Genomic DNA, 115343 nt, shown 5'->3' with positions numbered 1-115343 from the left:
GTATTGGGTAAGATGCTAACGAAATTGGCGAATTTTGCTTCTTTAGGAATTGTCAATAAAATTTTAGGAGGCGTTTTTGGTGCCTTAAAAATAGGGCTAATTTTGAGTGTGGTTTTTATTTTTTTTGGCAAAGTGAACAATACAATTCCATTTGTTAAGAAGGAGACATTGGATACATCCATATTATACGCTCCTGTTAAGAAAATAGTGCAAACTATTTTTCCTTCCATCATCAAAGAAGATCGGAACGTAGAGACCGATTTGCTCAATTTAGTCAAATAAGCTAAAAAGTACTTTGCTTTGCGACATATGCGAGAAAAGATTAAACAAACTTTAAGTCTAATTTTTTTAGTTCAGGCAAGTCTCAGCAATCTATTTTTTGGACCTTCGTACAGTATTTTACCATAGTTTTAAATTGTATGGTAGCTTCTCTTTTAGTAAAATAAAGTTTTATCTCTCTTCATGTACTCCTATTGTAGCAAGTTGTTTGTGCTCTTACTTTTAAAAAGTGAGAGGTTATAAGAATTGTATTTTTCAGTGAATAATTTCTTTATTTTTTTGAAATTCGAAGAGTACAGTGTTAAACGCATATTAAAATTTAAGTACCTTATTTTTTATTAATTGAAAATATAATGTAGGGTGTCAACTGATTGTATTTGATGAATTTCAGTCAAAATAGGAAATGAGTGCTCCTGATAATTTTGAAACATTTACATTTAATTATGTAACATATGATTTCAAATAATATCTAAATTTGAGGTTCTATTAATCTTACTTTATACTAAAGAGGCGTAAAAACCAATATAGAGTGAGCGTTAATAGGTTTTTTCCCTGTTTATCCAACTTGAAGATCAACTTTTGGGATTAGCCCAACAACGTACACTTATAATAATAGACGTGTTGATTTAAAGTTCTATAACTTTAAAAAAACATGACTAAAAATTTAAAATTCCTATCAGTAATTGTTTTTATATTACTCTTATTTTCAAACAAACACGTAGCTCAAACACTTGAGTTAGGGACACTCTCCTCTTTTGAAGCTTATACCGGTAAAGGAGCGGTAACAAATTCAGGAGTAGTAAGTGGAGATGCTGGAACAGACGCAGGAATAATTGGTGGCAACGGATTTAATTATGGGTATACTGGTACAATACATAAAAGGAACAATTTAACGGCACAAGCTAAAATAGATTTACTTAGGATTTACATTCACCTCAGTGACATTTTTGTCAATTACCCTGGGACGCACGCACCAGCTTTTGAAACTGAAACGATTACACCAGGTGTGTATTCTATTCCTGGGGCGGGTTCCTTAGGAGGAACTCTTACTTTAGATGGAAGGGGAGACCCTAACGCATTTTTCATAATAAAATTTAATGGAGCATTTACGGTTGGTGCAAATTCTACAATTGTTTTATCTAATGGAGCAAGGGCTGCGAATGTTTTTTGGATTGCTGAAGGAGCTATTTCTGTTGCTGCAAGTAGCGAAATAAAAGGGACTTTATTATCATTTCCTGGAGCAATTACACTTGGGGTAAATAGCAAGATAGAAGGAAGGATGCTTGCCTCAGAAGGAGCAATAACCATTGAGTCAGGTGGCGCTGCAAAAGCCCCTGTTGGTCCAATAAGTATTCCAATAAAATGTTTAGGGGATTGCGGTCCAACGCCAGCTCTTGATATTTTAGGGAGTCTTAAAAAGTTTGCTCTTTTTAGCAGCTTTGGTGCGGTAGCAAATACGGCGACGTCTGGATTTGTTGGTGATGTTGGAGCACACAACGGTAGTTTAACTGGTTTTGGTACTTCAACAATTGTAGGAGCATATCACAAAGCGAATGAAATAACAAGACAAGCCAAAATTGATTTAGAGAGTGCGTATAGCGCTCTTATGGCTTTGCCAAATACTAATACGAGACATACCCCAGTTTTTGGTCTTGGAGAGACTTTAAATTCAGGAGTGTATCATGTAGAAGGAGCAGGTTCTTTATCGGGAACACTTACCCTAGACGGTCTGAACAATCCAGACGCAGTATTTATATTTAAGTTTGCGGGAGCCTTGTCGGTAGCTGCGCAGGCAAATGTAATCTTAACTAATGGTGCACAACGCTGTAATATATTTTGGCTTGGTGGAGCGGGAGTTGCTACAGGTGCAGTATCGATGGGAGCTTTTAGCTCAATGAAAGGAACTATTATTTCTCATGGAGGGGCATGCACAATGGCTGCAGGAGGGAAAGTTGAAGGACGCATGTTCTCCACAGATGGAGCAATTGGTTTCAGTACAGGTATTGTCTATACGGATACACTTTGTTTTGGAGATGATACCCCTATTTCAGGAGGAGATCAAACACTTTGCTCCGATGGAACAAATACACAAATAATCACAGCCACTGCTAGCTCGAATACGACTAGTGGTATTATTCGCTGGTATGACGCTCTTACTGGAGGTGCGTTGGTTGCAAATCCGATTCAAGTAGGCATTGGTTCTAAAACATATTTTGCAGAATCTTACAATGGGGTGTATGCGAGTCTAAACAGGGTAGCAGTTGCATTGGTTATTAATAACTGTGATGTTGAGAATACCTTTCCTGTTGCAGTTGATGATGCTTACACAACAAGGGAGGAAGTTTCAGTATTCCTATTGCCTTTAACAGGAGACAGTGATGTAGATCTTGAGGATACTTTGACTATTATAAGTATCAATGGTACTTTACTTACACCAGGAACTGCACAAAATATTTCCGTTATAAATGGTACCGTGCAGATAACAGCGACAGGTATAATTAGTTTTGTTTCTAGCTTAAATTTTAATGGTATTTCTGTATTTCCCTACACAATAAGTGATGGATTAGCTTTCGCTGTAGCCAACCTAACAATCACCGTTACCACTGTAAATGACGCGCCTGTAGCGATGCCAGATGTTGCTCGAGTAAATGAAGATGTGACCTTAATAGTTGCAAAAGAGGATGGTTTGATAGATTTAAACGACACTGATATTGAACAGGAATCTACGTTGATCTTAACGAAATTTGTGGTCGCTGGGGTTCTAGTAAATGTAACTCCAGTGTCACCGGGTTCAACACCAATAGCAGGTGTAGGAAACTTGTCTTTGAGTTCAGACGGAAGCTACAGGTTTGTACCCATGTTAAATTATAACGGAGAGGTACCAAAAGTAACATACACGATAAGTGATGGAGAGAATACTGCAAATTCAACACTTGATATCACCGTAAATGCAATTAATGACGCCCCTATCGCAGTAGACAATACATACACAACAAGGGAAGAAGTTGCAGTTATTTTACGCCCTCTATCTGGAGATAGTGACGTAGATGTTGGAGATAATTTAACAATAGATAGTATCAATGGAACTTTGCTTACACCTGGTGTCATGCAAACTATCGACGTTCCAGACGGAACAGTGGAAATAACATCAACAGGTATTACTAGGTTTGTTTCCGATTTAAATTTTATTGGTATTTCAACATTTCCCTATACAATTAGTGATGGATTCGCTTTGGCTGTAGCCAATCAGATAATTACAGTCACCACTGTTAATGATGCGCCTATAGCACGGCCGGATACGGCTTCGGTGGACGAAGAGGTAACGTTAACGGTTACAAAGGAAAACGGTTTAATAGAATTAAATGATACTGATGTAGATCAGGGTTCGACACTGATCCTAACAAAATTTATAGTTGCTGGAGTTGTCGTGAATATAGGTCCAGGGACATCGGGTTCAACAGGAATACCAGGTGTAGGAAACTTGTCCGTTCAGTCAGACGGAAGTTATATTTTTACTCCTATATTAAATTACAACGGTGCGGTACCTCGCGTAACATATACAATAAGTGATGGAGTGAATACTGCAAATTCCACACTAAGCATAACCGTAAAACCAATTAATGACGCTCCTTTAGCCGCAAATGATTTCACTGGTGCAAGTCAGGGGGTATCGGTTGATGTTCCTGTATTGATAAACGATATGGATCCTGACGGAGATACAATAACAATTACTAGCATTGTTACATTTCCTACAAATGGTGTTGTAGAAATAAATGTCAATAAAACGACCATTCGATATATTCCAAATGCAGGATTTAATGGATTGGATTCTTTCACCTATCAAATTACAGATGGAAACGGAAGTTTTGATACTGCGCTTGTCGAGGTAAAAGATGCTACCTCTCCATTTCCACCTGTTGCAAATCCAGACACCGCTCGTGTAGCTGAAAATACTTCGCTATCAGTAGATGCTGTCGACGGAGTACTTAAAAATGATACAGACCTAAATTTAGATATTTTAACAGTTGTTAATTTTTCAATTTTTGGTTTTATTGGCGAAATTGTTCCAGGAACAGAATTTATAATACCCAATGTGGGTGCAGTCAATTTAAATGTTGATGGAGGCTATGTATTTATACCTGAAGTAAATTTTATTGGATTGGTTCCAGAGATAACCTACCGGATAACTGATGGAACACATACAGTGAGCTCGACGTTAAGAATAATAATACGGTCTGTGAACGATGTACCTATTGCCTTTCCAGATGCAAATACTACCGCTGAAGATACTCTTTTAAACGTTTTACCAGTAGCTGGCATGTTGGCAAATGATGTCGATGCTGACATGGATCCACTCTCAATAATAAGCGTAACCGTCGATGGAATTGTGCATGCGGCCGGAGTTACAGTCGCTCTTGCAGAAGGAACATTTTTAGTAAATTCAGACGGGAGTTATACATTTATACCTGCTAAAGACTTTAATGGGGTAGTTCCTATAATTAAATATACCGTTTCAGACGGTATTTTAAATGCAACTAGTACTTTAGCGTTGACAGTAACACCAATTAATGATGCACCTGTCGCTCGCCCAGATATAAACGCTACCGATGAAAATACTGTTTTAAGAGTTGTGGCTGCAGTGGGTTTGTTATCGAATGATTTCGATGCTGATTTAGAGCCTCTCTTAGTAACACAATTCTCAGTGGAAGGTAAGACCTCTACAACGGGAGTTTCAATAACTTTTTCAGCAGGAATAGTGCTTGTAAATTCAGATGGGAGCTATACATTTACTCCAGCGGTACATTTTAATGGAGTAGTTCCATCGATTGTATATACCATTTCAGATGGGAGTTTATTAAAAGCGACGAGTACCTTAGATTTAATAGTAAGAATTGTTAATGATGCACCTATTGCCCGACCAGATGCAAGGACAACAGATGAAGACGTTTTCTTAAAGGTTTCATCAGAATACGGTCTGTTAGGAAATGATTTTGATCATGATTTAGATCCACTCTCTTTAACGCAGGTTACAGTGGAGGGAATTACCACGATGGTAGGAGTTACAGCAACGTTTACAGGGGGAACTTTTTTAGTAAACTCAGATGGAAGTTATGTATTTATACCAACGAAAGACTTTAGTGGAGCAGTACCTACAATCATATATACTGTCTCAGACGGAAGTTTGACAGCGACCAGTACTTTGCAGTTGACAGTTCGTCCTATTAATGATTCCCTTGTTGCCAATCCAGACATAAACGCTATCGATGAAGATGTTACTCTGCGCGTTCTGGCTGCAGTTGGTTTGTTAGCAAATGACGCTGATGTTGACTTGGATCCGCTTTCAGTAACACAGTTTACCGTAGATGGAATCACCTCTAATGCTGGGATTATGGCATCTTGTGAAGGGGGAGCCGTTTCAGTAAATTCAGATGGAAGTTATACATTTATACCTGCCACAAATTTTAATGGCGTAGTTCCTACAATCACGTATACCGTTTCAGACGGTATTTTGACAGCGGCTAGTTCCCTAAAATTGATTGTAAGAACTGTTAATGATGTGCCTGTAGCCAATCCAGATATAAACATTTCAAATGAAGATACTATTTTAAATGTTTTAGCAACATCGGGTCTGTTAGCCAACGATTTTGATGCCGATAAGGATCGGCTTAGAGTAGTGCAGTTTAGCGTGGAAGGTATTATTTGGACCCCTGGCGTTACCGCAATGTTTACAGGAGGTACGCTAATGATAAATTTAGATGGAAGTTATAGATATACCCCTGCTAAAGATTTTAATGGAGTAGTTCCTGCGATTACATATACCGTATCCGACGGAAGTCAAACGGCGAACAGTATTTTAGGGTTGACAGTAAGACCTATTAATGATGCACCCGTAGCAATAAACGATTTGGTTACAACCAATCAAAGATCAGCGATAATTATAGAGACAATTGGTGCGAATGATATAGATATAGATGGATTCGTAGATCCTACAACGATTATCTTGATAGATCTATACAATCCTTCAAATACAGGAAAGTCTTCAAGACCTTTGGTACTTTCTAATATTGGAACGTTCACAATAGATACCGCAGGAAATTTAACCTTTACCCCTGTTCCTGAATTCTCAGGGTTGGCAGTGATAAATTATACTTTAAAAGACAACAATGGAGAAACTTCGAACGAGGGAGTTATTGACATCACTGTCCAAGGAGATAATGATGGGGATGGAGTGCTTGATTTTCAAGATTTAGATGACGATAATGATGGGATTTTAGATACTACAGAGCAGAATGGTGCTCTTCAAAGAGATACAGATAATGACGGTATTCCGGATTATTTAGACTTAGATTCTGATGGAGATGGTTTAAATGATCTTGAAGAATCCTTTTCAGGAGCAATCGATGCGAACAATGACGGTATTATTGATGGAGCACAAAATGGTTCAGGAACAAATGGATTGTTTGATGGGGTGGAGGTTTACAAAGATGGTGGCGTTATAAATTACAAAGCAGTAGATACCGATAACGATGGGATTTTAAATTTTCAGGATACAGACGATGATGGAGATACAATGAATTCTGAAAATGAAGATGTAAACTTCGATGGAAATCTTAAAAATGACGATACCGATCAGGATGGAGTTCCAGATTATTTAGATGCCGATGACGATGGAGATGAAATTCTTACAAAAGATGAGCTTATGTTTGATTGTGATATGGATAATGTTATGGACCATTTAGATGTAACGAGTTGTAATTTAATTCCCAATGGGTTCTCGCCAAATGGCGATGGTGTAAACGATACATTTGTAATACCAGAGTTGTTTAAATATCCAAATTTTAAGTTAGAAATATTCAATAGGTGGGGAAATCAAGTCTATTACTATAATAATAACAGTAGAGAATCTCCTTTATGGTGGGACGGGTACTCAACGGGTAGGTTAACGCTGAATAATACAAAACCAGTTTCGGTAGGAACATATAACTATATCATCTATTTTAATAACGGAACAAGGAAACCAATATCAGGTTGGGTGTATTTAAATAGATAAACTGTTAATGGGAATAAAAATGAAAAAAGAGATACTAGTACTCATCATTGTTTTTTTTACTATCACGGTAAAAGCACAGCAGGACGCTCAGTATACTCAATATATGTACAATATGAGTATACTAAATCCAGCATATGCAGGGTCGTATAATGCGTTCACCTTAAATTTTTTAGGAAGGTGGCAACAAGCTGGTAACGGAGGCGCATCTAGAACACTTTCTATGGCAATGAGTGCGCCAGTTGGTAAAAATGTTGGTTTAGGGCTCTCTGTAGTCACCGATGAAATAGGTCCAGTAGCGGAGCAAAACGTTTTCGGTGATTTTTCCTATACGCTGAGATTAAGTGAAAAATCCAATCTAGCACTAGGTTTAAAAGCTGGATTCACTTTTTTAAATATTTGTTTACCATGTTTGAATATTGTGAATGAAAATGATGAAGCATTTACAAATCAAAATATAAATAAGGTAGAACCAAATTTTGGATTGGGTACTTTTTATTATACAGATAAATTTTATGTTGGTTTATCGATACCCAATTTTTTGCAAACATTACATTTTTTAGAAAAAGAAAATCAAGAAAGAAGTGCAGCAGAGATAAAACATTTCTTCTTAAGTTCTGGATATGTTTTCGACCTATCTAAAGACATAAGATTAAAGCCGTCTTTTATGGTAAAAGCTTCAGAGGGTGCGCCAATATCTTTAGATCTTTCAGGAAATATTTTGTTGTATGATAAATTTGAGTTTGGTGTTTCATATCGATTAAATCAATCAATTTCGGCACTGATAAACGTGAGAGCTTCAAAAAGCTTAAGAGTGGGTTATGCCTACGATTATACTTTGACAAACTTAAGTAACTTTAAATCTGGGGCGCATGAAGTTTTTGTTCTATTCAATTTTGATTTTGAGAAGCTAAAAATTAGATCTCCAAGATTCTTCTAGTAAAAAAAATATAATTATGAAAAAAAGTATATTGGTCACTTTCTTCTTGTTTTTTTGCTTAACAATAATGTTTGGGCAGACAAAAGAAATAAAAGCAGCAGATGCGTTGTTTGAGGAATATTTTTATAAAAGTGCGTCTGAAGTCTATAAAAAAATTGCTCAAACAAACCCGTCAGAACATGTTTTAGAGAGACTTGGAGATAGTTATTATTACAATATTGACTTAGAGGAAGCTGCAGAGGCATATGCGCTGCTTTTTAAAAACTTTACACCAGACAATCCTAAGTTTATGTTTAAATATGCCCAGTCTTTAAGAGGAATTGGCAGGTTTGACGAGTTTAATCTTTGGATGCGTAAGTTTCGGGATATCAGCAAGGGGCGCCCAACAGGAGATTACGTCACGCAAAAAGACGCGTATTCAACAGCATCAAAGAAGGCTGACCCAACATTTAAAGTAACAAACTTACGAAGCATAAACTCAATATATTCCGATTTTGGAGTGACAGATTTCGGGAATACAATTCTTTTTTCTTCTCCAAGAGGAAGGGCTTTATCCATTGAAGAAAAGGATAGTAAGGAAGAAAATAATTTTTTAGACATCTTTAGTGTTAGGAAAAAAAATATTTCTTCAGAAGCCGAGTACCTGTCAAGTGTGAGACCCTTGTATGCAAAGGGGATAAAGTCAGATTTAAATGAGTCTTCCATCACCTTTTCATTAGACAAGAAAACAATGTATTTCACAAGAAATAATTTTGTGAAGAAGAAATTTTTGACGGTTAAAAAAGGCTATAATAATTTAAAAATTTTTAAAGCAGAGTGGTTTAACGGGCGATGGGACAATGTAGTAGAACTTCCTTTTTCGAGTGATGACTATTCCGTTGGGCACCCCTCATTAAGTAAAGATGGAAGTCGGTTGTATTTTATTTCTGACATGCCGGGAGGTGTAGGGCAAACAGATATTTATGCAGTAAATGTTTATAAAGATAATGTATATGGAATCGTAGAAAATTTGGGTCCTACAATCAACACAGAAGGAAGAGAAATGTTTCCTTTTATCTCAGATGACGAGGTTTTGTACTTTTCTTCAGATGGCCACATTGGTTTAGGGGATCTAGATGTGTACGCCACGAGAAAGGAAATCGATGGCTATACAAATCCAATTAACCTGAAATTTCCTGTGAATAGTAGATCAGATGATTTTGCATTTTCAATGAATCCAGTAACAAAAAAAGGATATGTATCTTCAAACAGAAAAGGAAGTTCTGGTTTAGACGATATTTATGAAGTAGAACAAATAGAATCTGTTTGCATTCAAACGGTTGCTGGGATATTAAGAGAAATACAGTTTAAAAAATATCTACCAGAAGCTAAAATTATTGTTAAGGATGAATTGGGAACGATTCTTAAAAGCATAATATCCGATGAAAATGGCTTGTTTTCTTTTGAACTACCCTGTAATCAAAAGTTTATAATTACAACTTCAAAAGAGTATTATAAAGAAAATACAGCCTATTTTGAAACCTCAGAAAAAACAACATTAGATTTAGACCTTGCTTTAGAAATAGAAAATGATTTTGAATATGACTCTAGGAATGAGTTAATTATAAAAATTAATACTATTTATTTTGATTCTAATAAATGGAATATTAGGTCGGAGGCAGCAATTGAGCTCGATAAAATTGTGAGTATAATGACAAAATATCCTAAAATAATTGTAGCCTCTGCTTCTCACACAGATGCGAAAGGCAACAGGGCTTACAATAAAATATTATCTCAAAGAAGAGCTAAATCTGCTGTAGATTATATTATCTACAAAGGAATATCTCCTGAAAGAATTTATGGAAAGGGGTTTGGAGAGGACGAGTTAACCAATAAATGTGTAGACAACGACGCGCACTCAAACCGAGTAAAATGTAGTAAATTACAGCATCAGGAAAATAGACGAACTTCATTCCTTGTTTTAAATATCGATGAGATAGAAGCTAACAATAAGCCTAAAAAAACCTTTTCTAGGTGGGAGTAAATCATAAAAAAACTGAGTTATCTAAGTCTATATGCTCTTTTGAAAGACTTTTTGAAAGCAGCTAAAAAGGACCCATTAATCATTAAATAGTAAGTATTTTTATTGTCAGTTAGAAACTCGTTAATACTTTATTTTCGCATTCTCTGCAATTGTAATGCAAGCATACATTTTGTAATGGCTTTAGTGTAAGGTGCCGTAATAGCGATACCGAATCGCGGTATCTCGTGCTGCATTTAATGGTAAAATAGTTGAAAGTTATTTTTGTTTAATAAAGCGAATATTACTGCAGTTGGCAGTAGATTTTTTTTTGAAAATTAGCACGGTCAACGTGGCATAATGTTTAAAGCAATGCCACTTTTCCACTGCTAATGTGGTACACGCCTCCTACAATCTTAATGTCTCTATTCATTTCCATTTCTCTTGAAATAGGACTTTTTTCTCTAATTCGTTCAATGGTTAATTGCACATTATTTTCAATCGTTTTATTTACAAAATCGATATTAGAGGAATTGTGGTCTCCAGAAATTTCTTTTTTAGACTTTTGAACTGCGGGCTGGATATTGCTTAACATAGCGGTGATGTTTCCGAGCTCTACGTGATCACAAGCGGCTTTAATCGCTCCACAACTTTCGTGTCCTAAAACAAAGATCAACTTACTACCGGCTACCTTACAAGAATATTCCATACTTCCTAAAATATCTATATTTTCAAAGTTACCGGCAACCCTAGCGACAAAAACATCACCAATAGTTTGGTCAAAAATTAACTATACGGGAACTCTTGAGTCGATGCACGAGAGTACAATTGCCTTTGGATGCTGCCCATCTGTAGTTTGTGTAATTAAGGCCTTGTGATCTATGGTGTGAATTTCGTCTCTAATGAAGCGCGCATTCCCCTCAATAAAATCTTGAAGCACCATCATGGGTGTTAGTTTATCTTGTTCAATTCTAGTGACTGCTTTATTTCTATGGGGCATCATTTTTGTTTTTCTAATTCTTTTGTATGTTTTCGTTAATCCATTGCACACATGAATTAAAATTTTTAAAGATGTGTTCTTTTGGAATAAAATCTGGAATGATGTCAATTCTTTCCATCATGTATCTAGGTTGCTGTAATAGGTTAATAAAAACAACTTCAATATTTTTTTTCTTTAAATCCTGCAGCATGTCTTCCATCGCGTACAATCCGGATTGATCCATATATTGCATTCTTCCCAAACGCATAATAACGATTTTTGCAGATTCCGGAATTTGTTGTGTTAGTGCTTGAAATTCGCTTGTAGAGCCAAAAAATAAAGGCCCTTTGATATGTTTTATGAAGACGTTTTCTTTTAAGCTTGACGGAAAATTAAGTTCATCTGCCCAAGACTCTTCTTTTAATGATTTTACATCAGACCGCTCTGCCGTTAAATCTCCAATTTTTTTCATGAACATTAAAGAGGCAATGATCAAACCAATACCAACGGCATATACTAAATTCCAAAAGGTAGAAAGTAACAAAACAACAAGCATGATTAAAACTTCTGAACTTATCTTGAAAGGCCCAAGTTTCGTATCTCTGGGCAAATAAGGAATGGCTTTCAGTCCTTTGTAATCCATCACTCCAATACCCACAGTAATTAGGATACCCGCTAAAACTCCGGCGGGAATTTTTGAGGCCGTAGGACCTAAGCCTAGCATTACAACGAGCAGCATAATTCCTGCAATCATTCCAGAAAGTTTTGTTTTACCGCCAGCATTTATATTTACAACAGTTCGAATCGTAGCTCCTGCTCCAGGAATGCCACCAAAAATAGCAGCGATACTATTTCCAAGTCCTTGACCTACTAATTCTTTGTTTGGTTTGTGTTTTGTTTTGGTCATGTTATCAGCGACAACACTAGTTAACAGCGAGTCTATTGCACCTAAAAGTGCCAAGGTCAATGCCGTGAAAATATAAGGAGTAATACTAGACAGGGTGAAGGTTGTAAATATTTCCCACTTTGGAATGGGAATTCCATTAGGAATTTCCTGAATTGTTCGGTAGTCCAAACCAAATCCAACCGCAATACTAGACATTACAATTAAAGCGACAAGCGTGCTTGGTATTTTTGTGGTGATGCGTTTAAAACCGTAAATAATAGCAATAGTTCCTAAAGCCAATAAGAATTCCAGCCAATTAATATTTTGAATTGCTTTGGGAAAAGCTTTAATGGCTCCTAGGGCACCTGCAGTTTCTTTTGCTGCGAGCGTTTCTGATTCTTTGAGAATGTCTTTGGCGGAAATCAATGCTCCTCTTCTATTTGTTTCACGAAAGTCCTCTAGTACTAAAATACCCTCTCCAGCTTCTTCTTTTAGGATGTTTTCTAAGATTACTTCTTGGGCTTCTGCTCGAAATGTATTTACAAAAGCAACGTCTTCTTTTGGATAATATCCAATAGAAGGCAAAACTTGAGTTAATAAAATGATCAGTCCAATAGCGGTCATAAAACCTGAAACTACGGGATAGGGAATGTATCTAATGTATTTTCCAAGACCCACGAGTCCTAATATAATTTGAAATAACCCTGCTAAAAAAAAAACTGTTAAAATGGCGGGTAGCGCTTTTTCAACATCCCCGTCATTCGTAGCTACAATTCCTGCAATAACTACCATACTTACTGCTGTCATCGGTGCAGTTGGTCCCGATATCTGAGTGCTTGTACCCCCGAAGAGTGCTGCAAAAAAACTAATAAAAATGGCTCCATACAAACCGGCACTGGGTCCTAAACCAGAAGAAACTCCAAAAGCTAAGGCCAGGGGCAATGCAACAATACCTGCAGTAATTCCGCCAAAAGCGTCTCCTTTGATATTTGAAAACATTTTTTTCATAAATTTCGAAAACATTTTTACACAAGTACAATCTAGGCTTTATTATTTAAAAAAAAGCCAATCTTTTTAAAGGATTGGCGCTAAAGAAATTATTTAGTTTTGCATTAGTAGAAAGTAACAAATCCATTATTGAGATCATACATAGCTCCAATAATTTTGATGGTTCCCTCAGATTCCATATCTCTTAAAACACTGCTTTGCTCGCGAATATTGTCAATAGCCATGTAAATATTTTTTTCTGAAACTGAATTGACAAAATCAATATTGCTAGAATTTCTTAAATGTGCTTCTTCTGGCAATTTAACAGCCCTAACAGCGGGTTTTATCTTACTAATTAATGTCGTTAGGTTTCCTAGCTTTGCGTCGTCACAAGCCCCTTTTATTGCGCCGCAAGAAGTGTGCCCTAGGACCACAATAACTTTTGTACCTGCTAACTTACAAGCAAACTCCATACTGCCTAGAATGTCTTCATTCACAAAATTTCCTGCAATTCGTATACTAAAGATATCTCCCAACCCTTGATCAAAGACTAATTCTGCAGAGACTCTAGAGTCGATGCAACTTAAGATTGTTGCAAAAGGAAATTGACCCGTGCTTGTGTCGTTCACTTGCTCTAAAAGATTTCTATTTGCTTTTAAATTATTCTGAAATCTCACGTTTCCTTCTTTTAAAAACAATAAGGCTTTTTCTGGTGTTAGGGTTGCTTGCGTTTCTTTTGTATGTGCTTTCATAAAATTATATTTAATTAGTTACGATAAGTGAGCAATTAATCGATTTAATAATGTCTGTAATACTTGTTTTTTTGGAATTGATATGGTTCTTCTGTCTACTGACAAAAAGTACGTTAATTTTCTTTTTTAGTAGGTACTTTGAAATGTTTTTGACTGCATTATCACCTTGCTCGAAAATATACTCCATTTTATTTTGAGATTCTAAGGAAGGGGTGTTTTTGGAGGATGTATTTTTTTCTGCAATTTTAAAATAAGTCAATGGTTTTTGGGTAGCATTTATAATGTTTTCTTGGAAAATGCTAGAAGAGTGTTTGTTTTGAAACACACCTAGCGAGAAGTCCTTTCCTGGTTCTAAGCCACTTTTATCATCAGCAATGAATACAGTTCCTTTGTGTTTTTTAAGAACAAATCGTATAATATTGTCTCCAAGAAAGGGAAATAGTGTTGTTTTTTGTTTCCCAAGGACAATGATATCTGGTTTGTTTTTATCAATGTACTCTTCGATTTCATTTTTTATATTTCCAATGACAAAGCTGTGACTTATTCTGGTATTATAGCTTTTTGCAATTGGACTGATCAAATTTTTAATCTTTTTATCGACAGTAAAGTAGGTTTTGTTAATGGTTCTAATCGCGGACAACTGGCTGTCTTTATCAACAACTTCTGATGGCTTCTTTACGTAAAGAAAGTCAATATCAGCGCTGACTATTTTAGCGATGGCCACCGCACTTTTTACTGTTTTATCAGCCGAATTGGTTAAATCTGATAAGACTAATATTTTATAAGTATGCTCCATAATTACTTTTGTTAAGCAGATTTTTTAGGTCTTAAATTAAAAAACTCAATATAACTAGCGGGGTTTTTAGCAATACCTCTCTCGGAAATCAATTGAATATCTATATTTCTTTCCTTTGCCTTTAGTGCAAAGTCTTGTAAGATTTCAATAATATCATAATCTAGGAATCTAGTTTTACGAACGTCAATTTCTAAACAAGTATCTCTAGGGAGACTGTCAAGCTCTTTTAAGATGGCTCCTTTGTTAAAAAAGGTCACTTCTTCTGCAAGCGTCATTTTAATACTGTGTTTTCCGTTGCTTTTATCTTCAATGTGTAGAAAGTGAGAATTCTGAAAACTTTTAATTAAAATAACAACAATACCGACAAGCAAACCAGCAGTGATGCCCACGAGCAAGTCTGTAAAAACGATACCAAGTACGGTTATGGTAAAAGGAATCCACTGTTTCCAACCCAGTTGAAGCATTTCTTTAAATACTGCAGGCTTCGCTAATTTGTAACCAACCACCAATAAGATAGCAGCCAAAACAGAAAGTGGTATTTTATTTAACAATGTAGGAATTAAAATAACAGAAATTAACAATAGAAAACCATGAATAATAGCCGCTAACTTTGTCCGTCCACCAGATTGAATATTTGCAGAACTTCGAACAATTACTTGTGTAATTGGCAATCCCCCAATAAGGCCAGAAATAATATTTCCCGTTCCTTGTGCTAATAATTCTTTGTTTGTAGGGGTAACATTTTTGTGTGGATCTATCTTGTCAGTAGCTTCAACACAAAGTAATGTTTCTAAACTGGCAACTAAAGCGATTGTAAATCCAGTAACCCAAACTTGAGGATTGGAGAGCGCATTAAAGTTAGGGAATTTAAATTGACCGATAAAAGAAGTAAAACTGTCTGGAACAGGTACACTTACTAAATGCGTCTCACTGATGCCATAATTTGTGCTTCCATTGGTCACAAAATAGTATACAATACCCGCAACTACTGCAACTAACGGTCCTTGAATAATTTGAAATATTTTTCCTTTCTTTGACAAAACAGTGCTCCAAAGTATTAAAATTCCAAGGCCTATAAAACCGACAATGGTAGCACCGATACTCACGTTATTTACCGTGTTGAGAATCTCTGAAAAAGTGTTTTTACCATCTACTTGAAAAAAGGCAAAATTCCCTTCTGGATTAGTATTATAGCCAAAAAAATGTGGAATTTGTTTTAGAATAATAATAATTCCAATACCGGTTAACATGCCTTTAATTACAGATGAAGGAAAGTAATAACCAATAATTCCTGCTTTTAATATTCCAAATACTAATTGAATAACACCACCTAAAACAACGGCAACCAAAAAGTTCTCATAGCCACCTAATGTCCCAATTGCAGTAAGTACGATGGCAGCCAATCCCGCTGCGGGTCCACTAACTCCAATTTTAGAGTCACTTAAGGCTCCCACGACAATTCCTCCAATAATTCCAGAAATTAATCCAGAAAAAAGTGGCGCTCCACTGGCGAGTGCAATTCCTAAACATAAGGGCAATGCGACAAAAAATACTACGACACTTGCAGGCAAGTCGTTTTTAATGTGTTTAAACATGTATAAATGATTTTAACACTGAGTATTGAATACTTAGCGTTTTATTTAAATAAATAAGGATTGTTGTGTAATGCGGAAGCTATTATAGCGTCGTTTTTGGAGGCGGGGTGCTTACCTGAGGGTATTTTGAAACGTAATTTTTTGAATTGAAGCGGATGTTTCTTTTACTTTCAAAGTCACTAAATAAAATAGAAGAAATACAATTAGGTGGATAAATTTTTAGCTTTGAGTCACCTTTCGATATTTCTTGCACTTTGTTTTCTTCTTCTTCCTCTTCGTTAAGGTCGATTAGATAAGCAATGTCTTGAGATGGATTTGACAACAAAATAAGCGTAGGTGCTATTACAAGACTAATAAATAATATTGAAAAGAAAAGTGCAATACGTATTCTCAATTTTTTTTGTTCTATTTTGTAGAAACACAAAAATAAGGAATGTTTCTGGATTTTTTGTTAAATAAAAATTAAAAACTATTTAACAATTTAATTTCATCCGCAATGATCCATCCTTGTTTTCCATCTGCTAGTTGTATCTTTTTCCAATTATCTACCGCATCTAAAACGACCACTTTTGTGCCCTCATGTAAGGTGAAAATAGCTTCAGCGTTTAATGTTGGCGCATCTCGGATAGCAGTTTTTTCAGCAAATACAATTGCTTCTTTATTATTTTGAAATCGAGTGTATTGATTATTGGTGATAAAAAGTATAAAAATAAAAAGGATGCAACTGAGTCCACCTGCCGTAAAGTATATTCTCTTTTTACGAGGGGTGTACGCAAAATAAAAGAGTAAGAATAGCAACGCTGTCAGAAAAGAAAAGAGAACTGCTAAACCAGCCCACGCATTGTAAGTCAATTGTTGCAGGTAGTTTTCATGAAATCGTTGAAAAATAGTTTTAGGCACTGTAGCGATGTTGTCTAAGGCCAAACGTTTTGCAAACACTAAATTATTTGCTGCGTCGTTATTTGCAGGGTCTAGTTTTAATGCTTTTTCATAATAGTAGATAGCGGGACCCACCTGATTTAACTTGTAATGAGTATTTCCTAAATTTAAATACAACTCTGTAGATACAGTATTTTGAGCTTCTATTTTTTTATAGTCTTCAATCGCTTTTTCAAAGGAACCTATTTTGTAAAAATTGTTCGCTGAGACAAACAAACTGTCGCTATTTTGAGCAGCGATACTATTTGCCATCAGCACTACTAAAAATAAAATATTTTTCATATTACAATTGTTTATCTAATTGAATAATTACATTTTTTGCACGCTCAAACTCTTCTTTCATTTGGTTTGCCGTATAGGGTGTATACCTTGCGAAATCAGAACTTTGTAAGACTTCGGTAAATTGGAGTATCGTGTTTTTCTCGACCTTTTTATTTTCTAAGATTTCGGCAATTTTTTCCTTGCTAATATCTGCCGTTTCCAGGCCTAGTTTCGCTTTTAAATAATTGTGTAAAGCGCGTTCTAAGGCTTCATAGAAAGCTTCTTTTTTACCCAATTGCTTTTGGGCTTCAGAAAGATATTTTTTTGCTAATTTCTGTGCTTTTCTGAGTTTATTTCCAACCAGATCATTGTTGCGCTCTTCATTTTTTCTTCCAATATAGATGCCCATAGGAATTGCAAGCATTGGCAATAACAGTAAAATATAAAAGAGGGTGGACTTAAAAAAGTCTGTTTTATCAACAGTTACAAAATGAGTTTTTGTTGCGATATATCTAAAGTTTCTATCTGCGGAGAGTACCGTTTGTTTTTTGGAAGAAGTTGTATCTGCGCGAACTAGCTCTTTGCCTTCTTGCACATCTACATAAAAATCGTCAGTAGCAATCGTTTTGTATTGTTCCTCTTTTGGATTAAAATAAGAGAAGGATACGCTTGGTATTTTGTATTTTCCCTTGAACAATGGCACTACGGTGTACGTATCTGTTACAGCACCAGAAATCCCAGTTGAACTAATGCGAACACGTTCTTTTCTTTCTGGTTGATACATTTCTAATTCTGCAGGAGTTGCGATTGCAGGCAGTTCAAAAAGTTTTAAATTTCCTTTCCCAGAAACAGCTATTTCTACCAGACTTGTCTCGTTTGCTTTTAAAATATCTTTACTTAAGGAAACGGTAAAATCAAATGCGCCAACAGCACCCGCGAAATTCTCCGGCTTCCCAGCTATTGGAAGCTCTTTTGGATTAATTATTTTTTTAGCCGAGGCAAACTCTCTTCTTACATTTCTAGTAATTGCATTTCCAAAAAAATCAGATCTGCCGGAAGGAACACCAATAACAATATCCATTTTCATAGGATCGATAGAAAGTTTTCCCGTTTTTGTTGGAATTAATAAGGCTTTTTGAAGTACGATATACCTATAATCCTCACCGTTATATTTTCCCATTTTAACAGGGAAATCACTTATTTTAATATCTTGATTCCAAAAGCCAACATAGGTTGGGGCTTCTGTGACAGAAGTATCATATACACTCACGTTTTCGCTTACATACAACCTGTATTCTACATAAATTCCTTCGCCAACATAAGGTCTAATTTGAGAGATTTCTGCGACCAGATGAATGTTTTGTTGGGCAATATAATTCGGATCGTTTGGGTCTTTAGGTATTTCGACGGCATCCAGCACAATAATTTTAGCGGGGTCTGATTTTATCAGCTTTCCACCTATTTTTACGGTGGCGCTTCCAATAGTAATTTCTCCTTTTATTGTAGGTTCAATGATGTAAGTATAAGACTGTTGGAAGCTAACGTTGCCGTTAATCCAAGATTGGCTTACAGATTGACTCGGTCCGCCTACAACTTTAAAATTAGTAAAACTTGGAGGTGTAAAGTTTTCACCTCCTTGTTTATCAATAGAAAACTCTACACGCAAACGCTGGTTTATGCCTAATTTGTTCTTACTAACGCTAATTTTTAAGGTCGCTTCTTGTGCAACGATCGCGGCGCTCAGAATACAAATAAATAGAGATATGTATAATTTCAACTTCATTAAATTTGTCTAAAAGGGTAAATCTACCAATCTTTCTCTTGTTTTATTTTCTTCCCTTTTGCTTTTTTAGCATTCATTTTCTTCTGGGTTTTCTTTTCCTCGTTATTTAAGCTTTCTAACAATTGCTTTACTTGTTGCGGAGACATTTTTCCTTCTTTTGGCTTAGGCTGCTTTTTATCTTGTTCTTTATTTTTGTCTGAATTTTGCTTTTTATCTTGTTCTTTATCTTTGTTTTTATCATTTTTTTGGTCCTTGTCTTTGTCTCCGTTAGGATCATCTTTAGGATCCTTGTTTTTATCTTTCTTGTCATCATTTTTGTCATCATTTTTATCTTTTTTTTTGTCGTCTTTATTTTCCTTTTTCTCCTTGTCTAATAGTTTTTGAGCAACGGCGAGATTGTAGCGGGTTTCGTCATCATTGGGATTACTTCTTAGCCCATTTTTAAAAGCATCTACAGCACCTTGGTAATTTTTAGATTCCATCATTGCATTTCCTATATTGTGAAATGCGGCTGCTTTTGTCGCTGGATTTGTGGCTGTTTTTGTGGTCAGCTCGTACTGTGGAATGGCTTCTTTAAAATTTTTATTTTGATACAAGGCATTTCCTAAATTATAGTTTGCTTTGTCATAATTAGAATTTTCCCCCAATGCTTTTTGATAAGCCACAGAGGCATCTGTAAATTTTTCATTTTCATACAATTCATTGCCTTGACGCAGCATTTTTCTTGCCTGCCTTTGTTGTGCAATGGTATCTTTTTGAGCCGCAATTTTTTGTGTTGCAGAGAGGCTTAAAATAAGGAGTAGAAGATATTTTACTTTTTTCATTTTAGGACTTCTTTTTTTCTTCGTTAAATAAATCGACTTTTCTCAACCACCTTGTTTTTTTATCAAACAGGAAGGTGTCTAAAATTAGAAAGAACAATCCGATGGCTAAAAACCATTGAAATTGGTCTTTGTAATCAGAAAATTGTTTGGTTTCAAATTCACTTTTTTCAGCATTCGCAATAATTTCAGCAAGCTGGTCTACGGGGTTTTCTGTAACATTCCCGTCAATATAGGTTCCGTCAGAGGTATCGGCAATTCCTTGCAAAACTTCAGAAACACGTTTGCTAATAACAGTTTCACCTTTATTGTCTTTCTTGTAACCAATCATTGCGCCATTTACGCGGATGGGAATAGGACCACCTCGTGCTGTCCCAACTCCAATCGTATATATTTTAACTCCGTTATTAGCTAAATTTTGTGCCACCTGTTTTGTTTCCTCCTGGTGGTCTTCACCGTCTGAAAGAATGATTAGAAAGCGGTTGGTTTGTTCATCGTTGTTATAATAGGTTTTTGCCAGTTCGAGTGCTTCATTAATTGCGGTTCCTTGACTTGAAACCATATCTGGGTTGGCATTTTGCAAAAACATATTCGCTGCGGCGTGATCTGTGGTTATGGGCAATAAAGGATACGAATTACCGGCATAGACAATTATACCAACACGATCTGAACCTAAACGATCAATAATTTTAGAGATAATTTGTTTTGATTTTTCTAGACGGTTTGGAGCAATGTCCTCGGCCAACATGCTTTTAGAAATGTCCAAGGCAAACACAATATCGACACCTTCTCTTTTTATTGTTTTTAGCTTGCTACCCATTTTTGGGTTGGTTAAAGAAATGATGAGAAAAGTCATTCCCAAAAGGAGTATTGTAACTTTTAGAGCCGCTTTAAATCCAGAAGCATTGGGTGCTAATATCTTTAATAGTTTGGGAGTAGAAAACTTTTGCTGTGTCCTTTTTTTCCACCATAAAACAAACAAGAAAAGAACAAGCATGCTTGGCACGATGAGCAGAAGGTAAAAATAAATGGGTTCTTCTATTTTGTACATTTTTTAAATGGCTATGCGGTTATTTGCGTTTTGTGGTACCTTTTTATGTTTTATTTTTAGTAACAGTGTACAGTTCAAGTAGTCTATCTAATACCAACAGGGGCTTCCATGAAATTTTAGAGAAAGCTCTTAAACAGCGTGTTTTTTAAAACAAACTCTAACAGTAAGAGTCCAATGCTTAAAAAGATGAAAACTCTAAATTTTTCTTGATAGTTATAGTATTTGAATTCTTCTATTTTTGTTTTTTCAAGCGCATCAATTTCATCATAAATTTCTTTTAAAGATTGGTTGTCTGTCGCTCTAAAATATTTTCCGTCCGTGGCTGTAGCGATTTCCTGTAAAAGTTTTTCGTCTATTTCTACTTGTTGCTTCCTAAAATTTAATTTTCCCGTTCTCGGGTCTTTACTCCATGGGAAATCTGCCATTCCGTTTGTTCCAATTCCAATGGTGTACACTTTTATTTCTAGTTCCCTTGCAAGCTCTGTTGCAGTTCTTGGATCAATATTTCCTGCGTTATTTACACCATCAGTTAGTAAAATAATAACTTTACTCTTTGCGGTACTTTCTTTTAGTCTGTTCACTCCAGAGCCTAAGCCCATGCCGATAGCTGTTCCACCATCTAACTGACCCCATTGAAGTTCAGAAATCGTTCTTTTTACAATGTTTTTATCACTGGTAATTGGTGTTTGCGTAAAGCTTTCCCCTGCATATACTACAATACCAATGCGGTCATTGGGTCTTCGGTCTACAAAGTCTATGGCTACTTTTTTAAGGGCCTCCAGTCTGTTTGGTTTTAAGTCTCTTGCCAACATACTCGCAGAAACATCAATTGCCATGATAATATCTATACCGCTATTTGTCTTTGTTTTCTTGCTTACCGCAACATTTCTCGGGCGTGCCAGAGCGATTATAATTGCTGCCAACGCAAGAAGGCGCAAAAGGTACAATACTGGTTTTAATTTCGACACAAAGGACGTTGTTTTAAATCCTTTGATGCTGGGTATTGTGAGAAGAGCGGTATCTTTTTTTCGCATAAAAAACTGCCACGCTGCAACGAGTGGAAGCACAAGCAGCAGCCAGAGAAACTCAGGGTTGTAAAATTCAAAATTACTCCAGTTCATCTTCTTCTTCTTCTTTGATTATTGTTTTTGGCTTTAAGTTGCCTATGATATATTCTGCATCTCGCCGATCGTCTTCAATTTCTATGGCCAAAGGTTTGGATTTTGCAAACTTCACTAAATCGGCTTCTCGGAATAAGTCTTTTAAGAGTTCGATGGTTTCTTTTGAAGTATCAACCGTGTCTGATTTTTTAAAGATATTGATCATTTCTAAGACTTCATCAGTAGTTTTTTCTAGGGCGGGAACTTTTAATTCACGTTCGATATACCCACGAACAATTTCTGTAAGTTCAGAATAGTACTCTTTTGTTTTATTATTTTGCCACAACAGCTTTTCATCCAAAGCTGTTAGTTTTAGAAGCGCTTCTTCATAAGGGGGTAATGCTTTGTATGTTGAAATTTCTATTTCTGATTCTCTTTTTCGGATGACAAACCAATATATCCAAAAACCCACGATTGCTAAAATAGCCAAAAGGAGATACAGATAAAGGCTAAAATCATCAAATGTATACGGCTCTTTCTGAATTGTTTTAATGGGAAATTTTTTCACTTTCGTTGTGTCTATTCTAATGGTAGCAACGTTTATCAGAAGAGAATCTGTTAGAAAAGCTTGGTTTTTTACAAAAATTTGCTGTTGTGGAATGTAAAAGGCACCGCTGTCGAAACCTGTTAAAATGTAGCGTCGAATCAAACTGTTTTTCAGTGTGTCTGTGCGGGTGGAATCGATAATTTCGAGTCCTATTAAGCTTATTTTTGGGATGATAACATTCTCGATCTCTGCAACAGAAATTTTTAATTGAAATTGTTCTCCAATTCTGATATTGGTGGTGTCTATTTCTGCTCTTACCATTGGTTTTTGAGCGAATCCAATGACTGAAATAAAAAGAAAGATGTAGCGGAGTTGTTTTTTCATTTTTAAAAAGGAACTATCTTCCTTTGTGTTTAAAGTAGCCCAATAATTTTTTTACATAATTTTCATCAACACGTGCGCTAACACTTCCTGCACCACTCCTTTTAAACATATTTGTATAATAATCAGAGAGCTTTAACGCGTTGCTCTTATAACTTGTTCTTACCGATTTAGAGGCCGTGTTAACCAATTGAATCATGCCAGTTTCCGAATCTACCATGGGTACCATTCCTAAATTAGGAATCTCTTCATCACAGGTATCAAATATTCGAATTCCAGTCAAATCGTGTTTTTTAGCTGCAATTTTTAATGTTTTTTCGTAAGCATCGTCCATAAAATCAGAAAGCATAAAAACAATGGCTCTTTTTTTTAGGACACTGGATAAAAATTTCAATGCCGCGGCGATATCTGTCTTCTTACTTTTGGGTTGAAACTCAATAAGCTCTCTAATGATTCTTAAAACATGACTTTTTCCTTTTTTTGGAGGAATAAAAAGCTCAATATCGTCAGAAAACAAAATGAGTCCAACTTTGTCGTTGTTTTGGGTTGCAGAAAAGGCCAAAGTTGCAGCGATCTCTGTTACTGTATCTTTTTTAAATTGTGTAGCGGTTCCAAAAAGTTCGGAGCCCGAAACATCTACTAAAAGCATCATGGTAAGTTCACGTTCTTCCTCAAAGACTTTAATATATGGTTCGTTGTAACGGGCAGTAACATTCCAATCAATTGCGCGCACATCATCGCCAAACTGATATTGGCGCACTTCTGAAAAAGTCATGCCTCGGCCTTTGAAAGAAGAATGATATTCTCCACCGAAAATATCATTAGACAAGCGTTTTGTCTTAATTTCTATTTTTCGAACTTTTTTAAGTATTTCTTTGGTATCCATGTGCTCGGTAGACGGTATTCAGTGGTAATATATAATCTGTTTTCGCAGTAGTATTAAAGCGCAGTTAGTACTTGTTAAGAAACACTTTGGTGATTCTATGGTACCTCAATCTCGTTAATGATGGCATTTATAATGTCTACAGAAGTTACGTTCTCCGCCTCTGCTTCGTACGTAATTCCTATTCTATGTCGGAGCACATCAAAAACAACTGCCCGCACATCTTCTGGAATTACATATCCCCTTCTTTTGATAAAAGCGTAACATTTTGCTGCTTTTGCTAAATTGATACTTCCACGAGGAGAAGCTCCAAAATTAATTAAATCTTTTAGATTTGCAAGGTTGTATTTTTCTGGGTATCGCGTAGCAAAAATAATATCTAGGATGTATTTTTCAATTTTTTCATCCATGTATACTTCATTCGCGACCGCTCTCGCTTTTATAATCTGCGCAACAGAAATTACTGGGTTTACCGTGGCAAATTCTCCAGATAAATTCTGACGCATAATAAGCTGTTCATCTTGCAATTTTGGGTAATCGATAACTACTTTCAACATGAACCTGTCTACCTGTGCTTCTGGCAGTGGATAGGTACCTTCTTGTTCTACGGGATTTTGAGTTGCCATTACCAAAAAAGGTTCGTCTAATTTAAAGGTGGTATCACCAATAGTGATTTGACGTTCTTGCATGGCTTCTAATAAAGCCGATTGTACTTTCGCAGGTGCTCTGTTTATTTCGTCTGCCAAAACAAAATTTGCAAAAATAGGACCTTTTTTAATCATGAAGTCATTTTCCTTCATATTGTAAATCATGGTTCCAACGACATCTGCTGGCAATAAATCTGGTGTAAACTGCACTCTGCTGAAGCTCGCTTGAACGGCCTTGGAAAGCGTGTTAATTGCTAAGGTTTTTGCCAGGCCAGGAACACCTTCTAATAAAATATGACCATTTCCGAGGAGTCCAATTAACAAGCTCTCAATCATTTGTTTTTGACCGACAATCACCTTGTTCATTTCTAAGGTAAGAATATCTATAAAGGCGCTTTCTTTCTCGATCTTCTCATTAATAGCTCTTACATCTACATCCATGATATCTTATATTAGGTTTTATTTTTAAAAACAAATCTACAATTTTAACATATTTATTCTTGTTAAAAGTAGGTTAAAGATGCTTCGATATTTTTGTTTACTTTTATAACGGTATTAAGAACCTATTTATTCATGGAAAAGTTAACAGATAAATTTTTATGGAATGCATTGAAAGAGGGCGATTTAAAAGCCTTTTCTGTGCTTTTTGAAAGTTTTTATCCGGCACTCCATAGCTATGGCTTGAAAATATCAAAGAGCACCGTGGTTACAGAAGACACCTTGCAAGATTTTTTCTTATATGTATACGAACATCGAGAGCACTTGAGCGACTTAGAGACCATTGCTCCCTATCTTTTTACTTCTTACAAACGTTTTTTGTTGAAAGTGATGAAGAAAAATGAAAAGATGAAACATACAGATTTCTCAAATGAAAATTTTATTGACATTCAATTTACCGCAGAAGAGGTAATTACCAATCAAGAAACTGTGCTCTTTAAAAATAAAAACTTGTCTCTATTATTAAATAAATTACCAAAAAGACAAAAGGAAGCCGTTTACTTAAAGTATTACACTGGTCTAAATGCGACAGAAATAGCGGAAGTAATGGATATAAATTACCAAAGCGTTGTAAATATATTGCACAAAGCAATTAAGAGTCTTAAAGAAGGAATAGCGATTGTGAAATTATTTAACTAGGCTTTAACATAATTTTAAGAGTAGAAAAAGAGAAAGAGTTGCTTATATAGATAGAAGAAAGATACAATTGAAATGATTAAGAAAAAGTATGACCACATCAATGATTTTTTAGAAGACGGTTCTTTTAAAAATTGGTGTTTACAAAACAATGGCACAGATATAAATTTCTGGGAGTTTTGGATTGCGAACAATCCCGAGAAGGGTGCACTTGTAAACAAGGCAAAAGACCTTGTTTTAGGAGTTTCGTTTGATGCAAAATTGGTTTCCAAAGAAAAAGTTGCTTTCGAGTGGAATAAATTAGAAGCAAAAATACAATCAAATAAAAAAATTAAAAAAAGAAAAGTACGCTTCTTACCGCGATTTGCTGCTGCATCTGCATTGCTGATAATTTCTCTCAGTATTTATTTCGCAGTTGGCAAGACAAAGGTTACCCACAAAACAAATTATGGCGAAATTTTAAATATAAAGCTTTTAGATGGGAGTGATGTAACCCTAAATTCAAACTCAACTTTATCTTATTATAAAGATGAAAGTCGGAAAGTTTGGCTTTCTGGAGAAGCCTTTTTTCAAGTGGATAAAAAAGTAGCAACTCAAGCAAAATTTTGGGTTTTAACAGACGATTTATCTGTCGAGGTATATGGCACTTCATTTAATGTAAACACAAAAAAGAAAAAAACAGCAGTCTTTTTAGAAGAGGGTAGTATTTGGCTGAAACTTAAAAATGGAGCTGACAAAAAGATGATTCCAGGAAATTATATTGCTTACTCAGCGAAAAAAGATGAAATTTTAGAAGACAAAAATATTTTTAATCCCATTATAAAAACTTCGTGGAAAGATGGGTCTTTACTTTTTGAAAACTTATCTTTGGAAAAAGCAATGGAAAAGATAGAAGAATCTTACGGTTTTTCTATCGTTTTTAAAGAGGATAAAACTAAAAATATTTTAATAACTGGAGCAGTTCCTATTACAAATATTGACATCTGTATAAAAGCTATAGAAAAATCTGTTGACGTAACTATTATAAAAAAAGATAATAGCTTAATTATTAGTGAGAAATAGGCAATATAATACGAGTACATGATTTTAAGATCAATATTCATAAAAGGAATATTTTTTGTTCTTGTAAGCTGCGTTTTTCAAGTAACGACAGCGCAAGAAGGTAAAAAAAGTGCAGTTTCTTTGTCTGGTTTACTTGACAAAATTGGGAACAAATACCAAATTTTTTTCACGTACAAAGCAAATCTAATCTCCAATAAATACCTACAAGAAGAAGGATTTACAAATCTTTCTTTGAGTGCTTCTATTTCTTTGTTAGAAAAGCTTACTCCTTTTTTCTTTGATGACTTAGGAAATAATTATTACGTTATTTACCTTAAAAAAACCGCAAATAAAAACAGATCTGTCAATAGGGAAAAGATCATTTCTTCGAATATTATTGGACTTAATACTTTTTTCAAGGGAGAACGAATCACTGTTAGAGGCATTGTTCTAAGTTCAGACAGCACGCCGCTTGTTGGTGCAGCACTTCAAGAAGAACAGTCTTTGTCAGGTACTACCACAGATTTAGATGGAACTTTTGAGTTTGAAATTCAAAAAGGAAATATGGTAACAGTGAGCTTTTTAGGACACCGTTCTAAAGCGCAAAAACTCAACTCAGAGATATTCCATACCCTCGTTTTGGTATCGGGTCAAGATTTAGACGAAGTTCAAGTTGTAGGATCTAGAAATAAAAACAGGATGGCTACTGATACTCCTGTGGCTATCGATTTTATTGATATAGAAAAAGCATCCTCTAAAAGTAGTCAGGTGGAAATCAATCAATTTTTACAATATACCATTCCTTCTTTTAACGCTTCAAAACAGTCTGGTGCAGACGGTGCAGATCACATAGACCCTGCTACAATTAGAGGCTTAGGGCCTGATCAAACACTTGTCTTGGTCAATGGCAAAAGAAGGCATCAAACCTCTTTAATAAATCTGTACGGAACGCGAGGTAGAGGGAACTCGGGAACAGATTTAAATGCAATTCCCATTTCAGCAATCAAAAGAATAGAGTTGCTAAGAGACGGTGCTTCTGCGCAATATGGCTCCGATGCAATTGCAGGAGTTTTGAATATTGTATTAAAAGATACAGATAATGAATTAAATGTTACTTCGACACTTGGGTTTAACAATGCAGACAGCGAGGGAATTTTTCCAAATAGCGTAGACGGTTTTACCTATAAGTTTGGTTTAAATTATGGAACGAAAATTAATGAAGGGGGATTTATAAATTTTTCTTCAGAAGTGTTGTCTACAGAAAATACGATACGACCTGGCACAAGTGCAAGAGAAAAATATGGGCAAGCTGCTGTAAGAAATGCCAGTATTTTTTTAAATGCAGAAATACCATTGCACAGGAGTGCTAAACTTTATGTCAATGGAGGATTTAATTTTAAAAATACTGCGGCATTTGCTTTTACCAGAAATCCAAACAGTAAAAGGAATGTGAAGGCAATTTATCCAAATGGGTTCAACCCATTAATTACTTCAAATATTATAGACAATTCGCTGTCTATTGGTATACGTACCTATTTAAAGGGTTGGAGCACTGATTTAAACAATGTAGTAGGAAGAAATAATTTTCAATATTTTATTAAAAACACATTAAATGCGACTCTTAAAGAGTACTCTCCAACAGAGTTTGATGCGGGTGGCCATCAATTGATACAGAATACAACAAGTATCGATTTTTCTAAGTATTTCTCGAAGAAAATAATTGGATTTAATATTGCTGTAGGATCCGAATATCGATTGGATAAATACAGAATATTTTCTGGGGAAGAAGCCTCTTATGGGTCCTATGACGTGCAGGGAGATTTTGTAAATTCCGAAACTCCACCTTCAGACTACACTAGCTTTAATGGACAAATAGTGCCTGGAGGCTCCCAGGGTTTTCCTGGGTATTCTCCAGAAAATGAAGTAAATCGAAATCGTTCTAATATCAGTTTTTATTTAGATACAGAGATTGATTTTTCTAAAAGATTCATGTTAGGTACTGCTGTGCGCTTTGAATATTATAGCGATTTTGGGAGTACGTTAAATTACAAATTGGCCTCCCGATATCGGCTTTCCAACAAATTAAATATGAGAAGTTCGTTTAGCACTGGTTTTAGGGCTCCCTCTTTGGTACAATCTTATTACAATTTAAAATTCACAAATTTTATCGGAGATGCGCCTTCAGAGTCGCTCTTGGTCGCTAACAATAGCCCCATTGCACGAAGGTTTGGTATTGAAAATCTGAAAGAAGAAAAAGCACGAAATTTTAGTTTTGGATTAGCAACAAAGTTAGGTGCAGCATTTAATGCTACCATTGATGCCTATTACGTAGCGGTGAAAGATCGGATTATTTTAAGTGGAAACTTTGATGCTTCAGATTTGAACATAGATGTTGACAATGTGCAATTTTTTGCAAACGGTGTGGATACAAAAACGACAGGTGTAGACCTTGTCTTAAATTGGGGTAAAAAGTGGGATCACAGTGAATTGACGTTAAACTTGTCTGGCAACGTAAATGAGATGAGCATTACAAAAATCAAAAATAAAAACTTAGACAAAGAGACCTTTTTTGGAGCTAGAGACCGTCAGTTTTTGATAGCCTCTGCTCCAAAAAACAAATTTAATTTAGGGATTCATTATCAATATAAAAAGTTAAAAACCTCTCTAAACTTTACGAGGTTCAGCAGTGTTCAATTAATTGATTGGAAAATAACACAAAGTTTATCAAAATTTAATAATTCAGAAATTGAAAGGCTAGCTGCGGCAACAGATATTTATCGTGCAAAGTTAACAACAGATCTTCATTTTAGTTATCAATTAAATCGCTTGATTAATCTTCAAATAGGGACAAATAATTTGTTTAATATATACCCAACAAAGCAAGATAGTTTCACCGACAGTGGAGGATTATGGGATGCTACACAAATGGGTACAAACGGAGCTTTCTATTACACAAAATTGAATATTAAGTTGTAATAAGATAGTCTTTTCTTCATTTTTTATATTTATTTTAAAAATAAATATTTATTGAAGAGTATATTTTTTCTTTTTCGCTCTTATATAAGAAATCGGGCATTGCATTTACAAAGCAAAAGGCACTGATAAATCACTTTTATTAACTAATAACTTATTTATGAAACAAAAGTATTTTTTAAAGGCATTTACAATTGCCTTTATGTTTATGTTACCATTAGGTTTCATGGCACAAACAGTAAAAGGAAAAGTATCAGACAAATCGGGAAGTGCGTTGCCTTTTATGAATGTCCTTGTGAAAGGAACTTCTACAGGAGCGACAACCAACGATGCAGGTGAATTTAGTTTAACAGTAAAAAGTTTACCAGTAACTATTGTTGTTTCCTCTCTTGGATATACAACAAAAGAAGTAAAAGTAACGCGGAATGTGTTCTTGAATATTACGATTGCAGAAGGTGGTGAGTCTCTAGGCGAAGTTGTTATTACAGGATCTAGAACTCCAGCGAGGTCCAATACAAAGAGTCCTTTACCGATCGATATCGTATCTGCAAAAGATTTAGTAGCTACCGGTCAAACTAGTTTTGACAAAGCGTTACAATATAAAATTCCATCTTTTAGCACCGTACAAACTCCGGTAAATGATGCAACTTCTTTATTAGATCCGTATGAAATTAGAAATATGGGACCAAGTAGAACTTTGATCTTAATAAATGGAAAACGTAAAAATTTATCTGCTTTGTTATACACACAAACCTCTCCAGGTAGAGGTGAGACAGGATCTGATATTTCTGGAATTCCTATCGATGCAATTAAAGACATTCAAGTATTAAGAGACGGTGCATCTGCACAATACGGTTCTGATGCAATTGCGGGGGTAATCAATATTATTTTGAAAGACGGAACTGACGGAGGTTCTGCAACACTAAGAACAGGAATTACTTCTGCAGGTGATGGTGAAATGTTTGGTGTTTCTGTAAACAATGGTTCTGTGATTGGAGAAGACAAAGGGTTTATCAACTATACCGTAGATTTTTCTAAAACAAAAGTATCTAATAGACCAGGTACGGTAAGTGCTGCTGGTGAAGCTGCAGATTTTGGAGCAGATTTAGGGGTTGTTCAAGAATTTTTATCTAGAAATCCAGATGCTAATAATATCAATGGTGCACCAGAAACTGCTGCAGCAAAGTTTTTAGTAAATGGCGAGTATAAATTAAGTGAGCAGTCTAAATTATATTTTAATGCTGCTTTTATTAATAAAAAAGTAAATTCTTTTGCAAATTACAGAACTCCGTATTGGAGAACAGTAGATGCATTCCCCTATTTAGCAAACTTCTTCCCTGGAGATAATCCAACAAATGCTGGTGGGTATGATGGGTATGTACCTACTTTTGAAGGTGACCTAAATGATTACAACGCTACAGTTGGTGTTAAATCTGTAATTAACGATTGGAATATAGATGCTAGTTTTACAACTGGTGGAAATTCTCAAACGTATAAAGTAAACCAGTCTCATAACAGGAATATCGTATATTCTCCGTCAACTTGGGTAGATGCAGACGGCAATGGTGTTATTGATAACGGAGAAATTACTGAAGGGGCTCAATTATATGGAGCAAACTCAAAGCAATCCTTCGATCCAGGAGGAACAGGATTTTACCATAATGTTGGAAATTTAGATGTTTCTAAAATTTTGACAGAGAATTTAAGTGTTGCTTTTGGTACAGAGTTTAGATATGAAACTTTTGAAGTAATCGAAGGAGAATTAGCTTCTTATGATGGTGGTGGTGCAGATTCATTTGCAGGAAACAGTCCGGAAAACTCAGGACAATTTACACGTTACAACTTTGGTGGGTATGCTTCTTTAAATTGGAACCCTATTGAAAACTTAACTTTAGACGGTACTATTCGTTCAGAAAATTATTCAGATTTTGGAAATGCGTTTGTATGGAAAGCAAGTGGTGCTTACACGATTAATGACAAGTATACTTTAAGAAGTTCTTTGTCTACAGGGTTTAGAGCACCAACCTTACACCAAATTTATACGCAAAAAGCGCAGTACTCTTTTGTTCCTGGACAAGGAATTCAAGTAGGTGGTTTGGTAAATAATGTATCTTCTCAAGCAGGTTTACTAGGCATCCCTAAATTAAAACAAGAAACGTCTACCAACTTTACACTTGGTTTGGGTGGTAAAGTAAATAGAAATTTAACGTTTACTTTAGATTATTATAGTATTAACGTAGCTGACAGAATTGTATTAAGTACCGAAATTGGTGCTTCAGCTGCAGGAAATACAGCTTTAGATTTAATTTTAAATGAAAATAATTTATCTGATTTAAGTTTTTTTACAAATGCAATTGACACTAAAACATCTGGTATCGATTTGGTTATTGGATACAACAAACTTAAAGTAGGTGAAGGAATGTTAGGATTTAATTTATCTGGAAATTACGTAATAGAAAATGCAAGAGATGGAGCAGTTAAAAATCCAGCGATTGTTGCAGCAGCAGGACAATCTGTAGTAAACGAAACGCAAGAAGCATTGTTTTTTACGTCTAGACCAGAAATGAAGTTGATCTTAGGAACTACCTATGATATTGGTAAATTCGGTTTTAACTTGAATAATACTTATTTTGGGAAAACAAAATTTGCGCAACAAGGGTTGCAGGATTTAGAAAGTATCTTTTTAAATTCAGCTGATATTCCTGCAGGAGCAGCACAAGACGGCGGTTCAGATTTAAGAACAGAATTTACTCCAAAAGTAGTTACAGATTTAGGTATTAACTATAATGCTACTGAAAAGTTAACATTATCATTAAATGTAAATAACTTATTTAATGTGTTACCAGAATGGAGCTTTACAAATGCAACTGCAACAGGTCAAGCAATTCTTGATGGTGCAGCGGTTTCAAATTCTCCTTCTAATCTAATTACCTTTAACCAACGTTATTCTCAAATGACATATGATGGGTATCACTTTAGCCAATTAGGAACGATGTTTAATCTTTCTTTAAACTATCAGTTTTAGTAAAACTAAATTTTAGGAATATTAAAATGCTACTCGAAAGAGTAGCATTTTTTGTTTAAAGACCCTTTGAAACACTTTGAAACACCTTAAAATAGCGCTGAATTTTAAGAATATTGAAATGTTGCTTTTAAGGCAGCATTTTTTTTGTTTAAATACCTTTAAAAATAGTTTTAAAAAACCTCTCATAGATTAAGGAGGAGTAAGTAATTTAAGAACGGTTTTTTTATTTAGTGAAATTATGATATCGCCTCCTATCAATGCCTTTGGATGCACATCTGTTTTTTAGAGAAATTCCAAATAAAGAGATTTTAGAATTGCTGATAGTTCAAAAAAACAAAGTTAAAAAGCAGGTCTCAAACTATCCAAAATAGCACTGTTTTAAAAAATGCATTTTATGTAAAAAAAAGTTAATTATTGTATTAAAAAGTACATTTTTGTCAATATAATTTGTTATTTACAGATAAAACCACAACCTTTACATAGAAATAATTCTTAATATTAACCCGAAATATAATAATTATGAAACAAAAAATACATTACACATTTTTAATACTTCCCATTTTATTGTTGCTGCCTTTAGGTTTAATTGCGCAGACGATCGAAGGAAAAGTGACAGACAAATCAGGAATTACGCTTCCCTATATGAATATTGTGGAAAAAGGCACAAAAAATGGGACCACGACAAATAATTCTGGTGAGTTCTCTATCAAAGTAAAAAGTTTACCTACAATTCTGGTAGTATCCTCTCTTGGTTTTATGAGTAAGGAGATAAAGGTTTCTTCTAAAAAATATTTAACAGTAGTTGTTGAAGTTGACAATGTTTCTTTAGATGAAATTGTTCTCGTAGGTAGTAGAGGTAAACCAAGAACGGCTTTTGATTCTCCAGTGCCTATTGACAATATTAAAATATCAGAATTAGCACAAACAGGAAAAGGGGTTTTAGACCAACAGTTAATGTTTAAAGTTCCTTCTTACAATTCTACACAACAGCCTGTTTCTGACGCTGGCGCTCACTTTAGTCCTGCAGACCTTCGAGGATTGTTTCCAAGTAGAACCCTTGTTCTCGTAAATGGAAAAAGAAAAAATGCAAGTGCGTTAGTGTATAGTTATGTGACTCCTGGTCGTGGTGAAGTAGGTGTAGATATGAAATCTATTCCTGCTGCGGCATTAGAGCGTGTGGAGATTTTAAGAGATGGAGCAGCAGCTCAATACGGGTCAGATGCAGTTGCAGGTGTGATTAATCTAGTCATGAAAAAATCAGTAGCACCATTTATAAATACAAGTTATAGCGTAACATCAGAAGGTGATGGAGCGCAATATCAATTAGAAACAGGTTTTGGAGTAGACATCGCAGACAAAGGGTATGCAAATTTCACGTTTAGTTATTTTGATCAGGAGCGCACGCAACGCGCGGGGAAAATTACCAGTGTTGAAGATGAAGCAAACTATTGGAAAGCAAGTGATCAAACGACTCAAGAATTTATTACAGATAATAAATTAGAAGCATTTTTACAAAGAAATCCAAGTGCAGGTTTTCAAGTGGGAATACCAGACATGACAATTACGAATTTTTCCTATAATATGGGATATACACTAGATGAAGAAACGCAAACAGAAGTGTATTCTTTTGGAGCTTTGGCAAATAGAACTGGGTCTGCAGCACAATTTGCAAGAGTACCCTATTGGGTGCCTGGTTTTGAGCAAATATATCCAGGAGCAGATTTTTTCCGAGCAGAAATGTCCCCTCAGATTAAAGACAATACCTTTTCATTGGGTATAAAAACAGTATATAACGGGTGGAATTTTGACTTGAGTACCACTACAGGTAAAAATAGAATTGATTATTACATAACCAACTCTTTTAACCAGTCTTATGGGGCAAGCAGTCCTTCAGATTTTTACAATGGAGCGCATCAATTTAGCCATGTAGTGAACAATTTAGACCTCTTTAAAGTATACGAAGGCGCAGATGACAAAGCGATTTCTGTTGCTTTTGGTGTAGAGCACAGAACCGAACGTTTTGTAACCGAAGCAGGAGAGTTGGCGTCTTATGAAGGTAGTGGCTCACAATCTTTTGGTGGATTTTCACCAGAGAATGTTGCGGATGATTACAGAAGTAACATTGGAATGTATACGGACATCAGTATAGACCTTTCGAAGGCTTTTTTAATTGGAGGTGCCTTGCGTTATGAGAATTATTCAGATTTTGGTTCTAACGTAAGTTGGAAGTTAAATTCTAGATGGAAAACAGCAGATGATAAGCTGGCGATAAGAGGGTCTGTTAGTAGTGGTTTTAGAGCGCCGTCATTGCACCAAATGTTTTACACAGCGAGAACAACAACACTAACCACAGACGGAATTCAACAAAATGGAATTTTGAATAATTCAGATCCAGCACTAAGAGCATTGGGAATTCCTGAACTAAATCCAGAAACTTCTCAGAGTATTGGAGCAGGTGTTTCGTACCGTATTACTAGAAAAATTGGCTTTACAGCAGATGTGTATCAAGTAAAGGTAGATGATAGAATAGGCCTTTCTGGTCAGGTAACTGCAACAGATGATGCCTCAAGTCCTATAGATCAAACTTTAAGTGCTGCGAATGTTGGCGCAGTTGGTTTTTTCTTAAATGCGATTGATACGAGAACAAGAGGTGTAGATCTTGTATTAAGTTATGATTATATTAATTTAGGTAGCGGTCAATTAAGCGGAAGTATCGCGGCTAATTTTAACAAAACAGAAGTGACAGGATTTAATTTCCCTAAGTTTATACAGGACAATAATTTACAGGATGCTGTTTTCTCTAGAGAAGATATTTCTAGAGTGGAGACTTGGAGACCACAACAAAAGATTATTGCTGCTGTAAATTATAAAATTGAGAAGTTTAGTGCCGGAGTCTCTTTTATGAATTATGGAAAAGTAACCTATAGACATGCTTCGGATGCTTCTAATGATGCCACGTATGGAGGTAAAACCTTAACGGATATTAACTTTGCGTACAATTTAACAGAAAAATTAAACCTTTCATTAGGAGTCAATAATCTATTTAATATTTATCCAGATACTTTTGCAGACGCTTATAGTGATACTGGAGGCGTTCCTGGTGACAGAAACTTAGATTTTGTGGGTAGATTTAAATATCCTTGGCAAACTACACAGTTTGGTATTGATGGGACAAGAGTATTTACCAAATTAGCATTTACTTTCTAAACTTTATCAAAAGTAAATAGGATCTGAAAAATCACATAATTAATGTTTTAAAAATAAAAAAGACTGCTCGTTAGAGTGGTTTTTTTTATTTTTAAAACGAACATAAACGATTCTTTTACGGTCAAAAAATTTCCCCAAAAAAATACATCTAGTAATAGTTGTGCATAAAATTAAGATTATTTTTCACAAAATTATTTTGAAGCTTCTAATTTAAATTCAAACAAAATAAAATTAAATTTTGATGTTTTTTTTGCTTTTTACAATAAAAACTGCAATATTTGTTAAGAAACAATTAAAACTCGATAATTATGAAACAAAAAAAAACAACACAATTTTTAATGTTTTCTTTTTTGTTTTTGCTCCCTCTAGCAATGGTTGCTCAAACAATTAAGGGAAAGGTAGTAGACGCTTCAGGGGTGTCCTTACCTTACATGAATGTCATTGTAAAGGGAACTTCAAATGGAACCACTACAAATGACACTGGCGAGTTTAATCTTACAGTAAAGAGTTTACCAACTACAATTGTTGTTTCAGCGATGGGTTTTGCAAGGAGAGAGATTCTTGTTAAGAACATCTCTTTTTTAACAGTGGTTGTTCAGCAGGATAATGTTTCTCTAGAGGAAATTGTTGTTATTGGGTCTAGAAATCCAAACAGGTCTATTATTGACTCTCCTGTTCCCATCGATATTGTGGATATAAAAGAATTGGCAGTAGCGTCACCACAAGTTAATTTAAATCAAATTTTAAACTTTGTAGCACCCTCGTTTACCTCAAATACACAAACAATTTCTGATGGAACAGATCACGTAGATCCTGCTTCATTAAGAGGTTTAGGTCCAGATCAAGTATTGGTGTTAATTAACGGCAAAAGAAGACATACTTCCTCTTTAATAAACGTAAACGGTACTTTTGGTAGGGGTTCTGTAGGAACAGATTTAAACGCAATACCAGCAGCAGCTATTAAAAGATTAGAAGTGCTAAGAGACGGTGCAGCGGCACAATACGGCTCTGACGCGATTGCAGGAGTGATTAATATCGTTTTAAATGAAACGGTGAACGAGTTGTCATTAGCAGTTACTACCGGAGCAAATTTTAGTAAAAATTCAAACTCACAAACAGGTGGTGTAGACGGTGAGACGACTAACATTAGCGCAAGCTACGGATTGCCTTTAGGTGAATACGGTGGTTTTATTAATTTTTCTGGAGATTTCGATGTACGTGAAGAGTATAACAGAATGAAAGAATGGGAAGGAAATATTTTTAATGGATACAATGTAGTTGAAAGATTGGCAAATGCTGCTGATTACGATACCACGAGATTTCTTTCGTTAGCAAATGGTTTAGATCCCGCTTCAAATGAATACAACACTACTTTAAACGACTTAAAAGGGTTTGCAAATGCAGCTGGTTATTCGACGAATGCAGGAGATGGTCTATCTCAATTACAGACAAAATTAGGAGTTGACGCAACGGATGCTGAATTAGCGGCAAGAGATCAGAATAGATCAGATTACAATATGAGAGTCGGTCAATCGAGAGTGCGTGGAGGTAGATTTTTTGCAAACTTTAAATTGCCTTTAGATGACAATGGAACTGAATTGTACTCTTTTGCAGGAATTAGCTCAAGAAATGGAAATTCTGCAGGTTTTTACAGATTACCAAACCAGTCGAGAACGTTTACACCTGCGTACAATAATGGTTTTTTACCGGAAATTAATTCAACAATTTCTGATCAATCTTTGGCAGTTGGTATCAAAGGAAAAATTGGGGAGTGGAATGTAGATTTCTCCAATGCCTACGGTAAAAACGCTTTTGATTTTATTATTGGAAACACCTACAATACCTCCCTAGGAAATGCATCTCCAACTGTTTTTGATGCTGGGGGTTTTTCATTTACACAAAACACAACGAATTTAGATATCTCTAAATTTTATGAAGACACTTTTGAGGGTTTTGGAGTTGCTTTTGGAGGGGAACACAGAATTGAAAACTACCAAATTATTTCAGGTGAAGAAGCATCTTATACGCAGTATCAGGCAGATGGGTCCACTTTTAACGGTATTTCAGGTACCAGTCCTCTGAAAGACTTTTTTGGAAGATCCAGGCCAGGAGGAGCTCAAGTATTTCCAGGGTTTGGTCCTAAAAATGAATTGGATAGAGCGAGAAATAGTGTCGCAGCATACTTAGATTTAGATGCAAAGTTTTCAGAAGAATTTTCAACTACTTTTGCAACACGTTACGAGAATTATTCAGATTTTGGTTCAACTATAAACTTTAAGTTGGCTTCTATATATAAGGCCACTGATAACTTAAGAATTAGAGCTTCATTTAATACAGGTTTTAGAGCACCTTCTTTACATCAATTAAATTACAATTCAACATCTACAATCTTTCAAGATGGAGTTCCTTTAGAGGTTGGTACGTTCGCAAATGATAGTAGGGCTGCACAATTGTTAGGAATTCCTCAATTAAAAGAAGAAACTTCTAATAGTTTTAGTGCTGGTTTTACAGCAAAATTACCAGAAGCTAACTTAACTTTTACCGTAGATGGGTATGTGGTTAATATTGCTGATAGAGTAGTGTATACGGGGCAATTTAAGCCGTTGCTTGATAGTAATGATGTTCCAATTGATGCAGCGAATACAGAGCTTGCAAGTTTGTTAGTGCAAGCAAATGCAACTGCGGCGTCTTTCTTTGCAAATGCAATAGATACAGAGTCTAAGGGAATCGATGTTGTAATTTCACACAAAGCGCGCTTAGGAAACAGTACAAGATTAAAAAGTGATTTGTCTGGAACTTTTTCTCAAACAAGACAAGTAGGTGGCATTAAATCTTCACAAATTTTAAAAGATGCAGGTCAAGAGAACACTTATTTTCCTGAAGATAGTAGAATTTATTTAGAAGAAGCAGTGCCAAGAACAAAAGTGAATTTAACAAACACTTTAACTACAGGGAAATTTAATATTTTCTTTAGAAACGTTTATTTTGGTAAGGTTTCTGAGGCGACAAATTCAATGGCAAATCAACAAAACTTTAGTTCTAAAGTGGTCACTGATTTGTCTCTTGGTTATAAAGCTACAGAAAATTTAACTTTAACTGTAGGAGCGAATAACCTTTTAGATGTGTATCCAGATAGAGCTATTGAAGCAAACCGAAGTAGTGGTCGTTTTGATTGGTCTAGAAGATCTCAACAATTTGGAGTTAGTGGTCGTTTCTTATTTGCAAGAGTAAGTTTAAACCTAAAATAAAATCTAAATACAAGCACTAAAAAAGGCGGCAATATGCCGCCTTTTTTAGTGCTTAAAAATTGAAAATATTCAAGTTATTTGTTTTTCAAAATAGTCATCCTTTGAAAATTTAACTGTTATAATTAGAATTCTTTTAACCGAAGAGTGTCTTCACTAAATTCACCGTAGGTGAAGTATTTAATCCAGTCGCCAAGATTGACGTATGTGCTATCTTTTTGTAAATTTATCTCTAAAGGTAAATGTCGATGTCCAAAAACAAAGTAATCGTAGTGTTTTGTTTCTAATTTTCTTTTACAATATAGTGCCAGCCATTCGTTTTCTTCTCCTAAAAATTTGGCATCTTCTTCTCCAGAAATCAATTTGTTTTTCACAGACATGTATTGTCCTAATTGCACTCCAATGTCCGGATGAAGCCACCTAAAGAGCCATTTGAAGAGTGGAAAGGTAAATACTTTTTTCATGCGTTTATAGCCTTTGTCTTCTGGGCCTAAACCGTCTCCATGACCAATAAGAAGCCTTTTATTATTGATGATAAATATTTGAGGAGCGTGATAAACAGGAATGTTTAGCTCTTTCTCAAAATAATCACGCATCCATAAGTCATGGTTTCCAACAAAGAAGTAAATGGGAATTCCTGAATCTCTAAGCGCTGCTAATTTCCCCAGAACACGCACAAATCCTTTGGGGACTACGGTTTTGTATTCAAACCAAAAGTCAAATAAGTCTCCCAATAAAAAGAGCGCTTCCGCATCTTTCTTAATGTGGTCCAACCAGGCTACAAATTTTTTTTCTCTCGAAAAACTAGCTTCTGCATTCGGTGCACCTAAATGCTGATCGGAAGCAAAATAGACTTTTTTGTTTTCTGTAGTGGTTATAATTGTCATGCCTGCAAAGGAAAGCTATTCAGTCATACTTTCCAACTCTAAAACTTTTAGAAGCATGTTGTCTTCTTTGTGAATTATTTTGTAAAATCCAATGTCTCCGAAAAGTACACTAGCAATGGAGGCTTTTAAGTATCTTTTGAGGTTTACTTTATCTTTATAAGTCGGTTTAATTCGTTCTTTAATTGCAGCAAGATATTGTGTAAATACCTTTTCATCAGTATCAAAATTTTCAACAAATTTATCAATGTCTATTTTTTCTAACTGTTTTCTATTTGCATCTACATAATCAAAAGCAAAATCATTGATGCTTTGAAAGTAGAAGGGAGATAGGTAGGCAGTTGTATTTATAGGAACAAAAATATCAGGTATAATACCACCACCACCATATACAATTTTACCTTTGGGAGTTGTATATTGTAAAGAGTCTATTACCGGTATACTGTCTTTGCTTAAGAGTTCTCCGCTTGCCACCCTTTTCTCGTATTCTTTATAGTAGCTTTCATTTCCATTGCCAGAATATGGTTTTTGAATAGAGCGACCTGTAGGCGTATAATAACGTGCTGTTGTTAATCTCACTGCAGAGCCATCGCCTAAATCCATTTCTATTTGCACCAAGCCTTTTCCAAAAGAACGCCTTCCAATAATGGTTCCTTTATCGTTGTCTTGCAGGGCGCCTGCAACAATTTCTGAGGCAGAGGCTGAGTTTTCATCAATTAAGACATACAGGCCTCCTTTTTCAAAGTCCCCTTTTTTTGTTGCAAAAGATTGATAAATTTCATTTTTATTATTTTTGGTGAACACAATAAGTTTGTCTTCTTCTAAAAATTCGTCAACAATACGGTTGGCAATGTCTATAAATCCCCCTCCGTTTCCACGAAGATCTAAAACTAAGGCTGTCATACCGGCTTCTTTTAAATTCTGTAACGAAGATTTAAATTCTGTGTAGGTATTTCTAGCAAAACGATCAAGTTTAATATATCCAATAGCGTCGCGAAGCATGTAGGCGAGGTCGACACTTTTAATATTTACTTTTCCGCGTTTAATTTTAACATTAAAAAGAGAATCGGTGCTTTTTCTATAAATTTGAAGCTTCACTTCTGTATTGGGTCTTCCTTTTAAATACTTAGGGATGGCTTCAGTGCGTAAGTTTTTACTAAAAAGCGTATCTTTATTTGCCATTAAAATACGATCTCCTGCCTTTATACCAGCACGGATACTTGGACCTCCTTTGATGGGTTGAATTACTGTAATAGAGTCTGAGATCATTCTAAATTGAACGCCAATACCTACAAAGTTTCCTTGCATATTTTCTTGGACAGCTTGAAGTTTTTCTTTTGGAATATACACAGAATGCGGGTCTAACTCTCCCAGCATTTGGGTGATTGCTACATCTAAGAGACGTTCTGTACTTACTTTATCAACATAGTCGTTTTCGATGAAATTGATCAGTTTTTTTATTTTTTGTTCTTGGGCTGCACTTTTTGAAAAAGAGACAAACGGGTTTGTACTTCCTTCTAAAAATGTGCCAATGAAAATTCCAAAAACTACTGCGATTGAAAGAAATATAAGAATGTTTTTTTTAGTCATAAGGTAAATTCATTAATTCAACGCCTGCTTTTTCTAGAAATTTTAATCCGGCATCATCTTTATACGCATTGGCGTACACTACTCTTTTTATTCCTGCTTGGTGAATTAACTTACTGCATTGAGTGCAGGGCGAAAGGGTAATATACAGGGTTGCACCCTCTGCAGATTGCGTGGAACTTGCTACTTTTAAAATTGCATTGGCTTCGGCATGTAGCACTTCCCATTTTGTATTCCCACTTGAATCTTCACAACAATTTTCAAAACCAGTTGGTGTGCCGTTAAAGCCGTCTGAAATGATCATTCTGTTTTTAACGATTAAAGCACCTACTTGTTTGCGTTTACAATGAGAAAGCTTTCCCCATTCTAAAGCCATTTTTAAATAGGCTCTGTCATATTTCAACTGCTTTTCTAAAGTCATAACTACAAAATTAAAGATATAAATAAGATTGTAACGTTAATAAATAGCAAATTTTTGTGATGCAGGTGTTTTTTAGGTATTTGTTGGGAAGTAGGGGTTGATGTCCAGGAGCGCGCTGCGAGGTTTTAATATTTTTTGAGACTACCAAAAAACACGATTTAACATCATTTGGAAAGAAAAACCGACTACAATTGCGGAACAAACGAGTATCCAATCTCTTTTGGTAACGTTAAAAAAGTTTTGAAGAAGGGTTCCAATCAAAATAATCTTGAGAACAATTAATACCTGTGCGGCTTCAATTCCCAAAGCAAATTCTAACAAAGGAAAAAACTTTTGATCTCCTTTGCCAACCATAATTTTAAAATAGCTAGAAAAACCAAAACCATGAATAAGGCCAAAAAATAAAGCAAAAAGTAAGTTTGTGTTATTCTTTCCTGCCGATGTTTTTTTTGCTGTTAGAATATTAACGGTCCCTGTGATTAAAATGGTTACCGGAATTAAAAACTCGATCCATTTCATCTGAACACTTACAATGCCGTAAGAGGCAAATGCCAAAGACGTTGTATGTCCAATCGTAAATAATGTAATAAGCCAGCCTACTTTTTTGAATTGTGGAAAGTTGAAAACAACAGCTAAGACTATTAAAAACAATAAATGATCATAGGCACTCCAGTCTATTACGTGGTGCAGCCCCATTTTAAAATATAAAATAAAATCGTTCATTTTTGCGTTTTAGCGATCGCTCAAAGATATAGAAAAGGAAACCAAGAGTTCTAGGGATCGCTACGATAATAGTAGTATTTTTGTCGTCGGTACAATACCCCTTCAGTATTTCTCTAAAAAAGTCCCTTTTTATGAAAAATAATAGTGCTATTTATTATATGATCTTTAGTGTTATTGCCTTTGCGATGATGAATGCTGTGGTCAAATATTTAGGTGCGTTTAGTGTCTATCAGATAGTTTTTTTTAGATCTATTGGAACTTTGGTGTTTACAGTTCCAATCATTTTAAAACATAAAATCCCCATGTTAGGTACCAATAAGAAATTATTGATTTTGAGGGGAGTTCTTGGTGTTTTCTCACTGACTTGTTTTTTTCAAACTTTGAATTATCTCCCAGTGGGCACTGCCGTTTCTTTCCGGTATACATCTCCTATTTTTGCCGTTATTTTTGCAGCTATTTTTTTAAAAGAAAAGATAAAGCTGGTGCAATGGTTATTATTTGGAATTGCTTTTATAGGCGTTTTAATCATAAAAGGTTTTGGAGTAGATGTCCATTTAATAGGCTTGATTTTTGCTATTTTATCAGCTGTTTCATTGGGACTTATATTTGTTGTGATTCGTAAAATTGGAAATACAGAAAATCCATTTGTAATTATAAATTATTTTATGCTGCTGGCGCTAGTTTTTGGTGGGGTAATGTCTCTCAATAATTGGAAAACTCCAGATCTAACAGAGTTGACCTTACTTTTAAGTTTAGGTGTTTTTGGCTATGTTGGTCAATTGTATATGACCAAAGCATTTCAATCCAACGAGACAAATACTGTGGCCCCTTTAAAATACTTGGAAGTCGTTTTTACAATTATTATTGGCGTTTTATGGTTTGGAGAAACTTACAATGGCTGGACCTTATTGGGTGTTTTCTTAATTTTATCAGGACTCTTTTACAATCTCTTTGTTAGTAAAAAAGTTAAGTAAACTGAGTGAAAGCAGCTCTAAAAAAACGCATTATTTTGCTCCTTTTTTTTTAATTTTTCTTTGCAGAGTGCTTTAGATTAATTTGGTTATTCTGTTACTCATCGGTTTGGTCATGGAATAAAAAACATCAATTAAGTTTCCTTGTTCGTCTACTAAGTATTTTTGAAAATTCCATTTTACAGAAGAATTCTTTTTACCGTTTTTAGCTTTTGAGGTTAGCCAAGTATATAATTTGTGTTGCGCACTTCCTTTTACTTTAATTTTTGCACTTAGTGGGAAATCTACGCCAAAATTTAAGCGACAAAAAGTTTTAATTTCCAAAGCTTTACCTGGTTCCTGTCCTCCAAATTGATTGCAGGGCAAACCGATAACCACTAGCTTTTCTTTATACTTGGTGTACAATTCTTGCAAACCGTCGTACTGATTTGTAAACCCACATTCAGAAGCTACATTGACAAATAATATTTTTTTTCCTTTGAATGCTTTTAGGTTGATATTCGTTCCATCAATCCCCTCCAATTGAATTTCGTAAAGTGATTCACTCGATGTTGATTGACTTTGAGCTATTGAATTTAAACAGCTAAATAGTAGGATGAGGTAGGTGATTTTTTTCATGGTATTGTTTATATAAGGCTTTACAAATATACGCTTATTGCAAAGCTCCAAAAAACAATCAAAATCAAAAAAAAATAGACTTTTTTGATTTTGGTAATATAATTTGAGCGGAGGAGAAGATGTAAGCTTCAATACAGTTTGTTATCCCTTCATTTTGGATTGATTTAACGGTAAGCATTGCAAGTTTATTAGTTAGGTTACAAAGGGTATCTTATTGATGAGAGAATTGCAGAACAATTATTATTATTATTTCAAGCATAAATAGATGAGATCGAAGATTGTTTAATTAAAAACATCAAGCAATTTGTGCCTTTTTTTTGAGAATGTTTGGTTCGTGGTGATTATTTTTAGTAAAAGTACATTGTGCATTCGGGTGTTCAGGATAAAAATTTTAAGTATTCTTTCAAGAATCTTTTGCGAATATAGGTGCAATAAACCATACTTTTAAAATCTTTTTTCTATTTCAAAACGATTAATTAGATAAGCTTGATATAAAAAAAAGGCTTTTACTTATTGCTATTGTGGTACTTGTTTGCAAAGTTTTATTTATTCAAATAACCTTAGACTGTTAGTTTTAAGTAAATGATTGGCAAGATGAGGTAATTAAAAACAAAAAACCGTTGAAAATCAAATGATTAACAACGGTTATCGTACTGAAGGCGGGACTTGAACCCGCACGGCCATTACTGACCACTGGATTTTAAGTCCAGCGTGTCTACCAATTCCACCACTTCAGCATTGGTATGAATTCATAATTGAGCGAAAGACGGGATTTGAACCCGCGACCTCCACCTTGGCAAGGTGATGCTCTACCCCTGAGCTACTTTCGCAGTCAAATAATTATGAACTTTGCTCCTCTTCAAGGACTCGAACCTTGGACCCTCTGATTAACAGTCAGATGCTCTAACCAACTGAGCTAAAGAGGAGTTTGCCTCACATTTGTGATTAGCGAGTGCAAATATAGATTTTTTTATAATATCACCAACTATTTTTGTAAAAAATATTATTATTTTTCACTTTAATATAATAAAAATAAATTCTACTTAAAATTCCAAATTTTTGTATTTTTGTTCCCATAATATGCTTTTCGCAAAAGCACAAACTATTATATGGATAAATTTTCGTTCTTAAACGGAGCACATACAGGTTTTATAGCAGATTTATACGATCAATACTTAAGCAACCCAGATGGAGTTGAGCCAAGTTGGAGGAGTTTCTTTCAGGGCTATGATCTCGCAAATGAAGATTATACTTTAACAGAAGACACAGTTTCTACAGAAATTCCTCAAGAAGTAAAAAAAGAATTTCTAGTAGTCGATCTGATAAATGGGTACAGAACACGTGGCCATTTATTCACAGAGACAAACCCTGTTAGAGAAAGAAGGCAATACCAACCGACATTAGAAATTTCGAATTTTGGATTAACAGATGAAGATTTGAATAAAGAATTTTCGGCAGGAGATGTTATTGGATTAGGAAAGGTAAAGCTCTCTGTGATTATAAATCACTTAAAAAGTATTTATTGCGACTCTATTGGAGTCGAGTATATGTACATGCGAAATCCAGAGAAATTAAAGTGGTGGCAAAGTCGATTGAATGAAAATGACAACCATCCAAATTACTCTACAGATGCAAAAAAATACATCCTTTCTAAATTAAATCAGGCAGTAACGTTTGAGAGCTTTTTGCAAACAAAATATGTTGGTCAGAAACGTTTTTCATTGGAGGGTGGAGAAGCTTTAATTCCTGGGATTAGTGTTCTTTTAAGAGAAGCAGCAGAAACGTATGGAGTGGAAGAGTGTGTATTGGCAATGGCTCATAGAGGACGTTTGAATGCTTTGGTTAATATTTTCAAAAAACCTGTGCGAGATTTATTTAGCGAGTTTGAAGGCAAGGACTTTGAAGACGAAAATATTGATGGAGATGTGAAATACCACCTCGGTTTAACGCTAAGTAAGACGTTCCGAAATGGGAAAAAAATTAAGATGAACTTGGTTCCTAATCCGTCTCACTTAGAAACGGTGGCAGCAGTTGCAGGAGGAATTACAAGAGCAAAAATAGATCGAAAATACAAAGGCGATTCCAGTAAGATTCTATCTATAATAATCCATGGAGACGCCGCTATTGCAGGTCAAGGAATTGCCTATGAAATCGTTCAGATGGCAAAACTCAATGGTTATAAAACTGGGGGGACGATTCATATTGTTGTAAACAATCAGATTGGTTTTACCACAAACTATTTAGATGCCCGATCAAGTACGTACTGTACAGATGTTGGTAAAGTAACACTGTCGCCTGTATTGCATGTGAACGCAGATGATACAGAAGCCGTTTGTCATGCCATGCAAATGGCCTTGGCATTTCGTATGAAGTTCGAATCAGATATTTTTATAGATCTATTAGGATATCGAAAATATGGCCATAATGAAGGAGATGAGCCTCGTTTTACGCAGCCTAAACTATACAAAGCAATTGCAAAGCATCAGAACGTAAAAGATATTTATGCGGAAAGATTGCTAAAAGAGGGAAGTATTGATGAAAATTATTTAACAGAAATTACTTCTGAATTCAAAAATATGTTGGAAAAAGAATTCGACTTGTCTAAAGAGGATAAAACTTCGAAGGTAAAAGAATTCATGCCATCTACTTGGGAGGCTTTTGATAGAGAGCATTTGCCGAGCATGCTAGAGCCTGTGGACACCACGTATAAAGTAGCACAAATAAAACATATTGCTAAAATACTTTCTACAGTTCCTGAAGGGCTTAAGTTTTTAAGAAAAGTAGAACGCATATTACAGGGAAGGGCTAAAATGGTGTTTGAAACCAATAAATTAGATTGGGGAATGGCTGAGAATTTAGCGTATGGAACTTTAATGGAAGAAGGGTTTGATATTCGTATTTCTGGACAGGATGTTGAGCGGGGAACTTTCTCTCACAGGCATGCTGTGTTGCGCGATGAAGTTACAGAAGAAAGAATTAATTTGTTAAATACAAATCCCAGCAGTAAAGGGGAGATGTATGTGTATAATTCTTTGTTGTCAGAATATGGCGTGTTGGGTTTTGATTATGGATATGCGATGGCAAATCCGAATACGCTTACCATATGGGAAGCACAATTTGGAGATTTTTCAAACGGAGCTCAGATTATGTTTGATCAATATATTTCTGCTGCAGAGGATAAATGGAAGTTGCAAAATGGAATTGTGATTTTGTTACCACATGGTTATGAAGGTCAGGGTTCTGAGCATTCATCGGCAAGAATAGAACGGTATTTGCAATTGTGCGCCATAGACAATATGACACTCGCGAATTGTACAACTCCGGCGAATTTGTATCATTTGCTGCGTAGACAGATGAAACGAGATTATAGAAAACCTTTAATAATATTTACACCAAAAAGCTTATTACGCCATACAAAAGTAATGAGTTCTGTAGAAGATTTAGCTACTGGTGAATTTCAAGAAGTAATCGATGATACACTAGCACCTGAAAAGATAAAGAAACTTGTTTTTTGTATGGGTAAATTCTATTATGACCTCTTAGAAGAAAGGGAGATTTTAGAGAGAGAAGATGTTGCATTGGTGCGAATAGAGCAATTATTTCCACTACATTTAGACAAAATTCAGAAGGTAATAGATCGATACCCTAATGTAGAAAATTATGTTTGGGCACAGGAAGAGCCAAGAAATATGGGAGCTTGGAGTTTTATGTTAGAGCGTTTTGATTTGGTGAAACTAAAGGTGTGTTCGCGTAAATATTATGCAGTGCCAGCAGCAGGATCAAGTACACGTTTCAAAAAGCGTCACAAAGCAGTTATTGATAGCGTCTTTAATGATAATGAGTAAGCGCGTTAAGGATTGAAATGACATCCTTTTTTGCTATTAGTTTGAGTAGATTTGTGAAGAATGAACAAATTTGTATCGAGAACAAAGTAAAAAAGATACCGTGGAAAGCCTGTTAAAACGCACAAAAAATAAAGAGTAAAGTAATTCAATGCTGTATTAATTCAGTATTAGCAAAATAAGAAACCATGAGTGTTTTAGAAATGAAAGTTCCTTCTCCGGGAGAATCAATTACAGAAGTAGAAATTGCAGCCTGGTTAGTTGAAGACGGAGATTACGTTGAAAAAGATCAACCAATTGCAGAAGTAGATTCTGATAAGGCAACTTTAGAGTTGCCTGCAGAAGAAAGTGGGATTATCACTTTAAAAGCCGAAGAAGGCGATGCTGTGCAAGTAGGATCCGTAGTGTGTTTAATTGACACAAGTGCTGCAAAACCGTCAGGTGATGCACCCGCAAAAGCCGAAGAAACAAAAGTAGAAAAGAAAGTGGAAGCTCCTAAAGTTGCACCTACTGCTCCTGCTGCACCCGCAGCAACCTATGCAACAGGAACGGCTTCACCCGCTGCTAAAAAAGTTTTAGCAGAAAAAGGAATGGAAACCACAGCGGTAAAAGGCACAGGAAAAGATGGACGAATTACCAAAGAGGATGCAGTGAAAGCAGTGCCTTCTATGGGAACACAGCCTGCAAATGGAACTCGTGGAACAGAGCGCAAGAAAATGTCGATGTTGCGTAGAAAAGTAGCAGAGCGTTTGGTTGCTGTAAAGAATGAAACAGCCATGTTAACTACCTTTAATGAGGTAAATATGCAGCCTATATTCGATTTGCGAACAGAATATAAAGAAGCTTTTAAAGCAAGACATGGAGTGGGATTAGGATTTATGTCTTTCTTTACTCTCGCAGTGGTTAGAGCTTTAAAAATGTATCCTGATGTGAATTCTATGATTGACGGAGACTTTCAAATAAGGCAAGATTTTCAAGATATTTCGATTGCTGTTTCTGGACCAAAAGGATTGATGGTTCCTGTAGTTAGAAATGCCGAAAACCTTTCTTTTAGAGGCGTAGAGTCTGAAGTGAAGCGTTTGGCAATTAGAGCGAGAGACGGGCAAATCACAATTGATGAAATGACAGGGGGAACCTTTACAATTACCAATGGAGGTGTTTTCGGATCGATGTTGTCTACACCTATTATAAATCCTCCTCAAAGTGGAATTTTGGGAATGCACAATATTGTAAATCGGCCAATGGCAGTGAATGGTGGTGTTGTAATCCAACCAATCATGTATGTTGCACTTTCTTATGATCACAGAATAGTAGATGGTAGAGAGTCTGTTGGCTTTTTAGTTGCAGTGAAAGAAGCCTTAGAAAATCCTTTGGAATTCTTGATGGACAACAATCCTACAAAAGCATTAGAAATGTAGTTTCCTAGAGCAATAGTGAAATATTAGCGTTAAGAAATAATACTTTTTAGATAATGAAATCCCGAGCTTTGTGCTTGGGATTTTTTTGTTTTGATTGTAAGGTTTGTTTCTGAGATTTCAAAAAAAGAATTTCGCTGATACGCATCAGACGATATCGCTATTAAATGAGCACTCAGAAGAATGGGTGCACTGTAAATTAGGAGGCATACAATGAGCAAACAATTTATAAATAGACAACAGGTTGTTTCTAACGATCTTGAGATTAGCTATGAAGAATGGGACTACTATTCATCAATGTTACAAGTAAAAGTATTTAAGAAAAATGCAATGCTTTGCTCTAAATAAACCACTTGTAAGAAGGTGCTTTTTATACGAAATAACGAAGAGAAAAAAACTTTTCACTTGTCGCAGAGAAAACTGTTGCCATAAATTCTCAGCGTTTTTAAAAGGAATTCCTTCAATGATTCAATTCAGTCTATAAAGCATACTGAGGTTTTAGTGCTGCCATTTAAAATGGTACAAAATGGCGATACTAAGTTGAGGTTTGGTGAAAAGTTAGGCAGCGGCATTGCAGAAGATTATTTTTGTATATTCAAGGTCAGAATTCAAGCGATGTATCCGCAAACTCCACGAGTGCAATATCATAATTTAACTGCTAGTTTTCGGCGTGTTTTCCAGCGAGTTTGAAAACTTTTAATTGCCTTTTATTTAAACATCAGTGCAGCCCTTTTTAGTCGTAAAAAAAATAGTATTCAAATAGAGCTTATCAAAGTGATAAAAAATGTTATCGTTAAAAAGCTTTAAAGGCATTAATTTTATATTCATGGTAATTACAATTAAAATTTTGCAGCATGCAACAAATGAAAGGTAAAACAGTTTTAATTACAGGCGGCGCATCTGGGATTGGTAAAATTATGGCCCGCTTGCTATTAGAACGAGGAGCGAAAGTGTTACTTTGGGATATCAATAAATTAAAGATTGATGAAACTATTTTAGAATTATCTAGCAAAGGGATGATTGTTGGTTTTGTCGTGGATGTTTCTGAGATCAATCAAATTCAAGAAACTGCTAAAAAAGTAAAACAAGAAATTGGTGTAGTTGATGTGCTTGTTAACAACGCAGGTATTGTTGCGGGGAAATATTTCCATGAACATACCACATTAGATATCTCAAAAACAATGGCTATTAATGCCAATGCTCCAATGCAGGTCACCAAAGAATTTTTGAGTGATATGCTCGATCAAAACTTTGGTCATATTTGCAATATTGCTTCTTCTGGAGGTTTAATTTCAAACCCTAAAATGACGGTGTACGCTGCAAGTAAATGGTCGGTAATTGGTTGGTCTGACAGTTTGCGTTTGGAAATGAAATTGCTAAAAAAGAACATTCATGTTACCACCATAATGCCGTATTACATTAATACAGGAATGTTTGATGGCGTGAAATCGAAAATACCGATTCTTGAACCTGAAACTGCTGCACTCATAATTATTAAAGCGATGGAGCAAAAGAAAAGAATGGTAACGATTCCGGGATATATATATAGACTTACAAGAATAGGACAAGGTTTTATGTCTGTTAATGTGTTTGACTGGTTTGCAGGCAAGGTTTTAGGTATTTACAAAACAATGGAGCATTTTACAGGGCGTAAGAATAATTAAGACCAGTAAATATTTGATACTACAGAAGCCGTAATTATTTATAAAATTCCGAATTACAGTGCTTTTTTTCAGCATAAATAATAAAGGATATTCGCTCTAGAGAGACGAAACTTCAAAATTTAAATATTCTTTAGCCCAATGCAAAAATAAATTTTGTAATAAAAAACACATACCAATGATGAGTCGTTTTTTTTTGTGGAATAAAATTTACAGAAGCAAATAAATAGAAGCAATTATTGTGATAGGGTCGAATAAATGTAAAGTTTGATCAAAGTTTGATTGCAGTTTAAATCAGAATTTTGTTTCTAGGGATCTAAACATGCAGACCTTTTGTCATTTTTTCTTAAATTTCTTTTGTATTAACCTTTGTTTCCATTCGTTCCCAAAAAAGTCAAAAACATTAAGAGAGTAGATTCCTACAATTACAACCCAAGAAAGGAGCAGCCAGAAAAAGACTCCCCAATTAGAGGGGTCATTAATTGCAAGAATAATTGGAGCGATTAAACTTAAAATTGCAATGGCAAGAAGTTTATAAAATCCTTTAATATTTTGAATGTATGCTTCTTCCTTTCTAATCTGCGTTATTTCATTTTTTTTATCAGAATCAATAATATTGATTTCAAAAACAGCCGCTAAAGATTTCAGAGATTCAAAACCCGCATTTTCTCCAGTTTCAATCCTTTGAATAGTCCTGATACTCAATCCACTCATTTCCGCTAACTGTTCTTGTGACCAATGGCGCTGTAATCTCATTTTTTTAAGATCTCTTAAATTAATTTTTGTAGGCTTCATACACTTAGCATATTATAGATTGGACAAAGATAGGGATTCACTTTTATTTAGGGATGTAGTTAACAGGTCACAGATGTGACATGTATATGACAGTCGTCGGACATCTATAGACATGCCATAAACAAATAGATCGTTTATAATTTTGCTCATTTTTAGCGCTATTTTTTATGAAGTTATTTCTGATTGTTTACCTTGCAGCAAAAAGTTAAAATGGCGATTAATCCTGAGTTAGAGCTTGCTTTACAATTTATAGAAAAAACGGATAGAAATCTTTTTATCACGGGCAAAGCGGGTACAGGTAAAACTACTTTTTTACACAAAATTAAAAGTGAATCTTTAAAAAGAATGGTCATAGTTGCGCCCACAGGTGTTGCAGCAATTAATGCGAAAGGGGTAACGATCCATTCGTTTTTTCAAATGCCTTTTGGACCTATATTACCAAATCAGATTGCAAATACAAACCAACAACGGAAGTTCTCAAAGACAAAAATCGATATTATTAAGTCGCTAGATTTAGTAATTATTGATGAAATTAGTATGGTGCGTGCAGATTTATTAGATGCAATAGATCAAGTAATGCGCCGTTATAAAAACCGAGATAAGGTATTTGGTGGCGCACAAATTTTAATGATTGGAGATTTACAGCAATTGGCGCCTGTGGTGAAACCAAACGAATGGAGTTTGTTACAACAGCACTATGATACCGTGTATTTTTTCAGCGCGAAAGCGTATGAGGAAGCAAATGTTGTTTCCATCGAATTGAAACATATTTACCGTCAGAAAAATGAGGTTTTTATTAAGATTTTGAATGAAATTAGGACAAATACCTTATCCGATACTTCTGCCAAAATTTTAAATAAGAACTACAATCCTTCTTTTTCTCCAGCAAAAGAAGAGGGTTATATTACTTTAACCACGCACAACAATAGGGCGAACTTAATCAACAACTCTGAGCTTAATAAACTTAAAATTAGACCTGTTTTTTTTAATGCAGTTATTTCAGGAAAGTTTAGTGAGAACGCATTTCCAAATGCAGAAAGATTAGAATTGAAAGTAGGAGCGCAAGTCATGTTTATAAAAAATGATTCGTCCGCAGAAAAAAGATATTACAATGGTAAAATAGGAATTATTACAGCAATTTCGAAGGAGTCTGTCTCCGTTCAATGTGGCGATGAAGTGGATGAAATTGTTACAGAAAAAGAAACCTGGTCGAATATTAATTATGCTATTAACGAGGAAACAAAGGCAATAAAAGAAGAAATGATTGGCGCCTTTACACAAATCCCACTAAGGTTGGCTTGGGCAATAACCATTCATAAAAGCCAGGGTTTAACTTTTGAAAGAGCCATTATAGATGCCGAAGCTTCTTTCGCGCACGGGCAAACTTATGTGGCTCTAAGTAGGTGTACTTCTTTAGAAGGTTTGGTTTTAAAAACACCCATTACAAGCAGTGCCATAATTAATGACAGTACGGTGAGCCTTTTTAATGAAGGTGTGGAAGAAAATCATCCTGATGAGCGCATTTTAAATGAATCGGAAAAGGATTTTCAATTGAACTTAATTTCTGAGTTGTTTGATTTTCAGCCATTTTTATATCCCACAATAAGATTAATTGATATTTTTTACAAGAATCAAACAAGTATTAAGGGAGCCGTTATTGAGCATTTACAAACGCTCAAAGACGAAGGAGTTGTAACCCTTATGAAGGTGGCAAATGGATTTAAAAATCAATTGTTACAGATTTCTGAGGATGCGATTTTGCCGGAAAACAGCTCTCAGATTCAAGAGCGGTTTACAAAGGCCATTGCTTATTTTCTAAATATTACAAAGAACAATATTCAAAAACCCTTGGCGGCTATTTCTTTTTCTACTGACAATAAAGCAGTGCAAAAAGATTTTTCAAAACAGTTTGAATCCCTGCAAGAAAAGTTAGAAGAAAAGCTATTTACCTTGCACAAAATGACAAATTGTTTCAAAGTACAAGCGTATCTTCAGGTAAGAGCAAAGGCTGTTTTACAGAAAATGGAACCTGTTAAAAAGAAACAATTACCTTCTAAGCGTGATCCAATTTTAGCATTAAAACTACGTGAACTAAGAGATGGTATTTCAAAGTCTTTGGAAATTCCGCATTTTCAGATTTTTACCCAGGAAACACTCTACGCCCTATGTGATGAGTTGCCAAGGTCAGAAGCGTCCTTGTTGAATATCGTAGGATTGGGAAAAACGCGGGTTACTAAATACGGCGAGGAGATTTTAGAAGCGATTGAAGCGTATTGTTCAGAAAACGGAATCAACAAGTTCAATGAGCAAAAGAAAGAAGATAAAAAACCGACCAAACAAGTTTCTTTTGAGTTGTTCAAGTCGGGCCTTGCAATAAAGGACATTGCGAAAGAGCGCAGTTTAACCATTGGCACTATTGAGAATCATTTGGCAAATTATATTTCTTCTGGAGACATTGATATCTTGGAGTTGATCGAATTAAAAAGGTACAAGAAAATTCGAGACGAAATAGAGACTGCAGGTGCAGTAAAAGGTTTGACAGCACTGAAGGAGAAAGTAAATGGAAGTATTACGTACATGGAGTTGAAAATGGTTTTAATGTCTATGGAAGCCTAACCTTTTCGTTATTTTGAAATCATACTTTTTGTACTTTAGGAATCCTTAATAATGGCTTAAGATGCGAAGGCGTTCCTGTTTTCTTCATTGGGATTGATATTGGGAATAAAATTCATATTCAAACTAAAAGAAGCGTGTTGCCTATTTCAAATCTTTCAAAAGCAATTGTACAGATTTCACACCATTCCATTCATTTTCATCCAAACTGTATGCGATGTCAAAGTCGTTTTTCACAAGGGGCATTTTAGCACCTAAATTAAAACCGATAGCATTGTACGTTTTTTGGTTGTCACCTTGAAAAACGGTTAGTTTTAGATGTGTTTTATCGGCTCCAACCTGTTTGCCATAACCGTTATCTCGAACGCAAGTTGAGGTGAAAGTAGGTTTCATGTTTAGGGGGCCAAAAGGTCCCATTTGCTGAATAATTCTAAAAAATTTAGGGGTAATTTCAGATAAATCTATAGTTGTGTCTATCGATATTTCTGGAGTTAATAGCTTCTTGTCAATGGTGCTTTCAACAACTTCTTCAAACTTATTTTTAAAATTTTGATAGTTTTCGGGCAATAATGTCAAACCGGCAGCATATTTATGACCTCCAAATTGTTCTATAAACTCACTGCATGCTTCCAGTGCATTATACACGTCAAATCCTTTTACAGAGCGTGCAGAGGCAGCTAATTTATCACCACTTTTTGTAAATACTAAGGTAGGTCTGTAGTATTTTTCTATCAATCGGGAAGCAACAATACCAATTACCCCTTTGTGCCAATCTTCTTGAAATACAACGGTAGCATATTGATTTTCTTCTTTCTGATCAATAATTTGAATGAGTGCTTGGTTGGTGATTTTTTTATCCAACTCTTTTCTATCGGCATTAAAAATTTCAATTGCAGCAGCGAATTTAACAGCCGCATCAAACTCTATTTCTGTCAAAAGTTCAACAGCATAATTCCCGTGTTTCATTCGGCCTGCTGCATTAATTCTTGGTGCAATGATAAAAACAACATCGGTAATAGTGAGGACTTTTTTGCTGGTTTGCGCAATGATGGCTTTAATTCCATTTCTTGGATTTTGATTGATTACCTGCAAACCAAAATAGGTAAAAACCCGGTTTTCTCCAGTCATTTGTACGATATCTGCGGCAATAGCAATAGCTACCAAATCTAAATAAGGAACAAAATCTATAATGCGCTGACCTCGAGAAGTGCCCAATGCTTGTATGAGTTTAAAGCCAACACCACAGCCACACAATTCATCAAATGGGTAATTGCAGTCGTTTCTTTTTGGATTTAAAACGGCAACTGCTTTCGGAATTTCTACCCCGGGTTTGTGATGATCACAAATAATAAAATCGATGTTTTTTGCAGTTGCATAGGCTACTTTATCAAGTGCTTTAATACCGCAATCCAGGGCAATAATTAAAGAGAAATCATTGTCTTGTGCAAAATCAATTCCCATATAAGAGATACCATAGCCTTCTGCATACCTGTCTGGAATGTAGGTGGCAATATTTGGAGTAATGGTTTTTAAATACGATGAAACTAAAGCTACAGAGGAGGTGCCATCCACATCATAATCGCCATAAATTAAAATATTTTCGTTGTTTGCGATGGCCGTTTCAATTCTGGCAACAGCAAGCTCCATGTCTTTCATTAAAAAAGGATCATGAATCTCTTCTAAACTTGGACGAAAATATTTTTTAGCAGCTTCATAAGTTTCAATATTTCGTTGACACAATACATGCGCAATCGCAATATCAACTTTCAAATCTGCGGCTAGTTTTGCAGCTTTTTCTTTATTAGGTGTTGGTTTTAGCGTCCATCTCATAGCATTTTGAACCTTTATTTAGACTGCATGCAAAAATATCTCAATTTCTACAGTTGCAAACTGTCGAAACATTTCCATTACGCCACAATATTTGGTTACGGACAAATTTACTGCTTTTTGTATTTTTTCTGGCTGTAATTCGCTGTCTGTAAAATGATAATCCACTTTTACATGCTTGTAAAATTTAGGATCTTCATCAGTCAGTTCTCCGGTTACTTCAATTTTAAAATCAGCAACTTCTGCACGCATTTTTGTTAATAAGGAGACTACATCTAAACCAGAACAACCAGCCAACGACGATAGCATTAATGCCTTTGGTGCGAAACCAACAACGGTTCCGTTGTCTTGGGATTTATCAAACATTGTAAATGCATGTCCACTTGGGTTGTCACTTTCAAATTGAGATTTTTCTTTCCAAACGGTGGTAATTATATTCGTACTCATAATTTTTATTTTTAAGAAATGAAGTATTAAATTGAGTTGTTTTACAAATGTAATCACAATAATAATTTTAAAGATATAAAATATGCCATTAGTAACACCTTTATCTGCAAAACATGACTTAGAAACACAAAAGTTAGCAGTGTTTTTTAATGAAACGCTTGGGTTTTGTCCAAATTCTGTGTTAACAATGCAGCGCAGACCTGCCATTTCTAAAGCTTTTATTAATTTAAATAAGGCGGTAATGGCCAATGAAGGACGGGTAACATCTGCCTTAAAAAGAATGATTGCTTGGGTTTCAAGCAATGCAACAGGTTGTAGATATTGCCAAGCGCATGCTATTAGAGCCGCAGAGCATTATGCCGCAGAAAAAGAGCAGTTAGATAATATTTGGGAATATAAAATACACCCGGCATTTTCAGATGCAGAAAGAGCTGCCTTGGATTTTTCTTTAGCAGCTTCTGTCGTTCCAAATGCTGTGGATGCGAGTACGAAAGAGGCGCTTTACACATATTGGAATGAAGGCGAAATTGTTAAAATGTTAGGCGTAATCTCTCTTTTTGGATACTTGAATAGATGGAACGATTCTATGGGGACGACATTAGAAGAAGATGCAATTGATAGTGGAAATAAGTTTTTAGGGAAGCGTGGTTTTGAAGTTGGAAAACACGATGGTTCTAAATACTAAAGCGAAGTATACAAACAAAAATAGCATTTAGAATTCTAAATTTATTTTAGCAACCAAAGCCGTTTTCTTTCGCTTTTTTTGAAGTTGGTTGGTAATTATTGCAGCAATTGAATCCATCAGTTCGTGAGCGCTTGTAATTTCTTTTTCGATGGATTGTTTATTAGAAACCAGGTCTAAAGTAGTCGAAAAAGATTTTTTATACCAGTCTTTCCAAGCAGTAATAATCGCAACTTGTGTGGATAAGGAGTCTCCTCTATGGAGCGCAATTTCACTCTGTTTCAATTCCTCATTTAACCGATGTACAGCAGTTTTTTCTAAATTCGCTATCATTGTTTTTGCAGTGTTTTCATCTGCATTTAACAAAGTGTACGCAGCAATTAATGAAGTGATACCCACATTTTTTAAGGTCGTTTTAGATACCTTGTCAATTCTATCATTATCGGTGTGGTAAAACTGATCTGTAAAATGCCAAAATAAAACACTTGGAATGTTGTTTTGTAGAAAGGGTACGTGATCGCTTCCACCTTCAAACGGATTTGTACTCACAAGCCAATTAGCTCTTTTGCCTTGCGCTTTAAATTTGTCAATTAAAAAGTCATTCAAATAATGAGGTTTCATCTGCTCTAAACGCATTTTAGAACCTCCCCACTCGCTGTGTTTATCATTTCCTCGCGTCCAAATTGCACTCGGATCTGGCATTTTTTCGATTAGGAAAACGCCCCCTGTTTTCGCTGTGTTTTCACCAACCATATCTAGAGAAATTCCCCATTTAATATTTTTTGCTCTAATGGAATCCTCTTTTACATATCTTCTTGTTGATATAATTTCGTCTCCCCATAAAAAGGTCAAGGTTCTTTTTGGTTGAAATTCTTTTTTATGAATGAATTTTGCAGTTAATGAAGCCATCTCTAAAGCAACACCAACACCAGTTGCATTGTCATTTGCTCCAGGTTCTTGAATGTGTGCGCTAAAGACCAAACGTTCTTTCGGAATCTCATTTCCTTTAATATCTGCGATAATCGTAAGTTCTTCAGAGGGATAAATATTTGTTTCTATGTTTACATTTAAAATTACTTTTCCCTCTTCTAAGGATTTTTTTAGGCGCTCTTTTGCAGCAAAAGAGAGTGCAATTGCCCAAGGTTTATTTATGGTGTCTAAAGGAATGGAACGAAATTGAATAGAAGTCGTATTTTTTTCTGGTTGCAAATAATCAGGATTGTTATAGGTAATTAGTCCGGCTGCTTTTCCTTCAATAATTGCCGTTTTAAAAATACGATACGGACTGGTTTCTGCAAAAACTATTTTTCCTTTTACATCTAATGTAGATAATTTCTTGATGTCTTCTATATGAATTACTTCAGCTGTAATTCCTTGTTTTGGGGTGCTGTAAGAATTCAACGCAATCATGTTTCTGTTGGTGGAGTGCTGCAATAAGGGTGTTTTTTCATTATTTATGGTAAGCGTAGCATCAACAGACTCCCAAGTAGGGTTTTTAAGCGGACGCTTTTCTATTCTATAGGTGAGCATAGCATTTACATTTGCATTTTCTTCGAGTATAAAGCCTGCTTTTTCTAAGTCATTCGCGATTTTATAGATGGTTTTATTAAAACCCGTATTTCCAGCAACACGCCAATATTTCTCAACAAAAGAAGTGGTTTCAAAAGCCAGGTCTCCTGTAAATTGTTGATTGATTATCTCCGAATAGTTAGCTACAGAAAGGACGATGGTCTTTTCTTTTTTACAGTGGATTAAAAGAGAAGCAAAAAGTAGGAATGGAATTATTTTTTTGAGCATGGTTGCGGTACTTTATTTTTTGAATTGTTATGGAGAATAACAAAAAGCTTAAAAAGTGTTCTTTTGAAAAACTAAGATAATTATTTTAATGAAATAGTTGCACTATCAAAAGACAAACCTTCAAAACCTGTTTTCATAAAGTTTCTAATATTTTGATGTGAAGAACCATTGCTGTCTTTTAAGACACCGTGGTAATGGGCACCAAAACAGAAGAGTGTTGCTCCTTTTGTAAATTTTTGATGCTTTGCAAACGCAAAAATCTTACAAGATCCCGTATTTTCTCCAACGTTATTTCTGAGTTCTCCATTGGTGAAGCTTGTTGGTAAAAAATTGTAGTTATCCTCAATTACTTCCATAGTCTCTGCAAATGTAATTGTGGTTGGACTTTCTTTTAGTTTTGTTTTGAATTGTTGGATGGTCATTTAAATGGTTTCTTAACATTAATATTACAAAAGTAAATAATAAAAAAAGACGTTTTTTATTTTCATTATGTAAAGTTTTATTTACATTTGTATAAAAATAATAGCATTATGAAAATTAAGATGTTACCAAATTGGTATAAAAAGTTAGGCTTTTTACTATTTATTACATGTTCTTTCATTTCAGGGTATTCTCATTTTATGGAAGGACTAACAGGACAAACATTTAATTCTGGAAACTATGACGATTGGATTGGGAAGGAATTAAGCCATGTTTTTGACATTTTATCAATTTTAGGGTTAATTATTTACATGTTTTCTAAAGAAAAAATAGAAGATGATTACATTAATAAATTACGGCTTGAATCTTTCCAATTAACTTCATTTATCGGCTTAGCAATAACTATAATTGCCTACGCAATATCAGAGGAGATAAGACTAACATTAGACTATTTTATTATCTTATTTCTTTGGATTTACTTAGTAACTTTTGCATTTAAAAAAAGGATATATTAATGAAAAATTTAATAAGAGTAGAGCGTGCAAGACATCGTTTGACACAAGGAGATTTGGCTGAAAAAGTGGGTGTTTCTCGCCAAACCATATATGCTATTGAAAACAATAAATTTAATCCTTCAGTAACTTTGGCAATTAAAATGGCTCGATATTTTGAGGTAACAGTAGAATATTTGTTTGATAGTGAAGAATAATTTTAGTTGTTATAACTAAAATGTGTATAATTTTCGACAAGCCTGGATAGACATCCGTTAGCTAAATTGAATGTTGTTATTAGAATATTAACTACTATATATCTAAAATATTTGACTGAGTTTTGCGAAGTCTGTTTTAATTTCTAATTTTTTGATTACTTTTTCCCTCCAACAATAATAACGATCTCTCCTTTGGGGGGTTTGTTCGTATAATGCGCTAAAACTTCTGTTGCCGTTCCTCTAATCGTTTCTTCAAACATTTTTGTGAGTTCTCTAGAAACAGAAACCTGTCGGTCTGTTCCAAAGTATTCCACAAAATGGCTTAAAGTTTTTATCAACTTATGTGGTGATTCATAAAAAATCATAGTTCGATTTTCTTCGGCTAATGACAGAAAACGGGTTTGCCTTCCTTTTTTTACGGGTAAAAATCCTTCAAAAATAAACTTCTCATTTGGCAAACCTGAATTTACCAAAGCAGGCACAAAGGCGGTGGCTCCTGGCAAACAATCTACTTCAATATTATTTTCTACACAGGCTCTTGTCAGTAAAAAACCGGGGTCAGAAATTGCAGGGGTTCCAGCGTCAGAAATCAAAGCACAGGTTTCTCCACTTTTTATTCTATTCAAAACTCCGTGAATCGACTTGTGTTCGTTGTGCATGTGGTGGCTGTGCATTTGCGTAGAAATCTCATAATGTTTTAAGAGTTTTCCGCTGGTCCGGGTATCTTCTGCTAGAATAAAATCGACTTCTTTTAGAATACGAATAGCTCTAAAAGTCATGTCTTCTAAATTCCCAATAGGTGTGGGAACTAAATATAGTTTGCTCATTTTTAATCTTGGATTTTTTAATGTTCTCGATATAATTTTTTTTCATTCTTCAGAAAAATCACCCGAACTGACAGTGCTTTCTTACTGTTGCTTTTAATTACTCACGTAATGTCACTTCGAGTAATTCCGTTTTTGGCGGAATTGTAACGAGAAGCTTTTTAAATTAATCACTTAAATTTCTTCTTTGCTAAATTAGGAAGTTTTTCATATTCACCATTAATTAAAGCTTCCTTTTTAGCTTTCGACCATTTTTTTATTTGCTTCTCTGTATCAATGGCAAATCCTGCTTCAGTAAATTCTGCATAAAAAACCAATTCTAAAGGTCTCCTTTTATAGGTGTAACTTTCTATATGTTTCCCTCGTTGGTGTTCAAATAATCGTTTTTCAAGATTAGAAGTAAAACCTGTATAATACGTTTTATCAGAACATTTCAGAATGTAAACATAGTAGATTTTCATATCTTTAATTGTGGTGTTCTCGATACAAATTTTTCGTACCTCAAAATTCACTCGAACTGACAGCACGTTTCACTGTTGCATTTAATTGCGCACGCAATGTCACTTCGAGTGGTTCCGCTTTTGGGCGGAATTGTATCGAGAAGTTGTTCTTAATCTTATACTATTATTACTGTTTAAAAATGTTCTCGATACAAATTTTTCGTACCTCAAAATTCACTCGAACTGACAGCACGTTTCACTGTTGCATTTAATTGCGCACGCAATGTCACTTCGAGTGGTTCCGCTTTTGGGCGGAATTGTATCGAGAAGTTGTTCTTAATCTTATACTATTATTACTGTTTAAAAATGTTCTCGATACAAACTTTTTGTACCTCAAAATTCACTCGAACTGACAGCACGTTTCACTGTTGCATTTAATTGCGCACGCAATGTCACTTCGAGTGGTTCCGCTTTTGGGCGGAATTGTATCGAGAAGTTGTTCTTAATCTTATACTATTATTACTGTTTAAAAATGTTCTCGATACAAATTTTTCGTACCTCAAAATTCACTCGAACTGACAGCACGTTTCACTGTTGCATTTAATTGCGCACGCAATGTCACTTCGAGTGGTTCCGCTTTTGGGCGGAATTGTATCGAGAAGTTGTTCTTAATCTTATACTATTATTACTGTTTAAAAATGTTCTCGATACAAACTTTTTGTACCTCAAAATTCACTCGAACTGACAGCACGTTTCACTGTTGCATTTAATTGCTCACGCAATGTCACTTCGAGTGGTTTCGCTTTTGGGCGGAATTGTATCGAGAAGTTGTTCTTAATCCTATACTATTATTACTGTTTAAAAATGTTCTCGAAACAAATTTTTCGTACCTCAAAATTCACTCGAATTAACAGCATGTTTTACTGTTGAATTTAATTGCTCAAGCAATGACACTTAGAATGGTTCCGCTTTTGGGTGGAATTGTATCGAGAAGTTCTTAGATGCTTTCGTAGGTTTCTACCGTAATATTTGCAATGATATTTCCGGTATGTTTGATGCTTAAAGGCTCAAATAATAAAATATGCACTTCTTCTTTTGCAATTGGTTTGTGTTCTACACCTTTTGGAACAATGTAAAACTCACTTTCATTTAGCGTAATTTTTTTATCTCTAAACTCAATATCTAAAGAACCTTTTATAACCATAAAGAGTTCATCTTCTTTGTCATGCTTATGAAAAAGGAATTCTCCTTTTAGTTTTGCGAGTAAGACTTGTTGTCCGTTTAATTCGCCTATTTTCTTTGGAGACCAATGGGCTGAAAATAATTTGAATTTTTCTTGAATATTAATTACGCTCATGCCACAAATTTACAAATAATTAGACATGTTTTGTGTTCGTGATTGTAGTACTTCGGCGGACCTTAGCGTGAGCACACGTGTATCCTGTTTTTTGATCAAAAAAAGAGGTGTGGGTAGCGGGGTATTTCTCTTTAGAAATGAATGCCCAAAAAAGGTTTTTTCTAATGAAATTGATTAATTTTGCAATTCATTAAAAGAAATAAAATGTACAGAAGTCATTCTTGCGGGGATTTAAGAACATCGCATATCAATACAGAAGTTACCTTGGCGGGGTGGGTTCAAAAATCACGTGATAAAGGATTTATGGTTTGGGTAGATTTGCGAGATCGATATGGAATTACACAGTTGATTTTTGATACCGCTCGAACACCGATAGAAATGATGGAAAAAGCAAAATCTTTGGGTAGAGAGTTTGTGATACAAGTAACAGGGACTGTTATCGAGAGAGAGTCAAAAAATTCTAAGATGGCTACCGGAGATGTTGAGCTTTTAGTTTCTAAACTAGAAATTTTAAATGCATCGATTACACCGCCTTTTACGATTGAAGATAAAACCGATGGTGGTGAAGATATTAGGATGAAGTACAGGTACTTAGATATCAGAAGAAATCCTGTAAAAGAAAGTTTGATTTTTCGTCATAAAGTTGCAATGGAAGTTCGTAAGTATTTGTCTGACCAAGAATTTATAGAAGTGGAAACACCCTATCTAATAAAGTCTACTCCAGAGGGAGCAAGAGATTTTGTAGTACCTTCTAGAATGAATGAAGGCCAGTTTTACGCTTTACCACAATCACCACAGACCTTCAAGCAACTTTTAATGGTGGGTGGTATGGACAAGTATTTTCAGATTGTAAAATGCTTTCGAGATGAAGATTTACGTGCAGACAGACAACCAGAATTTACACAGATTGACTGTGAGATGGCGTTTGTAGAGCAGGAAGATATTTTAAAAGTTTTTGAAGGATTGACGCGTCATTTGTTAAAAGAAGTAAACAACGTGGAGGTGGCAGAATTTCCAAGAATGTTATATGACGATGCCATGCGATTGTATGGAAATGACAAGCCAGACATTCGTTTTGGAATGGAGTTTGGCGAGTTAAATACAGTGACACAGCACAAAGAGTTTAGCGTATTTAATACTGCGGAATTAGTAGTTGGTATCGCTGTTCCAGGGGGAAATTCGTATACAAGAAAAGAGATTGACAAACTAATTGAGTGGGTAAAGCGTCCACAAGTAGGTGCTTTAGGAATGATTTATTGTCGTGTAAATGAAGATGGGTCTTTTAAATCTTCAGTAGATAAATTCTACGATCAGGAAGATTTTGCGAAATGGGCTGAAATTACCGGTGCAAAATCAGGGGATTTAATTTGTATGTTGTCTGGAGATATCCGCAAAGTAAGAGCACAGTTGTCTGCTTTAAGAATGGAACTGGCAGTGCGCTTAGGATTGCGTGATTCGAAAGTATTTGCACCTTTATGGGTAGTAGATTTTCCATTGTTGGAGCTAGACGAAGAAACAGGACACTACCACGCAATGCACCATCCATTTACATCTCCAAAACCAGGGCAAATGGAATTGTTAGATACAGATCCAGGAGCGGTAAAAGCGAATGCCTATGATTTAGTGTTAAACGGAAATGAAATTGGTGGTGGATCGATAAGAATTCACGACAAGCAAATGCAGGCGACCATGCTGCGCCATTTAGGATTTTCTGATGCAGATGCAAAAGCTCAATTTGGCTTCTTAATGGATGCCTTTGAATACGGCGCACCACCACACGGTGGACTGGCTTTTGGTTTGGATAGGTTGGTCGCTATTTTAGGGGGGCAAGAAACCATTAGAGATTTTATTGCTTTTCCTAAAAATAATTCTGGACGTGATGTGATGATTGATGCTCCTGCATTTATAGCTGACACACAATTAAAAGAATTAAGTTTGAAGTTAGATCTTCAAAAATAAAATTACTGGAATTTTCCTCTTTAGTCAGGAATGCCAGAGTATTTTATGCACAAGAACTCAGGCTTCAATAGTTTAGAAGCTTGTAGTTTTTTAATTAGATTTTTACCTACTTTTAGGTTGCGAAAATCTTAACAGTGCTTAAAAGATGACAAAGTAAATATTCTTGTCATTTTGAAATGTAGCTTTTAAGACAATTGATACCTCTAGATGTTAAAAAAACGAGAGCGATTTCTCGAACCTTGGAAATGCCAAAACAATCTGAAATGCCAACATCAAAAAATATATATAGGAAAATATTAATTTGGAGATATAAATATATTTCACAAAGAAAATTTATATATATCTTGAGTGTTTTAGTCGGCTTTTTATCTGGGGTTGCTGCGCTTATTTTAAAAAATTTAACCCATTTTTTCCAACATCTTTTAGAGGGCAATTTGGTGCGTTATTATCACAACGCTTTTTATTTTGTGTTCCCAATTATTGGGCTTGCGATCGTTTATTTTATTGTAAAATTTATTTTAAAAGAAAAAGTAGATCACGGTATTCCCTCTACGCTTTTTGCAATTTCTAAACGCAAAGGAATCATCACACGTAAAAAAATATTTGCTTCCATATTAACCGCTCCGTTAACGGTAGGTTTTGGAGGTTCGGTGGGTTTAGAAGGACCTACTGTTGCAACAGGGGCTGCAATAAGCTCGAATATTGCGCGGTTATTTCATTTAAATCAAACAACCAGAAGTTTATTAATTGGCTGTGCAGCAGCAGGCGCTTTGTCGTCCATATTTAAAGCACCGATTGCTGCAATAATTTTTGCGATAGAAGTATTTAGTTTAGACTTAACCCTTGCTTCTTTGCTACCATTGCTTTTAGCATCGTTATCTGCAATTATTACGTCTCATTTTTTCTTTGGTTCTGATGTGCTACTTCCCTTTAAATCGGAAGCTATTTTTTCAATAAAAGACGTTCCATTTTATATTATTTTAGGAGTCGTAACGGGTTTAACTTCTATTTACTTTACCGAAGTTTACGATAGAATTCAGAAGTTTTTCGATACAATCGATTCGCCAATAAAGCGTTTGCTAATTGGTGGAATTGGTCTGGGGGTTTTGGTATATTTCATTCCACCATTGTATGGTGAGGGTTTTGAGGTTATTAATAATTTAATTGCTGGAAATCCTGAAGAGGCTTTGAAAAATAATTTTATGCATCTAGACGTAACAAATGTCTGGGTTGTCATTTTCTTATTAATAGGCCTGGTCTTTTTTAAAATTATCGCCAGTGCATTAACTTTTGGAGCAGGTGGTGTGGGTGGTATTTTTGCACCAACATTATTTATGGGAAGCATTTTGGGGAATTGCGTTGCAAAAATAATTAATATTACAGGTTTCTCATCGGTTTCTGAAAGTAACTTTACCCTGGTAGGGATGGCTGGTTTAATGGCCGGTGTTTTACACGCTCCCTTAACTGCAATATTTTTAATCGCAGAGGTTACGGGTGGTTATGAACTTTTTATTCCTTTAATGCTTACATCCGTAATTTCGTATTCTATTGCAAAGTACGTGCATCCATACTCCGTGTATGCAATGGAGTTAGGCAGAAAAGGAGAGTTAATTACGCACGACAAAGATCATGCTGTTTTAACGTTAATGGATATGAATAAAGTAATTGAATGTAATTTTATTGCCATTAACCCGCATATGAATTTGGGAGAAATGATTAAAAAAGCAGTGGTAAAATCGAATCGAAATATTTTTCCTGTTGTAGACGAAGAAACGAGTAAATTATTAGGTATTATTTTGTTAGATGATATTCGACCTATCATGTTTGATCAAACTTTGTATGAAACTGTTTTTGCCAGGGAAGTGATGCAAAAGCCACCAGAAATTATTGAAGTTGGTGCGGATCGGATGACTGATATTATGAAAAAATTTCAGAAAAGTGGTGCATGGAATTTACCCGTTATTGAAAATAAAAAATATATTGGCTTTATCTCTAAATCTAAATTGTTAACAGCGTACAGAAATAAGTTAATCGAGGTTACTAGCTAAAAAAATAAAGGGCGATGAGAAAAAACAGTTATTCCCAGGCGATGGCCAAGAAATCGGATACGGCGTTAACGCTTATTTTGAAGGAAAAACAGAAGTACAATGAGGAGGCGATTCAGGCGGTAGTTTGGGAGTTAGAAGAGAGGGGTATCATTGAAAAAGATTCCATTGTACTGGATTTTGTGCCATTAGAAATTGAAGGTTTAGCGCAACCATCGAAAGATGCAAACGTTGAGCAAGGAAGCGCTAATGAGCAAATAAGTAGGCCCCTCTTGTATTCAAAAAGAGCGATACTCGGTTTCACGATTTTTTTTAGCACACTATTTGGGGTGTTACTTTTGATGCGAAATCTAAAAAAATTAGAGCAATCAAAAGCGCGATTTGAAGTGTTGGTTTTTGGAATTTTGTATACGCTTCTTACGATGGTGCTCGCAAATTATCTTCCCACGACGCTTTTTTTAACATTCCTTTTTAATGGTATTGGATATGCAGTGTTAGTTGAATATTTCTGGAATAAGAATATTGGAAAAAATTTAGAGTATGAAAAAGAGGAAATTAAGAAACCATTAATTATTTCGTTAATTATTGTAGGTGTTATTGTACTTCTCCAATTTTTACCAGGTTTATTAAGTGCGTAATATTTTCTCTCTTTAGAACCGTTTAAGCATCCTATAAATTTATTGTTATAGAGCGAAACCTGTCTCTATTTTAGACAAATTATGACATCTTAAGAGTTCCAGTCTTCCTCTAAAGGAATCAGCTTTTTTTGAGATTTTATCATTGATTTTCTATTTATTTCTCCAGTCTTTAAGCAGGTGATAAGTAAAAATATAATTTTTAATTCATTAGAGTTCGAAAGTAAAAGGTTGCTTGTGTTTTCTTCTTTTGAGGTTTCAAAAGCATCATTTATTTCTGCTATTTTGATACCATTCTTAAAAAATGATTTCTTTTGACCGTAATGAATTTTCACTTCATAGCGGTTATTGATGGTTTTAAGCGCGAACAAAGAGTTTTCGATATTGCTTCCAACGAGCGCTAATATTTCCTTATCTGTGTTTGTAATATTGTAGACAGTTCTCCATTTCCAAAATTTAAATTTTTTGATGATGGTATAAACAACGTGGTTTTCTATATTGTATATCTCTGAGGTTGTTTTTCCAAAATCTAAAAACCAACTTGAAGAGTATTTTAATATATTTTTAAAGTCGTAAATTTTAAGGTTGTTATTAGAGTGGTCAATTTGGTATGTTATTTTTTCCATATTATTTTTTAGCATTTAAAAAGGCAACCATTAAATCAGGAAAGTCTGTAAATCCACCATCTGTATTTGCATCGATTAAAAGGGTCTGCATCATTTCTTTAAAAGAAGAGAATTCACCTAAGTCATCTGCTCTAAAAGTGTAGGGATGGACTTTTAAACCAAGTTTGTGTGCTTCAGAAACGAGCGATGTGAATTTGAATGTACCGGCTACTTTCGTATTTAAAATTTGTTTGTAATAGGGACCAATACCGTCAGCATACGAAGCGAAATCGTTTAGTTTTTTGGATGCTTCATCGGATTCCATTAATTGGATTAAAAATAACTCTGATTTCAACTCTTTTCTTATCCGTTTCAATGTTTTTGCATCAAAGCACTGCAGAATACAGTTGTCTTTTTTTGTTTTATATCCATAATTAGAAAGTACGTTGAGAACAATTACAGCAATGTCTTTTCCTTCGTTTTTGTGAAATTCTGGTGCTTTTATTTCAGGATAAATGCCCGTGTTTTTTCCTGTTTTGGTATTTAAGTATTGAATGAATTCAATTTCTTGTTGCAGAGAATGGAGTTTAAAATTCCCTGTTGTACTAGGAAAACGGTTTTTATAAATTGCCAGTCCTGTCGTAGGATCGAAGCGCTCGTAAACTTTCAGCGTTTGTAGTTCTGCAAACGTAAAGTCTATTGCATAGTATCGAAGGTCTTTTCTTTTTCTTTCTTTGAATTTTACAGCCACATCGGTAACAGCTTCTAAGTGGATGTCGTGAATAACAATAGGAACATTGTCTTTGCTTAAGACAACATCTTGCTCTATAAAATCGGCATTCATATTATAAGCCATTGCTTTGGATTCCATGGTATGTTCAGGTAAATAACCAGAAGCACCTCTGTGGGCAATTACAATTTTGTTATTTCGCGTTGACGTTTTTTTTTCAGTATTGCAGGAGGAGAATAAAACATGCAATAAGATGAATAAAACGGCTGTTATTCTGAATATTTTCTTTAAATAAGACAAATCTTTTGAAGTTAGGTTGTTTTTAAAAAAATTAAAGATAGAACTTTTGTAATTTTACAAGATGAAATTAATAATAAAAATAATGTTTATTGTGTTTATAGTATGGATGCTTGCTGGAGCCTATCTTATCCATACAGCACACGAAAAGGCAGAGGTTGTTATGGGATTAGGCGTCTTGTATATGTCTTTAGTATTCATGCCTTGTTTTATTTACTATCGCTATAGAGATGGTAAGTATAAAAAATACATTCTGAATGATCAGAAATTAAAAGAGGCTTTTAGTCAACAGGGAAAGAAGTAATTTTTTTTGCTACAGCTCTATAATTAATGGTGCTAATATTGCAATGAAGTACCTTTTGTTTAAGGCTTTTCTAAAAAACAAAGGCTTTTTATTTATTAACGATTAATAGCACATTTCTTAACATATTACAGCAGTTAGCAATGCAATGAAGAGCTAAATTTGTAGTGCTTGGAAAGTTGTAGACTTTTTGATTAAATTTTGAATTAATTAAATTAACGGTAGCATTTGTTACCGTTTTTTTATGTTTTAAAGAGAAGAATAGTTCGTACTTTTGTAGTCTATGATAGACCCAAAAGAAGCAATATCAGAAAAGGCTGTTTTAATTGGCGTAATTACGCAACAACAAGACGAAACACAATCTGATGAATATTTAGACGAGTTAGAATTTTTAACTTCTACAGCAGGTGGCGTTGCTGTAAAGCGTTTCGTACAAAAGATGGAGAAGCCGAATCCTAAAACTTTTTTAGGAGTTGGTAAATTGGACGAAGTAAGAGGCTATATAGAGTCTAATGGTATTGGAACTGCAATTTTCGACGACGAGTTATCACCAGCGCAAATAAGAAATATAGAAAAAGTTTTAGATTGTAAGATTTTAGATAGAACGAATCTTATCTTAGATATCTTCGCGCAAAGAGCGCAATCTAGTTCTGCGAGAACTCAGGTAGAGTTAGCACAGTGTCAATATTTATTACCGCGTTTAACCAGACTTTGGACACACCTTGACAAGCAAAAAGGAGGAATTGGAATGCGGGGTCCTGGAGAGACAGAAATTGAAACAGACAGGCGTATTATTCGCGATAAGATAGATGTACTGAAAAAGAAATTATTGACAATAGACAAGCAAATGGCTGTTCAGCGAAAAAATCGTGGAAAAATGGTGCGTATTGCTTTGGTGGGATATACCAATGTTGGTAAATCTACATTGATGAATGTTATCAGTAAGAGTGATGTTTTTGCAGAAAATAAATTATTCGCAACTTTAGACACAACAGTGAGGAAGGTGGTGATAAAAAACATTCCTTTTTTGATGACAGATACGGTTGGGTTTATTAGAAAATTACCAACGCAGTTGGTAGAATCATTTAAGTCGACGCTAGACGAAGTTCGAGAAGCAGACTTGTTGTTGCATGTTATTGATATTTCACATCCAAACTTTGAAGACCATATTGCTTCGGTAAACAGTGTTTTACAGGACATTAAATGTGCAGACAAACCAACGTTAATGGTCTTTAATAAAATTGATGCATTTGTGCATGAAACGATCAAAGAAGATGATCTTGTAACTGAAAAAACAAAAGAACACTATACCTTACAAGACTGGAAAAAAACATGGATGAATGACAAAGAACAAACCTCTATATTTATTTCTGCGTTAAATAAAGAGAATTTAGAAGACTTTAAAGAGGTTGTTTATGAAGCTGTGAAAACAATACACATTCAGCGCTTTCCTTACAATGATTTTTTGTACAATGAATATGAAGGGGAATAAAATATTTTATAGTCAGTTGCCTTAAGACGCGCTTCTTTAGTAGATTGTTTTCTCATGAAAACTGTAGTTGACACCTAAGCCAAATAGCTGTCTAAATTGAATTCTACTAGAAGCATTGTCGTCTATGATCGTGTGAAAAGTCATATGCATATTAATGTTTTTATTCACTTTAAAACGAATATTCGTTTGATAATCTAAATCTACATTTCTAACGTTTTCTAGATAATCGGAATACAAGGTAATAATGTTTTCCATTTCAATATTTTCCATCAGTTGAAATTTATAGTAGCTAGAAAGATTAAAACCCAAACTAAACGCTACGTTCTCTCCTTCTTCTACTCCAAACCGGCCAGAGAATGAATCACTTACAAACGTATATCTAGCAGTTGCTGGTGCAACATTAATGCTTAAATCATCTGATTTTTTCCATAACATACCTGGTCCAAAAGTTAAATAAGAGGGAGAGAAAAACCCTGAAACTACCGCTTTTGGTTCCTTGCTATAATCGAATCCATCTGTGTACTGTGTTCGGAAGTTACCAATAAATGATAAAAACCAATAGCTACTAGTTTTAATACCGAGTAGCGAGTTTACTTCCAATCGGTCATTCGTTTTTCTATAACCATGGTCTCCCAAATGACTTAAACCGTATCCCGAAATAACTCGGCTATCCCAGTTTATGTCATCTTTTTTATAGTTGAAATCGTAGTTTATATTGATATTTCCTGCAACGGTATTTTCACCTCCAGAAGCCCAATTTGAAAAGGAAGATTGGTTAAAAATAAATGCAAGTCTACCGTGAATTTTCCATTTTGGTTTCGGCACGGTATCTTGCTTTTTCTTTTGTGAATAGGTGGTGAAAGCGAGCAGTATTAAAAAGCCAAGTGCTATTTTTCGCATTGTAATTAAGTTTAAAAGGGACTGTTATTTTTTCGCTTTATATAAAGGAACTGAAGAGCACGCTTCTCCGAAGAGGATCGACTTTGCAAGGGGTTGTAGTTTTGCGATTAAAAAAGCGTAAGCCGAATACGGAATCGGTTTTTCTGCACAGCCTTTGATAATTACCGGACATCCAGTAAAATCACGTAAGTCAACGAAATTCAACAACTCTTGAAAGATGACTGTTTCTAGTAGTTCTAAATTTCCAATAACTACTTTATTTGCAAAAGGGGTTATTTCGGCTGCAATAAGCATATAGGCCCAAGAGGGTACAATTGCGTCTGCAGAACAAGTTACTGCAACAAAAGAATGTTTATATCTCGACCAGTCGTGGTCTTTAACAAATTGTCTAAAATCTTTTTCTTTTAAAATTATTTCCTCAAATAACCAGTCTTTAATATCAAATAAAACTCTTTGTCCATCTGGATAAATTTCCTCAAGATCAAATGTTTTTAGTTTGCTATTTGCGACTCTATTTATAATTTCTGCAGCCATTTTTATTTTTTTATTCAACTTTAAACACGAAACATTGTTTTAAAGCATTCCTAATTCTAACTTTGCCTCTTCACTCATCATTTCTGAAGTCCAAGTTGGGTCAAAAGTAATCTCAACTTCACAGGCATTTACTTCTTTTAGAGACTTTACTTTTTCTTCAATATCCAAGGGCAGACTTTCGGCTACAGGACAATTTGGAGAGGTGAGTGTCATCAATATTTTTGCATTGTTTTCTTCGGATACAAAAACATCATAAATCAGTCCTAATTCGTAAATATCAACGGGTATTTCGGGGTCATAAATAGTTTTTAAAACGCCTACGATTTTATCTCCGATTTCTTCTAATTCTTTTTCTGTCATGGTGTAAGTTCTTAATTTGTTAATCTTGTTTGTTGCGCAATCGCATACATTTTTATTTGCTTTACCATCGATACTAAGCCGTTTGCTCTTGTCGGGCTCAAATGCTCTTTTAATCCAATCTTGTCTATGAACGTAGTTTCTGCAGTTAAAATATCTGCGGGTTTTTGTTCTGAAAAAACGCGCAATAACAATGCCACAATTCCCTTCGTTAAAATAGCATCGCTGTCTGCGGTAAACTTCACTTTGTCACTATCCAACTCAGAGTACAACCAAACTTTAGATTGGCACCCCTTTATTAGGTTTTCCTCTAATTTATATTGGCTGTCTATGATGGGCAATGCTTTCCCTAAGTCTATAATATATTCGTAGCGATCCATCCAATCATCAAACATAGAGAACTCCTCGATAATTTCTTCTTGTATTTCTTTGATAGTCATTTTTAAAACTTATTTTTGTGCTTTTAAAAAAGCGTTTTTGTACAATGCAAAATTACGCATAAAAACTAAGAAATGAGTAAATTATTAGCAGTTGGTACCGTAGCTTTTGATGCGATTGAGACCCCTTTTGGTAAAACAGATAAAATTTTAGGGGGATCGGGAACTTTTGTTGGTTTGGCGGCATCTCAATTTGGAGTAGAAACGGGTGTTGTTTCGGTTGTTGGAGGTGATTTTCCAGCTTCCTATTTAGAAATGATGAATTCTAAAGGGATCAATACCGATGGGATTGAAGTAGATGAAAAAGGGAAAACTTTTTTCTGGAGCGGGAAATATCACAATGATATGAATTCTAGAGATACTTTGGTTACGGAATTAAATGTACTAGAAACATTTGCGCCAGTGGTGCCCGAACATTTTAAAGATGCGGGTATTGTAATGTTAGGAAACCTGCACCCTTTGACACAAGCCTCTGTTTTAGATCAAATGAAGGAAATACCAAAATTGATTGTTTTAGATACGATGAATTTTTGGATGGACATTGCTCTAGAAGATTTGCATACAGTGTTAAAAAGAGTAGATGTTATTACGATTAATGACGAGGAGGCAAGACAGTTGTCAGGGGAGTATTCTTTAGTAAACGCTGCGGAGAAGATTCATGCAATTGGCCCAAAATATGTAGTCATTAAGAAAGGAGAACACGGGGCATTGTTATTTAGTGGGGGTAAAATGTTTGCCGCACCAGCATTGCCATTATCAGAAGTTTTTGATCCTACGGGTGCAGGAGATACGTTCGCTGGAGGTTTTTGTGGTTATTTAGCAAAAACAGAAGATCTTTCTTTCGAAAATATGAAAAACGCTATCATTTATGGCTCTAATTTAGCTTCTTTCTGTGTAGAGAAGTTTGGCACGGAGCGCATGCAAGTGCTCACAGCAGCGGAGGTTGTGCATCGTTTGCAGGCCTTTAAAGACTTGACACAATATGATATGAATATAGCTTAAAAAGAATCCGCGGTCAACACTGCGGATTTTTTTTTACGGAAAATGTAGGGAACAACAAAATATAAAATAACTAAAAACGAGACTAAATGAGTGACGCTATTAAGCACGAATGTGGAATTGCACTTGTTCGATTAAAAAAACCTTTACAATTCTATAAAGATAAATATGGTTCTGCTTTTTATGGCATTAATAAGATGTATTTATTAATGGAGAAACAACACAATCGGGGTCAAGATGGTGCCGGTTTTGCAAGTGTGAAATTTAATGTAGCTCCTGGTACGCGTTATATTAGTCGGGTTCGATCGAATAAATCTTCACCAATTCAAGATGTTTTTGCGCAAATAAATGATCGTTTAAACAGTCTACTGGCGGAAAATCCAGAGAAGATGGAGGATGTAAAATGGCAAGAGGAAAACATGCCTTATATCGGTAATTTATTTTTAGGACATGTGCGGTATGGAACCTTTGGTAAAAACAGTATCGAAAGTGTACACCCTTTTTTACGTCAAAGTAATTGGAAGCATCAAAACCTAATTGTTGCAGGTAATTTCAACATGACAAATTCCAGGCAACTTTTAGAAGAGTTGGTAGAACTTGGGCAACATCCAAAAGAGTTTACGGATACCGTAACTGTCATGGAAAAAATAGGTCATTTTCTAGAAGATGAAGTTGCGCAATTATATCAAAAAGCAAAGGAACAAGGTTTTAGTAAAAAAGATGCGTCTCCATTTATAGAGGAACATTTAAGTCTTAGAAAAGTATTACAACGTTCTTCTAAAAATTGGGACGGTGGTTATGCAATGGCGGGTTTAGTAGGTCATGGAGATGCATTTGTCTTTCGAGATCCTAACGGAATTAGACCCACTTATTTTTATGAAGATGAAGAAGTGGTTGTAGTTGCTTCAGAAAGACCCGTAATACAAACGGTCTTTAATGTAGATACAGAGGATGTTCAGGAACTAGAAAGAGGGCATGCTTTAATTATTAAGAAAAGTGGTGTAACCGCAATAAAAAAAATATTAGAACCAAGAGAGAATAAAGCCTGTTCTTTTGAACGCATTTATTTCTCGAGAGGAAGTGACGCCAGTATTTATAAAGAGCGTAAGATGCTCGGGAAGCTCGTTTTTCCAAAGATTTTAGAATCGATTGCTTCGGATATTTCAAATACTGTTTTTTCTTATATTCCAAATACAGCAGAAACCTCTTTTTACGGAATGACAGAGGCTGCTGAAGATGTTTTGAATCAGCAAAAAACTGCTAAAATTTTAGCAGGCGGGACTAAATTGTCAGCAAGAAGAGTCACTGAGATTTTATCGGAAAGAGCGCGTTTTGAAAAAATAGCGATTAAAGATGCAAAATTAAGGACCTTTATTGCAGACGATAGCAGTAGAGATGATTTAGTAGAACACGTATATGACATTACCTATGGTGTTGTAAAGCCTACAGACAATCTTGTTATTATTGATGATAGTATTGTTCGTGGCACGACTTTGAAGAAAAGCATTATTAAAATCTTAGACAGGTTAAGTCCCAAGAAAATAGTAGTGGTCTCCTCTGCACCGCAGATTCGGTATCCAGATTGTTATGGAATTGATATGGCAAGAATTGAGGCATTTATTGCGTTTAAGGCGGCTATTGGCTTGTTAGAAGATACGAAGCAAGAGTATGTGATTGCCGATGTGTATAAAAAATCAAAAGAACAACAATCAAAAAGTGATGTTGAAATCGTGAATTTTGTAAAAGAAATTTATGCACCCTTCACCACGGAAGAGGTGTCTGCTAAAATTGCGCAAATGTTAAAGACAAAAGATATCAGAGCAAGCGTTGAGGTTATCTACCAAACGGTAGAAAATTTACACAAAGCCTGTCCCGATAATTTAGGAGATTGGTATTTCACAGGGGACTATCCAACACCAGGAGGAAACAGAGTGGTAAACGAAGCTTTTATAAACTTTTATGAAGGAAACGATAAAAGAGCCTATTAAAATTTTGAAGAGTATTCCATAAAAAAAGCATCCAAGTTATTGGATGCTTTTTTATTTTATTAGTAGTTGTAATCTTCAATCAATGTTGGATTACAAAAATTAAGCTGTTTATTTAGCTTCGTTAAATCTGCGTTCAACTTCGGTCCAATTAATTACATTGAAGAAAGCATTGATGTAATCAGGTCTTCTATTTTGGTAGTTCAAGTAGTATGCATGTTCCCAAACATCTAAACCTAAAATAGGAGTTCCGCCACAAGTAACACCTGGCATTAACGGATTGTCCTGATTTGGTGTAGAGCAAACTTCTACTTTTCCTCCTTTGTGCACACACAACCAAGCCCATCCAGAACCAAATTGAGTTGCAGCAGCATTTGAAAAAGCTTCCATAAAAGCCTCTTTAGATCCAAAAGCAGCATCAATAGCTTCTTTTAACTCTCCTGAAAGCGCTCCTTTGCCTTCTGGGCTCATTACTTTCCAAAATAAAGAATGATTGTAAAAACCACCACCATTATTTCTTACGCCACCATTGCTCATGTCCAAATTAGCTAAAATATCTTCAATAGATTTTCCTTCTAAGTCTGTTCCTGCAACCGCGCCGTTTAACTTTGCTGTATATGCGTTGTGATGTTTACTGTGATGAATTTCCATCGTCTGCGCATCTATATTAGGTTCTAATGCATTGTACGCATAGTCTAATTCTGGTAATTGAAAAGCCATTTTTTTTATGTTTTAAAGTTCATATTCTATTCGTTGTTGCAAATTTACTCAATATGCAGCAGTTTACAAAATATTAAGCTTTTGATCCCTTATAATAGTATCAATAAGATTTATTCGCCAAATTTTTGCATGAATGCCTCTACTGTGTCGACCATGTTTTTACTTCCACAAATAAATGGAACTCTTTGGTGCAATGCTGTAGGCACTACCTCTAGTGTGCGCGTATATCCATCGGAGGATTTTCCATTTGCCTGCTCTGCGATGAAAGCAATTGGATTACATTCATACAACAAGCGCAGCTTTCCGCTGGGGTTTCTAGACCCTTTTGGATATAGATAGATACCACCTTTAATCATATTTCTGTGAAAATCTGAAACTAGAGAACCGATATATCTGCTGGTATAGGGTCTGTCGTCTTCTTCTTCTTGACAGTATTTTATGTATTTTTTGATGCCTTCAGGGAAATCAAAGTAATTGCCTTCATTTACAGAGTAAATAGTGCCATCCTCAGGGAATTGCATCTTAGGATGTGATAGATAAAAGGTTCCAATAGCAGGGTTTAAAGTAAAGCCGTTGACACCGGCACCTGTGGTATATACCAACATGGTAGAAGTGCCGTAGACTACATAGCCCGCAGCTACTTGCTCGCTTCCTCTTTGTAAGAAATCAGCGAGTTGCACAGGGGTTCCAACCGGCGTAATTCTTCGGTAAATAGAAAAAATAGTTCCTACAGACACATTGACATCAATATTTGAAGAACCATCCAGAGGATCAATGAGAACCACATATTTATTTTGGTTCTTTTCATCTTGGCTATTGATGGTAATAAAACTGTCTTCCTCTTCACTGGCAATACCACACACAATATTTCTTTTTGTGAGTGTTTGAATGAACTTGTCATTGGCGTAAACATCTAATTTCTGTTGATCTTCACCTTGAATATTTGTTTCACCGTAAGCGCCGATAACGTCGACTAAACCTGCTTTATTTACTTCGTGATTCACAACTTTGGCTGCCAATCGAATAGAGTTGATGAGTCTTGAAAGTTCTCCTGAAGAATACTTAAAAGAATCTTGATTTTCAATAATAAATTCTCCTAAAGTTTGAATTTTATGCGACATGTTTTTTGTTTAGAATGGCGACAACAAAGATGCCGTTTTTTTTTACAACTACAACGATTTCGTTTTCAATTTTACAGTGCAAATGTTTTCACCGTTCCTAATTTTAAACAAATTAAAAATAAGTGTACAAAAAAGGTAAATATTTTTATGCGAATTCAAAAAAACTATCTTTGATAAAATTATTAGAAAATGAGTTTTAATGTACGACTAGGAGAAATAAAAGATATGCAAGCGGTGTTCAATTTAATAACAGAGTTGGCAGTTTTTGAAAAGGAACCTGATGCTGTTGATATTTCCGTAGCAGATTTAGTGCAAGATGGTTTTTCTGAACATCCGAAATTTAAGGTGTTCGTTGCAGAGCAAGAGCAAATTATAATCGGTATTGCTTTATTTTATGAGCGTTTTTCTACTTGGAAAGGCCGTACAATTCATCTAGAGGATTTAATTGTAACGAAAAGCAAACAAAAGATTGGTGCGGGAAAAGCGCTGTATGCTGCTGTTTTAAAATACGCGCATGCTCATGATTTTAACAGAGTTGCTTGGGAGGTCATCGATTGGAATACCAATGCAATTGATTTTTATAAAAGCACCGGAGCAACTTATTTAAACGATTGGTCTGTGATTCAAATGAACAAAGAAAATTTAGCAAAATTTATTCAAGAGAATTAAAAATGAAAATTTTTAAATTTGGGGGAGCCTCTATCAAAGACGCTGCAGGTGTGAAAAACGTAATTACTATTTTGCAGAGTGAAGGCATTGAAAATACAGTGGTGGTAATCTCTGCAATGGGGAAAATTACCAATGCATTTGAAGCGGTAATCGATGCCTATTATTACAAAACAGATCAGCTGTCCGAAAAACTTGGCTTTATTGAAGCTTTCCACAAAACAATTATCAATGATTTATTTGATAAAAACGATCCAATTTACAAAGAAATCGATATACTTTTGGGTGAATTGAGTTGGTTTTTAGCAAGAAATACTTCGCAACGGTATAATTATGTCTACGACCAAATTATCTGTTTTGGAGAATTATTGTCTACGAGAATAGTAAGTGCCTACCTTACAAAAATAGGAATTGAAAACAATTGGTTTGACGTACGGAATTATATAAAAACAGACAGTAATTACAGAGATGCCAAAGTAGATTGGGCTTTAACCCAAGATATAATTAGCAAGAAGTTGGATGCTTCTAAATTAAATATTACGCAGGGTTTTATAGCCGCGAATGATACTGAAAATACCACGACCCTCGGAAGAGAGGGATCCGATTATACGGCGGGTATTTTTGCATATTGCTTAGATGCAGAGAGCGTTACTATTTGGAAAGATGTATCAGGTGTTTTAAACGCAGACCCCCGGGTTTTTGAGGAGACTACTTTATTGGAGCAAATTTCCTATGAGGAAGCAATTGAAATGGCGTTTTATGGAGCTTCTGTAATCCATCCTAAAACATTGCAGCCCCTTGAGCGAAACGATATCCCATTATTGGTGCGTTCTTTTATAAACCCTAAAGAAATGGGAACTAGGGTTAGTAAGGGAGTAAGGTTAGTGCCTCATATTCCGTGTTTTATTGTTAAAAAGGACCAAATACTAGTCTCAATTTCTGCATTAGATTTCTCTTTTATGGTAGAGAATAATATCAGTTATATTTTTCAGAAACTACACGAGTATCAACTAAAGGTAAATGTAATTCAAAATTCTGCCATCAGTTTTTCTGTGTGTATCGATAATAAATTTAAAAACTTTGATGCCTTTCATGATGCTTTAAAAAAGGAGTTTAAAATTGAAGTACAACAGGGAGTTGACTTATATACTGTTCGTCATTTTAATGAAAATGCGGTTGCCCTTATTGAAGCAAAAGGAACTTCTTTGTTAACCCAAGTGAATAAGGAAACAATTCAAATCGTTTTAGAGACAAATTAATATTCTACACATTTCTTTTTTTACTATTTTTGCAGCTTCTATTACTAACGATAATTTATGGGACTCGTAACGTCTAAAGAAATTGCACAAGTTCTTGGATTACAAAAACTTGATTTTTTTGGAATTTTTATAGGATGGATTTTGCTAAAAATACTTCGTATTTCTAAGATTAATAAAATCTACGATAACAATAAAAACAAATCAGATTTAGCGTTTTTAAATGGAGTTTTAAACGATTGTAAAATTAAGTTTGAAATTCCTGAGGAAGATTTAAAAAGAATTCCGAAAGAAGGGTCCTTCGTGACGGTTTCAAATCATCCTTTGGGTGGAATCGACGGTGTTTTGTTACTGAAACTATTGGTTGCGCAAAGATCAGATTATAAAATAATTGGCAACTTCTTATTACACAGAGTAGTTCCTCTAAAACCATATGTAATGGCAGTTAATCCTTTCGAATCTAGAAAGGAAGCAAAATCTAGTCTTGCTGGTATTAAAAGTGCCTTGTTGCATTTAAGAGAAGGAAAGCCTTTGGGTATTTTTCCTGCAGGGGAAGTTTCTACCCACAAAGAAGGAAAGTTAAATGTAGATAAACCTTGGGAGGAGGGAGCTGTTAGATTGATTAAAAAAGCAAAGGTACCAGTAATACCCATTTACTTCCATGCAAAAAATAGTAGGCTATTTTATGTGCTGTCTAAAATATCTAGTACGTTAAGAACTGCAAAACTCCCTTCAGAAGTTTTCTCTCAGGGAACTAGAGTAATTAAAGTAAGAATAGGAAAACCAATTTCCGTGAAGGATCAGGAAGCGTTTCATGAGATTCCTGATTTTTCTGAGTTTCTTCGGAGGAAAACCTATATGCTGGCAAACCCTTTTGAGAAATCAAAAAGATTAATTTCAAGAAAAAACATTAAAATTAAAAAGAAAATAAGAAAAATAAGGCCACAGGGTGATAAAAAGGCTTTTTTAAAAGAAGTAGCCATTTTAAGAAAAAATGAAGGTCGTCTGTTAGAGAGTAAAAATTATGAAGTCTTTTTTGCAAATGCAAAAGACATTCCAAATTTAATACAGGAAATTGGTAGGTTGCGTGAAATCACATTTAGAGCTGTGGGTGAGGGAACCAATAAAGAGATTGATTTAGATAAGTATGACGCCTATTATAATCACTTATTTTTATGGGATCGTGAAGCAAATTGTTTGGTGGGGGCGTATCGAATGGGGTTTGGAAAAGAAATTTATAAAACTTACGGAATCAAAGGGTTTTACATCAACACGCTGTTTCGAATCGAGCCTGAGTTGTATCAAATGATGGAAGATACGATAGAAATGGGGAGGGCCTTTATTATCGGTGAATACCAGCAGAAACCAATGCCTCTATTTTTATTATGGAAAGGAATTGTGCATGTAACATTGCGCCACCCCGAATATAAATACCTAATGGGAGGGGTTTCTATTAGCAATCAGTTTTCTGATTTTTCTAAATCCTTGATGATTGAGTTTATGAAATCTCATTATTATGATCCGTATATTGCCCAGTATATTCGTCCAAAGAAAGAGTATAAGGTTCAGTTAAAGGATGATGACAAAGATTTTGTGTTCGATGCAACCAAGGCAGACATGCAAAAGTTTGATAAAATAATTGATGAAATTGAGCCTGGAATCTTAAGGATACCCGTTTTAATTAAAAAATATGTCAAACAAAATGCGCGTTTGGTCGCTTTTAATGTAGATCCTAAGTTTAACAATGCTATTGATGGATTGTTGTACATTAAGGTGGCAGAAATACCAGAAAGTACCGTAAGACCAGTGATGGAAGAATTTCAAGAAGAGTTAGAACGCAAAGTTACTGCGCTGCGCAATGCCCAATAACATTTATGTTGCTTTAAAGAGATTATATGTTCTTGTCCAGGTAGTTGATTGTCCTGGTTGGAGTTGTATTTTAATAAATAATTCAGGACTAATCACATGTTTTGTCCCCCAAAGATTTACTTTATCTGTTAAAAAATTTCCAGTCTCCCGAATGCCAATTTTATTTTTAAGATGCATCAGCTCCCACTTTGCCAAAACTTTTTCGCCACCCGAAAGGTTGCTAAAAAAGAAAGGGTTTGTAGGTGTTTCTATAAACTGAATTGTTTGGTTTCCGAGGATAACTTTTTTTTCAGGATTTACCGTCTTTATAAAAAGTTTGGGTTTTAGTTGAAACGGGAATTTTAGGGTATAATTATCTCCAATGAAATCAGTACCAATAGCCGTGAAATTATGGACATATTCGTCAGTAATGATTTCTTTGGTACCCGTATTTTCGAGATAATAATTAATGACGAATCCATATTCTTGTAATTCAATTTCTTTTTTTAACAGATAAGAATAGCCATGTATTATTTCAGATTTGCAAAGTATAGCGATTTTGTTTTTTAAGGCTTTAACTTTAAAATCGGCAGGTTTAATTTTATAATTCTTAGCACAGTGGTATTTGGCATCTTCTTTTTTTAGCAAGCCGACACCAATTTTATGAAACCAGCCTCCAATTTTAGCAGCTTCAAAGCCGAGTGCAGTGTCAATGCCGAATTCATTATAAAATCCTTTTCCACAAGAATTTGGATGCACTGTGTCAATACTTTCTACACTTGCTAGTTGAATTCCTTGAAAATTCAATGCTGTGATTTTTCCAGTCCAATCAAATCTTGAAAAGTTGTACTTTTCAGTAGGAAGATCTAACTTGATTTCTAGGTTTTTATTTTTAAGGATATATGCCATATTGAAAAAAAAAGTAGCGCGGTATGGAGAAAGATTTTAGCTTTCGGAAACAATCTAAAACTCAAGAGCTACTGGTACTTGTTAATACTGATACACAAAATTAGTTTTTTTTGAGTTCAGATACAAACGTGTTTTTTTGGAAGCTGGTGTCGTTTCTTAAAATGGATGTGAAAAGAACAATTTACGAAGGTGCTAAAATCAATAATTCTTTAGAATTGACGGACTGTGTCCCTTTACAGGAATACTTTAGGCTTAAATTCAACTCTTTAAATGCTTGTTAAATACAATATTTTTGGCTAATTTTGCAATCGATTTTTCAAGATAAAAAGAGCAAAAAAATGAATATAACTAGAGAGAACATAGATGCATTAAATGCAGTTGTAAAAGTTGATATTGTTGCAGAAGACTATCAAGCAAAAGTAGAGGAATTACTCACGGATCGTCGTAAAAAAGCAGATGTTCCTGGTTTTAGAAAAGGACAGGTACCGATGGGCATGATCAAGAAACAGTTTGGAAAGGCCGTTCTTATGGAAGAAGTTAACAAGCTTTTACAGGAATCTTTGAATGCGTTTTTAGCAGAAGAAAAGTTGGCCCTTTTAGGAAATCCGTTACCCAGAGTAAAAGAAGATTTCAATTGGGATGCAGCCACACTTTCTTTTGAATTTGAGCTCGGTCTAACTCCAGAGTTTGAAGTAGATTTAAAGTCTAAAAAGAAAGTAACTGAATATAAAATTATTGCAACTGAAGAACTGTTGGAAGAAGAGTTGATAAACATCCAAACAAGATATGGTATTGCAACACCTGTCGATGAAGTAGTTTTAGAGGCGAGTGTTACCGGTACTTTTGTGAATGAAGAAAAAGAAATCAACACAAAAGGGACTTTTCTTTTAAAGGATTTGAAAGGGAAGAAAAATCACAAGAAGCTGCTAGGAGCTAAATCAGGAGATACGATCAAGTTAGAAACGAAAGATTTATTTGAGGAGACTCAAAAGTTAGAAACTATTTTAGATATTGCTGGTGACGAAATACGAGATGTACCAGTTTCAGTAACTTTAACAATTACCGACATAACAACAACAGCACTGGCAGATTTAGATAAGGAGTTGTTTGATAAGTTATTCGCAGACGGCAGTGTGACTTCTGCAGCAGAGTTAAAAGCTAAGATTAAAGAAGACGCAGAAATCCAATTCAAGCAGCAAGGAGACCAGCAATTGTTAAATGCGATTACCGGACATTTAGTGGAAAACACAAAATTTGAATTGCCTGCAGTGTTTTTGAAAAAATGGTTGGGAACAGCTGGAGAGAAACCTTTAACTCCAGCAGAGGCTGACGCTGAATTTGCGAAGTCTGAAAATGGTTTGCGGTACCAATTAATCGAAGGAAAGATTATGAAGGACCACGATATCAAAATAGATTACACAGAATTAGTGGCCTATGCAAAAGGATTTATCCGCACGCAGATGGCACAATTTGGCAACATGAATCCAGAAGAAAAAGAATTGGATGATATTGCTGGTAGAATTTTACAAAATCAAGAAGAAGCTCAAAAATTACAATCGCAATTGATCAGTCAAAAATTATTGGCTTTTTATAAAGAGAACATGAGCTTTAAGTCAAAAGAACTTTCTTACGAAGCGTTTACAAAAGAAGTTTATAAGTAATTTATAGATTGGTTTCGTGTCTCATACCTTTTTTAAGTATCGCACAGAGACCCAAAGAGAAAAGCCTGAGTTGTAAGATTCAGGTTTTTGTAGCCAGAACAAGTACCAAAAGACTAAGAAATAGTCCTTATCTTTACAAAACAAATACTAAAAGAAGCACAAACATGGATTACGGAAAAGAGTTCGAAAAATACGCGACAAAGCACCACGGAATTAGCAGTACGAATTACACAAAAATAACAAGTAGTTTGACGCCATATATTATGGAAGAGCGCCAGATGAATATTACCCAGATGGATGTTTTTTCACGTCTTATGATGGATAGAATTATTTTTTTAGGAACTGGTATTAACGACCAAGTTGCTAATATTATTCAAGCACAATTATTGTTTTTAGAAAGTGTAGACGCCAATAAAGACATTTCAATTTATATCAATTCTCCAGGAGGAGGAGTGTATGCAGGTTTAGGTATTTATGATACAATGCAGTTTATAAAGCCAGATGTTGCTACGATTTGTACAGGAATGGCAGCCTCAATGGGCGCTGTATTAATGTGTGCAGGAGAAAAAGGCAAGCGTTCTGCTTTACCACACTCAAGAATTATGATTCACCAACCGTTAGGAGGAGCACAAGGGCAAGCTTCTGATATTGAAATTACGGCAAGAGAAATCATGAAATTAAAAGATGAGTTGTATGCAATTATTGCAAGTCATTCTGGGCAGTCAATTGAAAAAGTGCACAAGGATTCGGATAGAGATTATTGGATGAAAGCTGATGAGGCAAAAGTGTACGGAATGATTGACGAGGTTTTAGAAAGAAAGAAATAATATAATTTTTCATCACGAATGGCATAAAGGTTTTTTTAAAAAGACCCTTTATGCCAATTGTAACAGCACAAAAGCGAATCGCTAAAAGCTAAAGATAATGTCGAAAGAAGAAAATTTAGAATGTTCGTTCTGTGGACGAAAAAAAGCAGAAACAGACTTGTTAATTGCTGGTATGGATGCACATATTTGTGACAAGTGTATCGAGCAAGCACACGGGATTGTGGAAGAGGAAGTCACTGGGACAAAAACAGGTGATTTGTCAGAAGATTTAACACTTAAAAAGCCCAAAGAGATTAAAGAATTTTTAGACCAATACATCATTGGTCAGGATGAAACAAAAAGATCCATGTCGGTTGCTGTCTATAATCACTACAAGCGTTTATTGCAAACCAAAGACGATGACGATGTAGAGATAGAGAAATCGAATATTGTTTTAGTGGGTGAAACTGGAACAGGAAAAACTTTAGTAGCAAAAACAATTGCAAGAATGTTAAACGTGCCGTTTGCAATTGTAGATGCGACGGTATTAACACAAGCAGGTTATGTTGGTGAAGATGTAGAAAGTATTTTAAGTAAATTATTGCAGACTGCAGATTATGATGTAGAAAAGGCGCAGCGGGGGATTGTCTTTATTGATGAAATTGACAAGATTGCACGGAAAGGGGACAATCCGTCTATTACGCGTGATGTTTCTGGTGAAGGTGTGCAGCAAGCATTGTTAAAATTATTAGAGGGAACGGTTGTAAATGTTGCGCCAAAAGGAGGAAGAAAACATCCTGAGCAAAAATTCGTAGAAGTAGATACGAAAGAAATTTTATTTATTGCGGGGGGTGCATTTTCCGGTATCGAAAGAATTATTAGCAAGCGTTTGAATATGCAGGCTGTTGGCTTTAGCGCTTCATTAGATGATGATAAAGTAGATCAAGAAAACTTATTACAGTATGTGATTCCGTCAGATTTAAAAGCTTTTGGTTTGATTCCAGAAATTATTGGACGATTGCCAGTCTTAAGTTATATGAATCCTTTGGATGCCGTAACGCTGAGAGCAATCTTAACAGAACCTAAAAACGCAATTGTTAAACAATATGCGAAGTTGTTTCGCATGGATGGCGTGGAATTTACGATTGAAGAGGATGCATTAAATTATATTGTAGAAAAAGCTGTGACATATAAATTAGGGGCAAGAGGATTGCGTTCTTTGTGTGAAGCTATCTTTACAGATGCCATGTACGAATTGCCAAGTTCAGACGAGAAAATATTGAATGTAACAAGAGTATATGCAGAAGGAAAATTAACAAATACTACTTTGAAAAAATTAAGAGCGGCTTCTTAAAAAATAAATTAGAACAAAAGACCTCACAAGTTTAAGATTTGTGAGTGCTTTGTTTTAAGAAATACTGCTCGCACATTTTTTATATTACCTTTCAATTAAAATAAAATGATTTCTAGAAGCACTATAGACCGAGTTTTTGAATCTGCGAGAGTAGAGGAAGTTATTGGTGAATTTGTGCAACTTAAAAAAGCGGGAAGTAATTTCAAAGGGCTAAGCCCCTTTGTAGACGAAAAGTCACCTTCATTCATGGTGTCTCCAGTAAAGCAAATTTGGAAAGATTTTTCAACAGGAAAAGGTGGAAATACAATTTCATTTTTAATGGAGCATGAGCACTATACCTATCCTGAAGCCGTTAAATGGTTGGCAAAAAAATACAATATAGAAATTGAAGAAACAGAGCAGTCTAGCGAAGAAAAGGCGCAGATGAATGAGAGAGAAAGTATGTTCTTGGTTTCTACATTTGCCAAAGACTATTTTCATGATGTTATGCTAAACTCGAACAAAGGAAAGGCAATAGGACTCTCGTATTTCAAAGAACGCGGTTTCAAGGACGAGACCATAAAAACATTTGAATTAGGGTATTGCTTAGATGAATGGGATGCTTTTACAAAGGCGGCTTTAGCAAAAGGATACGATTTGAAATATTTAGCTTCTACAGGGCTTACCATTGTAAAAGAGAATCGGCAATTTGATCGTTTTAAAGGACGTGTTTTGTTCCCTATACATTCGATGTCTGGAAGGATTTTAGGTTTTGGAGGAAGAATTTTAACTGCCGATAAAAAAGCAGCGAAGTATCTAAATTCTCCTGAAAGTGATATTTATCATAAAAGCAAGATTTTATACGGACTTTTTCAAGCAAAAAAGGAAATAGCAAAGCAAGACAATTGTTATCTTGTAGAAGGATATACGGATGTTATTTCATTTCATCAAACGGGTATTGAAAACGTAGTGGCTTCCTCTGGAACCGCTTTATCGGCAGATCAGATACGGCTAGTAAATAGACTTACAAAAAACATCACAGTACTTTTTGACGGAGATGCTGCTGGAATAAGGGCTTCTATTCGGGGAATTGATTTAATTCTAGAACAAGGAATGAACGTAAGAGTGGTGCAGTTTCCAGATGGAGAGGATCCTGACAGTTTTGCGAAATCACATACTACCGAAGCACTAAAAAAGTATCTAGAAGATGCTTCACAAGACTTTATTAATTTTAAGGTATCTCTTTTATTAAAAGAGTCTAACAACGATCCTGTAAAAAAAGCAGGTGTAATTAGAGATATCGTTATGAGTATATCTAAAATTCCAGATGGTATTCAGCGGGAAGTTTACGTGCAAGAGTGTGCTAGGATCATGGAGATCTCTGAACGCGTTTTATTTAGCGAATTGGCGCAGATTATTACGAAAGGAAACTTTGAAAAGAGCAAAGCGAGCAGACAACAAAACAGTGTAAAGCAAGATCCAAACGAGCCACCTTCTGAATATTTCTTAGCGCAAGAAAATGCTCAGATGGGTTTAGTAAAAGGTGGAGTTTCTTCCGCAGCAGTGGATCAGATTTCTATTTTAGAAAAAGAAATTATTCGAATTTTATTATTGTTCGGAAACGAAGAAACAGAATTTATTGAAGAAGTGGAAACGGAAGATGATCATGGAAAAGTAATAACAACCGCAAGAAAATACAATAACAATGTTTCCGCGGAGATTTATGTGCATCTTCAAGACGACGAGACTGAGTTTACGAATGCAATCTTTCAAGAAATTTACAGTGAGGTAATACATCAGTTAAATCAGTTTGAAAAAGTAGATATCGATGCACTAGTAAATCATGAAAATTCTGAGATTTCGGCGGCAGTTACTTCTATCTTAATGGATGAAGAAAAACATCAATTAAGCAATTGGGGAGGTCAAAATATTGAAGTAAAAACAGCCCTGGAGATTTTGCCAAAGCTAGTGAACGATGCCGTTTTTAATTTAAGGCGAGTTTTGATAGGCAAGAAAATTGAAGAACTTGTAAAACAAGCTACAGACGATGTTGCGATTGACTTAGAATCAATAAAAGGGTATACAGGGTTAAAAATCAGCCTTTTTGAAAAATTGAATAGGGTTGTTTAGAAGTTGGATTTTTATAATTAGGTTTCACTAGAATAACCTATTTTTTGTACTTTTAGTGTGCTAAGAAAATTCCCCCTATGAAAAGAATACAACACCTATTCAAAATTTTGATGTTATTTTTGTTGCTACCATTTGAAATATCTAAAGGTAGTAAGAAAAGAATATACGTGAAAATCAAAGAAAGAATGCTTGCCGCTAACCTTCTTTAAGAGCTCGTAATTACTTAAAATATTATTTATTTTATCTTATAGTTTTTTTAAGTGCCAATTACTTTATTGCTGCGGGTATCTCACACACAGGGATTGGTAACATTTTGTGTTGGTTTAATTTGTGCATATTTTCATAAATCTTAAATACCTCTTGGTTTCTGCCAGAAAAATCGGCTTCATTTTTTCCAGCATCTTGCTCTTTCATGGCCCATTCTAACTCATCATATGAGGCACCTATTTGATCTTCGTCTGTCCTGTTATCTCCAAACAATCCGTCGGTAGGTTTCGCTATTTGTATTGAATTAGGGACTTTTAAATAGGCAGCTAATTCGTAAACTTCAGACTTCATTAAATCAGCAATAGGACTCAAATCAACGCCTCCGTCACCGTATTTCGTGTAAAATCCAACACCAAAATCCTCAACTTTATTTCCAGTTCCAGCAACTACATAACTGTGTAGGCCTGCAAAATAGTATAAAGTAGTCATTCGCAGCCGTGCTCTTGTATTTGCTAAAGACAACTCTTCTTTGGGGGTATTGGGCAATTGAGGAACCACACTTTTTAAGCCTTCATACATTCCTGTCAGGTCTACTCTAACCTCTGACACATTGTTGTAACGAACTTTCAATTGCTTGATGTGATCTTCTGCTCTTGTTACGTGGCTTTGAGCTTGATGTATAGGCATTTCTACACATAAGGTAGGAAAACCTGTTTTGGCGCAAAGCGTTGAGGTCAGCGCAGAATCTATTCCTCCAGAAACACCGATTACAAATCCTTTTATGTTCGACTTTTCAGCATAGTCTTTTAACCAAGAAATAATATGAGTTGCTACTTTTTCTGTTTTCATTCGAGATTTTTTTTAGTATTTTTAAGCCTGGTAATATCATTAACAAGATACAAATTTATGAGGTTTTTTCCAATATTATTATTTCTTTTATTTTGTTTTTGTGCCTGCAATAAAGAAGCTGTAAAGAACGTAGACGTCTCTCACATTGATGTGAATTTTGAAGTAAAAAGGTTTGATGTTGATTTTTATAATGCGGCACCAGAAGACTTGCAAGTTTTAAAACGAAACTATCCTTATTTTTTTCCAAAATTGGTAACGGACAGTATTGCCTTGTCTAAAATAAAGAACAAAGAGGAGCAGGAGTTGTTTAAAGAAACCCAGAAAATACACAAAGATTTCTTGCCAATAAAGAAACAATTGTCAGCACTTTTTAAGCACTTAAAGTTTTACAGTGCTTCTTTTAGGTCTCCCGATGTGATAACCATGCTAACAAATATTGACTACAACAGTCGGGTTATTTATGCAGACAGTTTGTTACTTATTTCCTTAGATGTGTACTTGGGTAAAAATCATAAATTTTATGCAGATTTCCCTACATACATCAAAGAAAACAATACGAAAGAACATTTAATTGTGGACATAGCAACAGCCATTGCAGCTGAACAGCTTCCCAGGTTACAAGCGCGAAGTTTCTTAGCGAAGATGATTTATGAAGGAAAGAAAATGTATGCTTTAGATTGCTACTTGCCCTTGGTTTCAGAGAAACTTAAGATGGGTTATGAAGAGGAGAAATTGGGTTGGGTTGTTGCCAATGAGGAGTCAATTTGGAGTTACTTTGTTCAGAATGAGCTTTTATTTAGTACAGATTCAAATCTAAACAAACGGTTTTTAGAGCCTGCGCCGTTTTCTAAATTTTATATGGAGCAGGATAATTTATCTCCGGGGAGCGTTGGTGTTTGGTTGGGTTGGCAGATTGTACGTTCTTATGTGAAACATAATGACGTATCTTTGCAAGACGTATTAAAAATTAATGAATTAGATTTATATAAAAAATCTAAGTACAAGCCCAGAAAATAATGTCAGGAAAACACAATTCAGAAATTAAATTTAAAGTTGCATTAGATGTTAATAAAGTTCCAGAAGAAATCTCTTGGAGCGCAACAGATGGAGATATCGAAAATGAAGCTTCTAAGGCCATTATGATATCTGTATGGGACCATAAAAAGAAAGATACCCTGCGCATGGATTTATGGACAAAGGACATGCCCGTGGATGAAATGAAACAGTTTTATCATCAAACATTAGTAGCGATGGCAGATACTTTTGAACGCGCTACAGCCGATGAGAAAATGGGTGCAACAATGCGGGATTTTTGCGACTACTTTGCAGAGAAGTTAGAATTAAAATAAAAATTTAGTACCATTAAAAAAGGCGTCTATACTTTGGTAGACGCCTTTTTTGTGTTAATAGATTCCTTTATTTGGTGGGTGACATTTTATTGTATTGATTATAAAATTGTAGTCAGCGGGTGTGTTTACAAAGTCCATTTCTGACACGTCTATTATGAGTAAATTTAGATCGTCTTGTGAATTGATAAAACCTTTGTAGCCCTCGTGAATTTTCTCCAAATATTCAGGTGTAATATTTTGCTCATAGGTGCGTCCCCTCTTTTTGATATTTTCTAACAGGCGGTCTGTATTTTGATATAAATATACGTATAAGTCTGGTTTTGGTATTTCCTTATAAATGAGGTTAAACATTTTTCGGTACAACAGATATTCGTCTGCAGGCAAGGTTACTTGGGCGAATATCAAAGATTTAAAAATATAATAATCAGAAATTATAAAGTTCTTGAAGAGATCAAATTGTGCTAGATCATCACTGAGTTGGTGATATCTGTCTGCGAGAAAACTCATTTCTAACGGAAAAGCATACCGTTCCTTGTCCTCATAAAACTTAGGAAGAAAGGGGTTGTCTGCAAAGCGTTCTAAAACTAATTTTGCATTAAATGCATCAGACATCATTTTGGATAAAGAGGTTTTTCCAGCACCAATATTTCCTTCGATGGCAATGTAATTGTATTTTTCTGAAATTTGTATTGGCCTTACGAGTGTCTCCTCGATTTTTAAAACTACTGAGCGATCATTGCCATTCTGCAAACAGACATTTAGTTCCTTTTTTTCTGTTGGATGTATAGTGTTTGGCGCTATTTCAGCTAAGGGAAGCATGACAAAATTCCGTTCTAGCATTTTAGGGTGCGGAATAACAAGTGTTTTTGAAAATATAATTTCGTCTTCAAATAGCAAAATATCGATGTCTATATTTCTGTTTTGATAGCCTTCTTGGTGCGTGCGAGTTCGTCCTAATTCCTTTTCGATAGATAGCAAACTACTTAATAAAGTTTCTGGAATTTGATCTGTGGAGATTTTAATACAAATATTAAAGAATTCGTTCCCTTCAAATCCCCATGAAGGAGATTTGTATACTGCGGACATTTTTTGAATTCCACCGATTCTGTCGTCTATTAAGTCAACTGCGTTCTGTAGGTTTTGTAATTTATTTCCTTGATTTGTTCCTAAAGATAAATAGGTAATGTGTTGTATTTTCATATTTGATTACAAAGAAAATAAAAGCATTTTGATATTTGGGTTTTAAACAAAAAAATCGCCAAAAATTTATTTTTGGCGATTTTGATATCCTTTAATTAGAAATGAAATTATTCTTCTTTTCTAGGTTCTCTTGGCTTTCTGTCATCACGTCCGCGAGTATCTCTGCTTCTGCTATCGCGTCCAGCAGGACGTTTATCATCTCTTGGCGGTCTTGCTACATACCCTTCTGGTTTTTCTAACAAAGCCTTTCTAGAAACTTTTTCTTTACGAGTTCTAGGATCTAAACCAAAGTATTTTACATCTAAAATATCTCCCATTTTCACAACATCAGAAACATTGTCTGTGCGTTCCCAAGCCAATTCACTTACGTGTAATAAAACCTCATTTCCTGGTGCTTCCACATATTCTACAACCGCTCCAAAATCTAATATTTTAATTACTTTCACTTCGTAAGCACTTCCAACTTCAGGTTTGAAAAGCATCGACTCAATACGTGCGATTACCTTTTCAATTCCTTCTGGGTCTGTTCCTAAGATTTCAATAATTCCTTCTTCAGTTACAGCATCTTCAGTAATTACAATTGTAGTTCCTGTTTCTTTCTGTAATTCTTGAATGTGTTTACCACCGGGTCCTATAAAGGCTCCAATTAGTTCGTTAGGAATACGTCTGTTAATCATTTTAGGAGCGTATTCTTTAACCTCTACATTCGCAGTAGAAATGGTTTCCGTAATTTTTCCTAAAATATGTAAACGACCTTCACGTGCTTGCTTTAGTGCATTCACTAAAATTTCATATCCTAAACCTTTTACTTTAATATCCATTTGACAGGCAGTAATTCCTTCAGAGGTACCCGTTACTTTAAAGTCCATGTCTCCTAAGTGATCTTCATCTCCTAAGATATCAGATAAGACAGCATATTTTCCAGATTCAGCGTCAGAGATTAAGCCCATTGCAATACCAGATACAGGTCTAATCATTTGAACACCGGCATCCATTAATGCCATTGTACCAGCACAAACAGTTGCCATAGAAGAAGAACCATTCGATTCTAAAACTTCAGATACCACTCTTACTGTATATGGACAATCGGTAGGAATCATTCCTTTTAATCCACGTTGTGCTAAATTTCCGTGTCCTACTTCTCTACGAGAGGTTCCACGAATTGGTCTTGCTTCACCTGTACAAAAAGGAGGAAAGTTGTAGTGTAAATAGAAATTTTCTTCACCTTCGAAGGAAGGCATGTCTATTTTATTTGCATCTCTTGATGTTCCTAGCGTAACGGTTGCTAAAGCTTGTGTTTCTCCACGTGTAAAGATTGCAGAACCATGAACAGATGGTAAGTAATCTACCTCTGACCAAATTGGTCTAATTTCGTCTGTTTTACGACCATCTAAACGCAACCCTACATTTAAGGTCAAGTCTCTAATGGCAGCTTTCTCTGCTTTGCGATAATAATCTGAAACTAAACCACCATAATCTGCTAATTCTTCTTCAGTAAAAGTAGCTTTTATAGCTGTTTTTATTTCTTTAAAAGCAGCAGTTCTCTCGTGTTTTGAAGATCCAGCTTCTGCGATGGCGTACACTTTATCGTATGCCATATCATGAACCCTTTTCTCTAACTCTTTGTCTTCTCTTGCCTTTTCATATTCGCGAACTTCTTTCTTTCCAAATGCTTCTGCTAACCTTATTTGAGCTGCACATTGAACTTTGATAGCTTCATGTGCAAACTTAATAGCGTCTGCCATTTCTTCTTCAGAAATTTCATCCATCTCACCTTCAACCATCATTACAGAATCAGCGGAAGCTCCAATCATCATATCGATGTCAGACTCTGCCAATTGCGCTCTTGTTGGGTTGATGATAAATTTACCATTGATACGACCAACTCTTGCTTCAGAGATTGCACATTCAAAAGGAAAATCTGATAATTGAATCGCTGCTGAAGCTGCTAAACCAGCCATTGCATCTGGCATTACATCTTCGTCATGAGACATTAATTGAATCATTACTTGTGTTTCTGCAGTATAGTCTTTTGGAAATAACGGACGTAATACACGGTCTACTAAACGCATGGTTAATACTTCACCATCACTTGGTCTTGCCTCTCTTTTGAAGAAACCACCAGGATACCTTCCTGCAGCTGCAAATTTTTCTCTGTAATCTACCGTTAAGGGCAGAAAACCAAGATCTTTTTGTTCATAATTGGAAACAACTGTACACAACATCATACATTTTCCCGACTGCACAACAACGCTACCATGAGCTTGTTTTGCTAACTTTCCGGTTTCAATAGAAATTTCTCTACCGTCCCCAAGGTCTATGACCTCTCTAAATACTTTTGGAATCATAAATTTTTAATGCTAAAATTTTTAATTTGTTTGTTGTTGTGTTGTCTTCCGTTGTTGCAATGGAAATACAGAATTATTGTTGGTAACTCTGGCTTTTTATAAGTTACTGATTTTGTTAAGATCAGATTTTAAATTTGTTGTAAAAAAAAGAGGTGCGTTTATAGCACCTCTTTTTTTAAAAATTATTTTCTAATTCCTAAATCTTTGATAATCGCACGATATCTGCTGATTTCAGTTTTCTTTAGGTAATCTAATAAACTTCTACGTTTACCTACCATCATTACTAATGAGCGCTCTGTGTTAAAATCTTTACGATTTTTCTTTAAATGCTCAGTTAAATGGCTAATTCTGTGCGTGAATAACGCGATTTGACCTTCTGATGAACCGGTGTCGTTTTTACCTTTTCCGTGTTTTTCAAAAAGAACTTCTTTTGCTTCTTTAGTTAAGTACATGCCAATATTATTTAAATGATTTTTATGTATTTCAATAAATTTTTCATTGAAGCTGCAAAGATAGTATTATTTTCTAATTTACGAATGATTTTACAGAGATATTATGTTCGATTAAGAACTGTTAAACAGCATTTAAGGTGTTTTAAAAGTGCATTCGCTTTTATTAATATGCCGCTCTTTTTTGATATGTTTGATTGATTTTCAAATAATTAAAGAAATCTATAAATCTTTCTATTTTTACCGCTGGTATTTTAGGAAATCGTTAATTCTTTTATAATAAGTTAGAGATCGTTTGTTTCTTTCAATTTAAACATTAATTTTGTTCTTTATCAAAACAGACATTCATGTTAAATACTACTTGTGCACGTTTCTATTATTTCTTTTACTTTTTTAGTAAAAGCAGAGACTTTGTATCATGTTGTTAAGAAACATTCATCGCATAGAAAGTCTCGAATTTAATTCGAGACTTTTTTTTTGAAATTAATTTATAGTTATGAATAAACGGGTTGCCATACAAGGAGCAGAGGGTTCAAATCATCACAAAGTCGCTAGGGACTTTTATGGTCCTTCCATTCAATTGATAGAATGCATGTCATTTGACGCATTGGTTTCTTGTTTATTAGACGGCTCGGCTGCATTTGGTATTATGGCAATAGAAAATACGATTGCAGGTTCCATTATTCCGAACTATGCACTTATAGATTCGAATAATCTGCACATTATTGGTGAGGAATATTTAAATATTCACCATCATCTAATGGCGTTAAAAGGGCAACAAATTTCCGGTATTAAAGAAGTTTGGTCGCATCCAATGGCACTGTTACAATGCAAAGAATTTTTTAAAAAACATCCACATATTAAGTTGGTGGAAGATACAGATACTGCAGAGGTAGCAAAAAGAATTTCTAAAGAAAATTTAATGAGCATCGCTGCAATTGCTCCAAAAATGGCAGCAGAAATTTTTGATTTGGTTATTCTTGAGGATGAAATTCAAACCATAAAAGAAAATGCAACGCGGTTTGTAATTGTGCAAACAGCGGTGCCTACAAATGGAGTTGACCAAATTAATAAAGCCTCTTTAAAATTTCAGCTAGACCATAAGAGAGGAAGTTTAGCGGCAATTTTAAATGTATTAAGTGATTGCAAAATGAATTTAACTAAAATTCAGTCTTTACCAGTAATTGAAACACCTTGGAAGTATTCCTTTTTTGTAGACATAACTTTCGATAATTATAGAGAATACGAGAAGGCGATGACAATTATGGCAATTATGGCCGAAGAATTCAAGGTTTTAGGAACCTATAAAAATGGTAGAAAATGATCAAAGCTGCAAAAAGGTTAGCAACCGTCGAAGAATATTATTTCTCTAAAAAGCTAAGGGAAGTTAGAAGTTTAATGGCTTTAGGGAAGCCAATTATTAATATGGGAATTGGTTCTCCAGATTTAGCTCCACCATCGCAGGTGTTAACTGCAATTCAGGGCAGCCTAACGGATGCAGGTGCGCATAAATATCAATCATATCAGGGTTTGCCAGAATTGCGAGTGGCGATTTCTAATTTTTACAAAGAAAAATATAGTGTCGCTGTGAATGCAGAGGACGAAATATTACCATTAATGGGAAGTAAAGAAGGAATCATGCACATTTCCTTGGCTTTCTTAAATGAGGGAGATCAGGTGTTAATTCCGAATCCTGGATATCCAACCTATACCTCTGTTACGAAATTAGTGGGTGCAGTACCCCTTTTTTATAACTTAAGTGCAGCGCATAATTGGCAACCAAATTTTGAAGAACTGGAATGTCAAGATTTATCTAGTGTAAAAATTATGTGGGTAAATTATCCAAATATGCCTACCGGAACTAGCGGAACCTTAGAAATGTTTGAGAAATTGGTTGCTTTTGGTAAAAAACATCAAATTTTAATCATCAACGACAATCCCTATAGTTTTGTTTTAAACGACAATCCTATCAGTATTTTACAAGCAGCAGGAGCAAAAGAAATTGCGTTAGAATTAAATTCGCTCAGTAAAACTTTTAATATGTCGGGTTGGCGCGTGGGGATGGTTTTAGGAAATTCTGAATATATTAATGAAATATTAAAAGTGAAAAGCAATATGGATTCTGGCATGTTTTATGGAATCCAAAAAGGAGCAACACAAGCGTTAGAATTACCCAACGATTGGTTTGTTGCTCAAAATAAAATTTATAAAGAACGCAGAGACTTAATTTGGGAATTGGCAGATAAATTAGGGACAACTTATGACAGAGAGGCTACGGGCTTATTTGTATGGGCAAAAATTCCAGAAGGAAAGCGATCAGAAGAAGTAACAGATACTATTTTATACAAAAATGATATTTTCATCACTCCCGGAACTATTTTCGGATCACAAGGAGAAGGTTACATTCGTTTTTCATTGTGCGTGTCTGCAGAAATAATTAAGGAAGCAATATCGAGGCTATGAAAAAAATATACATGATTGGAATTGGTTTAATTGGTGGTAGTTTTGCCATCGATATTAAAAAGCATTTTCCAGAAGTTGTTATTTATGGAATCGACACCAACGAAAATCATTTAAATAATGCGAAAGAATTAGGTGTTATTGATGAAAAAGCAACGCTTGCGGATTTAGAAAACGCAGATTTAGTTATTGTTTCAATTCCTGTGGATGTGACTGTGACGTTATTGCCAATTATTTTAGATAAAATTTCTGAAAATAGTTTGGTAATAGACGCCGGTTCAACAAAAGAAGCAATTTGTAAAGCGGTTGAACATCATCCTAAAAGAAGAAATTTTTTAGCTTGCCATCCAATTGCAGGAACAGAAAAGTCTGGGCCTACAGCTGCGATTTCTGGTTTGTATGTTGGGAAAACAAATATTATTTGCGAAGTAGAAAAGACAACTTTCAAGTTGCAAGAGAAAGCATTAAACCTTTTTTCGACTATTGGAATGCGTATTCGATATATGGATCCTGTTTCCCATGACAAGCACATTGCGTATGTTTCGCATCTCTCGCATATTAGTGCATTTATGTTGGGAAAAACAGTCATTAATAAAGCAAAAAACGAACGTGATATTTTCGACATGGCGGGCTCTGGTTTTGAATCAACCGTTCGTTTGGCAAAAAGTTCACCTGCAATGTGGACCCCAATTTTTAAACAGAATAAGGAAAACGTAATTGAAACGTTGGATGCATACATTAATAATTTAAAGCGTTTTAAAGAGTTGATGGAACGAGATAATTTTTCTGAAATTTTTAACGAAATGGAGAATACAAATTATATTAAACAAATTTTAAACGGCATAAAGTAAAAGCCAAAACAAGTAAAAAAATGGAGAATACAAAAGAATTAAGAACATGGTTGGATGCTATGAATTTAGAGCATCCTCTAGTAATAGCAGGGCCTTGTAGTGCAGAAACCGAAGAACAAGTTTTAAGAATTGCACACGAACTAAAAGATTCTGATGTAAATTATTTTAGAGCAGGAATTTGGAAACCAAGAACAAGACCTGGAATGTTTGAAGGTGTTGGTGAAATTGGTTTGCGATGGCTAAAGAAGGTAAAGGCAGAGACAGGAATGAAAACCTGTACGGAAGTTGCAAACGCAGCGCACGTAAAATTAGCAATTGAGAATGATGTGGATTTGTTGTGGATTGGTGCGCGTTCTACCGTTTCTCCATTTATCATGCAAGAAATTGCAGATGCTTTGGCAGGAACAGATAAAATTGTTTTGGTTAAAAATCCAGTAAATCCAGATCTAGCTTTGTGGTTGGGGGGAATTGAAAGATTATATACCGCAGGAATCAAGAATCTAGGAGCAATTCACAGAGGTTTCTCTACATATGAAAAAACAAAATATAGAAATACTCCTGAATGGCAATTGGCTATAGAGTTTCAAAATAAATTTCCAGATTTACCTTTAATCAACGATCCTTCGCATATTACAGGGAAAAGAGATATGATTCTTGAAGTTTCCCAAACAGCTTTAGATTTGAATTTTGATGGGTTAATGATTGAAACTCATTTTGATCCAGACAATGCTTGGAGTGACGCTGCGCAGCAAGTAACGCCAGCCGCGTTAAAGCAGATCATGGAAGATTTAAAAGTTAGAAAAGAGACTAACACAGACGAGGCATATAAAAAAGCTTTGGATAATTTACGAGCTCAAATTAATGTAGCGGACAACCAGCTAATAGAATTGTTAGGAAAGCGAATGAAAGTAGCGAATCAAATTGGTGTTTTAAAGAAAGATAAAAACGTTGCTGTTTTGCAGTCTAAACGTTGGAATGAGATTCTTGGAAATATGATTCTTGAAGGTGAAAGTAGAGGTTTAAGTGAAGAGTTTGTTTTAAAAATGTTTAAAGCAATTCACCAAGAGTCGATCAATCATCAAGAGAAAATTGTCAACGCATAATTTTGTAAGCTTGTTACGACAAAAATACCTTCAAGTTTTTAAAAATTTGGAGGTATTTTTTTACGATAAACTAAAAATCACTAGAATCTCAAATCTAATTTTTATTTAAAATTCTGCATCTTTGCACCAATGATAGGAATCGTATACAAATCTACAGGAAGTTGGTATCAGGTAAAATCTGATAATGGTCAATTTCATTCTTGTAGAATAAAAGGAAAATTCAGAATTACAAACATCAAAAGCACCAATCCGATTGCGGTTGGAGACAAGGTGGCATTTGATTTGGAAAAGAAAGGAGATGAAGAAGTGGGTGTCATTAAGACCATCTTAGACCGCGATAATTTTATTGTCAGAAAGTCGGTAAACCTTTCAAAGCAAACACATATCATTGCCTCCAATATAGATCAGGTCTTTTTATTAATCACAATTAACAATCCACCAACTTTCACAACATTTATAGACCGATTTTTGGTTTCTGCAAGAGCCTATCGGATTGAAACAGTCCTGATTTTTAATAAAATAGATTCGTACGCACTTGAAGAACGTGCCGAAATTATGTATTTAAAAGATATTTACGAGGCAATTGGGTATCGATGTGAAGAAGTTTCTGCGACTCAAAATAAAAATGTAGCAACGATTAAACAAATAATGACTGGCAAAACTTCGATGTTTATTGGGCACTCAGGAGTTGGGAAATCTACTTTAGTAAATGCTATTGAACCGTCTTTAGATTTAAAAACAAAAGAAATTTCTGACCAACACAACCAAGGAAAGCACACGACAACTTTTGCAGAAATGTTTGATTTAAGTTTCGATGCACGGATTATAGACACCCCAGGAATTAAAGGATTTGGTGTTGTAGATATTGATAAATACGAATTAGGGGATTATTTCCCTGAATTTTTTGCCCTGAAACGAGACTGTAAGTTCAATAATTGTTTGCATACAAAAGAGCCAAATTGTGCGGTAAAAGAAGCATTGGAAGAAGAGCGTGTTTCTTGGTCACGTTACAAAAGTTATCTCCAGATTTTAAGTGGCGATGAGGAAAAAGAGCATTTTAGAACGGATATTTGGGACGAAGAAGACAACGAGTAATAGAGGAAGGTTGTTCTTCAAAGAGTTTCAGCAGCAAGTGTAACCATTCAAAAATGAGAAAGTCGCTAATATTCAAAAAGGACTGCTCGTTTTGTCGGTATTTCTGAGGAAGATGCGCAAGAAGATATTAATTTCCTGGTCCGAAAAATACTACATCTTAGAATTTTTAGGGATGAAAATGGCGAGATGAATACCGCGTTAATTGCGCGGAAAGGAGAAATACTAGTGGTCAGCCAATTTACGCTTCAAGCGGAAACAAAAAAAGGAAATAGACCCAGTTATACAAAAGCCGCAAAACCAGATATTGCCTTTCCTTTGTATGAAAAATTTATACCAACATTAGAAAAGGAATTCGATAAAAAAGTTCAAACAGGAGTGTTTGGGGCAGATATGAAGGTGGCTCCCGTAAATGACGGACCTGTAACCATTGTAATGGACTCTAAAAATAAAGAATAGATGTTTAAAAGTATTTATAGTAAATGAGTTGGTTAGAACGCACCACTTTATTGGTGCAAGACGAGGGTTTAGAAAGGTTGAAGAAAGCAAATGTTTTAGTGGTGGGTCTTGGCGGTGTAGGTTCGTATGCAGCAGAATTTATAGCAAGAGCTGGTGTGCAAAAAATGACCCTTGTAGATGGAGATTTTTTTGACGAAACGAATAAAAATAGACAATTAGCTGCGTTGGATTCGACAATCGGGCAATCGAAAGCAAAAGTTTTAGCTGCCCGTTTACAAGACATCAATAAAGACATTCAAGTTAAGGTTTTGGAAGAGTTTTTATCTCCAGAAAGAGCTTACGAAATTGTTACGAAAGAGTTTGATTATGTGCTTGATTGTATTGACAGTATTACTCCAAAAGTCAATTTGATCGTGGCGGCAAGGAGAAAGAAAGTCAAGATTATTTCTTCCATGGGTGCAGGTGGAAAGTTAGATGCAACCAAAGTTAAGGTGAAAGATATTTCACAAACCAAAAATTGTACGATGGCAAGAGTTTTGCGAAAACGGCTAAAAGAGCGCAAGGTGAATAAAGGAGTAAAAGCAGTGTATTCAGAGGAAATGCAAATTTCAGAAAGCGTTCAAATGACGGATGGAACAAATTTTAAAAAGTCATATTACGGCACTATTAGCTATATGCCAGCTGCATTTGGTTTGCAGGCTGCAGCCTATGTTCTTAATTTTCTCTTAAAAGATAAAAAATAGTTTCCATGGGAAATAAATAAATAGTACCTTTGACTTTAAGAAATAATATGAATAGTATTTAATCAGAAAGCATATGAAAAAAATAATTTTATCACTCGTAGTGGTTGTAGCCTTGTTAACGGCTTGTAAAGAAAATAAGAAGGACAAAGTAGAAGCGAAGGAAGCAGTGAAGGTAGCAATGGTTGCAGCGTTAGATAATGTAGACGTGGAAAGCTCTGTAATTACTTGGAAAGGAGCGAAACCAACAGGAACTCACGATGGAACAATTTCATTAAAAGGAGGCTCTTTAAATTTAGAAGAAGGAAAATTAATAGGAGGGTCTTTTGTAATAGAAATGGCAACCATGAAAAATTTAGACTTGGATGCAGAAAGTGGAGCGAAATTAGTAGGGCACTTATCGGCACCAGACTTTTTTGATATTGCAACCTATGCAACTGCTAAATTTGTAATTACAAGTGTAGTAGAAAACGAAAATAATTTATCAGTTACAGGAAACTTAACGGTAAAAGACATTACAAAAAGCATTACAATTCCTGCAATGTTGGTAACTGAAGGAACCGTAACGACTTTTAAAAGTGAGAAATTTAATGTAGATAGAACAGATTTTAACATAAAATATGCTTCTAAAAAATTCTTTGACAACTTAAAAGATAAGTTTATCGATGATATGATTGAATTTTCATTCTCAGTAACCACGAAAGCATAACGCAATGCGCGTATTTTTTTAAATAAATAAAAACTAAAAAGCAGATCTATATGAAACAAAATAAAGCAGGCAGACCTTGCGGATGCGGATTAACACAAGATCCAAACGGAAATTGCGATGGTTCACACGCAAAAAAATAAGGAAATTCTTTAGACTTTCCTAAAAATTTTACAAAACCCAAAACGAAAGTTTTGGGTTTTATCGTTACACGTGTATCGCAGTGGTGTTTTTTACTTCTTCAATGGCAAAAGTGCTGTGTGTACTGCCAATATATTTTATGGTTGTTAATTTTGTGAGCATAAAATTTCGATACGCTTCCATATCCTTTACGTATATCTTTAGAATGTAATCATAATCACCACTGACATGAAAGCACTCAGAAACTTCTTCTAATTTTAAAATTTCACGTTCAAAAGTAGTTACGTATTCTTTGGCATGCTGAATCAATTTTAAATGGCAAAAGACTAGAAAAGACTTTTCGATTTTATTTTTATTTACAATGGCTACATACTTTTGAACTACTTTTTGGTTTTCTAATTTTTTTACGCGCTCATAAATAGCGGTTACAGAAAGGTTTAATTGCAGAGACAATTGTTTGGTCGTCTGTTTGCCGTCTTGTTGTAGTAAGTTGAGAAGTTTCTTGTCGGTAGTGTCTAGCATTGTGATTTTCTAAAAATTTAAATTAAAGGCCTTTTTTTTAGTTTATAAATTTAATAAATGAATCTAAATTAGGTAAATAATCTATAATTTATACATTATATTGATTATTTTTCTAATTATTTGTTGTTTTGTTTTATAAAAACGAAGATTATGAAATTCAATCCAGCAGATAATATTCAAGACGTACAGTATTTTGGTGAGTTCGGTGGCGTAAACCCATCGATTTCAGACTCCTCTACGTATACCTTTATGTCGGCAAATACAATGCGTGATACTTTTGAAGGAAATACAGATGGCTGTCATTTGTATGCGCGCCATACAACCCCTTCAAATTTATATTTAGGAGCCGCTTTGGCAGCTATGGAAGGCACAGAAACAGCCAATGTAGCAGCATCAGGTATGGGGGCCATTACGCCAGTTTTACTACAATTAGTAGGTGCTGGAGAACACATCGTTTCTAGCCGAACAATTTACGGAGGAACGTATGCATTCTTAAAAAACTTTACGCCAAGGTTGGGAATTGAGACCACTTTTGTAGACATTACAAAACATCAAGTTGTGGAGGCAGCTATTACGAAAAAGACTAAAGTGTTGTATTGTGAGTCGGTAAGCAATCCCCTTTTAGAAGTTGCAGATATTATCGCTTTGGCCGCTTTGGCTAAAAAATACAATTTAAAATTAGTCGTAGACAATACGTTTTCTCCTTTGTCAATTTCACCAGCAAAATTAGGTGCAGATATTGTGTGTCACAGTTTGACTAAATTTATAAATGGTTCTTCAGATACCGTGGGAGGTGTTGTTTGTGGAACGCAAGAATTTATCAATAATTTGCGAAGTGTAAATGATGGAGCAAGCATGCTATTAGGGGCAACCTTAGATAGCTTAAGAGCGGCATCAGTCTTAAAAAATATGCGGACTTTGCACATTCGAATGAAGCAACATAGCTTGAATGCTTCCTTTTTGGCAAATAAGTTTGAAGCAGATGGCTTAAAGACAGTATATCCTGGATTGCAATCACACCCTTCTCATGCATTGTTTAAATCCATGATGAACGCTGAATTCGGTTTTGGAGGCATGTTAACTTTAGATGTGGGCTCTTTAGATAAGGCGAACGCGCTAATGGAGTTAATGCAATATAAAAATGTGGGCTATTTGGCAGTAAGTCTTGGTTTTTATAAAACTTTGTTTTCGGCTCCCAGAGCTTCTACATCGTCAGAAATACCAGAAGAAGAGCAAAAAGTAATGGGGCTTTCAGAAGGATTAATTCGTTTTTCTATTGGCTTAGACAATGATATTTCAAGAACATATAAGCTTATGAAAGGGTGTATGAAAGAAGTTGGAATTTTATAAGAGGTTAGAAAAGTATACCAGCTGTTTTTTGTAATAATTTTATTTTTAGTTCGCACTTAGTGGAAGATATTTTGTTGTTAATTGTAATTTCTATTTTGGTATTTTCTTTTAAATTTAAGCTGAAAATTCTATGAATATTACAGGAAGGGCGCCAAATCTATTTGCATAACATCGTGTAAAAGCGTAACATTACCATATCTAAACAAATAATAAGGAATGCAAGACAAAAACAAGCCTTCAGAAATACAGATTGAAGACCAAAAAGTGACAGGTAATAAAGAATTAAACTTATTAGAATCCCTATCGCCTGTTTTAATCCTCATGTCCTTATTAGCTTACAATATCTTTTTTGTGGAAGGCCAAGAGTGGTTTGGTGGGTATACAAATCAATATATTTTATTGATGGGAGGTTTGGTTGCTGCCGTTGTTGGTTTTTTGAATAAAGTGCCCGCATCTAGAATGATTTTTGAAGTTTGGGAAAATTGGAAAAGTATTTTTGTTCCAATCATGATTTTGTTTTTAGTAGGAGCTTTGGCCGGAACTTGGCTAGTTAGTGGTATTATTCCTGCGATGGTCTATTACGGATTACAAGTACTAAGTCCAGAAATATTTTTACCGGCATCTGTGGTGATTGCAGCTATTATATCCATAGCGACAGGAAGCTCATGGACGACATCAGCTACGGTGGGTATTGCTTTAGTAGGGATTGGAAGTGCTTTAGGAATTCCAACAGGGATGATTGCTGGAGCGGTAATTTCAGGAGCTTATTTTGGAGACAAAATGTCGCCACTATCAGACACTACAAATTTAGCACCCGTCATGGCAGGTACAGATTTGTTTACACATATAAAATACATGGCAATCACGACAGTGCCAACCATTATCGTAACGTTGATTGTATTTGCTATTTTAAGCAGTACCATAGATACCACTGGGAGTTCAGATATTAGCGACTTATTAGCCTCTATAGACAATACATTTTATATTTCACCTTGGTTGTTTTTAGTTCCAGGAATTGTAATAGGAATGATTTTAATGAAAACAAAACCGTTGATAGCGTTAGGAACAGGGGTGCTATTAGCAGCAGTTTTTGCATTTATTTTTCAAAGTGACGTTCTGGCAAGCTTGTCAGATTCCAATTTTAAATCTATCATCAATGCTGTTTTTATAGACACCAACATAACAACAGATAATGAGAAGTTATCAGAATTATTTTCATCTGGTGGAATGAATGGAATGTTGTGGACCATATTTTTAATTATTTGTGCCATGGTTTTTGGTGGTGTAATGGATGCCATTGGAGCATTGTCAAAAATTACGAAAAGTTTATTGTCAGTTGCGAGTTCAGTCTTTGGCTTGTTTGCAAGCACTGTTATTAGTTGTTTAGGATTGAATGCAATTGCATCAGACCAATACTTAGCAATTGTAATTCCTGGTAAAATGTTTAAAAAAGCATATGAGGACAAGGGTTTAGCACCAGAAAATTTGAGTAGAACTTTAGAAGATTCGGGTACCGTAACCTCCGTTTTAATTCCTTGGAACACTTGCGGGGCTTATCAATCTAGCGTGTTGGGTGTTTCTGTTTCAGATTATTTTGTGTATGCTATTTTTAATTATCTAAGTCCGTTTACTACCTTGCTATTTGCCGCTTTAAATATTAAAATTAGGCAGTTGGTAAAAAAATAAGTTTCTATATAATTCTGTTGATATTAATTACTTAAAATGGATTTTTATATTAGATCAGTCGAATTTTTAAATAAGAAGAAGAAGACGATAATGAAATAGCTGAGAAGTATCTCTAATAAAAAATTAAGGAAACCTTACAAAGCTAAATGAGATTGTTAAAAGAAAAACTTAAACTGTTTAACAGCAATATATGTTTGAGTCTTAACTTAAATTTAGGTATGAGCACAACGCGTTTTTTTGGACAAATACAATGAAGTATAAATTTTGTTTTTAAAATTTACACTTCCTCCCTAAACGAATAATTTGAGTTTCAAAATTGCTTTCATACAAAGCTTTCAAACCTTCTCCATTGATGCGTTGTCTTAATCCAAAATTATTAAACAAATCACTGGCTGATAATGTAATTTCTCCTTTTTTATTTCAAAGAGATTTCTGTAATCTATAATCGATAGATGATTTTACTAATTTTTCTTCTTATGAATTATTTTTTTTGAATAGTATAGACTTGTAATTTGAGCTTCAATTGTTAAAAACTGATGAATTGTGCATTGATTGTGATGACGACACAAAAAACATCTTAAATAAAGAATTAATTGTTCACACAAATCCTTCTGGTTTTATAACGCGACCTAAAGGAAATTCTGGAAGAAGAGTTGCTTGCTAAATAATAATTCGTTGAGATTAATTTTTTCTTTGTTACCAATTAGACAAGTTTACAACTACTTTTTCCTCACAAAGAATTTAATTTGATTTGTAGAAATTTAATTAAAAATTTGATCTTTCAATCAAATCCTATTTTTAAATTCCAAAATAGCATTGTGAGGTTTCAGTGTTATTAGTGGTTTTATTTGAATAGGGGATTCCTTTTCAATAATTTCGAATTGCGCTACCAAAGCAATAATTGCTAAAATCATTTCGTACATGGCAAAATTATTGCCAATACACATTCTAGGTCCCGCACCAAAGGGGAAATAATTTTTTGAAAACTTAATATTTTCATCTAAAAAACGCTCAGGAATAAATTTATTTGGCTGTTTCCAAAAGTCTGAATGACGATGAATCTCATAAATTGAAAACAACAAATTCGAGCCTTTGGGTAAAACAATTCCGTTGTAAGTGTCTTCCTCAATATTTACCCGGTCCATAAAATAGGCTGGAGGAAACAAACGCATAGATTCTTCAATAACTAATTTTGTATAGCTCGCATTTTTTATCCAGTGCATGCAATCCGTAGATTCACTTTTTATTTTTTTGATTTCAGATGCCACTTTTGATTGTGCTGCAGGATTTCTGGCTAATAATTCGCAGGTAAAAGTAAGTGCATTTGAAGTTGTTTCATGACCTGCTGCAAACAAAATCAATATTTCATCTACCAATTGATTTTCATCCATCTTAGAGCCATCCTCATATTTTGCACTTAAAAGCATGTCCAGTAAATCATGATGATCTCCGTTGCTTTGCTTTCTTTCTTCCACCAATCTTTTTAAAATTGTTCTCGAATTTTGAGTCAAGTTTAAATGCTTTTTCGTTTTTCCTGAAAGGTTAAACCACCAAACAAAAAAGGGTTGTCTTAGTTCTTGAACCAACATTTTTTGAGTAGCTTCTGTGGTATGTTGCAATGAATCAATATCAGTAGCAGAAATGTTTATATTGAAAATTGATTTAATTACAGTTTGAAAAGCCAAATCATTAAAAACAGGAAAAACATCCATCGGTTTTCCAATTTTAATATTTTTTAATTCTGCTAAAATGGTTTTTTGAATGGTATCAACCAACAGCTTAAGTTGGCCTTTATGAAAAGCTGGCTGAATTAATTTTCGTTGTTTTTGCCAATGCTCTCCCTCAGCAGTTAACAATCCTTTTCCAACATATTTTGCTAAATCTTTGGTCTGAATATAAGATTTAGTATAATTTTTTTGATTCTTTTGAAGCGCATGTTGTAAAAGTCCAGCATCTCTACAAAACAAAACAGATTTTCCAAAACCAATTTTTAAACGAAAAATATCTCCTAAAGAAGCAAAGTTTTTTGCGTGAAAAGGTAAAGGATTTTGTAAAATAGCATTGGCATGCTTTAGAAACTTAAAAAAAGAAACTTCTGGAATTTTATTGGATACACTCATTTTAATTTTATTTGCACTCATTAACAACCCGTTTTAAAGAATTTATAAAAGTTGAATTGTTGTATTTATTTTGTACAAATTTAAGCATATTTGCTTTTGTAATTTGGTGTGTTTGCATTAAATATATACTTACAAAACATCATCCTAAAGTTTTTAATTAAACAATACGATCCTTTGCTAAATAAATTTCATGTGCTTAGAATTTATATAGGAAAGGATTGTATCAAAATTTTTAGGCGCTTTTTTTTTGATCAAATCGCTATTATAATTTAAAGTCACTGGTTTGTTTACAAACACTTATTGGGAAACTTTTTTTGTCAACAAATCAAAAAATATTTAACAGTATTGAGATCAATAATAAAACCTAAGGAAATCCATGCAACAAGACATCAAACCAATTCTTTCCTTGCATTCTGTTTTCAGAAGAGAAAGAATTTCTACCAAAAGGGCATTGTAATTTCTACCAAAATATGTGGCAAACTAAAAGTGTCGTGATTCTTAAGTAAAACTTTTGAGTAGCAAAAGTTTTCAATTATTTTTAAGTTTATTTTGTGGAGATACGTTTGTTGTAAAATAAATTCTTGCTTGTTGGCTATATTATAGCTATATAAACCAATTCCAAACTAAACCAAAGCGGATTGTTAAGTCCCTGTAAGGATAATTTGGTGCTGAAAAGTAATTTTTACTAGTAAATTTAGAAGTAGCATTGTCCACCTTAAAATACAAACGCGTTCTCCTTACCTGGGCGTTGAAGAAAACATCAAAAGTAGGAAACCCAATTTGTTCTTCATTTTGCAATCTAAACTCTGCTAAAAGAGGATTGTAAGCATTTGCAGCATAAGCCGAAAAGTATTTGAATGTAATGCCAATATTTACAAGCATTGGTTTTCCTTTAAACCAATAATCTGTATAGTACAATGTATTTCTGCTTACAAACTCAGGAACTCTAAAAACGGTACTTCCACTGCTTACATTTTGGTACATTAAGGTGTTGTCTAAGGCAAATTTACCAAGCGTGAACTCTTTGTTTGCTTTTACCTTTAAATAACTTATTTGGGCATCAAATTGTTGTGGTTGGCTCTGTGCGTCAAAATAGGTGTAATTGTCTAAATTGGTAAAATTTAAAGACGCATTGATCCATTTAGAAGTCAAGTCGAAACCGAGGTCTCTTGTATTTACATTGCTGAAATTATGCTGCCAATTGTAGTCGTCATACTCACTCTGGTGTAGTAAGGTGTTAAAGTTTGGTGCCTTTGAATTTAGAAGTAAAGTGCCTTTTATTTTAAAAATGCTATCTCTTTTATACACCGCTTCCCCCTTTAGGTAGTTTCCTGAAAGTCTTCCTTTTCCCGGCGTGATACTTGCGTCCGCATTTAGTTGAAATTTTTTTATTTTGGCATTCCAATCAGCTCCAAAAGAAATGGCATTTCCTTCAATTTTCAATTTGTTAATACCACTTTTGCTGTTTAATATGGTGTCATAGCCATAAGAATAGTTTATGAAATTTGCTTTTGCTTTGAATTTCCCTAGTACATATTTAGAGTTAAATTCCAAATTCAACTCATTGTTGCGCAGCTTACTTTCGGCCGCTTTTCTTTTTGGATTTGCAGAGCCTGCCGATCCGAAAAAATCTTCTGTCAATTCATTTTGAATAAATTCATAGGATTTTTTTTCACTGGTGTAAATATGGCCAATTTTTAGATTGCTGAAATCTTTATTGTTGACAGTGTCTTTGCTGGCTAGAAGTTTATAGCTCTGGGCAATATATGTTCTGTTTCCCTCGAACTGACTTTCGGATTTTGTTAAATTAACATCTAAACGCGACCTACGCTCAAAGTTGGGGTCTTCACTGATAAAATTATCTAGGGCTTCTGTAGTCAAGCCTCCGCTTTCTTGATGAAAAAAGTCTTGGGATGCTAAATGACCTTTAATTTGATATTTATTTTTTTCAGTGCTATACTGAAAAGAACCCCTAAAATTGCCATTACTAACTAAGGCACGCCTGTAGGCGCCGAGAGAACGCAATCCTTTATACGCCAGCGATACATTGAGTCTTTTTGAAAAATTTAGTGTAAATAGAGCATCCAGCACTTGTCCTTGTTGCAAACCGGTTCGATATAAGATTTCTGAAGTGGGTGTGGGGACTTCGTAATATTTTATGTCTTCCACTTCTAAATAACTAGGTTGTTTGGCAGTAAAACCAATGTCGGGAAGTTTTGAAATACTGGTAAAGTCGTAGCCTAAATTATTAAAAGTTTGTCCCTGATTGTGAAATTCTAACAGCTCAAATAAATCTTTTCTAAGGTAGTTGAACTTGTATTCTTTTTGCAAGTTGAGTGTGGTATCTATATACGTGGTGTCGTTGGTATGAGAGATTATTTTGTAATCAGTATAGGTTGTTTTTCCAGAGAGGGTGACATTTATTTTTCCAGGTCCTTTCAGGCTGTCATTTTGCTGTCGATCAAGATTATTCATTCCTCCAAACATTTCATTGGATCTTCTTAAATTTTGAGAAAATAGGGTCTGTGTTCCTAGAAAAACAAATAGTGATAAAAAAAGTAGTGCTTTATTCATAGATTGATCCTGCAAGAACAAATGTAAAATAATTAAACGAAAATCATAGGGATTAAGTACTGTGAAAATTTTTAATTAAAGTAGGATTCTTGGTTTGTTTTTTGAAGACATCCTTATTCGGAAGTTAGGAATCAAACCGAAAATTTTGCTACTTTGCAGCATGTTACATTTAAATTATAGTGGTTTTTCTCTAGAAGCAGGAACAGATGAAGCCGGAAGAGGGTGTTTGTGTGGACCAGTTGTGGCGGCAGCAGTGATTCTATCAAAAGATTTTACACATCCTTTTTTAAATGACTCTAAATTGCTTTCAGAAAAAAAAAGAGAAGCAGTAAGGCCATTTATTGAGGAAAATGCATTGGCTTTTAGTGTTTCTTTTATCTGGCAGCAGGAAGTGGATGAAATTAATGTTTTACAGGCTTCTATTGAAGGGATGCATCGTGCAATAGCAGGCTTAAAAATAACCCCAGAATTTATTATTGTAGATGGAAATAAGTTCAGAGATTACAAAGAAATTCCACACCAGACAATTGTCAAAGGAGATAGCAAATATTTAAGCATTGCGGCGGCCTCCGTTTTAGCAAAAACTTACAGGGATGACTATATGGCCAAGATTCATTTGGAGTTCCCTATGTATAATTGGGCGAAGAACAAAGGATACCCTACAAAGGAACATCGGAATGCAATTAGAAACTTCGGTGCCACAGAGTACCACCGCAAAACGTTTAGATTGTTGCCAGCGAACGAAAGTTAAAAACACACATTTGACCGGGTAGCATACTCTAAAGTCAATAGGACGTATCTCTAAATTTTATTTTTTGAGAATCTTAATTTATAATGAAATGCTTCACAAACTTTTTCTATTTTTACGCTTCTAATTTCAGATGATGATCAAAAAAACGCGAGCAGAAATAACCAAATGTATTCTTCATAAAGTTGCAAATAAGTTCAATAGTGGTAAAAATGTTTTCTCAGAAGATTTAATTCGTTTTGATCAAGAGAGTTATGATTTAATGAAGAGTTTCTTGTTAAAACCATTTGGCACTCTTACTCAAAGTTACCGTTTTTCTCATCATGCCGACGTTCGTTTGAATGAGTTAAATAATTATGCTTCAGAAATTTTTAAAGAAGAGAACTCGTTTATTGAGTATTCTAAGAATATTGTGAACCATTTGTATGAGCAATCAAATTCAGCACAAATAAAAACGGGCGATGTACTTATCGTGCTAATAGAGGGCATCGAATATAAGGATGTCTTGACAGAGGCGATCGGTGTTTTTAAAATTGAAAATAAAATCGACTTTTTCCAAACCTATTTGGACGATAATAAAAGTTTCGATATGGTGGTTCAAAAAGGAATTTCTACCAAAAGAATAGACAAAGGGTGTCTGATTTTAAATACGTCTGATACAGAGGGCACTATTGTTTTATCCGTGGATAACAACAATTATGATGCGCAGTATTGGATCAAAGATTTTTTAAGCATCAAACTTGCAGATGATTACAATTCACACACGCAAAATTACTTAGAAATGTGTAAAGAATTTTCAGAAGAGGTGATTAAGCCAGAACTTGGAATGCAACAACAAGGAAATTTCTTAGCAAATACAGTTGATTATTTTAAAGAAAATGAAGCGGTAGATTATGCCACTTTTAAAGATGAAGTTTTTGAAGACGAAAAACACAAAGAACAGTTTGATACCTACAAAAAACATTTTGAAACCTTAAATGATGTTCTAATACGCAATAACTTTGATGTTTCTGGGGTCGTCTTGAAAAAGGAAAAGAACAAGTTAAAGACAGAAATTAAGTTAGACACCAACATCAGTATCAAATTAGATGTAGATGCCCCGGAGGCTGCCTCAGAATATTTAGAAAGAGGGTACGATGAAGAAAAGAAAATGAAATTCTATAAGGTCTTCTTTAACGAAGAAAAATAAAAACGTTTGCGAGGGCTTTGGATTCACAAGTGTCATGCAGTAAAAAACGAATTTTTACCGAGCGCATTTTTAGGTGCTTTACAATCTGAGATCCTTTCTTTTCTATGAAGTTATAAACTGTTCAATTTCGAAGGATGCTTTAAAATGAGTTAATATTTTAGTTTTCACTTCTTCGATGTCTAGTTTTCTTCCCAATTCAGATTCCATAGAAGCCACAGCTTTTCCACGGATTCCACAAGGAATTATATGGTCAAAATAGCCTAAATTGGTATTTACATTTAAAGCAAAACCATGCATGGTCACCCAGCGGGAAGAACGAATGCCAAGCGCACAAATTTTACGTGCAAACGGCGTTCCAACGCCAAGCCAAACTCCTGTTTCTCCCTCACTTCGTTCCCCTTTTAAACCATATTCTGCAATCGTTAGAATTATAGATTCTTCTAATAATCGAAGGTATTTGTGAATGTCTGTGAAAAAGTTTTCTAAGTCTAGAATAGGGTATCCCACAATTTGTCCAGGCCCGTGATAGGTGATGTCACCACCGCGATTTATTTTATAAAAAGTAGCTCCTTTTTCTTCGAGTTGTTTTTCAGTCAGCAGTAAATTATTTAGGTCACCACTTTTCCCTAAAGTGTAAACATGCGGGTGTTCTACAAATAAAAAATAATTATCTGTTTTTTTGGTTCCATTATTTCTGCGGTTGTAGATTTTTACGTCAACAATTTCTTGAAGTAATGTTGTCTGATAGTCCCAAGTATCCTTGTAGTCCTTAATTTTTAAGTCTTTAAGCAGTATTTTTCTATTCATACGATAAATACAAAGGTATATTTTTCATTATATTTGAGCATCTTACTATCCTAAAATATTTTATGAAATCCAATAATATTCAGTTTTCTATCTGCGCGCTCTTTTTAATTTTTATGTTAAATATGAATGGGCAAGAATTATGGAAAAAACTAGATGGAGAAAAAAATACATTTCAAGCGAATAAAGTAAGAGGCTTTAAAAATTTTCCAACACGGCATTTGTTGTATCAATTAGAGCTAGGTCGCATGGAGAGTCAAATGAATTTACAGTTTAAATCTTCAAATGAAATAGTGCATTTGCCAAATTCAGAGGGTGTTCTGGAGGCTTTTAAAATTACATCTTCTTCTAATTTTGAGAAAGAATTAGCAGTAAAATTCCCAACGATAAAGGCATTTAGAGGTACTGGTATTACCAATCCAACTTCCTTTGCAAAAATTAGTATGGGTGCCGATGGATTTCATGCCGTGATTTTTGCTGCAAATGGAAAGACCGTCTATATTGATCCCTACACCGATGATAACAAGAAGTATATTGTCTATAAAACTTCTGACTTAAAAGAGGAAGCTAAATCCTTTAGCTGTGACGTCGGGGAGAATTCCTCAAAACAAGCGCCTTTTTCACGACAATTGACTCCTGGGAATGATGGATATCTGAGAACTTTTAGACTTGCTTTAGTGTGTAGTGGAGAATATGCTCAATTCCATTTAAACAATCAAGGAGTGCCAGCTACAGCGAGTGATGCCGATAAAAAGACAGCAGTTTTATCTGCGATGAATACTTCTATGACAAGAGTTAATGGTGTTTTTGAAAAGGATTTAGCAGTGAAAATGCTTTTGGTAGCTAATAATGATGCGGTAATCTTTCTAGATCCCAACACCGATAATATTACAGACGGCGAGCCAGATGTTATGATAGATGAGGTGCAGGCGATTGCAGATGCGCAAATAGGCACTGAAAATTACGATATTGGACATGTTTTTAGTACAGGTGGGTCTGGTTTGGCGGGCTTAGGAGTGGTTTGTGTTGACGGACAAAAAGCAAGAGGAGTGACTGGGAGGAGTACACCCATCGGTGATCCGTTTGACATTGATTTTGTTGCGCATGAATTTGGGCATCAATTTGGCGCTACACATACTCAAAATAATGATAATTGTAACAGAACAAATTCAACAGCAGTAGAGCCTGGAAGTGCATCCACAATTATGGGGTATGCAGGTATTTGTGCGCCTAATGTGCAAGGGATAAGTGATGTCTATTTTCACGCAGTTAGTATTGCACAAATGCAACAATTAATAGCAGATACAGATAATTGCGCAACTTTAGTGCCTAATGGTA

92 protein-coding genes, 3 tRNA genes and 1 pseudogene (2 of these 96 only partly in view) are annotated in these 115343 nt (G+C 34.9%); 48 read left to right on the top strand and 48 right to left on the bottom strand.

What is annotated here, in order from left to right; genetic code table 11:
* The 4 genes from PI23P_RS02900 to PI23P_RS02885 all read left to right on the top strand — a co-directional run.
* Positions 1–282: the 3' portion of a CvpA family protein gene (locus tag PI23P_RS02900; protein WP_004569229.1), read on the top strand. It extends 240 nt beyond the left edge of the window; only the last 282 of its 522 coding nucleotides appear in the window; its start codon lies beyond the left edge, outside the window; its stop codon occupies positions 280–282.
* Positions 283–931: 649 nt separating this feature from the next.
* Positions 932–7330 carry a cadherin-like domain-containing protein gene (locus PI23P_RS02895; protein ID WP_004569228.1) on the top strand — a complete coding sequence of 2133 codons (6399 nt, stop codon included), beginning with the start codon at positions 932–934 and terminating at the stop codon, positions 7328–7330.
* Positions 7331–7349: 19 nt separating this feature from the next.
* Positions 7350–8267, top strand: coding sequence for a PorP/SprF family type IX secretion system membrane protein (locus PI23P_RS02890; protein WP_026288379.1), 918 nt, complete (start codon positions 7350–7352; stop codon positions 8265–8267).
* Between the two features lie 16 nt (positions 8268–8283).
* A complete protein-coding gene (locus PI23P_RS02885) occupies positions 8284–10290 on the top strand; it encodes an OmpA family protein (RefSeq protein ID WP_238299968.1) in 2007 nt (668 codons plus the stop codon).
* 340 nt (positions 10291–10630) lie between these two features.
* Here PI23P_RS02885 and PI23P_RS12320 read toward each other — a convergent pair whose 3' ends face one another.
* The 15 genes from PI23P_RS12320 to PI23P_RS02810 all read right to left on the bottom strand — a co-directional run bounded on the left by PI23P_RS12320 (position 10631) and on the right by PI23P_RS02810 (position 25115).
* Positions 10631–11053, bottom strand: coding sequence for a carbonic anhydrase (locus PI23P_RS12320; RefSeq protein ID WP_367888921.1), 423 nt, complete (start codon positions 11051–11053; stop codon positions 10631–10633).
* Between the two features lie 3 nt (positions 11054–11056).
* Entirely contained in the window at positions 11057–11269 is a 213-nt protein-coding gene (locus tag PI23P_RS12885) for a carbonic anhydrase (RefSeq protein WP_004569224.1), read from the bottom strand.
* 10 nt (positions 11270–11279) lie between these two features.
* Positions 11280–13139, bottom strand: a complete 1860-nt coding sequence (locus PI23P_RS02870) for a SulP family inorganic anion transporter (RefSeq protein ID WP_026288378.1) — start codon at positions 13137–13139, stop codon at positions 11280–11282.
* 104 nt (positions 13140–13243) lie between these two features.
* Positions 13244–13870, bottom strand: coding sequence for a carbonic anhydrase family protein (locus PI23P_RS02865; RefSeq protein ID WP_004569222.1), 627 nt, complete (start codon positions 13868–13870; stop codon positions 13244–13246).
* Positions 13871–13880: 10 nt separating this feature from the next.
* Positions 13881–14666: a universal stress protein gene (locus PI23P_RS02860; protein ID WP_004569221.1), complete on the bottom strand. Its 786-nt coding sequence runs from the start codon at positions 14664–14666 to the stop codon at positions 13881–13883.
* Between the two features lie 11 nt (positions 14667–14677).
* Positions 14678–16261 carry a SulP family inorganic anion transporter gene (locus tag PI23P_RS02855; RefSeq protein ID WP_004569220.1) on the bottom strand — a complete coding sequence of 528 codons (1584 nt, stop codon included), beginning with the start codon at positions 16259–16261 and terminating at the stop codon, positions 14678–14680.
* An 82-nt stretch (positions 16262–16343) separates the two neighbouring features.
* The gene (locus PI23P_RS02850) at positions 16344–16655 is read right to left on the bottom strand and encodes a hypothetical protein (RefSeq protein ID WP_018941868.1); all 312 of its coding nucleotides are present in this window, start codon (positions 16653–16655) and stop codon (positions 16344–16346) included.
* A 68-nt stretch (positions 16656–16723) separates the two neighbouring features.
* The gene (locus PI23P_RS02845) at positions 16724–17482 is read right to left on the bottom strand and encodes an SH3 domain-containing protein (RefSeq protein WP_004569218.1); all 759 of its coding nucleotides are present in this window, start codon (positions 17480–17482) and stop codon (positions 16724–16726) included.
* Between the two features lies 1 nt (position 17483).
* Positions 17484–19244: a BatD family protein gene (locus PI23P_RS02840; RefSeq protein ID WP_004569217.1), complete on the bottom strand. Its 1761-nt coding sequence runs from the start codon at positions 19242–19244 to the stop codon at positions 17484–17486.
* 23 nt (positions 19245–19267) lie between these two features.
* Complete coding sequence (locus PI23P_RS02835; RefSeq protein ID WP_004569216.1) at positions 19268–20068, bottom strand: tetratricopeptide repeat protein; 801 nt, start codon at positions 20066–20068, stop codon at positions 19268–19270.
* Between the two features lies 1 nt (position 20069).
* Complete coding sequence (locus PI23P_RS02830; RefSeq protein WP_026288377.1) at positions 20070–21116, bottom strand: vWA domain-containing protein; 1047 nt, start codon at positions 21114–21116, stop codon at positions 20070–20072.
* A 116-nt stretch (positions 21117–21232) separates the two neighbouring features.
* Positions 21233–22237, bottom strand: a complete 1005-nt coding sequence (locus tag PI23P_RS02825) for a vWA domain-containing protein (protein WP_004569214.1) — start codon at positions 22235–22237, stop codon at positions 21233–21235.
* Positions 22224–23147 (bottom strand): hypothetical protein, encoded by a 924-nt coding sequence (locus PI23P_RS02820; protein ID WP_004569213.1) that lies wholly within the window; start codon positions 23145–23147, stop codon positions 22224–22226. Before PI23P_RS02820 ends, PI23P_RS02825 begins: the two co-directional genes overlap by 14 nt.
* A 13-nt stretch (positions 23148–23160) precedes the next feature.
* The gene (locus PI23P_RS02815) at positions 23161–24030 is read right to left on the bottom strand and encodes a DUF58 domain-containing protein (protein ID WP_004569212.1); all 870 of its coding nucleotides are present in this window, start codon (positions 24028–24030) and stop codon (positions 23161–23163) included.
* A 95-nt stretch (positions 24031–24125) separates the two neighbouring features.
* On the bottom strand, positions 24126–25115 hold the full coding sequence (locus PI23P_RS02810; protein WP_004569211.1) for an AAA family ATPase: 990 nt from the start codon (positions 25113–25115) through the stop codon (positions 24126–24128).
* 132 nt (positions 25116–25247) lie between these two features.
* Between PI23P_RS02810 and PI23P_RS02805 the strand changes: the two genes are divergently transcribed.
* The 6 genes from PI23P_RS02805 to PI23P_RS02780 all read left to right on the top strand — a co-directional run bounded on the left by PI23P_RS02805 (position 25248) and on the right by PI23P_RS02780 (position 39302).
* Positions 25248–25811 carry an RNA polymerase sigma factor gene (locus tag PI23P_RS02805; RefSeq protein ID WP_004569210.1) on the top strand — a complete coding sequence of 188 codons (564 nt, stop codon included), beginning with the start codon at positions 25248–25250 and terminating at the stop codon, positions 25809–25811.
* 72 nt (positions 25812–25883) lie between these two features.
* Positions 25884–26870 (top strand): FecR family protein, encoded by a 987-nt coding sequence (locus PI23P_RS02800; RefSeq protein ID WP_004569209.1) that lies wholly within the window; start codon positions 25884–25886, stop codon positions 26868–26870.
* Between the two features lie 18 nt (positions 26871–26888).
* Positions 26889–29825 carry a TonB-dependent receptor gene (locus PI23P_RS02795; RefSeq protein ID WP_004569208.1) on the top strand — a complete coding sequence of 979 codons (2937 nt, stop codon included), beginning with the start codon at positions 26889–26891 and terminating at the stop codon, positions 29823–29825.
* A 157-nt stretch (positions 29826–29982) separates the two neighbouring features.
* A complete protein-coding gene (locus PI23P_RS02790) occupies positions 29983–32847 on the top strand; it encodes a TonB-dependent receptor (RefSeq protein ID WP_004569207.1) in 2865 nt (954 codons plus the stop codon).
* Between the two features lie 519 nt (positions 32848–33366).
* Positions 33367–36054 carry a TonB-dependent receptor gene (locus PI23P_RS02785; RefSeq protein WP_004569205.1) on the top strand — a complete coding sequence of 896 codons (2688 nt, stop codon included), beginning with the start codon at positions 33367–33369 and terminating at the stop codon, positions 36052–36054.
* Between the two features lie 308 nt (positions 36055–36362).
* A complete protein-coding gene (locus PI23P_RS02780) occupies positions 36363–39302 on the top strand; it encodes a TonB-dependent receptor (RefSeq protein WP_004569204.1) in 2940 nt (979 codons plus the stop codon).
* A 122-nt stretch (positions 39303–39424) separates the two neighbouring features.
* Here the strand turns inward: PI23P_RS02780 and PI23P_RS02775 are convergent, their stop codons facing one another.
* The 4 genes from PI23P_RS02775 to PI23P_RS02760 all read right to left on the bottom strand — a co-directional run bounded on the left by PI23P_RS02775 (position 39425) and on the right by PI23P_RS02760 (position 42914).
* Positions 39425–40186, bottom strand: coding sequence for a UDP-2,3-diacylglucosamine diphosphatase (locus PI23P_RS02775; protein WP_004569203.1), 762 nt, complete (start codon positions 40184–40186; stop codon positions 39425–39427).
* A 15-nt stretch (positions 40187–40201) separates the two neighbouring features.
* Positions 40202–41773: a S41 family peptidase gene (locus PI23P_RS02770; protein ID WP_004569202.1), complete on the bottom strand. Its 1572-nt coding sequence runs from the start codon at positions 41771–41773 to the stop codon at positions 40202–40204.
* Positions 41766–42191, bottom strand: a complete 426-nt coding sequence (locus PI23P_RS02765) for a deoxycytidylate deaminase (protein ID WP_004569201.1) — start codon at positions 42189–42191, stop codon at positions 41766–41768. The genes PI23P_RS02770 and PI23P_RS02765 overlap by 8 nt, the downstream gene beginning before the upstream one ends.
* A gap of 141 nt (positions 42192–42332) precedes the next feature.
* The gene (locus PI23P_RS02760) at positions 42333–42914 is read right to left on the bottom strand and encodes a HupE/UreJ family protein (RefSeq protein ID WP_004569199.1); all 582 of its coding nucleotides are present in this window, start codon (positions 42912–42914) and stop codon (positions 42333–42335) included.
* A 131-nt stretch (positions 42915–43045) separates the two neighbouring features.
* Here PI23P_RS02760 and PI23P_RS02755 point away from each other — a divergent pair, with 131 nt between their 5' ends.
* A complete protein-coding gene (locus PI23P_RS02755; protein ID WP_302846525.1) occupies positions 43046–43888 on the top strand; it encodes a DMT family transporter in 843 nt (280 codons plus the stop codon).
* Between the two features lie 72 nt (positions 43889–43960).
* Here PI23P_RS02755 and PI23P_RS02750 read toward each other — a convergent pair whose 3' ends face one another.
* From PI23P_RS02750 to PI23P_RS02735, 4 genes are all read right to left on the bottom strand, one after another.
* Positions 43961–44503: a glutathione peroxidase gene (locus PI23P_RS02750; protein WP_004569197.1), complete on the bottom strand. Its 543-nt coding sequence runs from the start codon at positions 44501–44503 to the stop codon at positions 43961–43963.
* A 651-nt stretch (positions 44504–45154) separates the two neighbouring features.
* Positions 45155–45240: transfer RNA gene (locus PI23P_RS02745), tRNA-Leu, on the bottom strand.
* A 21-nt stretch (positions 45241–45261) separates the two neighbouring features.
* A tRNA-Gly gene (locus tag PI23P_RS02740) sits at positions 45262–45333 on the bottom strand.
* A gap of 22 nt (positions 45334–45355) precedes the next feature.
* Positions 45356–45429 (bottom strand) — tRNA-Asn (locus PI23P_RS02735).
* Between the two features lie 183 nt (positions 45430–45612).
* Between PI23P_RS02735 and PI23P_RS02730 the strand changes: the two genes are divergently transcribed.
* The 4 genes from PI23P_RS02730 (at position 45613) to PI23P_RS02720 (ending at position 51424) form a co-directional block, all read left to right on the top strand.
* On the top strand, positions 45613–48348 hold the full coding sequence (locus tag PI23P_RS02730) for a 2-oxoglutarate dehydrogenase E1 component (protein WP_004569195.1): 2736 nt from the start codon (positions 45613–45615) through the stop codon (positions 48346–48348).
* A gap of 185 nt (positions 48349–48533) precedes the next feature.
* Entirely contained in the window at positions 48534–49763 is a 1230-nt protein-coding gene (gene odhB / locus PI23P_RS02725) for a 2-oxoglutarate dehydrogenase complex dihydrolipoyllysine-residue succinyltransferase (protein WP_004569194.1), read from the top strand.
* 210 nt (positions 49764–49973) lie between these two features.
* Positions 49974–50108, top strand: coding sequence for a hypothetical protein (locus tag PI23P_RS12835; RefSeq protein WP_302846524.1), 135 nt, complete (start codon positions 49974–49976; stop codon positions 50106–50108).
* Positions 50109–50614: 506 nt separating this feature from the next.
* Positions 50615–51424, top strand: coding sequence for an SDR family oxidoreductase (locus PI23P_RS02720; RefSeq protein ID WP_004569192.1), 810 nt, complete (start codon positions 50615–50617; stop codon positions 51422–51424).
* A gap of 333 nt (positions 51425–51757) precedes the next feature.
* Here PI23P_RS02720 and PI23P_RS02715 read toward each other — a convergent pair whose 3' ends face one another.
* Positions 51758–52216 carry a helix-turn-helix domain-containing protein gene (locus PI23P_RS02715; RefSeq protein WP_004569191.1) on the bottom strand — a complete coding sequence of 153 codons (459 nt, stop codon included), beginning with the start codon at positions 52214–52216 and terminating at the stop codon, positions 51758–51760.
* A 210-nt stretch (positions 52217–52426) separates the two neighbouring features.
* On the opposite strand from PI23P_RS02715, the gene PI23P_RS02710 reads away from it, so the two are divergent.
* Positions 52427–54832: a helix-turn-helix domain-containing protein gene (locus PI23P_RS02710; protein ID WP_202899941.1), complete on the top strand. Its 2406-nt coding sequence runs from the start codon at positions 52427–52429 to the stop codon at positions 54830–54832.
* 141 nt (positions 54833–54973) lie between these two features.
* On the opposite strand, the gene recJ is transcribed toward PI23P_RS02710, so the two are convergent.
* Entirely contained in the window at positions 54974–56659 is a 1686-nt protein-coding gene (gene recJ / locus PI23P_RS02705; RefSeq protein WP_004569189.1) for a single-stranded-DNA-specific exonuclease RecJ, read from the bottom strand.
* 18 nt (positions 56660–56677) lie between these two features.
* Positions 56678–57103: an OsmC family protein gene (locus tag PI23P_RS02700; RefSeq protein ID WP_004569188.1), complete on the bottom strand. Its 426-nt coding sequence runs from the start codon at positions 57101–57103 to the stop codon at positions 56678–56680.
* 82 nt (positions 57104–57185) lie between these two features.
* On the opposite strand from PI23P_RS02700, the gene PI23P_RS02695 reads away from it, so the two are divergent.
* On the top strand, positions 57186–57788 hold the full coding sequence (locus PI23P_RS02695) for a carboxymuconolactone decarboxylase family protein (protein ID WP_004569187.1): 603 nt from the start codon (positions 57186–57188) through the stop codon (positions 57786–57788).
* 27 nt (positions 57789–57815) lie between these two features.
* On the opposite strand, the gene PI23P_RS02690 is transcribed toward PI23P_RS02695, so the two are convergent.
* The gene (locus PI23P_RS02690) at positions 57816–59582 is read right to left on the bottom strand and encodes a M28 family peptidase (RefSeq protein WP_004569186.1); all 1767 of its coding nucleotides are present in this window, start codon (positions 59580–59582) and stop codon (positions 57816–57818) included.
* A gap of 80 nt (positions 59583–59662) precedes the next feature.
* Positions 59663–60004, bottom strand: coding sequence for a HopJ type III effector protein (locus tag PI23P_RS02685; RefSeq protein WP_004569185.1), 342 nt, complete (start codon positions 60002–60004; stop codon positions 59663–59665).
* Positions 60005–60112: 108 nt separating this feature from the next.
* On the opposite strand from PI23P_RS02685, the gene PI23P_RS02680 reads away from it, so the two are divergent.
* Complete coding sequence (locus PI23P_RS02680) at positions 60113–60517, top strand: hypothetical protein (RefSeq protein WP_004569184.1); 405 nt, start codon at positions 60113–60115, stop codon at positions 60515–60517.
* Positions 60517–60711 (top strand): helix-turn-helix transcriptional regulator, encoded by a 195-nt coding sequence (locus tag PI23P_RS02675; protein ID WP_004569183.1) that lies wholly within the window; start codon positions 60517–60519, stop codon positions 60709–60711. The genes PI23P_RS02680 and PI23P_RS02675 overlap by 1 nt, the downstream gene beginning before the upstream one ends.
* Positions 60712–60866: 155 nt before the next feature.
* Here the strand turns inward: PI23P_RS02675 and rsmI are convergent, their stop codons facing one another.
* The 3 genes from rsmI to PI23P_RS02660 all read right to left on the bottom strand — a co-directional run bounded on the left by rsmI (position 60867) and on the right by PI23P_RS02660 (position 63332).
* Positions 60867–61538 carry a 16S rRNA (cytidine(1402)-2'-O)-methyltransferase gene (gene rsmI / locus PI23P_RS02670; protein WP_004569182.1) on the bottom strand — a complete coding sequence of 224 codons (672 nt, stop codon included), beginning with the start codon at positions 61536–61538 and terminating at the stop codon, positions 60867–60869.
* Positions 61539–61705: 167 nt separating this feature from the next.
* Positions 61706–61996 (bottom strand): GIY-YIG nuclease family protein, encoded by a 291-nt coding sequence (locus PI23P_RS02665; RefSeq protein WP_004569181.1) that lies wholly within the window; start codon positions 61994–61996, stop codon positions 61706–61708.
* A 976-nt stretch (positions 61997–62972) separates the two neighbouring features.
* Entirely contained in the window at positions 62973–63332 is a 360-nt protein-coding gene (locus tag PI23P_RS02660) for a cupin domain-containing protein (RefSeq protein WP_004569180.1), read from the bottom strand.
* Between the two features lie 204 nt (positions 63333–63536).
* On the opposite strand from PI23P_RS02660, the gene aspS reads away from it, so the two are divergent.
* The 3 genes from aspS to PI23P_RS02645 all read left to right on the top strand — a co-directional run bounded on the left by aspS (position 63537) and on the right by PI23P_RS02645 (position 67974).
* The gene (gene aspS / locus PI23P_RS02655; RefSeq protein WP_004569179.1) at positions 63537–65291 is read left to right on the top strand and encodes an aspartate--tRNA ligase; all 1755 of its coding nucleotides are present in this window, start codon (positions 63537–63539) and stop codon (positions 65289–65291) included.
* Positions 65292–65554: 263 nt separating this feature from the next.
* A complete protein-coding gene (locus tag PI23P_RS02650) occupies positions 65555–67339 on the top strand; it encodes a chloride channel protein (RefSeq protein ID WP_026288460.1) in 1785 nt (594 codons plus the stop codon).
* A gap of 14 nt (positions 67340–67353) precedes the next feature.
* Positions 67354–67974, top strand: coding sequence for a hypothetical protein (locus PI23P_RS02645; protein WP_004569177.1), 621 nt, complete (start codon positions 67354–67356; stop codon positions 67972–67974).
* 89 nt (positions 67975–68063) lie between these two features.
* Here the strand turns inward: PI23P_RS02645 and PI23P_RS02640 are convergent, their stop codons facing one another.
* Together PI23P_RS02640 and glpQ are read right to left on the bottom strand one after the other, a co-directional pair.
* The gene (locus tag PI23P_RS02640) at positions 68064–68597 is read right to left on the bottom strand and encodes a hypothetical protein (protein ID WP_238299967.1); all 534 of its coding nucleotides are present in this window, start codon (positions 68595–68597) and stop codon (positions 68064–68066) included.
* A gap of 1 nt (position 68598) precedes the next feature.
* On the bottom strand, positions 68599–69606 hold the full coding sequence (glpQ, locus tag PI23P_RS02635; protein ID WP_004569175.1) for a glycerophosphodiester phosphodiesterase: 1008 nt from the start codon (positions 69604–69606) through the stop codon (positions 68599–68601).
* 82 nt (positions 69607–69688) lie between these two features.
* On the opposite strand from glpQ, the gene PI23P_RS02630 reads away from it, so the two are divergent.
* Both PI23P_RS02630 and hflX read left to right on the top strand, forming a co-directional pair.
* On the top strand, positions 69689–69907 hold the full coding sequence (locus PI23P_RS02630) for a hypothetical protein (protein WP_238299966.1): 219 nt from the start codon (positions 69689–69691) through the stop codon (positions 69905–69907).
* Between the two features lie 280 nt (positions 69908–70187).
* Positions 70188–71396 carry a GTPase HflX gene (hflX, locus tag PI23P_RS02625; RefSeq protein ID WP_004569173.1) on the top strand — a complete coding sequence of 403 codons (1209 nt, stop codon included), beginning with the start codon at positions 70188–70190 and terminating at the stop codon, positions 71394–71396.
* 36 nt (positions 71397–71432) lie between these two features.
* Here hflX and PI23P_RS02620 read toward each other — a convergent pair whose 3' ends face one another.
* From PI23P_RS02620 to PI23P_RS02605, 4 genes are read right to left on the bottom strand one after another with little or no spacing between them, the layout of a single operon-like run.
* Complete coding sequence (locus PI23P_RS02620) at positions 71433–72296, bottom strand: DUF3078 domain-containing protein (RefSeq protein ID WP_004569172.1); 864 nt, start codon at positions 72294–72296, stop codon at positions 71433–71435.
* Between the two features lie 24 nt (positions 72297–72320).
* Complete coding sequence (locus tag PI23P_RS02615; protein ID WP_004569171.1) at positions 72321–72830, bottom strand: DUF2480 family protein; 510 nt, start codon at positions 72828–72830, stop codon at positions 72321–72323.
* A 39-nt stretch (positions 72831–72869) separates the two neighbouring features.
* The gene (locus PI23P_RS02610) at positions 72870–73190 is read right to left on the bottom strand and encodes an iron-sulfur cluster assembly protein (protein WP_004569170.1); all 321 of its coding nucleotides are present in this window, start codon (positions 73188–73190) and stop codon (positions 72870–72872) included.
* Between the two features lie 11 nt (positions 73191–73201).
* Positions 73202–73627, bottom strand: a complete 426-nt coding sequence (locus tag PI23P_RS02605) for a SufE family protein (RefSeq protein WP_004569169.1) — start codon at positions 73625–73627, stop codon at positions 73202–73204.
* Between the two features lie 72 nt (positions 73628–73699).
* On the opposite strand from PI23P_RS02605, the gene PI23P_RS02600 reads away from it, so the two are divergent.
* A complete protein-coding gene (locus PI23P_RS02600; protein ID WP_004569168.1) occupies positions 73700–74626 on the top strand; it encodes a PfkB family carbohydrate kinase in 927 nt (308 codons plus the stop codon).
* 86 nt (positions 74627–74712) lie between these two features.
* Entirely contained in the window at positions 74713–76611 is a 1899-nt protein-coding gene (locus PI23P_RS02595) for an amidophosphoribosyltransferase (protein WP_004569167.1), read from the top strand.
* Positions 76612–76719: 108 nt separating this feature from the next.
* Here PI23P_RS02595 and PI23P_RS02590 read toward each other — a convergent pair whose 3' ends face one another.
* Positions 76720–77328: a superoxide dismutase gene (locus PI23P_RS02590; RefSeq protein WP_004569166.1), complete on the bottom strand. Its 609-nt coding sequence runs from the start codon at positions 77326–77328 to the stop codon at positions 76720–76722.
* A gap of 110 nt (positions 77329–77438) precedes the next feature.
* Positions 77439–78449, bottom strand: a complete 1011-nt coding sequence (fbp, locus tag PI23P_RS02585) for a class 1 fructose-bisphosphatase (RefSeq protein ID WP_004569165.1) — start codon at positions 78447–78449, stop codon at positions 77439–77441.
* A 189-nt stretch (positions 78450–78638) separates the two neighbouring features.
* On the opposite strand from fbp, the gene PI23P_RS02580 reads away from it, so the two are divergent.
* The 3 genes from PI23P_RS02580 to PI23P_RS02570 are packed head-to-tail and all read left to right on the top strand — an operon-like array spanning position 78639 to position 82240.
* A complete protein-coding gene (locus PI23P_RS02580) occupies positions 78639–79118 on the top strand; it encodes a GNAT family N-acetyltransferase (protein ID WP_004569164.1) in 480 nt (159 codons plus the stop codon).
* Between the two features lie 2 nt (positions 79119–79120).
* Positions 79121–80374: an aspartate kinase gene (locus PI23P_RS02575; protein WP_026288462.1), complete on the top strand. Its 1254-nt coding sequence runs from the start codon at positions 79121–79123 to the stop codon at positions 80372–80374.
* A 57-nt stretch (positions 80375–80431) separates the two neighbouring features.
* Positions 80432–82240 carry a GNAT family N-acyltransferase gene (locus PI23P_RS02570; RefSeq protein ID WP_004569162.1) on the top strand — a complete coding sequence of 603 codons (1809 nt, stop codon included), beginning with the start codon at positions 80432–80434 and terminating at the stop codon, positions 82238–82240.
* 3 nt (positions 82241–82243) lie between these two features.
* Here PI23P_RS02570 and PI23P_RS02565 read toward each other — a convergent pair whose 3' ends face one another.
* Complete coding sequence (locus PI23P_RS02565; protein WP_004569161.1) at positions 82244–83128, bottom strand: hypothetical protein; 885 nt, start codon at positions 83126–83128, stop codon at positions 82244–82246.
* Positions 83129–83466: 338 nt separating this feature from the next.
* Between PI23P_RS02565 and PI23P_RS02560 the strand changes: the two genes are divergently transcribed.
* From PI23P_RS02560 to dnaG, 4 genes are all read left to right on the top strand, one after another.
* Entirely contained in the window at positions 83467–84789 is a 1323-nt protein-coding gene (locus tag PI23P_RS02560; protein WP_004569160.1) for a trigger factor, read from the top strand.
* 164 nt (positions 84790–84953) lie between these two features.
* Positions 84954–85616, top strand: coding sequence for an ATP-dependent Clp endopeptidase proteolytic subunit ClpP (clpP, locus tag PI23P_RS02555; RefSeq protein WP_004569159.1), 663 nt, complete (start codon positions 84954–84956; stop codon positions 85614–85616).
* A gap of 97 nt (positions 85617–85713) precedes the next feature.
* Positions 85714–86949 (top strand): ATP-dependent Clp protease ATP-binding subunit ClpX, encoded by a 1236-nt coding sequence (clpX, locus tag PI23P_RS02550; RefSeq protein WP_004569158.1) that lies wholly within the window; start codon positions 85714–85716, stop codon positions 86947–86949.
* Between the two features lie 105 nt (positions 86950–87054).
* Positions 87055–89058 carry a DNA primase gene (dnaG, locus tag PI23P_RS02545; RefSeq protein WP_004569157.1) on the top strand — a complete coding sequence of 668 codons (2004 nt, stop codon included), beginning with the start codon at positions 87055–87057 and terminating at the stop codon, positions 89056–89058.
* A gap of 267 nt (positions 89059–89325) precedes the next feature.
* On the opposite strand, the gene nadE is transcribed toward dnaG, so the two are convergent.
* A complete protein-coding gene (gene nadE, locus PI23P_RS02540; RefSeq protein ID WP_004569156.1) occupies positions 89326–90114 on the bottom strand; it encodes an NAD(+) synthase in 789 nt (262 codons plus the stop codon).
* 57 nt (positions 90115–90171) lie between these two features.
* Here nadE and gldB point away from each other — a divergent pair, with 57 nt between their 5' ends.
* Both gldB and gldC read left to right on the top strand, forming a co-directional pair.
* On the top strand, positions 90172–91131 hold the full coding sequence (gene gldB, locus PI23P_RS02535) for a gliding motility lipoprotein GldB (RefSeq protein ID WP_004569155.1): 960 nt from the start codon (positions 90172–90174) through the stop codon (positions 91129–91131).
* Positions 91131–91463, top strand: coding sequence for a gliding motility protein GldC (gene gldC, locus PI23P_RS02530; RefSeq protein WP_004569154.1), 333 nt, complete (start codon positions 91131–91133; stop codon positions 91461–91463). The genes gldB and gldC overlap by 1 nt, the downstream gene beginning before the upstream one ends.
* A 54-nt stretch (positions 91464–91517) precedes the next feature.
* Here the strand turns inward: gldC and folK are convergent, their stop codons facing one another.
* The 3 genes from folK to rpsO form a co-directional block, all read right to left on the bottom strand.
* Positions 91518–92663: a 2-amino-4-hydroxy-6-hydroxymethyldihydropteridine diphosphokinase gene (folK, locus tag PI23P_RS02525; protein WP_004569153.1), complete on the bottom strand. Its 1146-nt coding sequence runs from the start codon at positions 92661–92663 to the stop codon at positions 91518–91520.
* A 107-nt stretch (positions 92664–92770) separates the two neighbouring features.
* A complete protein-coding gene (locus PI23P_RS02520; protein WP_004569152.1) occupies positions 92771–95011 on the bottom strand; it encodes a polyribonucleotide nucleotidyltransferase in 2241 nt (746 codons plus the stop codon).
* A 182-nt stretch (positions 95012–95193) separates the two neighbouring features.
* Positions 95194–95463, bottom strand: a complete 270-nt coding sequence (gene rpsO, locus PI23P_RS02515; RefSeq protein WP_004569150.1) for a 30S ribosomal protein S15 — start codon at positions 95461–95463, stop codon at positions 95194–95196.
* A 493-nt stretch (positions 95464–95956) separates the two neighbouring features.
* Here rpsO and PI23P_RS02505 point away from each other — a divergent pair, with 493 nt between their 5' ends.
* The 8 genes and pseudogenes from PI23P_RS02505 to PI23P_RS02470 all read left to right on the top strand — a co-directional run bounded on the left by PI23P_RS02505 (position 95957) and on the right by PI23P_RS02470 (position 102874).
* Entirely contained in the window at positions 95957–96784 is an 828-nt protein-coding gene (locus tag PI23P_RS02505) for a prephenate dehydratase (protein ID WP_004569149.1), read from the top strand.
* The gene (locus PI23P_RS02500) at positions 96781–97923 is read left to right on the top strand and encodes a pyridoxal phosphate-dependent aminotransferase (protein WP_004569148.1); all 1143 of its coding nucleotides are present in this window, start codon (positions 96781–96783) and stop codon (positions 97921–97923) included. Before PI23P_RS02505 ends, PI23P_RS02500 begins: the two co-directional genes overlap by 4 nt.
* On the top strand, positions 97920–98771 hold the full coding sequence (locus PI23P_RS02495; protein ID WP_004569147.1) for a prephenate dehydrogenase: 852 nt from the start codon (positions 97920–97922) through the stop codon (positions 98769–98771). The genes PI23P_RS02500 and PI23P_RS02495 overlap by 4 nt, the downstream gene beginning before the upstream one ends.
* Before the next feature lie 20 nt (positions 98772–98791).
* Entirely contained in the window at positions 98792–99874 is a 1083-nt protein-coding gene (locus PI23P_RS02490) for a bifunctional 3-deoxy-7-phosphoheptulonate synthase/chorismate mutase type II (RefSeq protein WP_004569146.1), read from the top strand.
* A gap of 129 nt (positions 99875–100003) precedes the next feature.
* A complete protein-coding gene (rsgA, locus tag PI23P_RS02485) occupies positions 100004–100969 on the top strand; it encodes a ribosome small subunit-dependent GTPase A (protein ID WP_004569145.1) in 966 nt (321 codons plus the stop codon).
* A 45-nt stretch (positions 100970–101014) separates the two neighbouring features.
* Positions 101015–101425 (top strand): annotated as a pseudogene (gene dtd / locus PI23P_RS02480) (D-aminoacyl-tRNA deacylase).
* Positions 101426–101448: 23 nt separating this feature from the next.
* Complete coding sequence (locus PI23P_RS02475) at positions 101449–102168, top strand: tRNA threonylcarbamoyladenosine dehydratase (RefSeq protein ID WP_004569143.1); 720 nt, start codon at positions 101449–101451, stop codon at positions 102166–102168.
* Positions 102169–102241: 73 nt separating this feature from the next.
* Positions 102242–102874, top strand: a complete 633-nt coding sequence (locus PI23P_RS02470) for a YceI family protein (RefSeq protein WP_004569142.1) — start codon at positions 102242–102244, stop codon at positions 102872–102874.
* 204 nt (positions 102875–103078) lie between these two features.
* On the opposite strand, the gene PI23P_RS02465 is transcribed toward PI23P_RS02470, so the two are convergent.
* Positions 103079–103534 (bottom strand): Lrp/AsnC family transcriptional regulator, encoded by a 456-nt coding sequence (locus PI23P_RS02465; RefSeq protein ID WP_004569140.1) that lies wholly within the window; start codon positions 103532–103534, stop codon positions 103079–103081.
* 150 nt (positions 103535–103684) lie between these two features.
* On the opposite strand from PI23P_RS02465, the gene PI23P_RS02460 reads away from it, so the two are divergent.
* Both PI23P_RS02460 and PI23P_RS02455 read left to right on the top strand, forming a co-directional pair.
* Positions 103685–104884: an aminotransferase class I/II-fold pyridoxal phosphate-dependent enzyme gene (locus PI23P_RS02460; RefSeq protein ID WP_004569139.1), complete on the top strand. Its 1200-nt coding sequence runs from the start codon at positions 103685–103687 to the stop codon at positions 104882–104884.
* Between the two features lie 216 nt (positions 104885–105100).
* Positions 105101–106570 (top strand): Na+/H+ antiporter NhaC family protein, encoded by a 1470-nt coding sequence (locus tag PI23P_RS02455; RefSeq protein ID WP_004569138.1) that lies wholly within the window; start codon positions 105101–105103, stop codon positions 106568–106570.
* Positions 106571–107355: 785 nt separating this feature from the next.
* Here the strand turns inward: PI23P_RS02455 and PI23P_RS02450 are convergent.
* Together PI23P_RS02450 and PI23P_RS02440 are read right to left on the bottom strand one after the other, a co-directional pair.
* On the bottom strand, positions 107356–108711 hold the full coding sequence (locus PI23P_RS02450) for a cytochrome P450 (protein WP_004569136.1): 1356 nt from the start codon (positions 108709–108711) through the stop codon (positions 107356–107358).
* Between the two features lie 582 nt (positions 108712–109293).
* Positions 109294–111264 carry a putative porin gene (locus PI23P_RS02440; protein WP_004569134.1) on the bottom strand — a complete coding sequence of 657 codons (1971 nt, stop codon included), beginning with the start codon at positions 111262–111264 and terminating at the stop codon, positions 109294–109296.
* 160 nt (positions 111265–111424) lie between these two features.
* Here PI23P_RS02440 and rnhB point away from each other — a divergent pair, with 160 nt between their 5' ends.
* On the top strand, positions 111425–112015 hold the full coding sequence (gene rnhB, locus PI23P_RS02435) for a ribonuclease HII (protein WP_004569133.1): 591 nt from the start codon (positions 111425–111427) through the stop codon (positions 112013–112015).
* Between the two features lie 133 nt (positions 112016–112148).
* The gene (locus PI23P_RS02430; protein ID WP_004569132.1) at positions 112149–113201 is read left to right on the top strand and encodes a nucleoid-associated protein; all 1053 of its coding nucleotides are present in this window, start codon (positions 112149–112151) and stop codon (positions 113199–113201) included.
* Between the two features lie 102 nt (positions 113202–113303).
* On the opposite strand, the gene lipB is transcribed toward PI23P_RS02430, so the two are convergent.
* The gene (gene lipB / locus PI23P_RS02425) at positions 113304–114008 is read right to left on the bottom strand and encodes a lipoyl(octanoyl) transferase LipB (RefSeq protein ID WP_004569131.1); all 705 of its coding nucleotides are present in this window, start codon (positions 114006–114008) and stop codon (positions 113304–113306) included.
* A 62-nt stretch (positions 114009–114070) separates the two neighbouring features.
* Between lipB and PI23P_RS02420 the strand changes: the two genes are divergently transcribed.
* Positions 114071–115343, top strand: the 5' end (the start) of a protein-coding gene (locus PI23P_RS02420) for a reprolysin-like metallopeptidase (RefSeq protein ID WP_004569129.1). The gene runs 2453 nt beyond the window's last position; 1273 of the gene's 3726 nt are visible here — the first part of the coding sequence; its start codon is at positions 114071–114073; the stop codon falls past the right edge of the window.

The sequence above is a fragment of the Polaribacter irgensii 23-P genome (assembly GCF_000153225.1).
Taxonomy (GTDB): Bacteria; Bacteroidota; Bacteroidia; order Flavobacteriales; family Flavobacteriaceae; genus Polaribacter; species Polaribacter irgensii.
Note: the sequence above shows the minus strand (reverse complement) of the source record. Positions and strands in the feature narration are given on the sequence as shown.

Bases quoted from the DNA above. Each gene is read 5' to 3' on its own strand.
- PI23P_RS02895 (WP_004569228.1), top strand. From the start codon at position 932: ATGACTAAAAATTTAAAATTCCTATCAGTAATTGTTTTTATATTACTC.
- PI23P_RS02890 (WP_026288379.1), top strand. From the start codon at position 7,350: ATGAAAAAAGAGATACTAGTACTCATCATTGTTTTTTTTACTATCACG.
- PI23P_RS02885 (WP_238299968.1), top strand. From the start codon at position 8,284: ATGAAAAAAAGTATATTGGTCACTTTCTTCTTGTTTTTTTGCTTAACA.
- PI23P_RS12885 (WP_004569224.1), bottom strand. From the start codon at position 11,269: ATGATGCCCCATAGAAATAAAGCAGTCACTAGAATTGAACAAGATAAA.
- PI23P_RS02870 (WP_026288378.1), bottom strand. From the start codon at position 13,139: ATGAAAAAAATGTTTTCAAATATCAAAGGAGACGCTTTTGGCGGAATT.
- PI23P_RS02865 (WP_004569222.1), bottom strand. From the start codon at position 13,870: ATGAAAGCACATACAAAAGAAACGCAAGCAACCCTAACACCAGAAAAA.
- PI23P_RS02860 (WP_004569221.1), bottom strand. From the start codon at position 14,666: ATGGAGCATACTTATAAAATATTAGTCTTATCAGATTTAACCAATTCG.
- PI23P_RS02855 (WP_004569220.1), bottom strand. From the start codon at position 16,261: ATGTTTAAACACATTAAAAACGACTTGCCTGCAAGTGTCGTAGTATTT.
- PI23P_RS02845 (WP_004569218.1), bottom strand. From the start codon at position 17,482: ATGAAAAATATTTTATTTTTAGTAGTGCTGATGGCAAATAGTATCGCT.
- PI23P_RS02840 (WP_004569217.1), bottom strand. From the start codon at position 19,244: ATGAAGTTGAAATTATACATATCTCTATTTATTTGTATTCTGAGCGCC.
- PI23P_RS02835 (WP_004569216.1), bottom strand. From the start codon at position 20,068: ATGAAAAAAGTAAAATATCTTCTACTCCTTATTTTAAGCCTCTCTGCA.
- PI23P_RS02830 (WP_026288377.1), bottom strand. From the start codon at position 21,116: ATGTACAAAATAGAAGAACCCATTTATTTTTACCTTCTGCTCATCGTG.
- PI23P_RS02825 (WP_004569214.1), bottom strand. From the start codon at position 22,237: ATGAACTGGAGTAATTTTGAATTTTACAACCCTGAGTTTCTCTGGCTG.
- PI23P_RS02820 (WP_004569213.1), bottom strand. From the start codon at position 23,147: ATGAAAAAACAACTCCGCTACATCTTTCTTTTTATTTCAGTCATTGGA.
- PI23P_RS02815 (WP_004569212.1), bottom strand. From the start codon at position 24,030: ATGGATACCAAAGAAATACTTAAAAAAGTTCGAAAAATAGAAATTAAG.
- PI23P_RS02810 (WP_004569211.1), bottom strand. From the start codon at position 25,115: ATGGATGTAGATGTAAGAGCTATTAATGAGAAGATCGAGAAAGAAAGC.
- PI23P_RS02805 (WP_004569210.1), top strand. From the start codon at position 25,248: ATGGAAAAGTTAACAGATAAATTTTTATGGAATGCATTGAAAGAGGGC.
- PI23P_RS02800 (WP_004569209.1), top strand. From the start codon at position 25,884: ATGATTAAGAAAAAGTATGACCACATCAATGATTTTTTAGAAGACGGT.
- PI23P_RS02795 (WP_004569208.1), top strand. From the start codon at position 26,889: ATGATTTTAAGATCAATATTCATAAAAGGAATATTTTTTGTTCTTGTA.
- PI23P_RS02790 (WP_004569207.1), top strand. From the start codon at position 29,983: ATGAAACAAAAGTATTTTTTAAAGGCATTTACAATTGCCTTTATGTTT.
- PI23P_RS02785 (WP_004569205.1), top strand. From the start codon at position 33,367: ATGAAACAAAAAATACATTACACATTTTTAATACTTCCCATTTTATTG.
- PI23P_RS02780 (WP_004569204.1), top strand. From the start codon at position 36,363: ATGAAACAAAAAAAAACAACACAATTTTTAATGTTTTCTTTTTTGTTT.
- PI23P_RS02775 (WP_004569203.1), bottom strand. From the start codon at position 40,186: ATGACAATTATAACCACTACAGAAAACAAAAAAGTCTATTTTGCTTCC.
- PI23P_RS02770 (WP_004569202.1), bottom strand. From the start codon at position 41,773: ATGACTAAAAAAAACATTCTTATATTTCTTTCAATCGCAGTAGTTTTT.
- PI23P_RS02765 (WP_004569201.1), bottom strand. From the start codon at position 42,191: ATGACTTTAGAAAAGCAGTTGAAATATGACAGAGCCTATTTAAAAATG.
- PI23P_RS02760 (WP_004569199.1), bottom strand. From the start codon at position 42,914: ATGAACGATTTTATTTTATATTTTAAAATGGGGCTGCACCACGTAATA.
- PI23P_RS02755 (WP_302846525.1), top strand. From the start codon at position 43,046: ATGAAAAATAATAGTGCTATTTATTATATGATCTTTAGTGTTATTGCC.
- PI23P_RS02750 (WP_004569197.1), bottom strand. From the start codon at position 44,503: ATGAAAAAAATCACCTACCTCATCCTACTATTTAGCTGTTTAAATTCA.
- PI23P_RS02730 (WP_004569195.1), top strand. From the start codon at position 45,613: ATGGATAAATTTTCGTTCTTAAACGGAGCACATACAGGTTTTATAGCA.
- odhB (WP_004569194.1), top strand. From the start codon at position 48,534: ATGAGTGTTTTAGAAATGAAAGTTCCTTCTCCGGGAGAATCAATTACA.
- PI23P_RS12835 (WP_302846524.1), top strand. From the start codon at position 49,974: ATGAGCAAACAATTTATAAATAGACAACAGGTTGTTTCTAACGATCTT.
- PI23P_RS02720 (WP_004569192.1), top strand. From the start codon at position 50,615: ATGCAACAAATGAAAGGTAAAACAGTTTTAATTACAGGCGGCGCATCT.
- PI23P_RS02715 (WP_004569191.1), bottom strand. From the start codon at position 52,216: ATGAAGCCTACAAAAATTAATTTAAGAGATCTTAAAAAAATGAGATTA.
- PI23P_RS02710 (WP_202899941.1), top strand. From the start codon at position 52,427: ATGGCGATTAATCCTGAGTTAGAGCTTGCTTTACAATTTATAGAAAAA.
- recJ (WP_004569189.1), bottom strand. From the start codon at position 56,659: ATGAGATGGACGCTAAAACCAACACCTAATAAAGAAAAAGCTGCAAAA.
- PI23P_RS02700 (WP_004569188.1), bottom strand. From the start codon at position 57,103: ATGAGTACGAATATAATTACCACCGTTTGGAAAGAAAAATCTCAATTT.
- PI23P_RS02695 (WP_004569187.1), top strand. From the start codon at position 57,186: ATGCCATTAGTAACACCTTTATCTGCAAAACATGACTTAGAAACACAA.
- PI23P_RS02690 (WP_004569186.1), bottom strand. From the start codon at position 59,582: ATGCTCAAAAAAATAATTCCATTCCTACTTTTTGCTTCTCTTTTAATC.
- PI23P_RS02685 (WP_004569185.1), bottom strand. From the start codon at position 60,004: ATGACCATCCAACAATTCAAAACAAAACTAAAAGAAAGTCCAACCACA.
- PI23P_RS02680 (WP_004569184.1), top strand. From the start codon at position 60,113: ATGAAAATTAAGATGTTACCAAATTGGTATAAAAAGTTAGGCTTTTTA.
- PI23P_RS02675 (WP_004569183.1), top strand. From the start codon at position 60,517: ATGAAAAATTTAATAAGAGTAGAGCGTGCAAGACATCGTTTGACACAA.
- rsmI (WP_004569182.1), bottom strand. From the start codon at position 61,538: ATGAGCAAACTATATTTAGTTCCCACACCTATTGGGAATTTAGAAGAC.
- PI23P_RS02665 (WP_004569181.1), bottom strand. From the start codon at position 61,996: ATGAAAATCTACTATGTTTACATTCTGAAATGTTCTGATAAAACGTAT.
- PI23P_RS02660 (WP_004569180.1), bottom strand. From the start codon at position 63,332: ATGAGCGTAATTAATATTCAAGAAAAATTCAAATTATTTTCAGCCCAT.
- aspS (WP_004569179.1), top strand. From the start codon at position 63,537: ATGTACAGAAGTCATTCTTGCGGGGATTTAAGAACATCGCATATCAAT.
- PI23P_RS02650 (WP_026288460.1), top strand. From the start codon at position 65,555: ATGCCAACATCAAAAAATATATATAGGAAAATATTAATTTGGAGATAT.
- PI23P_RS02645 (WP_004569177.1), top strand. From the start codon at position 67,354: ATGAGAAAAAACAGTTATTCCCAGGCGATGGCCAAGAAATCGGATACG.
- PI23P_RS02640 (WP_238299967.1), bottom strand. From the start codon at position 68,597: ATGGAAAAAATAACATACCAAATTGACCACTCTAATAACAACCTTAAA.
- PI23P_RS02630 (WP_238299966.1), top strand. From the start codon at position 69,689: ATGTTTATTGTGTTTATAGTATGGATGCTTGCTGGAGCCTATCTTATC.
- hflX (WP_004569173.1), top strand. From the start codon at position 70,188: ATGATAGACCCAAAAGAAGCAATATCAGAAAAGGCTGTTTTAATTGGC.
- PI23P_RS02620 (WP_004569172.1), bottom strand. From the start codon at position 72,296: ATGCGAAAAATAGCACTTGGCTTTTTAATACTGCTCGCTTTCACCACC.
- PI23P_RS02615 (WP_004569171.1), bottom strand. From the start codon at position 72,830: ATGGCTGCAGAAATTATAAATAGAGTCGCAAATAGCAAACTAAAAACA.
- PI23P_RS02610 (WP_004569170.1), bottom strand. From the start codon at position 73,190: ATGACAGAAAAAGAATTAGAAGAAATCGGAGATAAAATCGTAGGCGTT.
- PI23P_RS02605 (WP_004569169.1), bottom strand. From the start codon at position 73,627: ATGACTATCAAAGAAATACAAGAAGAAATTATCGAGGAGTTCTCTATG.
- PI23P_RS02600 (WP_004569168.1), top strand. From the start codon at position 73,700: ATGAGTAAATTATTAGCAGTTGGTACCGTAGCTTTTGATGCGATTGAG.
- PI23P_RS02595 (WP_004569167.1), top strand. From the start codon at position 74,713: ATGAGTGACGCTATTAAGCACGAATGTGGAATTGCACTTGTTCGATTA.
- PI23P_RS02590 (WP_004569166.1), bottom strand. From the start codon at position 77,328: ATGGCTTTTCAATTACCAGAATTAGACTATGCGTACAATGCATTAGAA.
- fbp (WP_004569165.1), bottom strand. From the start codon at position 78,449: ATGTCGCATAAAATTCAAACTTTAGGAGAATTTATTATTGAAAATCAA.
- PI23P_RS02580 (WP_004569164.1), top strand. From the start codon at position 78,639: ATGAGTTTTAATGTACGACTAGGAGAAATAAAAGATATGCAAGCGGTG.
- PI23P_RS02575 (WP_026288462.1), top strand. From the start codon at position 79,121: ATGAAAATTTTTAAATTTGGGGGAGCCTCTATCAAAGACGCTGCAGGT.
- PI23P_RS02570 (WP_004569162.1), top strand. From the start codon at position 80,432: ATGGGACTCGTAACGTCTAAAGAAATTGCACAAGTTCTTGGATTACAA.
- PI23P_RS02565 (WP_004569161.1), bottom strand. From the start codon at position 83,128: ATGGCATATATCCTTAAAAATAAAAACCTAGAAATCAAGTTAGATCTT.
- PI23P_RS02560 (WP_004569160.1), top strand. From the start codon at position 83,467: ATGAATATAACTAGAGAGAACATAGATGCATTAAATGCAGTTGTAAAA.
- clpP (WP_004569159.1), top strand. From the start codon at position 84,954: ATGGATTACGGAAAAGAGTTCGAAAAATACGCGACAAAGCACCACGGA.
- clpX (WP_004569158.1), top strand. From the start codon at position 85,714: ATGTCGAAAGAAGAAAATTTAGAATGTTCGTTCTGTGGACGAAAAAAA.
- dnaG (WP_004569157.1), top strand. From the start codon at position 87,055: ATGATTTCTAGAAGCACTATAGACCGAGTTTTTGAATCTGCGAGAGTA.
- nadE (WP_004569156.1), bottom strand. From the start codon at position 90,114: ATGAAAACAGAAAAAGTAGCAACTCATATTATTTCTTGGTTAAAAGAC.
- gldB (WP_004569155.1), top strand. From the start codon at position 90,172: ATGAGGTTTTTTCCAATATTATTATTTCTTTTATTTTGTTTTTGTGCC.
- gldC (WP_004569154.1), top strand. From the start codon at position 91,131: ATGTCAGGAAAACACAATTCAGAAATTAAATTTAAAGTTGCATTAGAT.
- folK (WP_004569153.1), bottom strand. From the start codon at position 92,663: ATGAAAATACAACACATTACCTATTTATCTTTAGGAACAAATCAAGGA.
- PI23P_RS02520 (WP_004569152.1), bottom strand. From the start codon at position 95,011: ATGATTCCAAAAGTATTTAGAGAGGTCATAGACCTTGGGGACGGTAGA.
- rpsO (WP_004569150.1), bottom strand. From the start codon at position 95,463: ATGTACTTAACTAAAGAAGCAAAAGAAGTTCTTTTTGAAAAACACGGA.
- PI23P_RS02505 (WP_004569149.1), top strand. From the start codon at position 95,957: ATGAATAAACGGGTTGCCATACAAGGAGCAGAGGGTTCAAATCATCAC.
- PI23P_RS02500 (WP_004569148.1), top strand. From the start codon at position 96,781: ATGATCAAAGCTGCAAAAAGGTTAGCAACCGTCGAAGAATATTATTTC.
- PI23P_RS02495 (WP_004569147.1), top strand. From the start codon at position 97,920: ATGAAAAAAATATACATGATTGGAATTGGTTTAATTGGTGGTAGTTTT.
- PI23P_RS02490 (WP_004569146.1), top strand. From the start codon at position 98,792: ATGGAGAATACAAAAGAATTAAGAACATGGTTGGATGCTATGAATTTA.
- rsgA (WP_004569145.1), top strand. From the start codon at position 100,004: ATGATAGGAATCGTATACAAATCTACAGGAAGTTGGTATCAGGTAAAA.
- PI23P_RS02475 (WP_004569143.1), top strand. From the start codon at position 101,449: ATGAGTTGGTTAGAACGCACCACTTTATTGGTGCAAGACGAGGGTTTA.
- PI23P_RS02470 (WP_004569142.1), top strand. From the start codon at position 102,242: ATGAAAAAAATAATTTTATCACTCGTAGTGGTTGTAGCCTTGTTAACG.
- PI23P_RS02465 (WP_004569140.1), bottom strand. From the start codon at position 103,534: ATGCTAGACACTACCGACAAGAAACTTCTCAACTTACTACAACAAGAC.
- PI23P_RS02460 (WP_004569139.1), top strand. From the start codon at position 103,685: ATGAAATTCAATCCAGCAGATAATATTCAAGACGTACAGTATTTTGGT.
- PI23P_RS02455 (WP_004569138.1), top strand. From the start codon at position 105,101: ATGCAAGACAAAAACAAGCCTTCAGAAATACAGATTGAAGACCAAAAA.
- PI23P_RS02450 (WP_004569136.1), bottom strand. From the start codon at position 108,711: ATGAGTGCAAATAAAATTAAAATGAGTGTATCCAATAAAATTCCAGAA.
- PI23P_RS02440 (WP_004569134.1), bottom strand. From the start codon at position 111,264: ATGAATAAAGCACTACTTTTTTTATCACTATTTGTTTTTCTAGGAACA.
- rnhB (WP_004569133.1), top strand. From the start codon at position 111,425: ATGTTACATTTAAATTATAGTGGTTTTTCTCTAGAAGCAGGAACAGAT.
- PI23P_RS02430 (WP_004569132.1), top strand. From the start codon at position 112,149: ATGATCAAAAAAACGCGAGCAGAAATAACCAAATGTATTCTTCATAAA.
- lipB (WP_004569131.1), bottom strand. From the start codon at position 114,008: ATGAATAGAAAAATACTGCTTAAAGACTTAAAAATTAAGGACTACAAG.